Below are 114,004 nucleotides of genomic sequence, written 5' to 3'. Positions count from 1 at the left end.
CAGGAAAGACGTGTGACCGTCCAGCGATTCGATGTCGCGCAAAATCTGGCGCGCTTCCTCGAACTGCTCGGAATTGAGCAAGCGGCCGCGCATCAGGAAGCTCACGGCGCGGCGCGTATCCATCATGTTGCGGCGGATACGGCCATTCAAATCTTCCTCGTGGGCAATGGCATTCAGCGCTTCGGCCGCGTGCGCATCGGTAAATTCCTTTTGCAGCACGCGCGTGCTGACTTCTTCCAGGTTCTGGTAGATACCCTCGAGCACGTCGGCCGAATATTCGGCATCGGTGGCGTACAGGTCGAGCAGCACGTCCATGTAGTCGGCAATCGAGCCTGGCCGCGAACGGGCGCGCATGCGCACCAGGCGGAACACGGGCAAGTCGTCCGTATGCATGGAGAACAGGATCTTGCGGGCCAGGATGAAGGCCACGGTGATGACGCGCGACGGGCCGTCGTCTTCTTCGCGCAGGAAATCCGTGCGCAGATGCAAGTCGCCGTTTTCCGCTTCGTAATAGCGGGCCGACGCTTCAATATCCTTGACTTCGTCTTCGCCCGGCAGGGTGACGTTGTAGATGGCCTTGACCCAGGCCCGTTCATCATCGGTGGGGTCGGTCAGGTCGACCCACACCGGTTCGGCATTTTCGAGGTCTGCGCGGCTGTCGATCGGCACCTGGTTGAGCCGGCCATTCTGTAATACAAAGACATTGATCATGCGCGCTCTCAGCCGGATGTGGGGTTATCGTAATGTGCTGGCGCTGGCGCCAAAAATGAAAACAGCGCAAGTGTACCCGCAAAGGCCTTTTCACGACCACCCCCGGCACGGCTTTTTCATGGAAAAAGTGCGGCGTTGCACCAATCGAAGCGATTAAGATGCTGCGCCGCAATAGTGCCAATTCAACAGCTTTAATTTTATACAAAGAAAGCCCGCTGCCATCAAGGCAGTTCCGCCGCCCCCATGCGGCGCAGGATCACGCCCGTGCGCCGGTTCAGGTAACCGGTGTCGCGGTGGCGGTCGTAAAAACGGGGGTTCGGCAGCATCACGGCCAGTTTCGCCGCCTGCCCGGCGCTCAGGCCCGCCGCGCTGACACGGTAATAGTGGCGCGCGGCCGCCTCGGCGCCGAAGATGCCCGTGCCAAATTCCACCACGTTCAAATAAATCTCGAAAATGCGCTGCTTCTCCATCAGGCTTTCCAGCATATACGTGATGATCAGTTCCTGGCCCTTGCGCACATAGCTGCGCGAACCGGACAGGAAGAGATTCTTCGCCAGTTGCTGGGTGATGGTGGAACCGCCCGCCACGACTTTCTGCTTCTTGCTGTTCTTTTCATACGCCTTTTGCAACGCCTCCCAGTCCACGCCCTCGTGCTCGGAAAAATTCGCGTCTTCCGAGGCGATGATGGCCCGTTTCAGGTTGTTCGAGATGCGGTTGTACGGCACCCACGTCTGCTTGATCGTGGCATTCGGATTCTTGTCCTGCAAGACAGACAACTGTTCGCGCATGAAAGCCGTGCTGGACGGATTGTGGTCGACCCACCACCAGATTTGCAGGAAGAAATATAGCTGCACGGCGATAAAGGCCAGCACGGGCACGATGAACAGCCATTTGATCCAGCCGTAGCGGCCGCCGCTGCCGCCCTTGCGCGCGCCCTTCTTGCCCGCGCTCACAGGGCACTGCGCAATTGCGCCAGCAAATCCTGCGTCTGCGGCCGCACGCCGCGCCACACGTAGAACGCTTCGGCTGCCTGTTCCACCAGCATGCCCAGGCCATCGCGCACCTGCGCGCCGTGTTGCGCGGCAAAGTCCATGAAGACGGTGGGCTGGGCACCATACATCATGTCCAGCGCCAGGGTGTGGCTGCCGAAGATACCCGGCGGCACGGGCGGCAAGTCGCCCGCCAGACTGGCCGAGGTGGCATTGATGACGATATCGAAGACGCCGTCGGGCTGCGTGAAGCCGCCGGCGCGCAGCTGGCCGGGGTGCGCCAGCGCATCGGCAAACTGCGCCACCAGCGCCTCGGCCGTGGCCACGGTGCGGTTGGCAATGAACATTTCCTGCGGCCCCTGTTCCAGCAGCGGCAGCACGACGCCGCGCGCCGCGCCGCCCGCACCCAGCAGCAGGACGCGCTTGCCGGCGATGGCCACGCCCGCGTTGCGCATGATGTCGGCCACCAGGCCCGCGCCATCGGTATTGTCGCCAAGAATGGTGTCGCCATCGAAACGCAGGGTATTGACGGCGCCGGCCGCTTGCGCGCGCGACGTCAGCTCGGTGGCCAGCGCGCACGCGTCCAGTTTAAAGGGCACCGTCACGTTCGCGCCCTTGCCGCCCTCGGCGGCAAAGCTGCGGGCCGCCAGCGCGAAGCCGTCCAACGGCGCCAGGCGGCGCTCGTAGACCAACGCTTGTCCTGTCTGCAGGGCAAACGCGGCGTGGATCAGGGGTGACTTGCTATGGGCGATGGGATTGCCGAAGACACAATATTGATCGGGATTCATCTCTTGCTTGTTCAATTGCTGCCGCCAGTCAGGTTAGCTTCCATTTTTTCTTCGCGGGTAAATTTGAAACGGGTGATGACGACCCACAGATCATCCTTATCACTCGACAACATATTCGGTGGGAAACGGCCGAACGGCGCCGCGCGGCGCACGATGGCCAGGGCCGCCGCGTCCAGCGCGGGATTGCCCGAGCTTTTTTCCACGCGGGCGCCGCCCTCTTTCTGGTAGATCGTGCCGTCCTGGAAGATGGGGATGTAGACGACCAGTTCGCCATACATCTTGCGGCCATTCTTTTGCGGGAAATTCAGGGTGCCGATTTCCTCGATGCGCTTTTGCAGGGTCTTGTAATACATGGCATAGCCGACCTCCTGCGTGCTGGGGGTGATGAAGGTCTTGCGCGGACGCTTATTCTGGTCTTCCACGGTCTGGCTGATCTCGGCCGCCATGCGCGCGATGGCCTTGCTGCTTTCCATCAAATCCGAACCGCTGGCCAGGGGATTGGGCTTGTCCTTTTCCGTGACGGGCGCGGCGCTGTAGGGCGTCGGCGTGGCCGCCTGCGTCAGCAATTCCTGCTGCTTCCGCTCCAGTTCGGCGATCCGCCGGGCGCTGGCCTTGACGCTGTCGCCCTCTTCCACCTTGCGCATGTCGGGCAAGGGCGACTTGGCGCGGCCCTTGTCCGCTTGCCCGCCGCCGTCGAGGCTGGCTTGCGCCAGGGCATCGGCCTTCAGCGGCTTGTTCGCATGCTTGGCATTGACCAGGATCACTTCCAGGCCGGGATCGGTGGCCACGGCCCGCTGCGGCGCCGGGGCGACAAAATGCATCGCCAGCAAGGCACCGTGCGCCAGCAGCGATACCGCCACGGCTATCATCAGGAAACGATTCTCTCGGAAAGACTTCACGCGCAACCCAGTTCGCAACAGGCACACCATACAAGATGGCTGAATTCTACGTCAAAGGGCGGCGCGGGAAACAGTTTCAGTCCCGTTTTTCACGCCGCCCCGCCGCCTTACTTGACCTCGGGTTCGCTGACCACGTCTTCGCTGGCCAGTTCCGCCACTTCCGCATCGGCGTCGCTGACCTGGTTCGCCGCTTCCGGCGAAGCTTCCTCCGCGCCGTCGTCGCCCGCGTCTTCCTCGTAATCGAGCTCGGCGTCGGCCGCCGCATCGGGCACGGCGGCGATTTCCAGCAGGCGCGCTTCGATGCTCAGATCGACTTCATCCCAGCGCAAGAGATCCAGCTTGACCTGCGCACCGCGCGCCACCGATGGCATGCCCGGCAGCTTGATGACCAGCGGAATGTCGACCAGGCGCAGGATTTCATCTTTCAGCACGACGGCATCGACCTGGCGCGCGTTTTCCTGGTGCAGCCAGCGCAAGCACCAGTAGCGTTCCATGTTCGACTGGAAATCGCCATACGCGGCATACGCGGCGTCGAAGGCCGAGACGATGGCGAACAGATTCGCATCGCGCGGCTTGAACGGGGCCACCAGGGGCGCCGTCACGCCATGCTCGGCGCAGGCGATGATTTGCCACTGGTTCACCAGGTCCGTGTAGCGGCGCAAGGGCGAGGTGCTCCACGCGTACTGATCCACGCCCAGGCCCTGGTGCGGCGCCGCATGGGTAACCATGCGCACCTGCATCTTTGCCGCCCAGCTATTGCCGCTGCCGCCGCCCTGGCTGCGGTAGATGCCGGGCACGCCATGGTCGTGCAGCATCTTGCCCCAGGTACTGTTGGCAAAAATCATCAGTTCGGCGACGATCTTGTCGAGCGGCGCGCCACGCTTGCGGCGCGCCACGGTGACGATGTCGTTTTCCACATAGAAGTTGAAATCGACGCGGTTATTCTGTTCCGGCTTCAGGCCAAACGCTTCGCGTTTCTTCATGCGGCCCTGTTCCAGCTGCTGCGCCCATTGCCACAGGATGGCGAAATCGGCCTTGTGCGGGTATTCCCCCTCGCCGCTGGCCAGGGTTTCTTCGTTGACCAGGTCGTCGAGCTGGTTATGGCGCAAGTTGCTGGCGATCGGCACCAGCTCGGCGCGCGTCTGCGTGCTGACCACGGCCCAGTCGGCTTTCGGGTCCAGGGTGGCGTACAGCGACAGGGCCGGGCACGTCGTGCCTTCCGCCAGGGTAAACGCATTGACGATTTCGTCCGGCAACATGGTGATCTTGTCGCCCGGCATGTAGACGGTCGACATGCGCTGGCGCGCCATCTTGTCGATCACGTCTTCCGGACGGATGCCCAGGCCCGGCGCGGCGATGTGAATCCCCACTTTCACGGTGCCATCGGGCAAAGGCTGCACGGAGAAGGCATCGTCGATCTCGGTCGTGGTCACGTCGTCGATCGAGAAGGCGGCCACGTCGGCCAGCGGCAGCTTGGCCGTCACGGACGGCACGGGCACGTTGGGGAAACCGGCGCCCTTGGGGAAATTTTCGAAGAGGAACTTCGACAGGTGCAAATCTTTCGGCGAAGCAATACCACCGACGGCCAGCATCAGGCGCGGCGGCGTCGTGTGCAATTCCGTGCACGCCGCTTCCAGCGCCTTGTATTCAATCGTGTTCTTGTCCGGCTTGAACAGCAGTTGCAGCACCATGGGCTGCATCGAGGCTGGCAAGCGGTTCTGTTTCAGCTCTTCCACATAGCCTGCCTGCACCAGCGCCTGCTGCTTTTTCTTTTCGATGCCGGCCAGGGCCGCCTTCAAGGATGCTTCCGGCGCCGCCTTGTAGCGGCCACGGCCCTTCTTGTAGAAATACACGGGCGCCGAATGCAGGGCCAGGATCAGGCCGGCCGCTTCCGGCGGCAAGGGGGCATGGCCGAAATACTCGGCGCCCAGCTCGGCAAAGCCGAACTCGTCTTCGCCCGCCACTTCCCACAGGAAATCGAGGTCGATCTCGGCGGCAATGCTCTTGGCCTGTTCCAGCAGCTCGGCCGGGGCCGGCTTTTCATACTGCAGCAGCACATCCTTGACCTTGACCTTGGTGCGCTTGCCGCTGGCCATTTCGACCTGATAGGCCTCACCCGCTTGCGACAGGACCATGCCGACCTTGAAATCGCCGGATTCTTCAAAAAATAGATTCATTGTTATGCTTTGTTTATTAATGTGTCGGTTGCAACGGTGCGAGCGATGGACGCCAACTCGAGCACCGCCGGCAAAAATACTTCTGTTACCAGCAGCAATCCCTGGTGACGCTGGTACAGGCAGCGGCGGGCAAAAAACAGCGACTTGGCGTCAAAGCGCCGCCCGTCCCCTGCCAGCGCCGCCTGCGCCCGCTGCACCAGCGGATGGCCGGCGCGCAAGCGGGCAAATTCCAGTGCACCGCGGCGTACCATGCGGTCGCCAAACAGGGTCGTGCCCAGCGAACGCTCGCCCAGCGCGGAAAACAAAGGCCAGTCCGTGGCCGTCGCCTGCATGGGCACGACGGTATGGCCAAACACGGCCGGTCTGTTATCACAACGCAACAGCACTTCGCGTTCCCATACCCGGCCCGCGCGGTGCAAACCAATGATGGCGGCCTCATCGCTCAAGCAGCGTGCCGTTTCCTGATGCAAACATTGCACGCGGAACGCCTGGCTATGCGCTTTCAGCTTGGCCGTCAGCGAACCGCCGCCCGTGAGCCAGTGGCGCAAGGCCGGCGGCGCATTGACGGCGTTGACATGCGCATGCCATTGCGCCTGCCGCAGCGAACCCGGCCTCACCTGGCCGCATCCGTCGGGATGCCGCAAAATGCCAGCACGGGTGCCAGGTATGCGGCAAATTCGCTGATGCCATGGTCGCTGCCGTCGATGACGCACTGCCGCGCCCCCTGATAATGCGCCACCATGTCGCGGTAGTCGAGCACTTCATCACCGGTGGCGGCGATCAGGAAGTAACGTTGTGGTTCAGTAATTTTCTCTACGGCAAACGTTCCCAGCTCGGCGATGTATTCGCGCTTGAACTCGAATGGCTTGTCAGAATGAAACTCTGTCGTCACGCCCACATGCTGTTCCAGGTCGATCAGGGGCACGATGGCAGGATTGAGCAGGACGGCGCGGCAACCGAGCCGCTCGGCCAGCCAGGTGGCGTAATAGCCGCCCAGCGAGGAGCCGATGATGGTCAGCTCGGCTGGCGCCACATCCTTGACCAGCGACAGCGCCAGTTCGATGGCCAGCTTGGGCGAGGCCGGCAATTGCGGGCATAGCCACTCATCTGCGCGGCGCAGCGCCTGCATCTGCGCGGCCAGCAGGCGCGACTTCATCGACAGGGGCGACGAGCGGAATCCATGCAGGTACAGAATCATCGGCCCAGCGCCTCCAGCAATTTCTGGTGCACGCCGCCAAAGCCGCCGTTGCTCATGACGACGATCTGGTCGCCGGGACGGGCGCTGGCGGCCACGGCCGCCACGAGGGTATCGATGTCTTCATAGGCGCTGGCAATCTTGCCCAGCGGCGCCAGCGCGTCGCCCAGACTCCAGCCCAGCGCGGCATGGCTGCCGTAACCAAACACCAGGTCGGCATCCTTGAGGCTGCCCGGCAGCGCATCTTTCATGGCGCCCAGCTTCATGGTGTTCGAGCGCGGCTCCAGCACGGCCAGGATGCGGCCGCTGCTGCCAATTTTTTGACGCAAGCCGCCCACGGTGGTGGCAATGGCCGTCGGATGGTGCGCGAAATCGTCGTACACAGTAATGTTGTTGACCACGCCACGCACTTCCATGCGCCGCTTGACGCTCTCGAAGCTGACCAGCGAAGCGCACGCCTGGGCAATGGGCACGCCCACGTGGCGCGCGGCGGCGATGGCGGCCAGCGCATTGCTGCGGTTGTGCTTGCCCGTGAGCGCCCAGGCCACATGGCCTTCCTGCTGGCCATTGAAATACACGTCGAAGCTGCCATCGGCCTGCTCTTGCAGTTGCCAGTGGGCATCTTGACCAAAACTTTCCTGTTCGCTCCAGCAACCGCGCGCCAGCACGCGCTGCAGCGACGCTTCGTCGCCGTTGAACACGAGGCGGCCGATGCCGGGCACGGTACGCACCAGGTGGTGGAATTGCGTCTCGATTGCGTGCAGATCGGGGAAGATGTCGGCGTGATCGTATTCCAGGTTATTCATGACGGCCGTCTTCGCGTGGTAATGCACGAACTTGCTGCGCTTGTCGAAGAAGGCCGTGTCGTATTCGTCGGCTTCGATGACGAAGAAGTCGGACTCGGCGCTCTTGCCGTCGATCTTGCCGCTGAGGCGGGCGGAAATGCCAAAGTTCATCGGCACGCCGCCGATCAGGAAGCCCGGCGCGTAGCCCGCGTCTTCGAGTATCCAGGCCAGCATGGCCGAGGTTGTCGTCTTGCCATGCGTGCCGGCCACGGCCAGCACCCACCGATTGCGCAGGATATGTTCGCCGATCCACTGCGGGCCGGACACGTACGGCAGGCTGCGGTTGAGGATTTCTTCCACCAGCGGGTTGCCGCGCGAGACGACATTGCCAATCACATACAAATCCGGGTTCAGCTTGGTCTGTTCCGGATCGAACCCTTGGATCAGCTCGATTCCCTGCGATTCCAGCTGGGTGCTCATCGGCGGATAGACGTTGGCATCGCAACCGGTGACTTTATGGCCGGCTTCCTTGGCCAGGACAGCCAGGCCGCCCATGAAGGTACCGCAAATGCCGAGAATATGAATATGCATGTGATCAGTGCGAAAGGTGCACGCTTAAGTAAGTAAGACGGTGAGATAAAAAACAGCAAGTGCAGGATTTTACCTGACGCCATGACTTTTTCCGCTTCGGAGTATCATCTCGCTCATGACGAACGATGCATTTGACGATAGCGCGCAGTTGCGCCTGGAAATCGCCGCCGCTGCCGCGCGCCTCGTGGCGCAGGATGGCGCCGACTATGGCAGCGCCAAGCGCAAGGCGGCGCGGCAAGTCCTGGGCGACGCGCCGAACCGGCCCACGAATCGGCCCAATATACTGCCTGACAACGACATGATCGAAGAGCAGGTGCGGCAATACAATGCCCTGTTCCTGGCCGACAGCCAGCCGGCGCGCCTGTTCCAGCTGCGCACGATCGCGCTGCAGGTCATGGAAGCGTTGCAACAATTTCATCCCCTGCTCAGCGGCCCCGTGCTCAACGGCACGGCCGGCCCCCATGACGAGATCTATTTGCAGCTGTTTGCCGAGAGCGCCAAGGAAATCCACATCTTCCTGCTGAATAAAAATGTCGTGCTCGACATGTCGGAAAGCCCGCATTTCAAGGGAGCGCGTTATGATGCGGTCGAGACAGCCAGTTTCTTGTGGAAAAATGAAGGCGTGCACGCGGCCATGTATGAGCTCGACGATATGCGCGGCGCGCTGAAAGCCAAGGCCGACGGCAAGGTGCTGCGCACCGATATCGCCGGGCTGCGCAGCCTGCTGGCCGCCAGCCTCGCCGATGGCGTGCCGGCTGCCGACTAACATTGATATAGATAAAGTTATGACAAAAAAGAATTGGATCGCCTGCGCCATCGTCGCGCTGATGTTTGGCGGCATGGGCGCCTACGTCGGTTTGAGCAAGGAAAAAGCGAAGGCAGCGGGACCGCTGACGACCACCATTGCGCCAGGCGCGACGGGCCCCGTCAACGAGCTGTATGCGCTGTCCTTGCCGGACGCGGCGGGCGCCACGCAAGCCTTGTCGCAATGGAAAGGCAAGAATTTGCTGGTCAATTTCTGGGCCCCGTGGTGCCCGCCTTGCGTGGAAGAAATGCCGGAGTTATCCGAAGTACAAGGCCACTATGCGGCGAAAAACCTGCAGGTCATCGGCATCGGCATCGATTCGACCAGCAATATTGCCACTTTTGCCAGCAAGGTCAAGATCGCCTATCCCGTGTATGTCTCCGGCATGAGCGGTACCGACCTGTCGCGTCATTTTGGCAATGCCACGGGCGGTTTGCCCTTTACGGTGCTGATCGGCGCCGATGGCGAAGTCAAAAAGACCTATCTGGGCCGCTTGAAATTTGATCAGTTGCGCGCCGATCTGGATAAATTGTAAATTCGGAGCGTGCTTTTTTCTCTTGCCAATGCGTATCTTTGGCGGCAAAATGCGGAACTTTCGCTAAAACGGTCTTCCATACATGGCAAAAAACCTCCTTCTGCTCAACGGTCCCAACCTGAATTTGCTGGGAACGCGCGAGCCTGAGGTCTACGGCGCCAGCACCTTGGCCGATATCGAACAGGCAGCAATGGCGCAAGCCATGGCGGCCGGTGCCAGCCTGGTCTGCTTTCAAAGCAACCACGAAGGCGCGCTGATCGACCGCATCCATGCCGCGCGAGCGGAAGGGATCGATGCCATCGTCATCAATCCGGGCGGCCTGACCCATACCAGCGTTGCCTTGCGCGATGCGCTGGCCGGGGTCGCCATCCCGTTCGTGGAAGTCCATATCTCGAATATTTATCAACGCGAAACGTTTCGACATCACTCATTTCTCAGCGCGATCGCGCAGGGGACGATCTGCGGGCTAGGTATCGATGGATATCGGTTTGCCATCGACTTTGCGCTTAAAAAACGTTAATCTACGCGATCTGCACGCATTTAGCGCGGCGATAGGTTCTTGGACATCACCGCATCACTCATAAAACAAACTACATTCCTAGGGGTTTTACATGGATCTACGAAAACTCAAGACCTTGATCGACCTGGTCGCCGAATCGGATATCGCAGAGCTGGAAGTTACCGAAGGCGAAAGCAAGGTTCGCATCGTCAAATCGTCGGCCATGCCGCAAAACCAGATGGTCATGATGCAGCCGCAAGGCATGCAAGCCCAATACCAGCCCGCCGCGCCAGCCGCCGCGCCAGCACCCGCGGCAGCTGCCGTCGTGGTGGCCGCCGAGCCAACGGGCTATGTGGTCAAGTCGCCGATGGTCGGCACCTTCTACCGCTCCTCCGCGCCTGGCAGCGCCGCCTATGTTGAAGTGGGCTCGACCGTCAAGGAAGGTGATACCCTGTGCATCATCGAAGCGATGAAGCTGCTGAATGAAATCGACTCCGATAAAGCCGGTGTCGTGACCCAGATCCTGGTCGAAAACGGCCAACCGGTCGAATTCGGTCAACCCTTGTTTGTGATCGGCTAAAACCCAGTCCACACGGCCGGCAACGGCCGTTTGCAGTTTTAGCCCCTCACACTTGTTGTTTCGCCGGCTCGCCGGCTCTCACAGACATACGCGAACCTACCATGTTTGAAAAAATCCTGATTGCCAACCGTGGTGAAATTGCCCTCCGTATTCAGCGCGCCTGCCGCGAAATGGGCATTAAAACGGTTGTAGTCCACTCCGAAGCCGACAAGGACGCGAAATACGTCAAGCTGGCCGACGAATCCGTTTGTATCGGCCCGGCACAGTCGGCCCTGAGCTACCTGAACATGCCCGCCATTATCAGCGCCGCTGAAGTGACGGATGCGCAAGCGATTCACCCAGGCTATGGCTTCCTGTCGGAAAATGCCGACTTTGCCGAACGCGTCGAGAAATCGGGCTTCGTCTTCATCGGCCCCCGCTCCGAATCGATCCGCTTGATGGGCGATAAAGTATCGGCCAAGCAAACCATGATCAAGGCTGGCGTACCGTGCGTGCCCGGCTCCGAAGGCGCCTTGCCGGACGATCCGAAAGCGATCGTGCAAATTGCCCGCAAGATCGGCTACCCGGTCATCATCAAGGCCGCCGGCGGCGGTGGCGGACGCGGCATGCGCGTGGTGCACACGGAAGCGGCCCTGATCAACGCTGTGGCGATGACCAAGACGGAAGCGGGCACCGCTTTCGGCAACCCTGAAGTGTACATGGAGAAGTACCTGGAAAATCCGCGCCACGTGGAAATCCAGATCCTCGCCGACGAACACAAGAACGCCGTCTGGCTGGGCGAGCGCGACTGCTCCATGCAGCGCCGCCACCAGAAAGTGATCGAAGAAGCGCCAGCGCCGGGCATCCCGCGCAAACTGATCGAGAAAATCGGCGACCGTTGCGCCGAAGCGTGCCGCAAGATCGGCTACCGCGGCGCCGGCACGTTTGAATTCCTGTACGAAAACGGCGAGTTCTATTTCATTGAAATGAATACCCGCGTGCAGGTGGAGCATCCCGTCACCGAGATGATCACCGGCATCGACATCGTGCAAGAACAGATCCGCATCGCCGCCGGCGAAAAACTGCGTTATCGCCAGCGCGACGTCATGCTGTCGGGCCACGCCGTCGAGTGCCGCATCAATGCGGAAGACCCGTTCAAGTTCACGCCATCGCCGGGCAAGATCGTGTCGTGGCATGCACCGGGCGGCCCCGGCATCCGCGTCGATTCGCACGCCTACGCCGGCTACTACGTGCCGCCGCACTACGACTCGATGATCGGCAAAGTGATCGCTTACGGCGCCACGCGCGAGCAAGCGATCCGCCGCATGCAGATCGCCCTGTCCGAAATGGTGGTCGAAGGCATCAACACGAATATCGCCCTGCACCGCGAACTGATGATCGACGCGCGCTTCATCGAAGGCGGCACCAACATTCACTATCTGGAACAGAAGCTGGCCGACATGCCGGACCTGGGCAAGAACCTGAATAGCGGCAGCCCCAGCATCGCCAAGAAATCCGAAATCAAGGCGGGCGCATGAGCTGGACGGAAATCGTCATCGAAATCGCCCGTGACAACGCCGAGGCCATGTCCGACGCGCTGATGGAAGCGGGCGCCCTGTCGGTCTCGGTGGAAGACGCCGATGAAGGCACGGATGCCGAGCAGCCGCTGTTTGGCGAGCCAGGCATGGAACCGAAGGAAGCGGCGTGGGAACGCAGCCGCGTGGTGGCGCTGACGGACGTCGACGCCGACCAGGCCGCCATCGTGGCCGCTGCCGCGCAAGCGGTCGGCATGACGGACGCGCCCGCCTTTACCGTGCGCCCCGTGGAAGAGCAGGACTGGGTGCGTTTGACCCAGTCGCAATTCGCGCCGATTCACATCGGCAAGAATATCTGGGTCGTGCCCAGCTGGCACGAGGCACCGGATCCTGACGGCCTGATCCTGGAACTGGACCCGGGCCTGGCCTTCGGCACGGGCAGCCACCCGACCACGCGTTTGTGCATGGAATGGCTGGAAGCCCATCCGGCCCCAGGCAAGACCGTGCTCGACTACGGTTGCGGTTCCGGCATCCTGGCCATGGTAGCCAAGAAACTCGGCGCGCAAACGGTGGCTGGCGTCGATATCGACCCGCAAGCGATCGAATCGGCGCGCGACAATGCCGAACGCAACCAGTGCGACATCGAATATTTCCTGCCAGATACGTTTGCCACGTCGGCACACGCCACGGCCAAGTTTGACATCGTCGTCGCGAATATCCTGTCGAGTCCATTGAAACTGATGGCGCCGATGCTGTCCGGCCGCGTCGCCGACGGCGGCGCCCTGATCCTGTCCGGCGTGCTGGCACGCCAGGCGGAAGAAGTGGCCGCTGCCTACGCCCCCTTCATCCAGCTGGGTGTGTGGGCCGAGCAAGACGGCTGGGTGGCCCTGCATGGCCGCCTGGGTGCAACGCAAGCGCCTGCGCCCCGCGCGGAAGGTGCATAAGCACAGCAATGGCACTCGCCACCAAATGCCCCCATTGCAACACGATATTTCGGGTCGCTGCTGACCAGTTGAAGTTACGTGGGGGCATCGTGCGCTGTGGCACGTGCAGGGAAGTGTTTGACGGCAATGCCGCGCTGGTCGATCCGGCCGCGGCATCGCCGTTTTTAACATCCGCCCCAGCCACGGTCGTCCCACTGTCGTCCACGTTCCCCCACGACAACAGCCTGCCGTCCGCCACGGACGACGAACCCATTTATTCCCTCGACTTCGACACCTCGTTCGACCCGTTCGGCATCTTGCCGGAAACGGCGCAGCTCAAGGATGACGACGGCGAGCACATCGAGCTGGACCTCGACGTCAGCCTGCCTGCCGAGGTAGCAGCCGACGCGCCTGCCGACGCGCCGCTCGACCTGCCTGAAGAAACACCGGCAGAGCCGCCAGAAGCGCCGCTGCCCCAGCCGATGGCACCCTTCAAGCGCCGCCAGGTCGATGACGTGCCCGCCTTCGCCACGTATCTGCGCGACAGCCGCCGCGAGCCGAGCCTGGAAGCCGAGGCCGCGCCGGTGCTGCCTGCGGCCGAAAAAGTCAGCCTGGACAAACCCGTGCCCGCGCGCAAGGAACCGACGCTGGCCGACCATTCCTTCACGCCGCTGCCCGCCGCCCCCGTTGTACCGGCGCCAGCCGAAGAGCAGGAAGCACCGCTCCTGCCGCCGGCCGACGACGAACCGGCTTTCGTCACCCAGGGCCGGCGCCGCGAACAGAGCGGCAAAGCCCTGCGCGTGGCCATGGCCGCCGGCTCGGTGGTGCTGCTGCTTTTGTTATTCCTGCAAGTAATGACCACCTTCCGCAATCCGCTGGCGGCGCAGTTTCCGCAGTGGAAGCCGACCCTGGTCGCGCTGTGCAAGCTCAGCGGCTGCCAGGTCGACTTGCCGGCGCAGATCGAGGCGCTGGCCATCGAGCAGGGCGAATTGCAAACCCTCAAGGAACAGACGTTTTCCTACGTCTCGCTGCTGCGCAACCAGAGCCGCAGCGTGCAAGCCTGGCCCAGCATCGAACTGATCCTCAACGACGCCAACGACAAGCCCGTCTTGCGCCGCGTGATCGCGCCGCGCGACTACCTGCCAGCCGCTATCGACGTGAGCAAGGGATTTGCGCCGCGCTCGGAACAAACCATCAAATTGTATTTTGCCTTAGACCAGCTCACGGCGTCTGGCTACCATATCGCCATCTTTTACCCCTAACAGACACTATCATGACCAAAACATCGCTGATCTGTGGCTCGCTTGCCACCGACACCATCATGCAATTCCCCGGCCGCTTCGGCGAATCCCTGCTGGCCGACCAGCTGCACAAGGTGAACGTCTCCTTCCTCGTGCCCACCATGCGCACGGAGTTCGGCGGCTGCTCGGGCAACATCGCCTACAGCCTGAAAATGCTGGGCGGCGACCCGCGCATCGTCGGCGTCATGGGGCAAGATAGCGCCGCCTACCTGGAACGCCTGCAAAAGCTGGGCATTTCCACCGCCAACATCCTGATCAAGGCCGACAGCTACAACGCGCAATGCTTCGTCACGGCCGATGCGGACAATAACCAGATCAATGCCTTCCACCCGGGCGCCATGTCGTTTGCGCATGAAAACCCGATCGCCAATGCGGGCCCGGCCAAGGTCGCCATCATCTCGCCGGACGGCGACCAGGGCATGCTCAAGCACGCCGCCGACCTGGCCGAGCTGGGCATCCCCTTCATGTTCGACCCGGGCCAGCAGTTGCCACGCTTCAATGGCGAACAGTTGATCGACTTCATCAACAAGGCCACGTATGTATCGGCCAACGATTATGAGATGGAAATGTTGATGGAACGCACGGGCTTGACCCTGCCGGACATCGCCAGCCGCCTGGAAGCGCTGATCATCACGCGTGGCGAGAAGGGCTCGGAGATCTATACGGACGGCAAGCGCATCGACATTCCTGTCGTGACCGCCAAGGAAGTACTGGACCCGACCGGCTGCGGCGACGCCTACCGTGCCGGCTTGCTGTTCGGCATCACCAACGACCTGGGCTGGGAAACCAGCGGCCGCCTGGCCAGTCTGCTGGGCGCCATCAAGATCGCCACCCAGGGTGCGCAAAACCATGTGTTTACGCCGGAGAGCATCGCCGACCAGTTCGAAGCGGCGTTCGGTTACCGCTATTAATATGTAGTCGGGTTAGCGGGGTAAAACCGCGCGTAATCCGACAACATCGCTGGCATGGCAAGTGGGGATGTCGGCTTACGCTACGCTAAGCCGACCTACGCCCTCACCTCACCACTCACCACTCACCATCATCGCAGCACAATAATCATTCCCACCAGCACTTGCGCGATCTGCAGCAGGATCAGCGCCACCAGCAGCGACAAGTCCAGACTGCCCACCAGCGGCACCACCTTGCGGATCGGACGCAGCAGCGGCTCGTTCAGGGCCCGTACGAACGGCGCCAGCGGCGCATGCGGGTTGACCCAGCTGAAGATGGCTTCGATGATCAGCAAGGCCATGAAACCGTAGAGTATCCATTGCAGGAAGCGTTGCAGCGACTTGAGCAGCACCACTTCGACGGGAGCGCCGGAAATAAACAGCACCGAGCTGGCCAGCAGCACGATCAGGAAGGCGCCGATCAGGCTGGCCCAGTCATACCCGCCCACGCCCGGCACCACGCGGCGCAGGGGGCGTACCAGCCAGTCGGACAATTGAAACGTGAATTGCGCCACCGACGAGGGCGGCCGCACGCGCACCGCCTGCATCCAGAAGCGCAGCAGCAACACGCCGCCCAGCAAGGTGGCGATGGTATCAACGATCAATGTAAGGATAACGATCAGCACGACTAATTCTCCAAAAAAAAACCGCTGTGTGATTGAGTCACACAGCGGCGTGTTGCCTCATCCAGGCACCCGTATCGTTGGAATTACGATGGGCGGGTGCTGGTTGGGAATGGCCAGGCTGCAGCCGGTGCCAACACGGTTTTTGCTACTGGTGCGATAGGCGCCGATGGCTTGGCGACAGGCGCTGCCTTCTTCGGTGCGGCCTTTTTAGGCGCAGCCTTCTTAGCGGCTGGCTTGGCTGCCACTGCGGCTGGTGCCGCTGGAGCTGCTGGAGCTGCTGCCGGCGCAGCCGCTGGTGCGGCTGCCACGACTGGCGCTGCGGCTGGCTTGGCGGCAGGTTTCGCTGCCGGCTTCGCGGCTGGCTTGGCTGCCGCTTTTACTGCCGGCTTCGCTGCTACCTTGGCCGCTGGCTTGGCTGCAGGTTTTGCCGCTGGCTTGGCTGCGACCTTGGCGGCAGGTTTCGCTGCTGCTTTGGCGGCTGGCTTCGCCGCTACCTTGGCCGCTGGCTTGGCTGCCGCTTTTGCGGCCGGCTTCGCTGCTACCTTGGCCGCTGGCTTGGCTGCGGCCTTCGTTGCTGCCTTGGCTGCTGGCTTCGCCGCTGCCTTGGCCGCTGGCTTGGCTGCTGCCTTAGTTGCTGGCTTCGCTGCTACCTTGGCCGCTGGCTTGGCTGCCGCCTTTGCCGCTGGCTTCGCTGCTGCTTTTGCTGCTGGCTTGGTTGCTGCCTTGGCGGCCGGCTTCGCTGCTGCCTTGGCGACGACTTTTTTCGCTGCTGGCTTGGCTGCCGCCTTGGCGGCCGGCTTCGCTGCTGCCTTGGCTGCAGGTTTCGCTGCGGCTTTTTTTACTGCTGGCTTGGCGACAACTTTTGCTGCTGGCTTCGCTGCTGCTTTGGCGGCCGGCTTGACTGCTGCCTTGGCGACGACTTTTTTCGCTGCTGGCTTGGCTGCTGCCTTGGCGGCAGGTTTCGCTGCGGCTTTTTTCACTGCTGGCTTGGCTGCTGCCTTGGCGGCTGGTTTCGCTGCGGCTTTTGCTGCGGGCTTGGCAACGGCTTTTTTCGCCGCTGGCTTTGCCGCTGCCTTGGCGACAGGTTTCGCTGCCACTTTCGCTGCTGGCTTGGCTGCCGGTTTTGCTGCTGCCTTGGCCGCTGGTTTCGCTGCGGCTTTCGCTACTGGCTTGGCAGCCACTTTTGCTGCAGGCTTGGCTGCGGCCTTGGCGGCTGGTTTTGCTGCTGGTTTCGCTGCGGCTTTGGCAGCTGGTTTAGCGGCAACCGTCTTCGCTGCGGCTGCCGGCTTCTTCGCGGCAGGAGCAGCCTTGGCGGCTGGTTTCTTTACTTCTGATTTCTTAGCGGCTGTTGCCATTTGTCTCTCCTTCATCTGAGATGAGAAATTTAAGCTACAAGATTTAAACCCGTCCGACCCACCACAGGGATAGGCCAGGCGAATTATTCATCGGCACAAACGGTCGTTTGCGCTAATGAATTCGGCACCAGCTGAACTGCTGCAACTCCTCACGTTTGCAGCACTTCAGCCATCGTCGGTGCCACCCTGCTTTATCTCGCAGCTGGTGGCAAAGTCTGAATTCGGTCATTCGTTTTCGATGCCGTGCGTTTTTTCGCTCCTCGCATCGCGCTCGCCACAACACCCATGCGTCAAATAAAAAACCGCCATGCCTGAAAAAATTCGGGCACGGCGGCAGACGAAAACGGTGTGGTTTTGTGCATATCCGTGTAAATCTGTATCCCTGTTTTGCGAGGTTTTTTCGCTACCGCGCTGGTTAAAAACCCCCGCATTCTAACGCTCGCATTTGCAATCTCATAAAGTACACGAAAACCTTGTCAATGCGCAACCGGCACGACACGTTTTCGCCCCCTTTTTTGCACGATACGCGTGCTATCGCACAATCGCGCGGCAAATGCCGCCGCCAGCGTCTCCGGAAATGCTTTTTCGGGCCCGCGATGCGGCCATGCGCGGCATCCGGAAATCCTGGCGCAAGCCTCCTCGCATGGCTCGATGAGGCACGCATTTTTCCGCCGCCATGCACGCAAAAAAAAAGCGCCGTCACGATGACGGCGCTTGCTGGCGTAGCCTGAAAAAGGATTACTCCCAGTTCAGCGCACCACCCGTTTGATACTCGGTCACGCGGGTCTCGAAGAAGTTGCGTTCCTTCTTCATGTCGATCATCTCGCTCATCCACGGGAACGGATTTTCTTCCTGGGCGAACAGCGGCTCGATGCCGATCTGCTGCGCGCGGCGGTTGGCGATGAAGCGCAAATAGCCCTTGAACATCGGCGCGTTCAGACCCAGCACGCCGCGCGGCATGGTGTCTTCTGCGTACGCGTATTCCAATTCCACGGCCTTCATGAACAGGTCCTTGATCTCTTCGCGGAAGGCGGCCGTCCACAGCTGCGGGTTTTCCATCTTGATCGTGTTGATCAAGTCGATGCCGAAGTTGCAGTGCATCGATTCGTCGCGCAGGATGTACTGGTACTGCTCGGCCGCGCCCATCATCTTGTTCTGGCGGCCCAGCGCCAGGATCTGCGTGAAGCCGACATAGAAGAACAGGCCTTCCATCAGGCAGGCAAACACGATCAGGGATTTCAGCAGCTTCTGGTCGTTTTCCACCGTGCCGGTGACGAAGGCCGGGTCGGTCAGGGTGTTGATGAACGGGATCAGGAATTCATCCTTGTCGCGGATCGACTTGACTTCGTTGTAGGCGTTGAAGATCTCGCCTTCGTCCAGGCCCAGCGATTCGACGATGTACTGGTAGGCGTGCGTGTGGATCGCTTCCTCGAACGCCTGGCGCAGCAGGTACTGGCGGCACTCGGGCGCCGTGATGTGGCGGTAGGTACCCAGCACGATGTTGTTGGCGGCCAGCGAGTCGGCCGTCACGAAGAAGCCCAGGTTGCGCTTGACCAGGCGGCGCTCGTCGTCCGTCAGGCCGTTCGGGTTTTTCCACAGCTCGATATCGCGCTGCATGTTCACTTCCTGCGGCATCCAGTGGTTGGCGCAGCCGGCCAGGTATTTGTCCCACGCCCACTTGTACTTGAACGGCACCAGCTGGTTGACGTCCGTCTTGCCGTTGATGATGCGCTTGTCGTCGGCATTCACGCGGCGCGCCACTTGCTCGGCGTTCGCTTCGGACGGCTCGGCGCCGGCCGGCAGGTTCAAATCGGTATTTCCCAACGGCGCTTGCTGCGCCGGACGCGGCACAGCTGCCGACGTGGTTTCATCATCCCAAGACAACGACATATTCTTCTTCCTTTCCATGCCGGCGAGCCGGCGATCCGCAACAGGCCCGTTGAATCGGACAATGCGGACATTGACAACATTGAATCAGCCCAGAAGTTCTGGGCTGACAACTAAAATCTTACTGGCAGGCTTCGCACTCTTCAAAGCCGTCATCACCGGGACGCAGATAGCAGGCTTCGCCATCGGCGTCATCCGCCGCCGCTGCCACTACCGGCGCCACGGCCACTGCTGCTGCCGCCACGACGGCTGCCTGGGCGCTCTGTGCGCTGGCCGACATGCCGCCATCGACTGCCACGGCGTTCAGGGCGCCCGTCTTGGAGGTCGATTTCTCCATGTGGGTAGCGGCGATGGTACGCAGGTAGTAGGTGGTTTTCAGGCCACGCAGCCATGCCAGCTTGTAGGTCTCGTCCAGTTTCTTGCCCGAGGCGCCAGCCATGTAGATGTTCAGCGACTGGGCCTGGTCGATCCACTTCTGGCGACGCGAAGCCGCTTCCACCAGCCAGCTTGGCGACACTTCAAAGGCGGTGGCGTAGATATCGCGCAGGTCTTGCGGGATGCGGTCGATCTTCACCAGCGAGCCGTCGAAGTACTTCAGGTCGGAGATCATGACTTCATCCCACAGGTCGCGCGCCTTCAGGTCGCGCACCAGGTAGCCGTTGATCTCGGTGAATTCGCCCGACAGGTTCGATTTCACGTACAGGTTCTGGAACGTCGGCTCGATACAGGCCGAGACGCCGATGATGTTCGAAATCGTCGCCGTCGGGGCGATCGCCACGCAGTTCGAGTTGCGCATGCCGAACTTGGCGATGCGTTCGCGCACCGGAGTCCAGTCCATGGCCGACGAGGAATCGACTTCCAGGTAGCCGCCGCGCTCTTCGGCCAGCAGTTTGACCGAGTCCTGCGGCAGGATGCCGCGGTCCCACAGCGAACCGGCGTACGATTCATAGCGGCCGCGCTCTTCGGCCAGTTCCGTCGACGCCAGGTAGGCGTAGTAGCAGACGGCTTCCATCGAGGTGTCGGCAAACGACACGGCGGCGTCCGAGGCGAACGGCACGCGCATCATGTGCAGGCAGTCCTGGAAGCCCATGATGCCCATGCCGACCGGACGGTGGCGCATGTTCGAGTTGCGCGCCTTGTCGACGGCGTAGTAATTGATGTCGATGACGTTGTCGAGCATGCGCATGGCGGTGCGGATGGTCTTGGCCAGCTTGACGTGATCGAGCTTGCCTTCCTTCATGTGCGCCGGCATGTTGACGGAACCGAGGTTGCAGACGGCGATTTCGTCAGGGCCCGTGTTCAGCGTGATTTCCGTGCACAGGTTCGAGCTGTGGACGACGCCGACGTGCGACTGCGGGCTGCGGATGTTGCACGGATCCTTGAACGTGATCCATGGGTGGCCCGTTTCAAACAGCATCGACAGCATCTTGCGCCACAGGTCCAGCGCCGCGATCTTCTTGAAGACGCGGATTTCGCCGGCGGCGGCCTTGGCTTCGTAGCCCAGGTAAGCCTGTTCAAAGGCCTTGCCGACCTTGTCGTGCAGGTCAGGCGTGTCCGACGGCGAGAACAGGGTCCATTCGCCTTTTTCCATGACGCGCTTCATGAACATGTCGGGAATCCAGTTCGCCGTGTTCATGTCGTGCGTGCGGCGGCGGTCGTCGCCCGTGTTCTTGCGCAGGTCGAGGAATTCCTCGATGTCCATGTGCCAGGTTTCCAGGTAGGCGCAGACGGCGCCCTTGCGCTTGCCGCCCTGGTTGACTGCCACGGCCGTGTCGTTGACCACTTTCAGGAACGGCACCACGCCTTGCGACTTGCCGTTGGTGCCCTTGATGTGGGCGCCCAGGGCGCGCACCGGCGTCCAGTCGTTACCCAGGCCGCCGGCGAACTTGGCCAGCAGCGCGTTGTCCTTGATGGCGTCGTAGATGCCTTCCAGGTCATCGGAGACGGTGCTCAGGTAGCACGACGACAGCTGCGAGCGCAGGGTGCCCGAATTGAACAGGGTCGGGGTCGAGCTCATGAAGTCGAACGAGGACAGCAGGCTGTAGAACTCGATGGCGCGCGCTTCGCGGTCCGCTTCGTTCAGCGCCAGGCCCATGGCCACGCGCATGTAGAACGCTTGCGGCATTTCGATGCGCACGTCCTGGATGTGCAGGAAGTAGCGGTCGTACAGGGTTTGCAGGCCGATGTAGCCGAACTGCAAGTCGCGGTCGGCGACGATGGCTTTGGCCAGGCGTTCCAGGTCGAAACTGGCGAGTACCGGGTTCAGCAGCTCGGCGGCGATGCCCTTGGCGATATATTGCGGGAAATACGTCAGGTATTCGGCGGCGGCCGCCGCTTGCGGCACTTCCTTGCCGAACACTTCCTTGCGCACCGTGTGCAGCAGGATGCGGGCCGTGACCTGGCTGTAGGCCGGGTCTTTTTCCATCAGCGCGCGCGCCGCCAGGATGGCCGACTTGTGCAGCTCTTCGACGGGCACGCCGTCGTACAGGTTCTTCACGGTCTCGGCCAGGATGGCGTCGGCATCGACGTGCTTTTCCAGGCCGGCGCAGGCGGCGTTGATCAGGTCGCGCACTTCCTGCATGTCCAGCAGGCGGCGCACGCCGTTATCAAGCACGTTCAATTGTGGTGCGGAAACTTGCGCGGAAGCGCCTTGCGCTTCCTTCTGCAGGCGGCGCTCTTCCATGTGCTTGGCACGGTACAGCACGTAGGCACGCGCCACGTCGTGCTCGCCCGAACGCATCAGCGACAGTTCCACCTGGTCTTGCACGTCTTCGATATGGAAGGTGCCGCCGCCCGGATGGCGGCGCACCAGCGCGGCGACGACGCCGTCGGTCAGCTGTTCCACCAGTTCGCGGATGCGTGCCGAGGCTGCGCCCTGGCCGCCGTTAACGGCCAAAAACGCCTTGGTCATGGCGATGGCGATCTTCGAAGGCTCAAATGCCACCACCGCGCCGTTGCGGCGGATGATGCGATAGTCGCCCAATGCCGCGCCCGTGCTCGCCACGCTGTTGGCCGCGCCTGGCGCTGGCGATACTGGCGTTGGATGGATGGAAATATCTTGTGGTGATTGCATTGAAGCTCCCGTTGTCAGCTAAAGTCAGCCTGCAGTTTTGCTGCCGCGTGTGTTGTTGAATAGAACGCCCGATAATCAGGGTTTCTTCAGATATTTGTTGCTAAATAGTAAATTCATAATGCATACAACCGTGTCAGAATCCATATCGCCACACCGCACTGCCCGGCTGGCGCGAAACACGATCAAGGGTGATAAACCGCCAGTTCCAGTGCTTTATCAGCAATCCGGGTAGCTTTGACAATAATTCTGAAAACGTCTGTGATGGCACTACATATAGTCTTTACATCCAACTTCTTCACTAATTGTAGTGCCCATCGAAGGGCGATGCAATAGTTTTCCGGCATCCGCGGGCGTAATTTTTTGTATTTTCATATACGATTTCGGTTGACTTTTCAGGGTATGGATGGAAAGCCCAATCCCCGCGAAGTAAGCGCTAACGCAGGCTGCCCGCGCAGGGTTTCCAGCCAGCATACTTGGTAAAAATGCCAGTCAAAAAACGGCCCCGGATCCGTCTTCCTTCCCGGCGCGATATGCTCGTGGCCACGTACCTGGGACAGCCCGTAGCGCGCCACCAGCGCCGCCGTCAGCCCTGCCAGCACGCGGTATTGCTGCCGCTGAAAGGGGACAAAGTCCGAGCCTTCCATTTCGATACCGATCGAATAGCCATTGCACTGCGGGCGTCCTTCGAACATGGACGCGCCCGCATGCCAGGCACGTTGATCAGTAGAAACATATTGCAACAGCGCGCCATCGCGCCGCACAAAAAAGTGCGCCGACACCTGCAAGCCACGCAGGTCGGCGAAAGAAGGATCGGCATTATAATCTACCCGGCCCGTAAACAAGTCCGACACATGCGGCCCGCCGAAGTGGCCGCCCGGCAAGCTGATGTTATGAATCACCAGCAAGTCGACCTGCGCACCGTCCGGGCGCGCATCGTGGTAGGGGGAGTCATAGCGCAGCGCGCCGTCGCACCAGCCGTCTTCATCTATCGTCCATGCGCTCATCAAGTAAGGCTTCCTGTATCGTCAATTTCTGCATGCGGTAACGCAACTGGCGCACGCTCAGGCCCAGCTGGCGCGCCGCCCGCGCGCGGTGGTAGCGCGCCTGCACCAGCGCCTGCAGGATCATGTCGCGCTCGGCCTGGCGCAGATACACGTCCAGCGGCAGGATGGGGGCCATGCCATATGCCGCCATGCCGGGCAGGCACAGTTGCCGCTCCGGCAAGTCCGGCGGTGCCGGCGCCGCCCGCAACGGCATGCTGCCCGCCGCGGACGGCAAGGCCAGCCCGTCGAGCGCGATCACGCCGCCGTCGGCAAAGGCCAGCGCCCGCTCCAGCACGTTTTCCAGTTCGCGCACATTGCCGGGAAACGCATACGCGGCCAGGGCCGCCAGCACGGGCGGCGTCAGGCTCACGGTCCGGCGTGGCGACAGGCGCGCGAGGATCACCTCACATAATACCTGCAGATCGCCGCGCCGCTCGCGCAGCGGCGGCAGCGCCAGCTCGATCACATTCAGGCGGTAAAACAGGTCCTGGCGGAACGTGCCGGCGGCCACGCCGCGCGCCAGGCCATGCTGGCTGGCGCACAGGATGCGCACGTCGACGGCCTCGTCGGCACTGCCGCCCAGCCTGCGCACGCGGCGCTCCTGCAGCACGCGCAGCAGTTTTACCTGCATGGCCAGCGGCAGGTCGTCGACTTCGTCGAGCAGCAGGCTGCCGCCATGGGCCGCCTGGAACAAGCCCTGGCGCTCGTGCAGCGCGCCCGTGTAGGCGCCCGGGCGGCAGCCAAAGAATTCCGCTTCCATCAGCGCTTCGGGAATGGCGCCGCAGTTGACGGCGATAAACGGGAAGCCGGCGCGCGCGCCCTGCGCATGGATGGCACGCGCCGCCAATTCCTTGCCCGTGCCCGATTCGCCGCGGATGGCCACCGGCGCGCCGCAGCGGGCGATGCGGCTTATCTGCGCGCGCAGCGCCTGCATGGGCAGCGAATTACCGCTCAGTTGCGGCGCCGGCGGCATGCCGGCGGCGGTCACGGTCTGCTGGCTGGTGCGGGGACTGGACATGGGAGCGCGCCTTTCTGCAATGGCGGTGGCGAACCGCCTGCTGCAGATGCTACGCCGGACGAATGCCGGAGGCCGTTACGATACGGATGAGCAACGCGCGCCTGCTGGCCTGCCCTTACACGGTGGCGTGCGCGTGGCTGCAGTAATCGTGGCCCTTGGCCTGCACGTTTTCCGAGGCCGGGTAGTACACGCCGCAATGGGCGCAGCACAGCATCAGCTCGGCATCGGGCAATTCCTGCGGCCGGCCCGGCGGGGTGAACGGGTTCGGCGGCTGCTGCGCGCGGGCACGCTGCTGCATGCCCCGGATCTTGCTGCGGATAGCAAACAGCACCAGGAACACCAGCGCCAGCCAGAATAAAACACGTGTCATGCGAATCCCCGGTGTAAAACCACTTCCAGTACAAAACGGCTGCCGACATAGGCCAGCAGCAAGGTGGCGAAACCGGCCAAGGTGAAGCTCAGGGCCGTCTTGCCGCGCCAGCCGCGAAAGCGGCGCCCCGCCAGCAGGGCGGCAAACAGTAGCCACGACAGCATGGTAAATACGGATTTGTGATCCCAGTTGAGCGCCTTGCCAAATAATTGCTCGGAAAACACAATGCCCGACAGCACGGTCAGGCTGAGCAGGATGAAGCCCAGGCCGATCATGCGGAACAGCAACTTTTCCATCGTCAACAGGGCTGGCAGCTGGTCCAGCGCGCTGCCGATGAAGCCGCGACTCTCGCTGCGCGTATGCAGGCGCGATTCCTGCAGCGCCATCAGCACGGCGTGAAAGGCGGCAATCGTCAAGGTGCTGTAGGCGAGCACGGCCACGGCGATATGCCAGCCGAAGACGGCCGACTTGCCTTCCATGCTGACCTGGCTGCCGGGAAAGGCCCAGGCCAGGCCGATGGCGATGACGGCGCTGGGCATGACCATGCGGCGCAGTCCATCCAGGCTGAAATTGCGGTTCTCTATCCAGTAGGCTCCCACCGAGACCCACAGCGCGGCCGACAGCATGGCGGAAAAACCGAAGCGCAAGGTGCCAGGCGCCATCAGGTCGAACCACAGGGTGGCGGCGTGCGCCAGCCAGGCAACGCCGGTCAGGCCGGCAATGAGCCGGGCACGGGACGAGGGAAGCACCGCGCACGCCGCGTACAACAGGGCGGCGATGAAAAAGAAATAGATCTGCATAGTTTAAGTTTACACCATAGCCGGCAAGCGCGATTCAAGCGACAGTATGGGCTGTAAGCAATTGCCGCCAGCCGATACCGCAAGCCTGCCATGATATCGCGCCTCGGCCGCGACGGGGTGGCGCACCCTCAAGATTTCGGCAATCTTTCGCGCCGCTACATCTCATACTAGTATGCAGCAAAAAAATGATGGCCCGCTTAAGCGAGCCATCGGGTATTGCCATTATCCGGCTTACTTCACGTTCAGGCTCTTTTTCGCCTGCTCCAGCAAGTCCGTCTTGACCCAGTCCTTGGCCACGGGCGGCTTCGTCATGCGGCCCACGCCCGTTTTCACCATCACGTCCGTGGTGACCTGGATATGTTCTGGCGAGATGTCGTACGAATACGGCGAATTGCTGATCGCGTCGTCGAAGTCATCCTTCGTGATCTGGCCGCGGAACACGACTTCACGCACATACTTTTCCGCCGTCGCCTTGTTGTCGATAAAGGTTTTCGTCGCTTCGACGAAGCAGCGCATAAATTTCTCCGCCACGGGACGGCGTTCCTTGTAGAACTTTTCCGTCATCACCATGGTCCGCACGGGCTCGCCGATCGGCGTGTCGTACGGTTTGATGACTTCGGTGCCAAAGCCCTTGTTGATCGCCTGCGACGATTGCGGCTCCGACTGCATCATGGCGTCGATATTCTTGCCCATCAGCGCCTGGTTCAAGTCGGCGTAGGCGAGGAACACCAGCTGCACATCCTTGCCCTTGGTTTCGGAATACGTCAGGCCCGCCTGCGACAGTTCGGCCAGCAGCAGCACTTCCTGGATGCCGCCGCGCGTCACGCCCACGCGCTTGCCCTTGAGTTCCTTGACGCTGGCGATCTTTTGCCCCGCGCCCGCCACCAGGCGCGCGCCGCCCTTGGCAAAACCGGCCACCACATAGATCGGCGCGCCGCCGGCGCGGCCGGAAATGGCCGCTTCGGACGCCGTCGCGCCCACGTCCAGCTCGCCCGCGATAATCGCCTGCATCACGTCGAGGCCCTTGGCGAAGACATGCTCTTCGACCTTGATGCCGCACTTGGGCGCGATTTCCTTGATGTACGACACGGCGCCGTAGTGGGCGAATTTCAAGTTACCCAGGCGCACGACTTCCTGCGCCTGCGCCTGCACGGCGCCCATGCCGAACGCCAGCATGAGGGCGGCGGCGATACCGGTCTTCAAGGTTGATTTTTTCTGCATCGGGTTCTCCTGTGGTGGTGGGTATGTGCCTGCAAGGGCATAAAACACGAAACACTGCTTTTTATTATGAGGAGATAGTACCGTGTGTTGAGTCAGGAGCAATCTTTTTTATGGAAAGCCTGCCTTGGCGCTGTTGCAGCAGCGCAAAGACAGGCGAATCCGGGAGCAGCAAGCCCGGCTGCATGAAGCGTTACTGTCCCGCCAGCGCCACCACCGGATCGAGTCCCGATGCCTTGCGCGCCGGCATGAAGCCAAACACCAGCCCCGTCACCACGGCGCAGGCAAATGCCCCGGCGATGGCGCTGAGCGAAAAGATCACCGGCACGTCCCAGACCAGCAGCAGGCCGGCCACCGTCACGCCGACCACGATGCCGGCCACGCCGCCCACCACCGACACCAGCACGGCTTCGGTGAGGAACTGGCGCAGGATGTCGCGCCGGCGCGCGCCCGTCGCCATGCGGATGCCGATTTCGCGCGTGCGTTCGCGCACCGTCATCAGCATCACGTTCATGACGCCGATGCCGCCCACCACCAGCGAGACGGCGGCGATCAGGCTGAGCATCATGGTCATGTTGTCCTGCGTCTTCGCTTCGGCGGCGATCGACGCGGCCGCATTGCTGATGCCGTAGTCGCGGATGCGGTGGCGCTCGAACATGGTGGCATCGACCGCCGCCTCCACCTCGGTCACGCGCTTGACGTCGTCCACGGCCATCACCGTGTATGTCGGCTCGCGCTGGCCGAAGACGCGGATGCCGGCCGTGGAAAACGGCAGCAGCAGCACGTCGTCTTCATCCTTCTCGCCCGTCAGCGCGCCCTTCGCGCTCATCACGCCGATCACCTGGAACGGCACGTTGCCGATCAGGATACTCTGCCCCACGGGATTGGCCACGTCGGGCATCAGCTTTTCGGCCAGGTGCGCACCCAGCACGGCCACGGTGGCCATCTCGCGCTCGTCTTCCTCGGTAAAGAAGCCGCCCTTGGCCACGGGCCAGGTCTGGATCTGCGGCAGAGCCGGCCCCGTGCCGCGCACATAGGTCTGCACGTCGAGGTTGCCGTGGCGTATCACCTTGTTGCCCGTGACATTCGGCAGCACGTGGGAAATTCCTGGCACGTCCTTGAGCGCATCGAGGTCGGCCAGGGTGATGCTGCGCCCGGGAATGCGCGAGCTTTCGCCGCGCGACGCCATGTACAGCAGGTTAGAGCCGAACGCGCCCAGTTGCGCCATCACCTGCTGGCGCGTGCCCAGGCCGATGGCCAGCATGACGATCACGGAAGCGACGCCGATGACGATGCCGAGCAGGGTCAAGCCCGTGCGGAAGCGGTTGATCCACAGCACGCGCCAGGCGGCGCGCGCCGCATCGAGCAATTCCGTGCCCAGCGACGCGCCCGTGTCGTGCGCGGCGCGCGACATGTCCAGCGGCGGCAGGGCCGCCGACGTGGCGGGAATGGCGATGGCGCCCGAGTCGGCGACGATTTCGCCGTCGCTGATCTCGATCACGCGGCGCGCCTGGGCCGCCACCTTGCGGTCATGCGTGATCAGGATGATGGTGTGGCCCGCGTCGGCCAGTTCGCCCAGCAAGGCCATGACTTCGGCGCCGCTGCTGCTATCTAACGCCCCCGTCGGTTCATCGGCGAGGATGATGCGCCCGCCATTCATCAGGGCGCGCGCGATCGACACGCGCTGCTGCTGCCCGCCGGACAACTGGTTCGGCCGGTGGTCGAGCCGCTCGCCCAGGCCCAGGCGCTTGAGCAGCGCTTCCGAGCGGGCGTGGCGGGCCGCGGCCGGCATGCCCGCGTACAGGGCCGGCACTTCCACGTTTTCGCGCGCCGATTCGGTGGCGATCAGGTGATAGCCCTGGAAGACGAAGCCGAACGCTTCGCGCCGCAGCCACGCCAGTTCATCGGGATTCAGGCTGGCTACGTCCTGGCCGGCGAAGCGGTAGCTGCCGTCGCTGGGCCGGTCCAGGCAACCGAGCAAATGCATCAGAGTCGATTTGCCGGAACCGGACGCGCCCACGATGGCGACGAATTCGCCGGCGCCGATCGACAGGGTCAAACCGCGCAGCACTTCCACGGCCGGTGCGCCGTCGTGGCCGCCGTAGCGCTTGCGGATGCCGACAAGCTCGATCAGGGGCGCCGGCTGGCCGCCTTCTCCGCTTTGTCCCAGAGAAGCGGCCTCGCTCATCGCGCTCACAGCTGGAACCTGCTGCTGCCGCTGCCGGCCGGCTGCTCGCCCGTGACCAGCAATTCGCCTTCGCGCAAGCCTTGCAGCACTTCCGCGCTGAGGCGGTTGCGCACGCCCACGGTGACGGTGCGCGTATCGACCTTGCCGTCCGCATCCATCACGCGGGCCGTGAACTGCCCCGGTTTGGCGCCTTCCTCCGTCGACGGTTTCAGGGCCGGCAAGGGCACGGCCAGCACATTGTTCGCCGCTGCCGTGACGAACACCACTTGCGCCGTCATCTGCGGCATCAATTCGCCATCGGCGTTATCCACGTCGAACAGTACTGTATACAAGATCACCTTGCTGGTCGACGGCGCCAGGGCCGTGCCTGCGGCGGCACCGCCGGGCACCGGCGGGGCCGGCAGCACTTGCCGCACCTTGCCGCTCCAGCGCCGCTGGTCGCCGCCCAGGGTGGTGAAGTACACGGGCATGTCCGGGCGCACGCGGCGCACGTCCGCTTCCGACACTTCCGTCCATACCGTCATGGCCGACAGGTCGGCGATGCGCAGGATGTTCGGCGTCTGGTACGTGGCGTTCAGGGTTTGCCCCTCTTTCGCGTCCAGCCCCACCACCTTGCCGGCCATCGGCGCGTAGATGCGCGTATAGCCGAGGCGCGCCTCGTCCGCCTTCAGGCTGGCCTGGGTCTGGGCGATCTGCGCCTTCAGATGGTCGATCTTGGCGCCGGCCGAGGCCAAGGTGGCTTCGGCCGTCTCCAGGTCGGCCAGCGGCGTGGAATCAAACTTGGCCATCTGCTTCTGGCGCACGTGCTGCTGGCCGGCCAGGCGGTGCTGCGCCTGCTGGTCGGCCAGTTGCGCGCGCAAGCCCGCCAGCGCGGCGCGGCCCGCGTCGACCGTGGCCTGCTGCACGCTGGGGTCGATCTCGGCCAGCAACTGCCCCTTTTCCACGGCGCTGCCCGGCTGCACGTGCAGGCGCGTGATCTGGCCCGACACCTGCGCGCCCACGTCGACATAGGTTTGCGGCTGCAGGGTGCCGATGGCCGTGACGCTGGCCTCGATATTGCCGCGCTTGACGGGCGCCGTGTCGAACACGGTGGCCGGGCCGCGCGTGGCCCACAGGGCACCGGCGCCAAACAGCGCCAGCAAGACCACGCCGCCGAGGATGCGGGCGCGGCGCGAAGACAGGCGGGCCGCCATCAGGAAGCCGCCTTGCGGTTGCAGATACAGTAAATCGGTGTCGCCAAACGTGAAAAATACATCGGTCTATCCTTGAAAATAGCGGTGGACATCACCGCAGGAACGTCACAAGACCTGCCAGCGCGGCGACGGCTGCCAGCAGGGAACTACGCAACAGCAAGCGGGGGGCATACGGCAGCAGCAGGGCCACCAGCAGCGCGCCGGCCGATATGAAACCCAGCCAGGCGACGACGCCGACGGTGGCGCTCCAGCCGGCCACGCAAGGCCAGATGGCCAGCGCCAACAGGACGGCGCCCGCCAGCTGCAGCGCGCGCCGCACGTTCGGCGCCGCGTCCCTGCCCCAGACCTGGCCATGGTGGCGGTCCATCGCCAGCGAGAGGCTGGCCATGCCCGCATACGACAGGCCCAGCGCGCACAGGATGGCGTTAATCATGACTGTCCCTCCGTATTGACTCGCAGGCTGGCCGACGGTGCTTCCTTGGCTACCGCCTTCTTGAGCGGTTTTTCCTTGCGCTTGTGGACTTTCCACGCGCCCCAGCCGGCCAGCAGGCCGAAGGCCATGCTGCCCAGTTCCACGCCGGCGCTTTCCCAGTCGCCGCGCGCGATTTGCGCCGCCAGGTTGTCTCCCGTGCTCAGGACATTGAGCACCGGCAGCAGCAGGCACAGGGCGGCCAGCAAACACAGTTGCTCGATCCACGCGCGCTTTTCCGCGCGCACGCAGGCGTGCACCAGCATCAGGAACCACACGCCGAAGAAGGCGCGCACTTCCCAGCCGGCGCGGTGCTCGATGCCGACGGGGATCAAACGATTGGCCCACAGGAAGCCCACGCAGGCGATGGACAGGCCGGCGATCGCCGCCACGTTCAGGCAGGCGATGACGCGGTAGACGCGCTGCGTATAGGCGCCGAACTCGCCGCCGGACTTCTGGCGGCGCTTGACCATGAACAGGATGGCGCCCGTGCCCATCATGGCCGTGCCGGCCAGGCCGCAAAAGAAGTACAGCCAGCGCATCGGCGTGCCGCCGAAACCCACCATATGCAGGTTCGACATGACGGAGCGCGTCAGGCCCGCGCCGCCCGTGTCGGACGCGCCGGGCAGGCGCAAGGCGGTCTGCTCTCCCGTGGCCAGCGCATAACAGGCCCTGCCCGTGTTGGCGCTGAGGCGCTCCATCGTGTCCGTCTCTTCGTTCCAGCCGTACATGCACACGCGCATGGAGGCGTCGTTCGGATTGTCCAGCACCACGGCGCGGATTTCCTGGCCGATGGCCTGTTCGGCGCGCAGCGCAAACGATTCCAGCGCGGGAATGGCCAGCGGCTGGCCCGTTTTCACGGGTTTGCCCGCATCATTCCAGTCTGCCAGGAAGGCTTTCTTGGGATTGTCCATGCCGTATTGCGCCGCCACGGGGGCCGGCACATAGTCATCGCTGAAGAATGCCAGGCCCGTGTAGGCGATCATGAACTGGAACGGCAAGGTCAGCACGGCCACCGCGTTGTGCGCGTCCAGCCACGAACGCTGGCCCTTGGCCGGGCGGAAGGTGAAAAAATCCTTGAAGATGCGCTTGTGCGTGATGACGCCGCTCACCAGCGCCACCAGCATGATCATGGTGGTGATGGCGACGATCCAGACGCCGATGCGTCCCGCGTGCAGCTCGTAGTGGAAATCGACGAAATGGTGGCCGCCGATGGTTTCCCGCTCCGTTGCCTCGCGCGCATGCTCGATGACGGCGCCCGTCAGCGGATCGAGATCCGCCGAGCCATAGCCGCCGCTGGGCTGGAACCAGTAGGCGGACAGGCCGTGGCCGGGGCGCTGCACGGGCCAGATTTCCCACATGTCCGCCTTCGGGTGCTCCTTCGCCATGAAGTCGAGCGCCAGTTCCAGGCGGTGCGCGCGGTCCGTGACCTTTGGCAGCGGCGGATCGTTCGCATGCGCCGCTTCTTCCAGTGCGTGTTCGGGCGTCATCCAGTGGCCGATCGGGTCGTCGAAGACGGCCAGGGTGCCGGTCAGGAAGATGGCGAACAGCAGCCAGGAAATCCACAGGCCGCTCCAGGTATGCAGCCAGGCCATGGCCTGGCGCAGGCCGCCCTGTTGCGGCGTTTTCACCACTTTGTCTACCTTGACGGCGTTCATGCGGCACCCCGCGACAGCAGCAGGCCGATGCCGCCGCAGGCGATGGCCGGCAGCAGCATGCCGAGCCAGGCGCGGCGCAGGTCTTGCACGGCAAAGACCCAGATCACGGCGCAGGTGTAGACGACAAAGGCGCTCAGGGTGGCCGTCAGCACGGCTTCGGGGCGCGACAGCGGCAGCACGGCCGCCAGCAGCACGGCCACGCCGGACGTCAGCGCATAGCCGCCAAAAACGGCGGCAAGCACGCGCGAAAACAACATCATGTGGGCCGATTTCATCATCGCGGCGCTCCCTGCAGCACCAGCGTGGTCACGCCATCGCGGGCCAGGTTCAACTGCACATCCATAAGCCATGCATCCTTCATCAAGATAGGTCATTCAAAAGTGATTGTTTACAGTTTGTAGTTCAAGGTCAGCATCAGGTTGCGCGGCGTGCCCACCAGGTTGCCGAAGACATCGGAATAGATGCTCTGGTAATAGTGCTTGTCGAGCGCATTGTTGACGTTCAGGCGCAGCTCGGTGCGGCTGTCGATCTGCCAGGCCGCGTTCAGGCCCACGATCGCATAGCGGCCCTGGCGCAGATGGTAGGTGCCGTCGCTCGACTCGGTCGCGCCCTGCCCGTACACCGACGCGCCCACGCGCCAGCCCTGCGCCGCGCCGGACAGACGGTAGCTGGTGGCCAGCTTGAGCTGCTGGCGCGGATAGCGGCTATTAAAGTCCTTGCCGATATTGGCCGGATCGCTGTCGCGCGTGAATTGCGCCTTCACATAAGTAAAACCGGCCGACAACTGCCAGTCGGGCGTCAGCGCGCCCGCCACGTCCAGCTCCACGCCTTCGCTGCGCACTTCGCCCGACGCGCGCTGGCAATAGCCCCAGGTGCTGCCGGGGCAGGGATTCGGACCGGCCAGGTCGTCCACGCCGCGGTTCTGCTGGCGGATCTGGAACACGGCCGCGCTGGCATTGAGGGCGCCGCCGAAGTATTCGCCCTTCACGCCCGCTTCATAGTTGGTGCCGCTGATCGGCTTCAATGGCTGCGCATTGGCATCGGTGGACGCCTGCGGCTGGAAGATCTCGGTCCAGCTGGCGTACACGGAATGCTGCTTGTCGAGGTCATACACGACACCGGCGTACGGCGTGAATTCGCGCGCCACCGAGTAGCCGGCATCGTCCTTGTACCAGCTCACGCGCCCGCCCAGCACCAGCGACAGCGGGTCGGCCAGGCGCAGGCGCGTGCCCGCATAGACGCCGCTTTGCTCGGTGATGCTGGCCGTACGCCACTGCGCGTAGTTGATGACGGGGCGCGCCACGCTGCCCGCATCCCAGTTGTACGGGTCGAGCACGGGCGCGGCCGCGCCCCAGCTGTACGGGGCCCAGCCGCCATAGCTGTTTTTCGAGGAACGGCGGTGGCTGGCGCCGACGGTCAGCTCGTGCTCGCGGCCGAACAGGTTGTAGCCGCCGCTGGCATACGCGTCATAGCTGGTGTTGGCCAGTTCGGCGCGGTAGCTTTGCGAATTGAAGCGCAGGGTGTCGCCCCGGCGGTTGATGCCGGAAAACGTCGTGTCGATCTCGGGCGTCTTGCGCGTGGCAGACAGCCTGGCCTTCCAGCCGTTGCCGAAGCGGTGTTCCAGTTCGGCGAAGACGGTTTTATCGGTCTGGCGCCACGCATCAAAATCGGTACCCAGGTAGGTGGAACGGGGCAAATTCAAAAAGCGGCCGTCGGCGGCCGTCACCACGCCCGTCGTCACGCCGTCGTTATCGGTCTTGCGGTAGTGGGCGCCCACCGTCAGCGTGGTATCGGGACGCAGGTCGGCCTCGATGACGCCGTACAGCTGGTGGTTGCGGCCATGCAGCACGTCGACAAAATCCTTCTTGTCCTGCACCGTGACGACGATGCGCCCGCGCAGGGTCTTCGCTGCGTTGAGCGCGTTGGCCGCATCGGCTTCCAGGCGGTAGTTGCTCCAGCTGCCGATGCTGGCCGAGAACGCGGCTTGCGGCGTGGCCGTCGGGCGCTTGCGCACCATGTTGATGGCCGCGCTGGGCGTGCCGCTGCCCGTGGTCAGGCCCGTGGCGCCGCGCACCACCTCGATGCGGTCGTAGATGGCCAGGTCGTCGTTGTCGCCATTGAAAGTGCCATTCGCGCCCAGGCTGGTGGGCAAGCCGTCGAGCAGGATGTTATCGACTGGAAAGCCGCGCGCGCTGAAACTGCCCGAATCGCCCGTAAAGTTGCCCTTTTGCATGACCAGACCCGTGATCGACTGCACGGCGTCGTCCAGGGTCGTGATGCCCAGGTCATCGATCTGCTGGCGCGTCAGCACGCTGACCGACTGCGGCGTCTCGCGCAGCGACAGGTTCAGCTTGGTTGCCGTATTGCTCACGCCCGTCGTATAGGAGCCGCTGCCTTCCGTCGTCGCATCGCGCCCCGCCGTGACGGACACGCCGAGCATGGTCTGCTCGGTCGCGGGAACGACAGGCGCGGCCTGCTGCGCCAGCGCCGGCAGGCTGGCGGCCAGACACAGGGCCGTCACGGCCAGCGCCAGCGGATGCCGCTGGGGACGATGCGATACGAAATTGACAAGATGCGAAACCTGTTGCATAAAAGATCCTGAAAAGTGGCGTCATGAGACGGTGAAAAACAGGCGCCCTACCTTGTAGGTGCCGCAAGACTGCAAAACGGGCAGCCGGATGGAAAAATATTTTTATCGAACGCTACGGCGCCGGCTCGACGCTGACCCAATAGCGCGTGCGGCTGCGGACCTGCACCGGCAGCGAGTTGGGCAGCATGTTCAAAATACGCTGGGTATCGGCCAGCGGGAACACGCCCGACAGGCGCAGCTGTGCCACTGCCGGCGCGCAGTCGATCACGCCGGGGCGGTAGCGGGCCAGGTCGGCCAGGAAATCGCCCAGGGTCACGTCGTCGACGATCAGCTGCCCGCGCGACCAGGCATGCGCATGCGCGCCGACGGCATGCGGCGCATCCGGCGCCTGGCGGGAAAAGGCCACGCCGCGCCCGGCCGCCAGCAGCAAGGGCGCGCCGCCGTCGCGGGGGCGGATTTCAACGGCGCTTTCCAACACGTCCACCGTGCTGTAGTCATCTTGCTGGCGCACGGTAAAGCGCGTTCCCAGCGCGCGCACCAGGCCTTCGCGCGTGGCCACCACCAAAGGTGCGGCGCTGCCGGCGCCGTGGCCGCTGGTGACGAGGATCTCGCCGGCCAGCAGTTCGATCAGGCGGCGGCTGGCGTCGAAACGCACGTTGACTGCCGATCCCGTATTCAGGCTGAGCACGCTGCCATCGTCCAGCACCACCTCGCGCCTCTCGCCCGTGGCCGTGCGGTAGTCGGCGCGCAGGGCGCGCATATCATCCCAGGCGCCCGTCTGCGCGGCCAGCATGCCGCCGCCGGCCGCCACGCCCAGCCACGCCAGCACCTGGCGCCGTTTGCCGTTGACGGCTTTGCGCTGCGTGCCGGCCAGCGCCTGCGCGGCCGCGCCGCGGTGCAAGCCGTTGAAGCGCCGCGACACCGCTTCGATATGCCGCCAGGCCCGTTCATGTTCCGGGTCGGCGGCGCGCCAGCGCTGCCAGGCGGCGTATTCCGCTTCACTGGCCTCACTAGACATCAGCACGGTCAGCCACTCGGCCGCCTGCTGCTGCACCTCCTCGCGGATGGCTGGCGGTGCCGCCGGCTCTGCCAACTTGCTCATGCCGGCAGCGAGAAAAACACCTGGCGGTTGGCGCGCGTCAGGTATTGCTTGACCGAGCTGGCCGATACGTTCAGGCGCGCGGCGATCTCGGCATAGCTGAGGCCTTCCAGCTGCGCCAGCAAGAACGCCGCGCGTACGGGTGCGGGCAAGCCGTCGAGGGCCTGGTCGATTTCCTGCAAGGCTTCCAGCGCCAGCAGCCGCTCCTCGGGCGCGGGCGCCGTCTCGGGCGGCAGGCAAGCGAGCGCTTCCAGATAAGCGTCCTCCAGCACTTGGCGGCGGTAGCGGTGCGCCACCAGGCGGCGCGCGACGGTGGCGAGAAAAGGCCGCGCTTCGCGGATCTGCGGCGCGGAAGCGGCCGTCAACACGCTGATGAAGGTGTCTTGCGCCAGGTCCGCCGCGTCGCCCGCATTGCCCAGCTTATGCCGCAGCCAGCCCTGCAGCCAGCCGTGATGGCTGCTGTAGAGCGCGTGCAGGTCTTGTTGCTGGGCAAAATCGGCGGCCGACATGGCATCCCTTTCCGGTCTGGCGCGGCGCGCCCCACGAATGTAAATAAGAATTATTCTCATTTTAACCGTGTTTTTGACTTTCATGCAATCGTGGCATTGGCAGAAATACCAACTCATTCAAAAGCCGGCCAACCGCCAGGCGCTGCTGCGCGGGACCGCCAGCCACCCGCGATAAGGTAAAATGACGGCCATCGTCCGGCTTGCGCCGCCCACTCCCAAGCTTTTCATTGCAGGTTCATCATGCTAGATAATCTCACCCAACGGCTTGCCAAAGTCGTCAAGACCATGCGCGGCGAGGCGCGCCTGACCGAAGCGAACACCGCCGACATGCTGCGCGAAGTGCGCCTGGCGCTGCTCGAAGCCGACGTCGCCCTGCCCGCCGTGCGCGAATTCATCGCCAAAGTCAAAGAAAAAGCCATGGGCGAGGATGTCATTTCCTCGCTCACGCCAGGCCAGGCCCTGGTGGGCGTGGTGCAGCGCGAGCTGGCCGCCCTGATGGGCGCCGACCTGGGACCGGAAGCGTCGCAGATCAGCTTTGCGCAGCAGCCGCCCGCCATCATCCTGATGGCCGGTCTGCAGGGTGTGGGTAAAACCACCACCGTCGGCAAGCTGGCGAAGTACCTGAAGGAAGAAAAGAAGAAGAAAGTGCTGACCGTCTCGGCCGACGTCTACCGCCCTGCCGCGATCGCCCAGCTGCAATCGGTCACCGCCCAGGTAGGCGCCGACTTCTTCCCGTCCGCCAGCACGGACAAGCCGGTCGATATCGCCCTGGCCGCGCTGGACTGGGCGAAAAAGCACTACCACGACGTGCTGATCATCGATACGGCGGGCCGCCTCGGTATCGACGAAGAGATGATGCGCGAAATCGCCGCCGTCCACGGCGCCGTGAAGCCGATCGAAACCCTGTTCGTCGTCGACGCCATGCTGGGCCAGGACGCCATCAACACGGCCAAGGCCTTCAACGACGCGCTGCCGCTGACCGGTATCGTGCTGACCAAGCTCGACGGCGACGCGCGCGGCGGTGCGGCCCTGTCCGTGCGCCACATCACGGGCAAGCCGATCAAGTTTGCCGGTGTCTCGGAAAAACTCGACGGCCTGGAAGCGTTCGACCCGACCCGCATGGCCAACCGCATCCTGGGCATGGGCGACATCCTCGCCCTGGTGGAAGAAGCGCGCAAGGGCGTCGACAGCAAGGCGGCGGCCGACCTGGCGCAAAAGATCAAGGTGGGCGGCAAGTTCGACATGAACGACTTCAAGGCGCAGCTGGGCCAGATGAAGAAAATGGGCGGCATGGCCAACCTGATGGACAAGCTGCCGGCCCAGTTCCAGCAGGCGGCAGGCGGCAAGAACATGGATCAGGCGGACAAGCAGGTGCGCCGCATGTGCGGCATCATCGACTCGATGACGCCGCAGGAACGCGCCAAGCCTGAACTGATCAAGGCCACGCGCAAGCGCCGCATCGCCGCCGGCGCCGGCGTGCAGGTGCAGGAAGTGAACCGCATGCTGACGCAATTCGAGCAAATGCAGACGATGATGAAGAAATTGTCGGGCGGCGGCATGATGAAGATGATGCGCTCCATGAAGGGCATGATGCCTGGCATGAGGTAAGGCTTCAAAATCCGCTGCGCGGGGCGCTTTGCGGCCGGCGATGCTCACCGTACTAAAGTACGGTTGCGCTTCTCGGCCACAAATCATCCCCGCTCGCTGTGATTTTGAAGGCCTTTTTTACGCCGCGTATCGAAAGTCGATAGATCAAAAAACACCGTTCCAAATAATGCCGGATTGCATTTTCATGTGTCCGGCATCCTTTCTTTCCTCCCCCGCAGCGCCCCTGCCCGCATAGCCAGCAACCATGCCATTTACGGGTAAAAACGCCGTTCTGCGCCCCCAAGCGGTGCGCCCGGGCGACAGGCACGGCATTTCCCTGCTTTTTCCTCGTGAAAACGTGAAAAACACTTGCATACAAGGTAAATCCACACCAATATTAGCCGTGCGATTAATTGCGCAATTTCCCATGTGTTTGTTAAGGAGGCTCGAAGATGGCAACAGCCAAAAAAACCCCAGTAGCAGCGCCAGCCAAAGCAGCAGCAGCCAAGCCTGCAGCCGCCAAGAAAGCAGCACCCGCAGCCAAGGCAGCAGCTAAACCAGCAGCGGCGAAGAAAGCGGCAGCACCGGCAACACCACGCAAGCCAAACGCAGCATTCATGAAAGCAATGACGCCATCGAAAGATCTGGCCGCCGTTGTTGGCGCAGCACCACTGCCGCGTACGGAAGTGACCAAAAAGGTATGGGATTACATCAAAAAACTCGATCTGCAAGATCCGGCCAACCGCCGCATGATCAATGCGGACGACAAGCTGAAAGCTGTTTTCGGCGGCAAAGCCCAAGTCTCCATGTTTGAAATGACGAAACTGATCTCCGATCATTTGAAATAATCAGATACGCACAGGGCGTTCCGCGCCGTGTGAGTGCCCCGCCGCATGACTGCGAGCGGGGCATTTTTTTTGCTGCGGGCGTCAACGATGTTGTAGGATGACGGTCTTTCAGACCGAATCCGACCTACGTCCTGACCCCAGCCTTCATTTAAATTCCCACTGCCTCCACGCGGCGCGCACGGCATTCGGATACTCGGCCCTGCCCCGGCTGCCGTTATACCGCCCCAGCGCCAGGTACAAGTCGCCCTTTTCCATATCCAGGTACATGCGCAGGATCGCGCAGCCATAGCGCAGATTCGTCTGCATGTGGAACAGCTTGCTGCGGTCATGGTCGCCGATGACGCCCGTCCAGAATGGCATCACCTGCATGTAGCCGCGCGCGCCGGCCAGCGAGACGGCATATTTGCGGTAGGCCGACTCCACCTGGATCAGGCCCAGCACCAGGGCCGGCTCCAGGCCCGCGCGGCGCGCTTCATACCAGACCGTTTCCAGGAATTCCGTGCGCAACTGGGCGTCCGGCAGCTTGCGCTGCAGACGCTGCGACATCTGCGCCAGCCATTGCTGGTAGCGCTGCAAGTCGGCGGGCGTGGCAAATCTGGGCTGCGGCGGGCGTTCGTCGCGGATCGCATGCGACAGGGCCAGGCGGACGGAGTCGGCCAGCGCCTCCTCCTTCTGGTTGCCGGCCTGCGCCGTGAAGGCGCAGGCCAGGCCGGCGGCCAGCGCGAGCGCGCCAGCCGCCTTGCTTACCGATAGGCGCTTCACTGCGCCATTTGGCCCTGGATGAAGGCGACGATCTCGTCCGGCGCCACGCCAGTGGCTTCCGCATCGCGGCGGCCCTGGTATTCCAGCTTGCCTTCTTTCAGGCCCCGCTCGCCGATGACGATGCGGTGCGGCACGCCAATCAGTTCCCAGTCAGCGAACATGGCGCCTGGGCGCAGGCCGCGGTCGTCGACGATGACGTCCACGCCAGCGCCTTGCAGGGCCGCGTACAGCTTCTCCGTCTCTTCCTTGACCAGTTCGCTGCGGTCCATGCCCATCGGGCACAGCACGACTTCGAACGGCGCGATCGACGCGGGCCAGATGATGCCCTTGTCATCGAAGTTCTGTTCGATGGCAGCGCCCAGGATGCGCGTCACGCCGATGCCGTAGCAACCCATCTGCAACGGCGCAGGCTTGCCGTTTTCGTCGAGGAAGGTGGCTTTCATGCTTTCCGAGTACGCCGTACCCAGCTGGAACACGTGGCCCACTTCGATGCCGCGCTCGATGGCCAGTGCACCCTGGCCGTCCGGCGACGCGTCGCCGGCGACGACATTGCGCAAGTCGGCCACGATGGCAGGCTCGGCCACGTCACGGCCCCAGTTGGCGCCCGTGTAGTGGAAACCGGCCTCATTCGCGCCGCAGACGAAGTCGCTCATGTGGGCGACCGTGCGGTCCGCCACCACGGTGACGGGCGCCTTCGTGCCGATCGGGCCCAGGTAGCCGGGGATGGTGCCGTAGACTTCCAGGATTTCCGCTTCCGTCGAGAAACGGTGACCGGCCAGGCCGGCAACCTTGCCCACCTTGATCTCGTTCAATTCATGGTCGCCGCGCAGCAGCAGCATGAAATGCTGTTGCGTGATTTTTTCGTCCTTGCCCGTCGTTTCCACCGTCAGGGCGATGGTTTTCACGGTGCGCGACAGCTCGATGCCCAGCAAGGCGGCCACGGTTTCGCACTTGACGGTGTCCGGCGTGGCCGTTTTGGTCAGCGCCTGGGTGGCGGCCGGGCGCTCGCCGGCTGGCGGCAGCGCTTCGGCCGCTTCCATGTTGGCGGCGTAGTCGGAGGTCGGGCAGTACACGAGCGCGTCTTCACCCGTGTGGGCGATGACGTGGAATTCGTGCGAACCGGAACCGCCGATGGCGCCGTTGTCGGCCGCCACGGCGCGGAATTTCAGGCCGAAACGCGTGAAGATGCGCGTGTAGGCGTCGAACATGACTTTATACGACGCCTGCATGCCGGCCAGGTCGCGGTCGAACGAATACGCGTCCTTCATGGTGAATTCGCGGCCGCGCATCAGGCCGAAACGTGGGCGGCGCTCGTCGCGGAACTTGGTCTGGATGTGATAAAAATTCAACGGCAACTGGCGGTAGGACTTGATTTCCGTGCGCACGACGTCCGTGATGACTTCTTCCGACGTGGGCTGGATCGCGTATTCGCGGCCGTGGCGGTCTTTCACGCGCATCAGTTCGTCGCCCATCTTGGTCCAGCGGCCCGTCTCCTGCCACAGTTCGGCCGGCTGCACGAGCGGCATCAGCAGTTCGATGCCGGCGGCTTTGTTCATCTCGTCACGGATGATGGCTTCCACCTTGCGGATCACGCGCAAGCCCATCGGCATGTAGGTATAGATGCCGGAACCGAGGCGTTTGATCATGCCTGCACGCATCATCAATTGGTGGCTGACGATTTCCGCGTCAGAAGGTGCATCTTTAAGTGTGGAAATAAAAAAACGGGAGGCGCGCATAACGGTGAATTCTTTTTAAAAAGAGAGGGTTATAATCAACCTAATTTTAAAGGATTAGCTGGCTGATGCGTCCATACTTTACACAAATGCGCTCAATTGGTGCGATTCCGGCGCTTTTCGCACCCCGAAAAGGTCACCGGCTTGCGAAGTTGTGGGTAATTATGTAAAAAAAGACGCACTGTCGCAGAAAGTTTGAGGTGCATTATGCTCGACCGTGAAGGGTTTCGGCCCAACGTCGGCATCATCCTGCTAAACGCCCAGAACGAGGTGTGGTGGGGCAAGCGGGTGCGCGAGCACTCATGGCAGTTTCCGCAAGGCGGTATCAAATATGGCGAAACACCGGAACAAGCCATGTTTCGCGAACTTGAAGAGGAAATCGGACTCAGACAGGAACACGTCAAAATTGTCGGCCGCACCCGCGACTGGCTGCGCTATGAAGTGCCAGACCACTTCATCAAGCGCGAGATTCGCGGCCATTACCGTGGCCAGAAGCAGATTTGGTTTCTGCTGAGAATGTGCGCGCGCGATAACGACGTCAATCTGCGCCTGACCGACCATCCCGAGTTCGACGCCTGGCGCTGGCATGAATACTGGGTCCCGCTCGATGTCGTCATTGAATTTAAACGCGATGTATACCAGCGCGCCTTGCAGGAGCTGTCCCGCTTCCTGACCTGGCCCGTGCATGGCAACGCACAGCAAGCGCACCGCCACACGTCGCGCTACCTGCGCCAGCCCCATGCGCCACGGGCACAGGACGGCGCGGCACTGGCCAAGCCTTGCGACGGCATTGCCGCCGAAGGGTGTACGCCGGAGCTGATCTTGCCGGGCAAGGAGTAGTCCGCCGCAATGAACGCACGCTCCCACGCAAAAGGGGCAGCCTGAACAGGCTGCCCCTTTTTTCATACCGGCAGGAAACTTCCCTGCCGGTCAGGCTGGCTTAGTTTGCTGCCGGCGCTGGCGCAGCAGCGGGAACGTCGAGCGTGATGGCTTTCAGGCCCAGGATATTGCTGCTGTAATGGCGGATCTTGTTGGCCAGGGCCGGGTCGTTGTTCAGCTTTTGACCGTACGACGGCACCATTTCCACCATCTTCGCTTGCCATTCCGGCGTGGCCAGACGGCTCTTGAAGGCCGTTTGCAGCACCTTGATCATGATCGGCGGCGCGGTCGAGGCGCCTGGCGAGGCACCCAGCAGGGCGACGATGCTGCCATCGGCGGCGCCGACGACTTCCGTGCCGAACTGCAGCAAACCGCCTTTGACGGGGTCATCCTTGACGATCTGCACGCGCTGGCCGGCGTTTTGCAGGGTCCAGTCTTCCATCTTGGCGTTTGGCAAGTATTCGCGCAGGGTCTTCAGGCGGTCTTCCGGCGTGTTCATGACCTGTTCCACCAGGTATTTCGTCAGCGGAATATTGTCGTAGCCGGCTTGCAGCATCGGTTTCACATTGCCCGTGCCGATCGAGGCAGGCAAGTCGATCCACGAGCCGTTTTTCAGGAACTTGGTCGAGAAGGTGGCGAACGGGCCAAACAGCAAGGCTTTCTTGCCATCGATGATGCGCGTGTCCAGATGCGGCACGGACATCGGCGGCGAACCGACGGACGCCTTGCCGTAGACCTTGGCCGCATGCGCCGCCACCAGTTCCGGATTGGTGGTCACCAGCCATTGGCCGCCCACCGGCACGCCGCCGTAGCCCTTGGCTTCAGGAATGCCCGACTTTTCCAGCAGCGGCAGCGAACCGCCGCCGGCGCCGATGAAGACGAACTTGGCGCGCATGGTTTTTTCCTTGCCAGCGGCCAGGTCTTTCACCGTCACGTTCCATACGCCGTCGGCGCCGCGCCGGATGTCTTCCACCTGGTGGCGCAGGTGCAGGACCATGCCGTGGCTGTCCGTCAGGTATTTCACCAGGCCGCGCGTGAGGTTGCCGAAATTGACGTCGGTACCGATCTCCATGCGCGTCGCGGCCACTTTCTGGCCCTTGTCGCGGCCTTGCATGACCAGCGGCGCCCATTGCTCGATCTGCGCCTGGTCTTCCGAGTACAGCATGCCCTTGAACAGGTTTTCCTTTTGCAGCGCGGCATAGCGCTTCTTCAAAAAGGCAATATTGTCGTCACCCCAGACAAAGGCCATGTGCGGCACGTTGTTGATGAAGGTTTGCGGCGCGCCCAGGTGCTTGTTAGCTACCTGATAAGCCCAGAATTGCTTGGAAATTTCGAATTGCTCATTGATGGCAACGGCTTTCTTGGTCTCGATGCTGCCATCGGCCGCTTCCGGCGTGTAGTTCAGTTCGGCAAACGCCGAGTGGCCCGTGCCTGCGTTGTTCATCGCGTCCGAGCTTTCGGCGGCCACGGAATCGAGGCGCTCGACCATTTCCATCGTCAGCGAGGGATCGAGTTCCTTGAGCATGCTGCCCAGGGTGGCGCTCATGGTGCCGGCGCCGATCAGCAGCACGTCGACCGGCTTTTCGGACGAGGCCGGAGGGGTCTTGTCACATGCCGCCAGGATCAGGCACGACATCAAAAGTAATAGCGATTTACGCATACGTAACTCCGTTTATGAATACTGAAGGATGATTCTTGCGCGCCACCGTGGCGGCACCATCGCTGTGTTGAATGAAAAACAGCCGGCCATCCGGAACGCCAGGGCGGCCGGACAGGTCAAGGTTGATGGTGATAGGCATGCTGCCGCGCTCCGGAATAAGCCAGGAGCAAGATCTGGTGGCAAAGGTGCGGGCAATGGAAGCACGCAATGGCAACAAAATCGCCGTCGTGTCCAGAGCAAATATCAAGAGCGGCGATTTTATCACCGTTATTTGGCGCCGCCGGGCCGTGGCGGTAGTGGATAATACTTACTGCAGGGTATTAAATTGCGGTGACTATCGGGTCATGCCAGCGGGTGCCAGACGGCAAAAAGGGCATCCCGATGCCTTGAATTGACGTACGCGGTACAATGCCGGCTGCCCTTTAGCCATAGTCCTTCAGCCATGTTCAACCCCTCTTCCGACGACGTGCGCCGTTTCTTTTGCGACACCTTGCGCAAGCACCGCGCCCATGAAATTCTCACGCCGATGGAAGCCATCGCGCTCGACTGGATCCTCGAACACCCCGAGTATGAAAACGAGCTCTCCGATGTCGAAGCGGCGCTGGCGCGCGATTACTCCGTTGAAGGGGGCCAGGCCAACCCGTTCCTGCACCTGTCCATGCATCTGTCGATCACGGAGCAGGTGCAGGTGGACCAGCCGCGCGGCATCCGCCCGGCCGTCCAGCAGCTGACCCAACGCCTCGATTCGGCCCATGCGGCCCAGCACGAAGTGATGGAATGCCTGGGCCAGATGATCTGGGCCTCGCAGCGCTCGGGCTTGCCGCCGGATACGGAAGCCTACATCGACTGCGTACGCCGCCGCTAACCGGGTCGCACTGCCCCCTTCATACGCTGAGGCAATACCTGTGCAGGCCCCTTTTCCAGCAATCCCAGCACCACCTGCAACGCCATGGCGATGGCGCCGACAATGAAGACCACGTCGCCGAAGGTGCGTATCCAGCGCAGGTTCTGCAACAAAGGCTGCTGCATGAAGCCTTCGCTGCGCGCATACCACAGGCCTTCCGTCACGCTGGCGTGGAACTGGATAATGCCAATCGGCAACAAGCTGGTAAAGATCATCAGCGCCAGGCCCCCGTTCAAGCCCCAGAACGCCCACTTCATCAACGCAGGGCTGAAGCGGTAGTCGGGCCGCAGGTAACGCAGCACCAGCAAGGTAAAGCCCAGCGCCAGGAAGCCGTACACGCCGAACAGCGCCGCATGCGCATGCACGGGAGTCGTGTTCAAGCCCTGGATGTAGTACAAGGCCACGGGCGGATTGATCATGAAGCCCAGCACGCCCGCGCCCAGCATGTTCCAGAAGGCGACGGCGACAAAGCACATCAGGGGCCAGCGCAATTGATCCATCCACGGCGCGCGCTCCTTCAGGCGCCAGTTTTCCCACGCTTCGTGGCCCAAGACGATCAGCGGCACCACTTCCAGCGCACTGAAGCTCGCGCCGATGGCCATCACGGGCGTGGTGGTGCCGGCAAAGTACAGGTGGTGGAAGGTGCCGGGTATGCCGCCGAGCATGAACAGCGAGGCCGACGCCAGGCTGGCCGTCGTGGCCATGCGCACCGACACCAGGCCCAGGGTCGAGAAGATGAAGGCCAGCGCCGTGGTGGCGAAGACTTCAAAGAAACCTTCCACCCACAGGTGCACCACCCACCAGCGCCAGTATTCCATCACCGATAAATGCGTGCGCTCGCCGTAGAACAGGCCGGCGCCGTAGAACAGGCCGATGGCGCCCACGGACGCGGTCAGCAGCGCCAGCAGGTTCCTGTCGCCGCCCGGCTGGCGCAGGGCCGGCACGACGCCGCGCAACATCAGCACGAGCCACAGCAGGATGCCGACGAATTTACCGATTTGCCACAGGCGTCCCAGGTCCACATATTCATAGCCCTGGTGGCCAAGCCAGAAATTCCATTCGGGCGGCATGACTTGCGCGATGGCCAGGTAATTGCCGATGAAGGAGCCGACGACCGCCGCGACCAGCGCCCAGAACAGCACGTCGACGCCCAGGCGCTGCCACCTGGGGTCCTTGCCGCCATTGATCAGCGGGGCGAGGAACAGGCCGGCGGCCAGGAAGCCTGTGGCGATCCAGAACAGCGCGGCCTGGATATGCCAGGTGCGCGTGAGCGCATACGGGAACCAGCGCGACACGTCGATGCCGTAGAACTGCTGCCCCTCCACCGTGTAGTGCGCCGTAAAGCCGCCGATGAAGACCTGGAAAATGAACAGCGCCACCACCAGGAACAGATATTTTCCCAGTCCCCGCTGCGAAGGCGTCAGCGCGAAAGTGGTGAGCGGATCGCGCGGACCGGCGGCCGGCAGCGCTTCGTCGTGGTCGCGCAAGAAGGCCCAGCCCCAGACGAGGAAGCCCACGCCGGCCAGCAGCACCACCACGCTGGCGACCGACCAGACGAGGTTTTCGCCGCTGGGCTGGTTGCCGATCAGCGGTTCGTGCGGCCAGTTGTTCGTATAGGTCACTTTCTGGCCCGGACGTTCGGTGGCGGCGGCCCACGCCGTCCAGAAGAAGAACTGCGTCATCTGCGCGCGCCGCGCGGCGCTGGGCAGGGTGTTTTCCTTCATGGCGAAATGCTCGCGGCTGGCGTGCAGCGCAGGCACGTCGGAGAACAGCTGGTCGTAATAGTGCGCCGTGCTGGCGATGGCTTGCACGCGGCGCGCCGACAGATGCAGCACTTGCGCATCATCGGTACGGTTGCCGCGGTATTCGAGTCTGAGCGCTTCGCGCAGCGCCGCCTGCGCGGGGCCGTCGAGCGCCGCGTACGCCTTGCCATGCTGCTCTTGCGCGGCCAGTTCCAGCCAGGCCGTCAGTTCGCGGTGCAGCCAGTCGGCCGTCCAGTCGGGCGCCTGGTAGGCGCCGTGGCCCCAGATGGAGCCCAGCTGCATGCCGCCCACGGATTGCCAGGCCGTCTGGCCGTCGAGGATGCCCTCGCGGTCGAACAGCTGCCGGCCATCCTGCGCCAGCACTTGCGCGGGAATGGGCGGCGCCTGGCGATACACTTCCGTGCCGTAGTAGCCGAGCAGCGAAAACGTCACGATCAGCACACCGATCAGGGTGAACCAGAGTTTTTTGTAGGGACCCATGGGTCTTTCCTTTGTCAGTGCACCACGGCCGGCGCAAAGCGCTCGAACAGGATATTGTTTTCAGTATGGATGTGCGCCATCAGATCCTCGCGGAAGGTGCGCAAGCCCGTGTACAGCGCGCGCCAGGTGGTGCAGGCGCCGGCTGGCGCGGTGATATCGTTCGTCATCGCCTCCATGGCGCGCAAGGCCACGCCATGGTCGTCGTGCTCCATGCGCATCACGTTGATGGGCGCACCGGCGCGGGGACCCTGGCCGCGCACGATCATGGGGAACAGCACGTCTTCTTCCTTGCGCATATGGCTTTCCAGTTCCTGCGCCATGGCCGACAGGTGTTCCGCCAGCCCGTGCGGACAGTCGGCGCGGTCGCCATGCACCTGCTCGACCTTGCGCGCCATGCGTATCAGCTCGGGCAGCTGCTCGCGGTGCACGGCGTGATAGCGCGCCAGGATGTGTTCCACCAGCTCGGCGGCCGGAGCGTCCTGCCAGTCACGCGCGCCGCTGGCGTCAATCCGTCCGGCCAGCACTTGCAGTTCCTTGACGATGGGCGCCGCGTCCACGCCGGCCGCTTCGGCCGCGGCGCGCAGGGTCTTGTTGCCGCCGCAGCAGAAATCGAGGCGGTGCGCATCGAACAGGCGCGTGGCGCCGGGGATGCGGCGGGCCAGCTGGCCCAGGGATAGGTCGATCATTTCCATAGCAGTTCCTTGATGATGAATGGGGGGTTGTTTTATTGGACGGCGCCCGCGTGGTAGACGCCGGGCACGGCTTCGCCCGTCACTTCCAGCACGCCCACGGCGCCCTTGCCGGCGCGCGACAGCGCATGGTCGACCAGCAGATAGCTGCCAGGATGCTGTACCTTGAGTTCGACGATGGTCGCGCCGCCCGGTGCGACGAGCGTGGTTTGCACGTCGTGTTTCGGGCTGCTGATCGAGCCTTCGCTGTACACCTTGTCGAAGATCTCGCCGATGATGTGGAACGATGAAATCTTGTTCGGGCCGCCGACGCCGAAATAGATGCGCACGGTCTCGCCGACTTTGGCCTGCAATTTGTGCGTCTTGCTCAGGGCGCCCACTTCGCCGTTGAAGACGTAGTAGTCGGGCAGCTCATTGGCCATTTTTTCCAGGTTCGCTTCCTGGTGCACGGGTGCGCCGTGCGGACGGCCCGTGTACATCTCGCCCTGCATCACGTAATACTCGCGGTCGACCTTCGACAAACCGCCTTCCGGTTCGACCAGGATCATGCCGTACATGCCGGCCGCGATATGCTGCGGCACCAGCGGCGTGGCGCAGTGGTAGACGAACAGGCCCGGATTGAGCGCCTTGAAGGTCACCGTCTTTTCCTGCCCCGGCGCCACCTGCGTGTGCTGTCCGCCGCCATGGCCGCCCGTCACCGCGTGCAGGTCGATCGAGTGAATCATCTTGCTGTCCCTGGCGTTGAACAGGGTCAGTTCCACCGTGTCGCCCACCTTCGCGCGCAGCATCGGGCCCGGCACTTGGCGGTTGAAGGTCCAATACGTAAAACTGGTGCCGTCATCGAGCTTGCCCGGCAGTTCCACCGTCTCCATGCGGTATTTCAGGGTTTGCGGCGCGCGCGCGCCGATGGCGGAAGGCACCTGCGCAGGATTGGCGGCCACGCTGACGGCCGATGGATCGGGGCCGCGCATTGGCGACGGCGCGGGCGTGTACAGGGCCAGCGCGGCGGCCTGGCTCGATTCGCCGGCAGCGCTGCCGGCACCGGCGGCCTTCGGCGCGCCGGCTTCGGCCAGCGAGGTGCCAGTCACTTCCAGCTTGCCTTCCATGCCGATCTGGCGGTGGCCGGGAATCGAGCAGTAATAGGTGAACGTGCCGGCGCGCGTGACCTTGAAGCGCACGGTGGTGCTGCCGCTGTTGGCGCTGAACTTGTTTGATGCCACGTTCAATTCCGGGATCAGCAGATCGTGCTCGGCGCCTTCGCCGCTTTTCAGCACCAGTTCGACCGTGTCGCCCACCTTGGCCGCCAGCACGGGGTTGACCTGGCCCTTGGCGTCGATGAACACCATTTTGCCGTCGACGATATTGGTTTGCAGTTCATAGCGCTTGAGCGCGGCGGCGGCAGAGGGTTTGCTGACAGCGGCCGCAGTGGCGGCGGCGCTGGCCGGCAGGCTCGCCTGGGCTTGCACGGACAGGGGCATGGCCAGTACGCAGACGGCGGCGGCAATGGCGCGGAGGGAGGGAGTCGTTTTCATCAGGCTTTCCTTGGTCTTGTATGCCGGTTCGGCACCCTTACCTAGGCAAACGGTGTGCCAGGAAAAACTTGTTTTAAATCAACGATTTGAAAAATGCACGGTCATCATGACCCTCTTTCACCGTGGTCCGTTGTACCCTGCATGGTACTTATGACCACCACCGCCATCCACCTGCTGCTGCTCACCGACCTGGTCGCCGACCTGCCCGTGGCCGTGCGCCTGCAGCGCCTGGTGGGCAGCCTGCGCGCGCACTTCGGCTGCGAGGCCGTGGCCTTGCTCAAGCTCGATGGCGAGCACCTGCGCCCCGTGGCGATGGCCGGCCTGGCCAGCGACGCGCTGGGACGCCGCTTCGCCGTCGCCGGCCATCCGCGCCTGGCCGCCATCCTGCAGCGGCGCGGCGTGCTGTGCTTCCATCACGACAGTTCCCTGCCCGATCCCTACGACGGCCTGATCGCCGAGCGGGCCGGCGAACCGCTGCCCGTGCACGACTGCATGGGCATGGCGCTGGACCTGGAGGGCGAGCGCTGGGGCGTGATCACGCTCGACGCGCTGCGGGTGGGCACCTTCGATACGCAGGCGCAGCGCGACTTGGGCGAGCTGGCCTGCGCCATCGAGGCGGCCGTGCGCGTCACGCGCCTGGAGACGGAAATCCGCGCCCTGCGCCTGTCGGGCGGCGCCATGCTGGCCGATGCGCAGGCCCCGCGCGAGGAACACGACTTCGTCGGCCAGAGCAGCGCCATCACGCATTTGCTGCACGAATTGCAGGTGGTCGCCGATTCCGAACTGCCCGTGCTGCTGCTGGGAGAGACGGGCGTCGGCAAGGAATTATGCGCGCACCGCCTGCACCGCCTGTCGCGCCGCGCCGGCAAGCCATTGATCCACGTCAATTGCGCGGCCTTGCCGGAATCGCTGGCCGAGAGCGAATTGTTCGGCCATGTGCGCGGCGCGTTTTCCGGCGCCGTCAGCGACCGGCCCGGGCGCTTCGAGGCGGCCGAAGGGGGCACCCTGTTTCTCGATGAAGTAGGAGAGCTGCCGCTGTCGATACAGGCCAAGCTGCTGCGCACCTTGCAAAATGGCGAAATCCAGCGCCTGGGCGCAGACCGGCCGCGCCGGGTCAACGTGCGCGTGATCGCCGCCACCAACCGCAGCCTGCGCGAGCATGTGCGCGACGGCTCGTTCCGGGCCGACCTGTACCACCGTTTATCCGTGTATCCCGTGCCGATTCCGCCGCTGCGCGAGCGGGGCAACGACGTGCTGCTGCTGGCCGGCGGTTTCCTGGAGCTGAACCGCGCGCGCCTGGGCTTGCGCAGCCTGCGCCTGTCGGCCGCGGCGGAAAACGCCCTGTGCCACTACCGCTGGCCGGGCAACGTGCGCGAACTGGAACATGTGATCAGCCGGGCCGCGCTGAAAGCCGTGATCCGCGGCGCGGACCGCAAGGACATCGTGACCCTGGAAACGGATATGCTCGACCTCGATGCGCTGGAAGCGCCGGCCAGTGCGGACGCGCTGCCGCCGGAGCCGGCCGCGTGCGGCACGCCGGCGGCGGCGCCGCTGTCCATGCATCAGATCGTGGAAGCGAGCCAGCGCCAGGCCATCCGGCAAGCGCTGGCGTTGCATCAGGATAACTGGGCCGCCGCGGCGCGCCAGTTGGGACTGGACGCCAGCAATCTGCACAAGCTGGCGCGCCGCGTCGGACTGAAAGCCTGAGCCGAACGCAAACTCAAACTCAGCGGTGGGTCACCAGGCTGCTCGGCAAGCTGTGCAGGTAGGCGGCCAGGTCCTTGATGTCCTGATTGCTCAGCGGTTTCACCTGGCCCGTCATGATGGCGTTGTTGCGGCCGTTGGCCTTGTCGCCCCGTTTATACGCCGTCAAGGCGTGTTCCAGGTAATCCCTGTGCTGGCCCGCCAGTTTCGGGTAGGACGGGTCGATGGGCGAACCGTAATCCTTGCCGTGGCAGGTGGCGCAGCTGTACTTTTCGGCCAGGGCCTTGCCCGTGTTGATATTGCCGGCGGCGCTGGCGGAAAACGAGACGGTGGCGCAAACGAGGGCGGCGAGTAGTGTTTTCATCATCTGGCTGGTCCTCAGTTCGGCTTGGCTTGTTGCGCATAGTACGCGGCGACATCGGCGATATCCTGGTCGGACAGGCTGCTGGCGATGCCCTTCATGCTGGGGTGCTTGCGGTCGCCCTTCTTGTAGGCTTGCAGCGCATTCTCGATATATTTTGCCGGCTGGCCGCCGATCATCGGCACCTGGAATACTTCAGGGAAGGTCGCCTTGTAACCGGGGATGCCGTGGCAGCCGATACACATTTCCACCTTGGCAGGGGCTGCCTTGGCGTTCCCTACAATGTCAGCCGCTGTGACGGCATTTGCTATGCCGGCAAGCACGAGAAGTGCAAATATTTTTTTCATAGTGGCAATGTGAACAAAGGTAATCGGAGAAACGCCAGAGCTGGTTTTTTTTGATTTTATGTGTTGACAATTAAGGTTGCCAATTAATCTGCTGCTTGCCGATTCTAGCCAAGATATTCTTGCAAGTCCACCTATAAAACCCGCATTGTCGGCAGGCAGGCACAGGCCGTCCGCGTGACGCTGGGCCACAGTTCTGTTTATACTCACCATTTCCCTACTTTGGCAGACCGCTCATGCAAGCACAGCACCCCCAGCAAGGCCAACGCTTCGAAGGTTCCGACAGCTATGTCGCCACCGCCGACCTGAAACTGGCCGTGAATGCGGCGCTGACCCTGCAACGCCCGCTGCTGATCAAGGGCGAGCCGGGCACGGGCAAGACCATGCTGGCCGAGGAAGTGGCCGCCGCGATGAACATGCCGCTGATGCAATGGCATATCAAATCGACCACCAAGGCGCAGCAGGGCCTGTACGAATACGACGCCGTGTCGCGCCTGCGCGATTCGCAGCTGGGCGACGAGCGCGTGCGCGACATCCAGAACTACATCGTCAAGGGCGTGCTGTGGCAGGCATTCACGGCGCCCGAACCGGTGGTGCTCCTGATCGACGAGATCGACAAGGCCGACATCGAATTCCCGAACGACCTGCTGCGCGAACTGGACCGCATGGAATTCTATGTCTACGAAACGCGTGAAATGGTCACGGCGCGCCACCGCCCGCTCGTCATCATCACCTCGAACAACGAGAAGGAATTGCCGGACGCCTTCCTGCGCCGCTGCTTCTTCCATTACATCAAATTCCCCGACAAGGACACGATGGAGCAGATCGTCGCCGTCCACTACCCGCAGCTGAAACAGGAATTGCTGGCGCAGGCGCTGCAAACCTTCTATGAGGTGCGCGACGTGCCGGGCCTGAAGAAAAAGCCGTCGACGTCGGAATTTCTCGACTGGCTCAAGCTCCTGCTGGCCGAGGATATCCCCGTTGACGCGCTGCGCAGCAAGGACAACAAGGCCGTCGTGCCGCCGCTGCACGGCGCGCTGCTGAAAAACGAGCAGGACGTGCACCTGTTCGAGCGCCTGATGTTCATGTCGCGCACCAACCGCTAAGGAGCGCCGGTGAACGATATCAGCCCGGACATGGTCTTCGTCCCCCTGGAACTGCACGGCATCCGCCTCGAGGCACTGGCGCCGCACCACGCGCCCGGCCTGCGCGCGGCGGCCATGGATGGCGAACTGTGGAATCTGCGCGTCACCTCCGTGCCCGAGCCGGACCAGGTGGACCAGTACATTTTCAAGGGCATCGAGATGCGCCCTTCGCGCTTCGCCTTTGCCGTCATCGACGCGGCCAGCGGCGAGGTGCTCGGCACCACCAGCTATCACGACGTGGTGCCGGCCATCGGACGCCTGGAAATCGGCTACACCTGGTATGCGAAGCGCTGCCAGCGCAGCCACGTCAACACCACCTGCAAATTGCTGCTGCTGGCGCACGCCTTCGACACGCTCGGCTGCGCGCTGGTGGGTCTGCGCACCGATAATTTCAACCACGCCTCGCAGGCGGCCATCGAGCGCCTGGGCGCGAAAAAGGATGGCGTGCTGCGCCACCATGCGCTGCGCCGCGACGGCACCGTGCGCGACACGGTCATGTACAGCATCGCGCGCGGCGAGTGGCCGGAAATTGCCGCCCATTTGCGCTACAAGCTGGCGCAGCGCCCCATCGCCGCACTGCCCCGCGCGGGAGACGCAGGGACAGAGGAAGCGCCATGCTGATCGATTTCTTCTTCACGCTCAAGGATGCGAAGATTCCCGTCTCGATCAAGGAATTTCTGACGCTTCTGGAGGCGCTGCAAAAGAACGTCATCGACGCCTCAATGGACGATTTCTACTATCTGGCGCGCCTGACCCTGGTCAAGGATGAAGCCCATTTCGACAAGTTCGACCGCGCCTTTGCCCAGTACTTCAAGGGCGTCAACGCGGCTTTCGACACGAACGCGGCGATTCCCCTCGACTGGCTGCTCAAACGCATGCAGCGCGAGCTGTCCGAAGAGCAGAAGGCGCAGCTGGAGAAATTCGGCTACGACAAGCTGATGGACCGCCTGAACGAGCTGCTGAAGGAGCAGAAGGAGCGCCACGAGGGCGGCAGCAAGTGGATCGGCACGGGCGGCACCTCGCCATTCGGCAATGGCGGCACGAACCCGGAAGGCATCCGCATCGGCGGCAAGGGCGGCAACCGCACGGCCGTGAAGGTGTGGGAAGCGCGCAGCTACAAGGATTACGACGGCGAGCGCGAACTCGGCACGCGCAACATCAAGGTGGCGCTGCGCCGCCTGCGCAAGTTCGCGCGCGAAGGCGCGGAAGATGAGCTGGCGCTCGACGCCACCATCGCCGCCACGGCGAATAACGCGGGCTACCTCGACATCAAAATGCGGCCCGAGCGCAAGAACCGCATCAAGGTGCTGATGCTGTTTGACGTGGGCGGCAGCATGGACGACCATATCGAGCGCACCGAGGAACTGTTCTCGGCGGCGAAGACGGAATTCAAGAACATGGAGTTCTTTTACTTCCATAACTGCGTCTACGACTATCTGTGGAAGAACAACCGGCGCCGCAACGCCGAGCGTTTCCCCACCTGGGACGTGCTGCGCAAATACCCGCCCGACACCAAGCTGATTTTCGTCGGCGACGCCACCATGAGCCCCTACGAAATCCTGCAGCCGGGCGGCAGCGTCGAATACAACAACGAGGAAGCGGGATCGGCGTGGCTGGCGCGCTTTACCCAGGCGTTCCCGAAATTCATCTGGCTCAATCCCGAGTCGGAGGGATTGTGGCAGTACCGCCAGTCGATCGGCGTGATGCGGCAGTTGATGAACAACCGCATGTTCCCCCTGTCGATCGACGGGCTGGAACGGGGCATGCGTCTGCTCAGTAAATAAAAGCACGCAACAAAAAGTCCATGGCGGCAGGAGGCCGCCATGCCGTACACTGCGACACGGCACTACCGTGCGGAGCATCTCCGCCGCGGGCGGGTAGCATACGCCGATACCAGCCCTGCCCTACCCTGCTGCATCCCGTGCGCGGCCGCCATGACCGCGACACTGTTCGATTGCGCACATCGTGCGCGCCTTCTGCTCCGGTAGAATCGGCGCATCGCTCTGCGCAAACCATGCACCACCGCTGCACCACGACCTTGCCGCGCCAGCCCCGTGCTGCCGGCCGGTGCCAGCGCCATTTTCAAAGGAATGAGCATGCAAAGTCTGATCTCGATCGCCGCCGACCTGTCCTGGCCGTTCGCCATTACCCTGGCCTGGGTAGTGGGCGAATTCGGCCACCGCTGGACGGGCCTGCCGCGCATCAGTTTTTACGGCGTGATCGGTTTCGTCCTCGCGCAGACGCAGGTAGGCATCCTGCCGCAGACGGACGCCGGCCCCATGCTGGTGCTGGCCGACGTGGCCTTCGGCCTGATCCTGTTCGAGGTGGGCTACCGCATCAACCTGCGCTGGCTGAAGAACAATCCGTGGATCGCCGTCACGGGCCTGGTCGAATCCCTGCTGACCTTTGCCGTCGTCTACTTCATCGGCATCGAATTCGGCAGCACCTCGATGACGGCGCTGCTGCTCGCATCGCTGGCCATGTCCACCTCGCCGGCCACCATCATGCGCGTCATCAACGAGGAACGCAGCTCGGGCCAGGTCACGGAACGCATCGTCCACCTCACCGCCTTGAATTGCGTGCTGGCCGTCTTCACGTTCAACATCATCGTCGGCTTCTGGATGTTCCAGAGTTCCACCGACCTGATCGAGGCGAGCAGCAGCAGCGCCGCCGTGCTGGCCGCCTCCGTGGCCGCCGGCACCGTCTTCGGCATCGTCGTGCCGGCCATGCTGCGCCGCCTGGGCAACATGGCGCAGGACGCCACCGTGGCGTTCGCGCTGTCGGTGATGCTGCTCGTCGCCCTGACCTACACCACCAGCCTGTCGCCGCTGCTGGCCACCCTCACCTTCGGCCTGGTGGCGCGCCACCGCAGGGTCGCCTTCAGCCAGGCGCAGCGCAATTTCGGCGCCATGGGCGAGCTGCTGACGGTGCTGCTGTTCGTGTATGCCGCCTCGACCCTGGAATGGGCCAGCGTGACGGCCGGCGCGGGCCTGGCTCTGGCCGTCGTCGGCGGACGCTTGCTGACGAAGGTCGCCGGCGTGGCCGCGTTTTCGCATGTCAGCGGCATTTCCTGGCGCAAGGGCGTGCTGACGGGCGTGGCCCTGACGCCCGTCTCCGTCTTCATCATCCTGCTGCTCGAACACGCGCGCCAGCACGGCGTGAACTTCGGCGACGAATTGAACGCCCTGGCCGCCATCACCCTGGGCCTGGAACTGGTCGGCCCCGTGCTGGTGCAGCGCGTGCTGATGCTGGCCAAAGAAACCCACGAAATCAAGGAGCGCTAAATGCCGCTGGAACCTTTTGGCCAATCGGCCGCGCTGACCTTCGGCGTCGAACTCGAACTGCAACTGGTGAACCTGTCGGACTATGACTTGACGGCCGCCAGCCCCGACCTGCTGCATCTGCTGAATAAAAAGCCGTTTCCCGGCAACGTCACGCCGGAAATCACCGAGAGCATGATCGAGATTAACTCGAGCGTGCACACGCACCATGGCCCCCTGCTGGAGCAGCTGCAGGAAATCCGCGACACCTTGATCACGGCCGGCGACAAGCTCAATATCGGCATCGCGGGCGGCGGCACGCACCCGTTCCAGCAATGGTCGTCGCAAAAGATCTTTTCCAAGCCCCGCTTCCAGGAGATTTCGGAACTGTACGGCTACCTGGCCAAGCAGTTCACCATCTTCGGCCAGCACGTGCACATCGGCTGCGCCTCGGGCGACGACGCCATGTTCCTGCTGCATTCGCTGAACCGCTACATCCCCCATTTCATCGCCCTGTCGGCGTCCTCGCCCTACGTGCAGGGCCGCGATACCCTGTTCGATTCGGCCCGTTTGAATTCCGTGTTCGCGTTTCCCATGAGCGGACGCGCGCCGTTTACACTGAGCTGGGACCAGTTCTCCAACGAGTATTTCGCCAAGATGGAGAACACGGGCATCATCAAGAGCATGAAGGATTTTTACTGGGATATCCGTCCCAAGCCGGAATTCGGCACCATCGAACTGCGCGTGTGCGACACGCCGCTGACGGTGGAGCGGGCCGCCGCGCTGGCAGCCTACCTGCAGGCGCTGTGCCGCTACCTGCTAGAACGCCGCGAAACCCCGCCCGTGGAAGACGATTACCTCGTATATAACTACAACCGCTTCCAGGCCTGCCGCTTCGGCCTCGATGGCGCCATTACGCATCCGAAAACCTACGAAACGATGTCGCTGCGCGAAGACATCATGACCACCCTGCGCAAGATGGAGCCGCATGCCGAGGCGCTGGGCAGCACGCCGGCCCTGAAACACCTGTCGGACGTGGCCAAGCAGTGGAGCGACGCGCAATACCTGCGCAAGCAGCACAGCCTGCAGGGCAGCGCCGAGGGTATGGTCGATTCGGCCATCCGCTGCTTCCGTGGCGAGCCGATGAACTACTGACGTTGCTGCCTGGCAACGTAGGTCGGATTAGCGGCGGCACGCCGCGTAATCCGAGAACATTGTTAGCGCTATTGGTGGCGTCGGATTACGGTCCTTCAGACCTAATCCGACCTACCGTTCGTCAACCAAAAAACCACAGCGCGCCTGCCCGTCATTTACAGCCGCCGTCCCCGCTTGCTACAATGAGAATGATTCTTATTATTGTTTAAAAACGCAAGGGGAATGCGATGCCGCTGGCAAAGCCGCTACAACGCCAGGACATCGCGACACTGTACGCCGACCACCACGGCTGGCTGCAGGGCTGGCTGCGCAAAAAACTCGGCAGCACGGCCTGCGCGGCCGATGTGGCGCACGATACTTTCATGCGCCTGCTCGACCGCGAAGACGCCGTCGCCGCGCGCGAACCGCGCGCCTTTCTCGCCACCGTGGCCCAGCGCGTGCTGTTCAACCATTACCGCCGTCAGAAACTCGAACAGGCTTATCTCGACGTGCTGGCGCAGCTGCCGCCCCGGCATGCGCCCTCGCCCGAGGAGCGCGCGCTGCTGCTGGCCACCGTGTTTGAACTGGACCGCATGCTCGACGGCCTGCCGCCTCCCGTCAAACGGGCATTTTTACTGCGCCAGCTCGACGAACTGCCGCAGGAAGACATCGCGCGCCAGCTCGGCATCTCGCTGGCCACGGTAAAACGCCATCTGCAGCGGGCCGGCAGCGCCACGCAGGCGTGGCAGCAGCTGCAAATACAGCACGAGCATCTGCCGCCCGCGGCGCACGCGAGCCTGCTGCGCGCCTGCGTGCAGGCGAACGCGCCGCGCCGCCATGCCGTCAAGACGCTGGCCCTGCTGCTGGCCTGCGGCGCCTCGCTGTATGCATTCGAACGCCGCAGCCCGTGGCGCGGCTGGACGGCCGACTACCGCACGGGCATCAATCAGCGCCGCGTCGTGACCCTGGCCGACGGCACGCGGCTCACGCTCAATACCAACAGCGCCGTGAACATCGCCTACGACGGCGCACAGCGCCGCATCGACCTGCTGGCCGGCGAAATCTTCATCGCCACCGGCAAGGATGCGGCGCAGCGCCCGTTCTTCGTCGGCACGCCGCACGGCAGCCTGCAGGCGCTGGGCACGCGTTTCACCGTGCGCCTGCACGATGGCTATGCCAGCGCCGGCGTGCTCGAAGGGGTCGTCGCCATGCTGGCCGGCGATGGCAGCCAGCGCCTGCTGCTGCGCCCCGGCGAAGGCGCCCATTTCGACAGTGACGCTTATCACCGCCAGGCGCTGGCGCCGTACGGCGGCGCGTGGCTCGACGGCATGCTGGTGGCGCGCGACATGCGCCTGGCCGATTTCCTCGCCGAGCTGTCGCGCTACAGCGAGCAGCTGCTGGACTGCACGCCCACCGTCGCCGGTTTGCGCGTGTCCGGCTCCTACCCGCTGGCCGACGTCGACGCCATCGTCGACGCCATCGCCGCCAGCCTGCAACTGCGGCGCAATACCATCACGCGCTTCTGGGGCCGGCAAGTCGTCAGGATCGAACTGGCTGCCCACTAAAAAATATTTTCTGCAAAGTGAGCTGTTTCGCCGTGCTCGCGTGACCTGGAAGATAGGCAGTCTCCATCTTGCGCATCCACGAAAGGTTTCATTCCATGCACCACGCTTCGCGTTCCCTCCTCACCCGCACCGTCCTGGCCTGCGCCCTGTCGCAGATCGGCATGGCTCTCACCCTGCCGGCGCTGGCCCAGGCACAAAGCCGGCAAGTGCGCGTCTACAGCATTCCGGCCGGCGCGCTGGGCGACGTGCTGACGCGCTTCGGCAGCGAGAGCGCCATTTTATTGTCGTTTTCCAGCGACGCCACGCAGGGCTTGCGCAGCGCCGGCCTGCAAGGCAGCTATGGCGTGCACGATGGTTTCCGCGTGCTGCTGGCTGGCAGCGGCCTGCAAGCCGTGCCGCAATCGAACGGCGGCTATCTGCTGCAGAAGATCCCCGCCGGCGCGGATACGCCCACGGCGGACAGCCGCGGCATGGCCGTCATGAGCGGCGTCACCGTGGTGGCGGCGGCCGAGCGCAGCGCCGTCACGGGCGGCACGGGCAGCTACACGGGCGGGCCAGCCAGCGGCGCCACGGGCCTGGCCCTGAGCCAGCGCGAAACGCCGCAGTCGCTGACCATCGTCACGCGCCAGCAGATGGATGACCAGAACAGCAACGCCGTTTCCGACGTCATGAAGAACGTCAATGGCGTGAGCGTGCAAAACTACGACAGCGACCGCTGGAGCTTCCAGGCGCGCGGCTTTGCCGTCACCAATTTCCAGTACGACGGCGTATCGGCCATCTATGACGGCGTCTACGACTGGGGCACGACGAACAGCGACATGGCCATCTACGACCGCATCGAAGTGCTGAAGGGCGCGACGGGCCTGATGAGCGGCTCGGGCGACCCTTCGGCCACCGTCAACATGGTGCGCAAGCGCCCCACCGCCAGCTTCGAGGGTTCGGCGACCCTGGGCGCGGGATCGTGGGACAACTACCGCGGCGAAGCCGATGTCTCCGGCCCCCTGAACGACAGCCGCACGGTGCGCGGCCGCCTGGTGGGCGCCTACCAGGACAAGCACTCCTACCTTGACCGCTACACGCAGCAGAAATCCGTCGCCTACGGCATCATCGAGGCGGACCTGACACCCGTCACCCTGCTGACGGCCGGCTTCACGCACCAGGATTACAAGCCGCGCGGCTCGACCTGGACGGGCTTCCCCGTGCTGCTGGCCGACGGCTCGCGCACGGATTTTCCCACCGCGTGGAACCCCGCCACGGACTGGAGCCGCCGCGACATGCGGAACACCACGCTGTTCTCGTCGCTGGAACATACGTTCGCCAACGCGTGGAAACTGAAATTGAGCGCCAACCAGCTGCGCAGCAAGCATGACAGCGTGCTCGGTTCGGCCAGCGGCGGCAATCCCGATCCCGTCACGGGCGAAGGCGCGTATTTCTTCATGGGCAAGTACAAGGGCGACCGCCGCCAGACCACCGTCAACGTCGACGCCAGCGGCCCGTTCACCGCCTTCGGTCGCCGGCACGAAGCGATGCTCGGCTACTCCCATTCCAGCGCGAAGCAGGACGGCCCCGTCTACGAATCGGTCTATCCACCCGTCGCAGGCAGCTATTTCGACTGGCGCGGCCAGTATGCTGAACCCGCATTTAGCCGCCTGGGCAACGACAACGACAGCACGCGCCAGAGCGGCCTGTATGGCGCCGTGCGCCTGCATCCAGTCGATGCGCTGTCCATCATCGTCGGTGCCCGCGTGAGCAGCTACAGGCAGGAGCAGGACCGCAGCTTCTTCGACCCCAAGACCGCGCGCATCACTTCGCGCATCGAGGAAAGCAACGTCATCACCCCGTATGCGGGCGTCGTGTATGACCTCGACAAGACGTATTCCCTCTTCGGCAGCTATACCAGCATCTTCGCTCCGCAAAGCAACCGCGACGTGAACCGCAACTTCCTCGCCCCCGTCCGCGGCAAGGGTATCGAGGCAGGCGTGAAAGCCGAATACCTCGACGGCAAGGTCAATGCCAGCGCGTCCCTGTTCCAGATCCGCCAGAGCAACGTGGCCAGCTCCGTGGGTGAAGTCAACGGCGAGGAAGCGTATCGAGCCATCGACGGCGTCACCAGCCGCGGCGTGGAAATGGAAGTGACGGGCGAAGTGATGAAGGATGTGAAGCTGAGCGCCGGCTATACCTACACCCACGTGCGCGACGCGGATGGCAAGGACGTCTTTTCCACCATGCTGCAAACCACGCAGCCTGCCCATTTGGTGCGCGTGCAAGGCGCGTGGCGCCTGCCGGCCAGCCTGGACAAGCTGACCGTGGGCGGCGGCATCAACTGGCAAAGCAGCTACGACGGCAATATCTGGAATCCCGCCATCGAGGATTATTCACGCATCAAGCAGGGCGGCTACGCGCTGGTCAACCTGATGGCCCGCTACGAGATCAGCAAGAACGTCACGGCCAGCCTGAACGTGAACAACCTGCTGGACAAGAAGTACCTGACGGGCCTGGGCCTGTTCCAGACGGGCTTCTACGGCGAACCGCGCAACGTGATGTTCACCGTGCGCACGAAGTTTTAATCAGCTTCCATACAGCGCCAGCGCCCAGGCTGGCGGGCGCAGTTCCAGCGCCAGGGACAGGTAAGCGGGATCGAAGCGCGCCGCCAGCAGGTACACATTGGCGGCGCCCTTCGGCTCCCAATTTCCCGTAAAGCCCTTTTCGCCGGCGGCCACGCGCTTGCGGTCGAAGGGCACGGCGCTTTTCGCGAACTCCTCGTGCGTCTTTCTCCCCTGCGCGTACGGCGCCAGCCAAGCCAGCGCCTCGGCCAGGCGCCGCGCTTCCGGCGCGCCATACCAGTCGTCGCCATGCGCCTGCGCCATCAGGGCCGTCGTCAGCAACGGCTCCAGGCTGTAGGTGGTGTAATGCAGGGCGTCGCGCTGCTCGAAATCGAAGGGTACGCCGCCGGCGCCGATATTGCGCGGCACGTGCGCCAGGAAGCGTTCCTTCGCCCGCGCAATCAGCAAGGTATCGCCCGTGACATACGCGGCGGCCGTGCCGATCTTGATGCGGTGGCTATGCCAGTTGTTGCGCACTGTGGACGGGCCGCCCACCTTGACGGGATCACTCAGATACCCCTGCGCCAGGGTGCGGCAAAACGCCTGCACCTGCTCGCGCTCGACGCCGTTCAAGCGCTCCTGTACCAAATCAAAACCCATCAGCAGGCTGGCCAGCTCCGTCTCGTCGACGGGGCTGAACGAGGGCTGATAGCTGCCGCTCCAGGCCAGCAGCAGCTGGCGCGCCGCCTCGAAATGCGCCATCTCGCCCGACAGCCGCCAGGCCAGCGCCTGCAAGCGCGCCTGGCGCCAGTCTTCCTGCGCCTGCTGGCTGGTCTCGCGTCCGCCCTCTCCCTTCAGCAAGCCGCCCGTGCGCACTTGCGCCATCAGGTGCACGGGCCGCGCCGCGTCCTTGCGCGCCGCCTTGACCACCTGTTCGGCGATGGCCGGCGCCACCCGCGCCTTGAGCGTGCGGGCACGCGCGGCGGACGTCAGCGCAAACGGCAGCGCGCCCTCATGCGGGCGCGGCGCCGCGCGCAAGCCCGCCAGGGGCAGCGCCAGCAGACCGGCCAGCACGGCGCGTCGGCGCATCAGGTGCGCACTCAAAACCGCGTCTCCCGCGCCGCGCGCAAAAAGTTATCGAGGATGGGCGTGCAATCGAGCAGCTCGACGCCGCCCGCCGAATGGAATTCCGGGTGCCACTGCAAGCCCATGACGAAGCGGGCACGCTGGTAGCGGATGGCCTCGACGATGTTGTCCCCTTGCGAATACGCTTCCACGGTGACGTCGCGCCCCAGGTCCTTGACCGACTGGTGGTGGATGGAATTGACGAGCGCCTCGCCCGCCTTCGGAAACATGCCCGCCAGGGACGAGCCTTTCGGGAAGACGATGGTGTGGCGGTGGCGGTCATACAGGTCGTTGACGTGGGAAGTGGCGCCTGCCACGTCCGAGGCGATGTCCTGGTACAGTGTGCCGCCAAAGCCCACGTTGATCAGTTGGCAGCCGCGGCAAATGCCCAGCACGGGTTTGCCCGCGTCGACGAATTCGTGCAGCAACTCCAGTTCGTACAGGTCGCGCGCGCGGTCGCCGTTCCATTCGGGGCGCGTGGCCGCCTCGGAATACGTCTGCGGCGAGACGTCGGCGCCACCCTGCAGCACCAGGCCGTCCAGGTGGCGCGCATAGTGGCGCAGGGTGATGTTGCTCGGGTGCAACTGGCCGCTGGTATTGACCGTCGGGATCATGAACACCAGCACGTCGCGCGACATGACCCACTGGGCGATCGACTCTTCCAGGTATTGCAGGTTCTTGCTGCGCAGGCCAGTGGCGCCCGGCTCCGGGTGGAAAATGCGCGCCGAGATGCCGATGCGCAGGGTGCGCCGCATGAAATCGCGGCTGGCCTTGTCGCGCATGGAGCGGTAGCGCGACGAGATCACACGCCAGGCCAGCGCCAGCGGCGTGTCGTTATCCTTCAGGTAGCGGGGGGCGGCGTCGCGCGCGCGGTGCTCCTCATCGGGCGCCCGGCGGCCCACCCGGTCTGGCCGCGACGGCGCCGGCGCTGCGGGATCGGTGGATGGGGGCTGCTGGGGATCTTTTTCGTCTGACATGGCAAGGCTGACTGAAAGCGGAGACGTTTTCAATATAAACCCCCGTCCCCGAAAGCACGATTCAATTTTGTAACAAAAGCCCACGCCCGGGGCATCCGCGCAACACGCGAGCGCCCGCCGCATACAGACCGTTTACGCCCACGGCCCCGCTTTTTAGAGAATCTTTACGCCCCCGCTGCTAATCTTGAACTTACCTCAACCACCGCTGCAAAGCCACCATGGAACCCCATTCACGCCTGCAATCGCATCAAGCACTGCCCCACCGCCATCCCCGCCTGCCCACCTTCCTCATGCACATCACGGTCGACAAGTCCTGCCTGGCCGAGCTGCGCCAGCTGGTCGTCCGGACCTGCGGCGGCATGCTGTCGTTCATGCGCGTCGAGGCGGTCGACCATGCCGAACGCATGAAAGTCTGGCTGTGCGTGACGGAACCGGCCCTGCGCCTGACCATGGATGCCGTCATGCGCCTGCTGCCGGCGGCGGAATTTGGCCGCATCAGCCAGGGGAAATCGCTATGAACCAGTACTCCTGCGAACAGGCGATGTCTTCGTCGCGCATCACCGCGCACTTCCAGGGCATCTGGGTGCCGATGGTCACGCCATTTCATGATGGCGATGGCGACATCGACTTCGACGCGGCCCAGCAGCTGGCCAGCGAACTGGCCGCCAGCGGCATCGATGGCCTGGTGGTGTGCGGCACCACGGGCGAAGCGGCCATGCTGAGCGCCGCGGAACAGAGCATGCTGCTCGACAGCGTGCTCGAAGCCGTCGGTCCCCGCTTCCCCGTCGTCATGGGGATCGGCGGCAGCGATACGCGCAGCGTCGTCGCCACGGTGCAGCGCTACAACGACCATCCGCTGGCGGGCCTGCTGGTCTCGGCGCCAGCGTACGTGCGCCCTTCGCAGGACGGCATCGTGCGCCACTTCCAGGCCATCGCCGCCGCCACCGACCAGTCCATCGTGCTGTACAACGTGCCGGCCCGCACGGGGGTCAATATCGAACCGCAAACGGCCGCCCTGCTGGCGCGCGACTCGCACTTCGTCGCCATCAAGGAAGCGGGCGGCAAGCTGCAGCAGCTGGGCGAACTGCTGCTCGACACGCGCCTGGACGTGCTGTGCGGCGACGACGCGCTGCTGCTGGCCAGCCTGTCCATGGGCGGCCACGGCGCCATGTCGGCCGCCGCCCAGGTACGCCCCGACCTGTATGCGCAGCTGTACCACCTCGTCAGGCAGGGCCGCCACGGCGCCGCCGGCGCCCTGTTCAAGACCATGCTGCCCGTTATCCGCCTGCTGTTTGCCGAACCGAATCCCGCTCCCGTGAAGGCAGCGCTGGCCATGCAGGGCAAGGTACGCGACGCATTGCGCCTGCCGATGACGCCCATGTCTTCCGCCGGCCAGGCCGCCCTGGCCGCGGCGCTCGAGCCCCTGATGGAACTGCCCGCATGGACCGCGAGCGACAGGGATGCGCCGCGCGAAGGCTGTCTGCTGCAGCTGGTTTCCCCTGCCAACATCATGCCAGCCGTGCGCCAAGATGATCATCGCCATCACGGATGAACGCGGGGGGATGGAGAAATCCATCCTGGCCGGGCGGCTGGCCGCCTCGCGCGCGCTGGCCGGCCGCAAGGTGCTGCTGCTCGATGCCGATCCGCGCCAGGGAGCCATGGCGCAAGCCCGGAACCTGCACGACGGCGCCATGAACGGCAGCCTGACGCGGCCGCGCCTGATGGCGCGCGCCATCAGCGCCAAGGGCTTGCAGCCGGAGCTCGAGCACCTGGTGCACTGCTACCACGACATCGTCATCGACAGCGAAGGCCGCGACTCCATGGGCAGCCGCTCGGCCCTGATCGCCGCGCGCGTACTGGTGGTGCCGCTCGACGGCGTCGCCGACGCCGGCGCGCAAACGGGCCTGGCGCGCCGCATCGCGCACGCGCGCAGCGTCAATCCGGAACTGCGCGTCCTGCTGGCAACGGACACGCAGGCGGCGCCGGCCCATGCCCTGGCCGCGCAGATCCCGGCCGCCCGCGTGGTGGGACTGGGGCAGCTGTACTGCGCCGTTTTCAACCTGCCAGCGTAAGTACGCAAAAAAAGGCGGCGCATGCGCCGCCTCTCCCTTCCGTCAATTAAAACGTCTTGCTGACCGTCAGCTGCAGCGCCGTCTTGCCCATGAATTTGCCATTCACGGGCGAGGCATACGCCGACTTGCCCGCGTTCGTGCCGATCACGGCCAGCGCGCCCGAAACAAACCCGAAATCGCGCGTGACGCCCACTTTCCAGTCCGTGTAGCTAGCCGCGTCATTATTTTTGACCTTCTGATGGCCCGCGTGCAGGTTGCCGGTCCAGCCATTCGTCAGGTCGATATTCGCGCCGATGTCCAGGTAAGCGCTGTTCTTGCTGTTGACGATGCCGAACAGGTTGGAGACGGCGTGCGAATATTTGATATAGGCGGGGCCGTACGACAGCTGGCCGTAGACTTCCTGCGTGTCCGCGTCGGCCAGGCCGGCGACGTGCTTCAAGCCGTTGTCCGCGTACACATAGGCCAGCACGCCGACGTCATAGCCGATAGCATCGTTCAGCTGGCCGCGCTTGCCCGCATACAGGTCCACTTCCACGTCGCCGCCGCCGCCCGCATCCTTGGTCCACTTGATGGTGGAAGCCCAGGCGCCCGCATACAGGCCCGTCGGGTTGTTGACGTAATCCACGCCGCCCTGCAGCGCGGGCTTCAAGCGCGTCTGCGAGATGCCCCGGTAACGGTAATCGGACACGCCGGCCACGTTGAAACTGACTTCATTGTCGGGCTTGGCCTCGTCCGCGTGGGCCAGGCTGCCAGTAAAGGCGGTCGCGACGGCAAGTGCAAGTAGCATTTTATTCATGGTTTTTTCTTCTTCATGGGTGGTATGGGCCTTTGCCAACATGGCGCAGCTGGCCCGCCGCTGCAAAAATTCGCTGCAAAAATTTAAAGTAAAGCGTCCCCCTGGCGCGCGCGGCGCCTGTTTTCAAACAGGGGAATATCAGGTGTTAGAGCGGCAGCAGCAGCCGGTAGCCGACAGCCGTTTCCGTCAGCAGGTACTGCGGCTGGGCCGGATCGGCTTCCAGCTTCTGCCGCAGATGGCCCATGTAGATGCGCAGGTAATGGCCGTTTTCGCTGTTCGACGGCCCCCACACTTCGCGCAGCAGCTGCGGATTGGTGACCACCCTGCCGGCATTTTTCACCAGCACCGACAGCAAACGGAACTCCGTCGGCGTCATGTGCACCAGCTGCTTGTTGCGCGTGACCAGCCGGTCCTTCAGGTCGACCCTGACATCGCCGAACTGCACCACGCCATCGTCGCTGGCGGCGGGCTGGCGCTGGCGGCGCAAGGTGGCGCGCACGCGGGCCAGCAGCTCGCCCACGCCGAACGGCTTGGTCAGGTAGTCGTCGGCGCCCGCATCGAGCGCGCGGATCTTGTCCTGCTCGTCGACCCGCGCCGACAGCACGATGATGGGCACGGCCGACCATTTGCGGATGTCGGCGATGAAATCGATGCCGTCGCCGTCGGGCAGCCCCAGGTCCAGCACGATCAGGTCGGGCCGGCGCGTGCCCGCGTCGATCAGGCCACGCTGCATGGTGGCGGACTCGAAAATCTGCCAGCCCTCGTCTTCCAGCGCGGCGCGCACGAAGCGGCGGATTTGCGGTTCATCCTCGACCAGCAAGGCGGTGGCGGAAGGTTCGTTCATGATGGTTTTCCTGTTTCATTTACGTTGGCGTCGTCCAGCTCCGCTTCCGGCAAGGCTGGCGGCGTACCCAGGGGCAGGCTGAAGACGATGGCGGCGCCCCGCCCCGGCGTGTGCGGCTGCGCGTGGATGGTGCCGCCGTGGGCTTCGACGATGGCCCGGCAAATGGCCAGCCCCAGCCCGACGCCCGGCTTGTTCGATTCGCGCTCGCCGCGCGTGAATTTTTCAAAGATGGCTTCTTCGCGGCCGGGCGGCAGGCCCGGGCCATCGTCAGCCACCGTCACCTGCAGGAACTGACCGTGCACTCCGGCCGCGACCGTGATGGTGCTGCCGGACGGCGTGTACTTGGCCGCGTTTTCCAGCAGGTTGCACAGCACGCGCTCGATCAGCACGGCATCGTAGCGCACCAGCGGCAAGTCCGGCGCCAGCTGCGTCTTCACGGCGTGCTGCTGCAACTGCGGACCGCTGGCGCGCAGCGCGCTGCCCACCACCTCTTCCAGCGCCTGCCATTGCAGGTTCAGGCGCACCTGCCCGCTTTCGATGCGCGCCATGTCCAGCAAGTTCGCCACCAGGGCGCTCATGCGCACGGTCTCGGACTGCAGCGAGCGCGCCATGTCCAGCTGCGCGGGCGACAGCGCGGGCCGGGACAGGGCCAGCGACTCGGCCAGGCCCACCAGCGACGTCAGGGGCGTGCGCAAGTCGTGCGACAGGGCCGCCAGCAGAGAATTGCGCAGCCGCTCGGACTCCATCTGCAGCAGCGCGCCCTGCGCCACGTCGATGTAGTGCACGCGTTCGAGGGCAATGGCCGCCAGTGCGGCAAAGGTATCGAGGTGCTGGCGCTGTTCCGGCACCAGCAGCCAGCGCCCGCGCTGCGCGCCATCGAGCGGCAGCAGCGCCAGCACGCCGCGCGTGCGCATGGGCGCGATCAGCGGCAGGTAGAAAATGGGCGAAGCCGGCAAGGTATCGGTGCCCGTCCCCGCCGCCTGCGCATGATCGAAGGCCCACTGCGCGATGCCGATATCGAGCGGCTCGCCGCCGTTCGGGGCCTGCAAGCTGCCCTCGTCATCGGGCAGCAGCAAGGTGGCGCGCGCGCGGAACGCCCGTTCGATGGCGCTTTTCGTGATGTCGAAAATCTGCTCCGTCTGCAGCACGCCGGACAACTCGCGCGAGAATTCGTACAGGGCGCGGGCGCGCGCTTCGCGGTGCGAGGCCACGCGCGCCTGGAAGCGCAGGCCGGCCGTCAGGTGGCCCGTGATCAGGCCCACGGCCAGCATCACGCCAAACGTGATCACATACTGGAAATCGCCCACGGCAAACGAGAAACGCGGCGGCACGAAGATGAAATCGAAGCAGGCCACGCCCACCAGGCTGGCCAATGCCGCCGGCCCGCGCCCCAGGCGCACGGCCAGCAGCACCACCGTCAGCAGGGACAGCATGGCGATGTTGGCCAGGTCCAGGTAGGGCTGCAGCGGCACCGAGGCGAGGGCCGTGCCCAGGCTGGCGCCGGCGGCCAGGATATAACGCCAGTGACGCGCGGGCCGGCGCGGCGCGTCCGCGTCGTCGCCCGCCGCGCGCCGGGGCGCGGCATCGGCCGGCGGCAAGCCCACCTCGATCAGATCGATATCGGGCGCCAGGCTGGCCATGCGCGCGGCCGGCGGCGCCTGCCACAGGCGCGCCAGCGCACGGCCGCGACCACGTCCCACGATGACTTTCGAGATATTCGCGCCGCGCGCATACTCGACCACGGCGCCGGCGATGTCGGCGGACGGCACAATGGCCGTGCGCGCGCCCAGGTCCTGCGCCAGCTTCAGGGTTTTCAGGATGCGTTCGCGCTGGCCCGCCGGCAAGCGCTGCAAGCGCGGCGTTTCCACGTACAGCGCGTGCCATTCCGCGTTCAGCTGGCTGGCCAGGCGCGCCGTGCTGCGGATCACGTGTTCGCCCCCCGCGTGCGGTCCCACGCAGGCCAGCAATGCGGCGCCCGTCTTCCACACGGGATTGATCGATTTCTCGACGCGGTAGGCCTGCACGTCATCCTGGATCCGGTCCGCCGTGCGGCGCAAGGCCAGCTCGCGCAGGGCGATCAGGTTACCCTTGCGGAAAAAATGCTGCGATGCCCGTTCGGCCTGCTGCGGCTGATACACCTTGCCCTGCTTCAGGCGGCGCAGCAGTTCATCGGCGGGGATATCGACCAGCACCACTTCATCGGCGCGGTCGAATACCGTGTCGGGCAGGGTCTCGGCCACGCGCACGCCCGTGATCCCCCCCACCACATCATTGAGGCTTTCCAGGTGCTGCACGTTCACGGTCGACAGCACATCGATGCCGGCCGCCAGCAATTCCTCGACGTCCTGCCAGCGCTTCGGATGGCGCGAACCGGCCACGTTCGAATGGGCCAGTTCATCCATCAATATCAGCGCTGGCGCGCGGCGCAGGGCCTCGTCCAGGTCGAACTCGTACAGGGTCTTGCCCCGGTACTCGATGGCCTTCAGGGGCAGCACGGGCAAGCCGTCCAGCTGGGCCGCCGTATCCTGGCGCCCATGCGTCTCCACCACGCCCACCAGCAAGTCCTGGCCGTCGGCCAGCAATTTGCGGGCGGCCGCCAGCATCGCATAGGTCTTGCCGACGCCGGCCGAGGCGCCGAAATAGATGCGCAGCCGGCCGCGCGCGGCTTTCTGTTCCTGCGCCTGCACTTGCGCCAGCAGGGCATCAGGGTCGGGGCGTTGGCTGTCGTTGGGGAGCATGTTGTATTTTAATCTTCTTGGGCATTGTAGGTCGGATTAGCGCGTCCGAAGGGCGCGCGTAATCCGACAACATCGTTGGCCTGGCTGGTGGTGATGTCGGCTTACGCTGCGCTAAGCCGACCTACGCCGACCTACGCCGACCTGCGCCTTATTTTGCCATGGCGTCAAGTAGGTCGGATTAGCGCGCAAGCGCGTAATCCGACGACATCATTGGCCAAGACATCATTGGCCAAGCGGTGCACGATGCCGACCTGCGTGCCTTTGCCAGCTTACTTTGCCATGGCATCCAACGCCAGATTCAGCTCCAGCACATTTACGCGCGGTTCGCCGAAAAAGCCGATATACGCGGTTTTCTGCACCTTGGCGATGGCGTTTTCCACCTGCGCCAGCGGCACGGCGCGCACGCGGGCCACGCGCGGCGCCTGGTACAAGGCCCCCGCCAGGCTGATTTCCGGGTCCAGGCCGCTGCTTGACGCCGTCACCAGGTCGACGGGGATCGGCTTGCGGTTGCCGGGATCGGCTGCCTGCAGGGCGGCGATGCGCGCCTTGACGGCGTCCACCAGGGCCGGATTGCTCGGCCCCTGGTTCGAGCCGCCCGAACCGGCGCCGTTATTCGCCATCGGTGCGGTGGCCGACGGCCGGCCCCAGAAGTACTTGGGCGAGGTGAAGGACTGGCCGATCAGGGTCGAACCGACGGGCTTGCCCCCACGCTCGACGATGCTGCCGTTGACTTCATCGCTGAAGGCCAGCTGCCCGATGCCGGCCGTGGCAAACGGATAGACGACGCCGCAGATCACGGTCAATGCGGCAAACAGGACCAGGGCGGGACGTACGATAGTGCTCATGATGGTTCCTTTAGACTAAATTGAGGGCGGACAGCAGCATGTCGATCAGCTTGATCCCGATGAAGGGCAAAATAATCCCGCCCAGGCCGTAGATCAGCAGGTTGCGGCGCAACAGGCTGGCCGCGCCGATGGCCCGGTATTGCACGCCTTTCAGCGCCAGCGGAATCAGCACGACGATGATCAGGGCATTGAAGATCACGGCCGACATGATCGCCGAGGCGGGGCTGGCCAGGTGCATGATGTCGAGCGCCTTCAATTGCGGATAGGTGCCCACGAACGCCGCCGGGATGATGGCGAAGTACTTGGCGATGTCGTTCGAAATCGAGAACGTCGTCAGTGATCCGCGCGTCATCAGCATCTGCTTGCCGATTTCAACGATTTCCAGCAGCTTGGTCGGGTTCGAATCGAGATCGACCATATTGCCCGCCTCCTTCGCCGCCTGCGTGCCCGAGTTCATGGCCACGGCCACGTCGGCCTGGGCCAGCGCGGGCGCATCGTTGGTGCCGTCGCCCGTCATCGCCACCAGGCGGCCTTCGGACTGGTAGCTGCGGATGAGCTTGAGCTTGTCTTCCGGCGTCGCCTCGGCGAGGAAATCATCCACGCCCGCTTCGGCGGCAATCGCCGCCGCCGTCAGCTTGTTGTCGCCCGTGATCATGACGGTCTTGATGCCCATGCGGCGCAATTCCGCGAAGCGTTCCTTGATGCCGCCCTTAACGATATCCTTCAGTTCCACGACACCCATGACGCGGCCATCATCGACCACCACCAGCGGCGTGCTGCCGCGGCGGGCGATGTCGTCGACGGCGCGTGCCACCTCGGCCGGATACGGCTGGCCCAGCGCTTCCACATACTTTTTCATGGAGTCGGCCGCGCCCTTGCGCAGCTGGCGCACCTGCTGCTCGCCAGGGATATCCACGCCGCTCATGCGCGTTTGCGCCGTGAAGGGCACGAAGGTGGCGTGCAGGCTGGCCATTTCGCGTTCGCGGATATTGAACTTCTGCTTGGCCAGCACGACGATGCTTCGCCCTTCCGGCGTTTCATCGGCCAGCGAGGCCAGTTGCGCCGCGTCGGCCAGCTGCTGTTCCGTCACGCCGGGTGCCGGCACGAAGCTCGATGCCTGGCGGTTGCCCAGGGTGATGGTGCCCGTCTTATCGAGCAGCAGCACGTCCACGTCGCCCGCCGCTTCCACGGCGCGCCCCGACGTGGCGATCACATTGGCCTGCATCATGCGGCTCATGCCGGCCACGCCGATGGCGGACAGCAAACCGCCGATGGTGGTCGGGATCAGGCACACGAGCAGCGCGATCAATACCGTGATGCTGACGGGAGTGCCGCTCCCGGCCGCCGCCACGGAAAACAGCGAGTACGGCAGCAAGGTCACGGTGACGATCAGGAACACGATCGACAAGGCCACGAGCAGAATCGTCAGGGCGATCTCGTTCGGCGTCTTCTGGCGCTTGGCGCCTTCGACCATGGCGATCATGCGGTCGATGAAGGCTTCGCCCGGGTTGACGGACACGCGCACCAGCAGCCAGTCCGACAGCACGCGGGTGCCGCCCGTGACGGCGGAAAAGTCGCCGCCCGACTCGCGGATGACGGGCGCCGATTCGCCCGTGATGGCGCTTTCGTCGACGGAGGCCACGCCGGCCGTCACTTCGCCGTCGGCGGGAATCACGTCGCCCGCCTCGACCAGCACCGTCATGCCCTTGCGCAGGTCGGTCGCCGGCGTGGGCAGCCAGGAGGTGCCGTACTTCGGCGTTTGCATTTTCTTTGCCATCACCGTCTGCTTGAGGGCGCGCAGCGAGGCCGCCTGGGCCTTGCTGCGGCCTTCGGCCAGCGCTTCGGCGAAGTTCGCGAACAGCACGGTAAACCACAGCCACACGGCGACGGCGACGATGAAGCCGAACGGCGCTTCACCCTGGCCATTCAGGGCCTGGATGGCCAGCAGGGTCGTGATGATGCTGCCCACATAGACGACGAACATCACGGGGCTGCGCCACTGCGTGCGGGGGTCGAGTTTTTTGAACGCATCGACGATGGCGGGACCGATCAGTGCGGAATCGAACAAGGTCAGGCTTGTGCGTGACATGGTAGCCTCTTATTTGATGAAAAGTTGCAGGTGTTCGACGATCGGGCCCAGGGCCAGCGCGGGAACGTAATTGAGCACGCCGACGAGCACGACGACGCCGATCAGCAGGCCGATGAACATGGGGCCGTGCGTGGGCATGGTGCCCGCATTCGCCGACAGGCGCTGCTTGGCCGCCAGCGAACCGGCCACCGCCAGCACGGGCACGATCACGCCGAAGCGGCCGAACCACATGGCGATCGCCAGCATCACGTTGTAGAACGGCGTGTTGGCGGACAGGCCGGCAAACGCGCTGCCGTTGTTGTTGGCCGCCGACGTGAAGGCGTACAGAATCTCGGAGAAACCGTGCGCGCCCGGATTGGCCACGCCGATCTTGCCCGGTTCGACCATCACGGCGATCGCCGTGCCCGTCAACACGAGGGCTGGTGTGATCAGGATGGCCAGCGACACCATCTTCATTTCATACGCCTGGATTTTCTTGCCCAGGTATTCAGGCGTGCGGCCTATCATCAGGCCGGCGATGAAGACGGCCAGGATGGCGAACATCAGCATGCCGTACAGGCCCGTGCCCACGCCGCCGAACACCACTTCGCCGAACTGCATCAGCAGCAGCGGCACCATGCCGCCCAGGGGCATGTAGGAGTCGTGCATGGAATTGACGGCGCCGCACGATGCGGCCGTCGTCACCGCCGCGAACAGGGTCGAGGAGCTGATGCCGAAGCGCGTTTCCTTGCCTTCCATATTGCCGCCCGATTGCAGGCTGCTGGCCTGCTGGTCCACGCCCAGCGATTGCAAGGCCGGATTGGCTTGCTGCTCGGCGCTCATCACGCCGGCCGTCATGACGACAAAGATCAGGGACATCGCGGCCAGCACGGCCCAGCCCTGGCGCAGGTCGCCCACCATGCGGCCGAAGGTGAAGCACAGGCCGGCGGGAATGATGAAGATGGCCAGCATCTGCAGGAAGTTCGACAGCACGGTCGGGTTTTCGTACGGATGCGAGGAGTTGGCATTGAAGAAGCCGCCGCCATTCGTGCCCAGCAGCTTGATCGATTCCTGCGACGCGACGGGGCCCATGGCGATCGTCTGCGTGGCCGCCACTTGCGCTTCCATCACGGGTTTGCCGGCGGCGTCCAGCACGGGCTGGCCGTCGGCCGTCGTTTTCGGCGTTGCATACGCCACGTGGTCGAGCAGGGTCACTTCCTTGTAGGCGGAAAAATTCTGGATCATGCCTTCGCCCATGAAGACGACGGACAGGGCCAGGGACAGCGGCAGCAGGATGTACAGGGTGGAGCGCACCAGGTCAACCCAGAAATTGCCGATCGACTTGCCCGAGCGCGACGCAAAGCCGCGCACCAGCGCGAAGATCACGGCGATGCCGGTGGCCGCAGAAAAGAAATTCTGGCAGGCCATGCCCAGCATCTGGGTCAGGTAGCTCATGGTCTGTTCGCCGCCGTAGCCCTGCCAGTTGGTATTGGCGACGAAGCTGACGGTGGTATTGAACGAGGAATCGGGGCTGACGGCGCCCAGGCCCTGGGGATTCAAGGGCAGGAAACCCTGCAGGCGCTGCAGGCCATAGACGAAGACGGCGCCCACGGTATTGAAGACGATCAGGGCGATGGCATAGCTTTTCCAGCCCATGGCCTTGTCGGCGGGCAGGCCGGACCAGCGGTACAGCAGGTTTTCCAGCTTTTGCAGCCAGCCCAGGCCGCGCACGGGGCCATCGCCGGCCACCCTGGCCATGTACAGGCCCAGCGGATAGCCGGCGGCCAGCAGCACGGCCAGGAAGGCCACCAACAACAGTATCGATTGCGTCGTCATCACAGTTCCTCCGCCTTCAGCAGCGCCACCAGCAAATACACGAGCAGGCCGGCCGAGACGACGGCGCCCAGCACATAAAACGCGTTCATTTGACGCTCCCTAATTTGTCGCAGGCGACGGCAAAGCCGGCCGCCACGACGAAAAACACGGCAATCAAGCCGAGATACACGAGATCCATTCCCACCCTCATTCAGGTTTGTTTTGATAGTGAGCAGATTAGCCAAAAGGGTCTAAAAAATTCGTAAAGACTGGGGAGGTGCTTGTAAACAAGATGTAAAAACGGCGGCTTTACCGCATAAAATCCTTCACAATGGGCGCAAAAGCCCCCGCGCAACGCACTGTTGTTGCCCTGGAGTAGCGCTATTGCTCGCCGGACAAGATAGAATGCGCGAGCGTCCGCACAAGGACGCCAAGCCTGCCGCACTGCCCTCCCCCAGTGACGCTGGACGGGATATACTGTATATTCATACAGTTATCGCCGCCGCTGTCATTGCGCCCGCAGTGCCCTGGCCTGGCGTTCCAACCACTGTCTTTACTTAGCTTGAACACGTATGGCCACTAAAAAACCAGCATCCGACTACAGCGAATCATCCATCCGTGTCCTGAAAGGACTGGAACCCGTCAAGCAGCGCCCGGGGATGTACACCCGCACTGAAAATCCGCTGCACATCATTCAGGAAGTGATCGACAATGCCTCCGACGAGGCGCTGGGCGGTCATTGCACGCATATCGCCGTGACGCAGAACACGGATGGCAGCATCACCGTCGAAGACAATGGCCGCGGCATTCCCGTCGGCCTGCACCCGGAAGAAGGCGTGCCGACGGTGGAAATCGTGTTTACACGGCTGCACGCGGGCGGCAAGTTCGACAAGGGTTCGGGCGGCGCCTACGCGTTCTCGGGCGGCTTGCACGGCGTCGGCGTATCCGTCACCAATGCGCTGTCGACGCGCCTGGAAATCACCGTCTGGCGCAAGGAAAGCGACGGCAACGGCCTGCATCACATGGTGTTTGCCAACGGCGACGTGATCGAGCCCCTGAGTTCCCGCCCCGCCCCGCGCGACGGCAAGAAATCCGGCACGCGCGTCACGGCCTGGCCCGATGCAAAATACTTTGATTCGCCGAACATCTCGCAAACCGAGCTGCAACGCCTGCTGCGCTCGAAAGCCGTGCTGCTGCCGGGCGTCACCGTCACCCTGACCAACGCGAAGACGGGCGATACGCAGACCTGGCAGTACGCGGAAGGCTTGCGTGGCTACCTGACCGAAACGCTGGCGCAGGTATCGAATGGCGAAACCCTGATTCCCCTGTTCGAAGGCGCGCAATACGCAGGCCCGGACTCGGAAGGCTTTGCCGAAGGCGAAGGCGCCGCCTGGGTCGTGGCGTGGACGGAAGAAGGCGCCATCGTGCGCGAATCGTACGTCAACCTGATTCCCACCTCGAATGGCGGCACGCACGAATCGGGCTTGCGCGACGGCCTGTTCGGCGCCGTGAAAAACTTCGTCGAAATGCACTCCCTGCTGCCCAAAGGCGTGAAACTGCTGCCGGAAGACGTGTTCGCGCGCGCATCGTTCGTGCTGTCGGCCAAGGTGCTGGACCCGCAATTCCAGGGCCAGATCAAGGAACGCCTCAATTCGCGCGACGCCGTGCGCCTCGTCTCGACCTTCACCAAGCCGCCGCTGGAACTGTGGCTGAACCAGCACGTCGACTACGGCAAGAAGCTGGCCGAGCTCGTGATCAAGCAGGCGCAGTCGCGCCAGCGCTCGCTGCAGAAAGTGGAAAAGAAAAAATCCTCGGGCGTGGCCGTGTTGCCGGGCAAGCTGACCGATTGCGAATCGTCCGACATCGCGCGCAATGAACTGTTCCTCGTCGAGGGCGATTCGGCGGGCGGTTCGGCCAAGATGGGCCGCGACAAGGAATTCCAGGCGATCCTGCCCCTGCGCGGCAAGGTCCTGAACTCGTGGGAGACGGACCGCGACCGCCTGTTCGCCAATAACGAGATCCACGACATTGCGGTGGCCATCGGCGTCGATCCGCACAGCGTGGGCGACTCGCCCGACCTGTCGGGCCTGCGCTATGGCAAGATCTGCATCCTGTCGGACGCGGACGTGGACGGCTCGCACATCCAGGTACTGCTGCTGACCCTGTTCTTCAAGCATTTCCCCGTCCTGATCAACAAGGGACACATCTGCATCGCCCGTCCGCCTTTGTACCGCGTGGACGCGCCCGCGCGCGGCAAGAAGCCGATGCAGAAAATCTATGCGCTCGACGATGGCGAACTGCTGGCCATCGAGGACAAGCTGCGCAAGGAAGGCGTGAAACAGGGCGCCTGGTCGATCTCGCGCTTCAAGGGCCTGGGCGAGATGAACGCCGAGCAGCTGTGGGAAACGACGATGAACCCGGACACGCGCCGTTTGCTGCCCGTCACGCTCGGCGAAGTCGACCACATGGCCTCGGCCTTGCGCTTCAATATGTTGATGGGCAAGGGCGAAGCGGCAGGACGCCGCGCCTGGATCGAGGAACACGGCAATGAGGCGGAGGCGGATATCTGATGATCATCGGCATCGACCTGGGCACCACCAACAGCCTGGTCGCCATCTGGCGCGACGGCAAGGCTGCCATCATCCCGAATGCGCTCGGTGAACACCTGACGCCGTCGTGCGTGAGCATCGACGACGACGGCACCGTGCTGGTGGGGCGCGCCGCGCGCGAACGGCTGCAGACGCACCCGCAGCTGACGGCGGCCGTCTTCAAGCGCTACATGGGCAGCGAAAAGAAGATCACCCTCGGCACGCAGCAATTCCGCCCGGAAGAGCTGTCGTCGATGGTGCTGCGCGCGCTGAAGGAAGATGCCGAAGCCTTCCTGGGCCACAAGGTCGAGGAAGCCATCATCACCGTGCCCGCGTATTTCAGCGATGCGCAGCGCAAGGCCACGCGCATCGCCGGCCAGTTGGCGGGGCTGCGCGTGGAGCGCCTGCTCAACGAGCCGACGGCCGCCGCGCTGGCCTACGGCATCCGCGACAAGGAACAGGAAAGCAAATTTCTCGTCTTCGACCTGGGCGGCGGCACGTTCGACGTGTCGATCCTGGAGCTGTTCGAAGGCGTGATGGAAGTGCGCGCCTCGGCCGGCGATAATTTTCTGGGCGGCGAAGACTTCGTCACCGTGCTGGTCGACGCTTTCATGGAAGGCAGCGGCCTGCGCGGCGCCGTCGGCAGCCGCCTGCTCGACCCGCGCCAGCAGCAGCTGCTGCGCGACGAAGCCGAGCGCGTCAAGCGATTGCTGTCGGACCAGCCGTCCGTGCGCATGGCCACGCGCTACCAGGACAAGGAGTACAGCTGGGAGATCGGCGAAGACAAGCTGGCGCAGCTGTGCGAACCGCTGCTGGCCCGCCTGCGCCTGCCCGTGGAACGGGCGCTGCGAGACGCCACCATCCGCGCGGCGGAATTGAATGAAGTGGTGCTGGCCGGTGGCGCCACGCGCATGCCGCTGGTGCGTAAACTCGTCTCGCGCATGTTCGGCCGCTTCCCCGCCATCCACCTGGACCCGGACGAAGCCGTGGCGCTGGGCGCCGCCGTGCAGGCGGGCCTGAAGATGCGCGACGCGGCCCTCGACGAAGTGGTCATGACGGACGTGGCGCCGTATTCGCTGGGCATTTCGATTTCGCGCCAGGTCGGCGCGAACCAGTATGAGGGCGGGCATTACCTGCCCATCATCGAGCGCAACTCCGTGGTGCCCGTCTCGCGCACGGAAAACATCACCACCATCCACGACAACCAGAAGGAAATCAACGTGGCGATCTTCCAGGGCGAGTCGCGCCTGGTGGCCGACAACGTCTTCCTGGGCAAGATCAGCTTCCCGATCCCCGCGAAAAAGGCGGGCGAGATCGGCATCGACGTGCGCTTCACCTATGACGTCAGCGGCGTGCTGGAAGCGGAAGTGACGGTGCTGGCCACGCAGGAAAAGCACAAGATGATCATCAGCGACAATGCAGGCGTGATGACGCCGGAACAGATCGAGCAGCGCTTTGCGGAACTGGCCGACCTGAAGATCCACCCGCGCGAGCAGATGGAAAACCGCACCCTCGTCACGCGCGCCGACCGCCTGTATGAACAGTCGCTGGGCGACGTGCGCCAGTACCTGGCGGCGCACACGGCCAATTTCCAGGCCGCGCTGGAAACGCAGGACCCGGCCACCATCCGCAAGGCGCGCCAAGCGCTCGACGAGGTGCTGCGCCAGGTCGAGAGCGAGAGCTTCCTGTAAATGGACGGCGGCATGCACAACGGCCAGCGCGGCCTGTGGGAGATCCTGGGCACGGAGCCGACCGGCGACGAGCGCGCCCTCAAGCGCGCGTATGCGAAGCGCCTGAAAGCGACGCGTCCCGAGGACGATCCGGCCGCCTTCCAGGAGCTGCGCGAAGCGTATGAATACGCGCTGCGCCATGCACACCTGTTTGCCGGGGAGCTGCCGGAAACGCAAGCGGCTGAAGCGGCGGCGCAAGCGCCAGAAGCGCCGCCCATGGAACCGGCCGACCTGTGGGGCGTCATCGACGAGCCCGCACGGGAAGCACCTGCGGAACTGTGGGGCGTCATCGCCCGGGAGCCCGCACCGCCGACGGAACTATGGGGCGTGCTCGCCATCGATCCGGCGCAGGAAGCGGAGCATCTGTGGCAAGGCTGCCTGGCATGGATGCGGCACGCGGATGCGGACGACGCGCTGGCCCGCATGTTGCAGGACGACGCCATGCTGAACCTCGACGTGCGTGAGGAATTCGAGCTGTGCGCGCTGCGCTACTGCGCCAGCGCCGGCTATGACCTGGCGCTGCGCCAGGCCCTGTTCGAACAGCTGGGCTGGGACCACGATTTTTCCTATCTGGCGCGCAGCCATGCGGACCTGGTGCGCAGCGCCGTGCAGCGCTACCGTGCAGACCGCTCGTTCGCCCATTTCAGCGATAACCGCGACAGCTACCCCGGCCTGGACTGCATCATGTCGCAGCAGGCACCAAGCGCCTACGCGCGCCAGCTGTTCGACCGAAAATTCACGCTGCAGCTGCGCGAGCTGCTGCACGCGATACGCTGGCAGCATGGCGAGATGCTGGCCTACAAGCTCGATACGGACCTGTTCGAGCAGTGGGAACACGCCGTCCATGCCAAACGCTACTTCAAGCAGACGGCGCTCGCGTCGGGCGGCCTGGGCTTCGTGCTGCACTTCATGCTCGCCGGCGTGCTTGACGCGGCCGGCTTCAAGCTCGGCGACGCGGCCGCCCATGCCAGCCTGCTCGGCTTCCAGGCGCTGGCCTTTTCCCTGCTGGCCATGCATGCCTTGCGCTGGCCGGCGCCCCTGTTCGCACGCCTGGACTCGCTGCAGGAAGCGCTGCAGGACCGCCTGCCCGTGCTGTGGCAGCGGCCCGGCTTGCGGCAGCTGGGCTGGATCGTGCCCTACCTCTTACTGGCGCTGATGCTGTTCCTGCCCGAACGCAGCGAGACCATGCGCCTCGTCACCGCGGCCGGCCTGTGCGCGTCGGCCCTGCTCGCGTATGCGATGAACCGCCAGCTGCTGCATGGCATGCTGCTGCTCCTGGTCCTGGGCTTGTCGCTGTTCGCCGCCATGTTCATGAGCGGCAAGGGCCAGTCGGCGCTGGCCATCGGCGACGCCATGCCGATGATGTTTTGCCTGGCGGCGCTGGCCCTGCGCAGCGCCACCGGCCTGTATGGCGATTGCGGCTGGCCGGAAGCGCTCTTGCCCCGCCTGCGCGCGGCATGGCTGATCGGCTGTGCGGGCCTGCTGTCCTTGCTGTATGTGCAGCAGCTGCCGGCCGCCCTCGTCGGCGCCGCGCTGTATGCCTGGTCCTGCGCCGGCCTGCTGTTTTCCCCCACCGATTTCAAATGGAGGACGATCTGGCCGGTGGTACTGGTGCCGTCCCTCGCCAGCGTCGTGCTGACCGGCCAGGCCCCGGCCATCCGCGCCATGCAGATGATGCACAACAGCGTGGAGCTGGCCCTGGCCGTGCTGTATTTCACCATGTGCTACATCTACAAGACCTACGGCAAGTCCTTCTCCAAATCCGGGCTGTCATAATCGCCCCCATGAATTCAACCGCAACCACTTAACACCGAAACAAGCGCCATGTCCACACAAACCAATTTATTTGACGATGCCCAGCCTGAGCCGATCGAGCCGGATGAACCGGTATTCGACGGCGAAGCGCTGACCCTGTCCACCTTCGCCGAGCGCGCCTATCTCGATTACGCCATCTCCGTCGTCAAGGGCCGCGCCCTGCCCGACGTGTGCGACGGCCAGAAGCCCGTGCAGCGCCGCATCCTGTATGCGATGAATGAGCTGGGCTTGAATTCCACGGCGAAGCCGCGCAAATCGGCGGCCGTGGTCGGCGACGTGCTGGGCAAATTGCATCCGCACGGCGACCAGTCCGTGTATGACGCGCTGGTGCGCATGGCGCAGGATTTCTCCTTGCGCTACCCGCTGATCGACGGCCAGGGCAATTTCGGCTCGCGCGACGGCGACGGCGCCGCGGCCATGCGTTACACGGAAGCCCGTTTGACGCCGATCGCCAAGCTGCTGATGGATGAAATCGGCATGGGCACGGTGGACTTCCAGCCCAACTACGACGGCTCGACGGAAGAACCGAAGCTGCTGCCGGCCCGCCTGCCGATGGTGTTGCTGAACGGCGCCTCCGGCATCGCCGTGGGCCTGGCGACGGAAATCCCGTCGCACAACCTGGCCGAAGTGGCGAAAGCGGCCGTCGCCATGATCCGCGATCCGAAGATGACGCACGCCGAGCTGATGGCCATCATGCCCGGCCCCGACTTCCCCGGCGGCGGCCAGATCATCACGCCGTCCTCGCAGATCGCCGACATGTACGCGAGCGGCCGCGGCAGCATGAAGGTACGCGCACGCTGGAAGATCGAAGAACTGGCGCGCGGCCAGTGGCAAGCCGTCGTGACGGAACTGCCGCCGGGTACCTCGTCGCAAAAGGTGCTGGAAGAAATCGAAGAATTGACGAATCCAAAGATCAAACTGGGCAAGAAGGCGCTGTCGCCGGACCAGGTGGCCCTGAAGGCGCTGATCCTCAATTCGCTCGACACCATCCGCGACGAGTCGGGCCGCGCCGCGCCCGTGCGCCTCGTGTTCGAACCGAAGTCGAAGAACCAGGACCAGACGGAATTCATGCTGATGCTGCTGGCGCACACGTCGCTGGAATCGTCGACCTCGATCAACCTGGTGATGATCGGCGGCGATGGCCGTCCGCGCCAGAAAGGCCTGGGCGACATCCTGCGCGAGTGGATCGATTTCCGCTTCGAGACCGTCACGCGCCGCACCGGCTATAAACTGGGCAAGGTCAAGGACCGCATCCATATCCTGGAAGGACGCGAAGCGATCCTGCTCAATATCGACAAGGTGATCCAGATCATCCGCAATTCGGATGAGCCGAAGGCGGCCCTGATCGAGGCGTTCAAGCTGTCCGAGCGCCAGGCCGACGATATCCTGGAAATCCGCTTGCGCCAGCTGGCGCGCCTGGAAACGATCAAGATCCAGCAGGAACTGGCCGAACTGCGCAAGGAAGAAAAAACGCTGCAGGACCTGCTCGACAACCCGGGTTCGATGAAGCGCGCCATCATCCGCGAAATCGAAGCGGACGCCAAGCAGTTCGGCGACGCGCGCCGCACCCTGATCGAGGAAGCGCAAAAAGCCGTGGCCGAACAGAAGGTGGTCGATGAACCGGTCACCGTCATCATCTCGGAAAAAGGCTGGGTGCGTGCGCGCACCGGCATCGGCCACGATGCGGCGCAGTTCACGTTCAAGGCGGGCGACAGCCTGCATGGCGCCTTCGAGTGCCGCACGGTCGACACCCTGTTGGGCTTTGGCAACAACGGCAAGATCTACTCGGTGCCCGTCTCAGCGCTGCCCAACGCGCGCGGCGACGGCGTGCCGATCACGACCTTGTGCGACCTGAGCGGCGGCACGCCGGGCAACGCCGTGCGCATCCTGCACTACTTTGCCGGCCATGGCGCCACCAATTTGCTGCTGGCGTCGAGCGCCGGCTACGGCTTCATCGCCAAGGCGGGCGACATGACGAGCCGTCTGAAAGGCGGCAAGGCCTTCATCACCCTGGACGATGGCGACGTGCCTTTGGCGCCGAAAGTCATCCCCGATGCGGCCAGCGCCCTGGCCTGCCTGACGGAAGGCGCGCGCCTGCTGGTGTTCGGCCTCGATGAAATGAAAACCCTGTCCAAGGGCGGCACCGGCGTCAAGCTGATCGACCTCGATGCCAAGGACAAGCTGCTTGCCGTGCAGCCGATCACGCAACGCGGCGTGGTGGTCTCGGGCATCGGCCGGGCGTCGAAACCGCAGGACGCGTCGCTGGGCGCCACGGCCCTGGCCGAGCACTTCGGCAAGCGCGCCAAGAAGGGCAAGGCGCTGGCGGCCAAGCTGAAACCGGTCTCGATGGCAGCCATCGGCTGACCGCCATCACGCCACACGAAAAGACAGGTTCGCCTGTCTTTTTTTTCGTCCCCCGCATCTGGCAGCAGAGTAAATAACTTTACAGATAGGCGCCGCGCTCCCGTTATCCCTGCAGGCATGCCACCGGCATGCCGCACACGGACAGGAGAGCCAGGATGACAAACAACGTTTCAGGCAGGCTGCCATGCAGCGCCTGACCCCGGCAGAACGGCTGGTGGCGGCCATGGCGGCCGAAGGTTTGCCGTATAAAAGCATCGCCAGGGAACTGGGCAAGTCGCCGGCCACCGTGCGCAATCAGCTGCATGCGATTTACCAGAAACTGGGCGTGGGCAACCGCACGGCGCTCGCGCACAAGCTGCGCGGCCGGCCTTAACGCCGCGCCAGGCGCAGCACGTCGGGCGTCGCTTCGACGATGTCGATCACGTCCTGCCCCCCGCCAGCATCACTGAGCGCGTAGCGGCCCATGCCCAGGGGTACCAGCTTGGCAACGGGGCCGGCGCGGGGACGATCGTCGGGGCCGGGCGCCATCGACGTCAATGTCGCCACCCCTTGCGCCATGGCGCCGGCGGGCGCGCCGAATTCGAGCACCTTGCGCCCCTTGCGGCTGGGAGGAAAGGCGAAGGTGGCCGTGGGCCGGTACACCTCGATACCATCCGCATCCTCCTCGAAGGAATGCGTCCAGCTGCCGCTGGGCAGTGCCGTTGTCATGCCGTGCATGCCACCTCCCGTTTCACGCATAGACGTCAGAAACACGATACCACGCCGCCCAGGCTTTCATAGCCGCTCACGGAAGGAGACCAGGCCGTGCCGTTCCAGGCCTTGTGGAACAGGGCCCCATTCGTCCCCGTGACAAACACGTCGAGGCGGTTCGCCGCCCAGGCCGTGGCGCGAGGGCGCGAGGTGCACACGCCGCCCAGGCTTTCAAAGCCCGTCAGCGACGGCGTCCAGGCGCTGCCGTTCCACGCCTTGTGGTACAGGGCGCTGTCCGTGCCGATGACGAACAGGTCGAGCCGGTTGGCAGCCCACGACACGGCTTCCACCTCGCCCACGCAGATGCCGCCCAGACGCTCGAAGCCATCATTGGAAGGGCCCCATTTCGCGCCATCCCACCATTTATGATACAGGGCGCCATCGGTACCGGTGACGAATACGTCGAGGCGGTTCGGTCCCCACGCCACCGCCCTCGGCGACGAGGTGCAGATGCCGCCCAGGCGCTCGTAGCCCGTCAGCGACGGCCCCCAGGCCGTGCCGTTCCACCACTTGTGGTACAGCGCCCGGTCCGTGCCGATGACGAAGACATCGAGGCGGTTCGGCCCCCACGCCACGGCTTCCGGCTGGCCCAGGCAGATGCCGCCCATGGCTTCGTAGCCGGTCAGCGACGGCCCCCAGGCGGACCCGTTCCACCACTTGTGATACAGGCCGCGGTCCGTGCCGACGACAAACACGTCGAGGCGGTTCGGCCCCCAGGCCACGGCGCGCGGGTCGTCCACGCACAAGCCGCCCATCGCTTCGTAACCGGTCAGGGACGGGCCCCAGGCCGTGCCGTTCCACCATTTGTGGAACAAGCCGCTGTCGGTGCCAGTGACGAACACGTCGAGCCGGTTCGGCCCCCACGACACCACCTGCGGCGCACTGGTGCAAATGCCGCCCTGCCCTTCATAGCCGGTGACGGACGGCGCCCAGGCCGTGCCGTTCCAGGCCTTGTGGTACAGCGCGCGGTCGGTGCCCAGCACGAAGACGTCGAGGCGGTTCGCGCCCCAGGCCACGACGGGGGAAGAACTCTGGCGCGGCGTGGCGCCCGTGCCGCCCGTTCCCGTGCCGATGCTGGCGCGCGGACCGTCGAGACAGGCCTGCATGCGCGCCACCTGGCCCGCCGTGAACATGAACATGGCGGGATCGTCGACGTAATCCATGTAGTTCATGAACATGTCGCCATTCGGCCCGTTGCTGCAGGAAATGTGCGGGAACGAAGGCTGGCCCGTGTTCGGTCCGCCCTGGTTCGGCGTGTCGGCCACGTTGTCCGTGCCCGAGCAGCCGGTGCCGTCGTCGCCCCAGATATGGTTCAGGTTCAGCCAGTGGCCGATTTCATGCGTGGCCGTGCGCCCCAGGTGGAACGGCGGCGCCGCCGTGCCCGTCGTGCCGAAGGCCGATTGCAGGATCACCACGCCGTCGGTGGCGGCCGGACCGCCGGGAAATTGCGCGTAGCCGAGCAAGCCGCCGCCCAGCTGGCAGACCCAGATATTCAGGTAGCTGTCGGCCGGCCAGGCATCCATGCCGCCCGTCGCCTGCGACTTGACGGCATCGTCCGCGCCAAACGAGGCCACCGTCGTCTGGCGCCGCTCGATGCCGCTGGTGGCCGCGCCATGCGGATCGATCGTGGCCAGCGCGAACTCCACGCGCGCATCGGCCGTCAGCGGCAGGAACGGCGCCGGCGTGCTGTTCACGTCGGGATTGACGCGGCGGAAGTCACGGTTGAGCACATCGATCTGGCTGGCGATCTGCGCATCCGAAATATTCTGCGCGGCCGTATTCCACACCACGTGCACGACCACCGGTATCTGCGTCACGCCGGAACGTCCGGCGCTGCTGCCGGCGCCCTCGTACATGCCAGCCTGGTTTTCAATCTCGGCGCGGATGTTCGCATAGGAGGGGTCCTCCGTCAGCAGGCGGCGATGCACGTCCATCGTGGCGCAGGTGCGCACCTGCGGCGTGCCGCCGCCCTGGCCGCCGCCGTCGCCGTCCATGCCGCCTCCACCGCCCCCGTCATCGCCATCGCGGTCGCCCCCCATGCCGCCGCCATCGCCCACGTGCATGCAACTGGCGCCGGCCATGCCCTGCGAAGCCTGCTGCATGGCGCCGCCCGGCATGTCGCCGGCATGCGCGGCGGTCGCGCCCTGCGCGAGCGCCGCCTGATCCGCGTACGACATGCCCAGGCGCGCTCCCGGCATGGCGTCGGCGCCCGCCGCATCAGTACCGGCATGCACGTCGCCCTCGACCGGCATGGACTGCATGGACTGCATGGCCGGCGCGCCTTCCGCCGAACCGGTGGCCGGTAATTTTTTCGTTTTAGCGGTGCTCATGGTGTCTCCTTCGTCTGTTTGCCAATTCACTATGGCACGGCGAAAAGAACAGCATTTGTGCCAGATCAAGACTGGCAAGCGGTGCCCGAAAAAAGTGGCAGACGAAAAAAAAGACAGCCGAAGCTGTCTTTTTGGCTTGCGGGCCGTGGCCCGCAAACGGGGAATTACTTGGCGGCGGCGGCCTTGACTTCAGCGTCGGCCTTGGCCTTGGCTTCTTCCGTCTTGGTGGCGGCGAGGGCTTTGTCGGCGTTCGCTTCCACTTTTTCCTTGGCGACCTTGGCGTTCGCTTTCACGGCAGCCTTGGTGGCTTTCGCATCGGCCTTGGCATCGGTCTTGTCTGCCTTGGCTTCCGCTTTCAGCTTGTCTTCCGCATCGGCGTGGACGACCTTGTCATGCGCCTTGGCTTTGGTCTTGTTGGCCTTGTGCTGGGCGTCGGCTTTCTTTTCGTCAGCCTTCATCTCGGCCTTGGCGACGTTGGCGTCAGCCTTGGCATCGACCTTGGCTTCCGAAGCGGCAGCCTTGTTGACGTCTTTTTGCGCGGAAGCCTGGGCTTTCACGACAGCTTCCGTGGCCGGCGCCGTTTGAGCGAAGGCGGCGGTAGCAAACAGGGTGGCGATCAGGGCGGCGAGTAATTTGTTCATGATGAGACCTTTCAATATGGTTTAATTTTATTCTTACTAAAGGCGGGCAAAATGTTCAAAATTTGCCAGGCATCGCGCTGTTTCTTGATGTAGCGCAATGGCATGACTTCATAGTAAAGATAACTGGCAAACCACACAGTGCGGTAGCGCACTCAACGAGAAATATGTGCAAATCGACAAATTCCCCATCGAGTGCGGCCTGACGCTTCAGATCCTCATGCGCCCACGGCCAGCGCCGCATGGCGCGCCGCCACCCACTCCTCGTTGGCCGGCTCCACGCCCACCACGATACGGCTGGCGTCGGTGGAAATACGGCTGGCGTTGCGCGCATTCGCCTGCGCATCGAGCACGGGACCGATAAAACCGAGCTCGGCGCAGATGCGCTGGCGCAATTCGGCGCTGTGCTCGCCGATACCGGCCGTAAACACCAGCATGTCCAATCCCCCCAGCACGGCTGTCAGGGCGCCGATCTCGCGCACGATGCGGCGGACATATAAAGCCAGCGCGGCGCGGATGCGTTCGCCCGTCGCATCCTGCCGGTCCTGCTGCGCCAGCAAGACCGGCGGGTCGGCCGACACGCCCGACACGCCCAGCAAGCCCGACTCGTGGTACAGCACATGCGCCACTTTTTCCAGCGACAGCTTTTCGATCTCCATCAGGTAGATCACGGCGCCCGGATCGAGCGAACCGCAGCGCGTGCCCATCATCAGGCCGTCGAGCGCGGAAAAGCCCATGGTGGTGGCCACGCTGTGCAAATTGTCCATGGCGCACAGGCTGGCGCCGCTGCCCAGGTGGGCGACGATGACCTTGCCGTGCGCGACAGCGCCAAAACGCCGCTCCAGCACCAGCGACTGGTATTCATACGACAGACCGTGGAAGCCGTAGCGGCGCAAGCCCCGCTCCCACGCATCGTAAGGCAGGGCCAGCATCTGCTCGACCTGCGGCACCGTGTGGTGGAAGGCCGTGTCGAAGCACGCCACCTGGGCGATGTCGGGCCGCGATGTGAGCAGCACCTCGATCGCCTCGAGCGCGAACGGCTGGTGCAGGGGCGCCAGCGGCACATAGCTTTTCAGGTCCGCCAGCACGGCGAAATCGATGCGCACGGGGGCGAAGTACTTGCTGCCGCCATGCACCACGCGGTGCGCCACGGCGCGCAGCGCACGCCCGTCCAGCTGCGCCACCACTTGCGCGCGGATGTATTCGAGCGCCGCGTGATGCGGCTGCTGCGGGTCCAGCTGCAAGGCGACCGCCGGCAGGCCGCCGGCGCGGTAGGTGGCGCTTTCGCGGCCGATGCCTTCGACCCTGCCGCTCCATTGCGCCTGCTGCGGCAGCACGCCGTCCGCCTGCTCGAACAGGGCGAACTTGATGCTCGACGAGCCGCAATTGAGCACCAGGATCAGGGTGCCGTCGGCGTGGGTGATTGGCGCGTTCATGGCGGCGTGCTCCGGTAATGGTTGGCCAGCATCACGGCGATGGCGCACGAGGCGATGCGGCTGGCGCGCGAATCGGCGCGGCTGGTGAGGATGACGGGGATCTTCGCGCCCAGCACGATGCCGGCGCTGTCCGCGTCGCCCATGTACTCGAGCTGCTTGGCCAGCATATTGCCGCTTTCCAGGTCGGGCACCAGCAAAATATCGGCGCGCCCCGCCACTTCCGAGACGATGCCCTTGACGGTGGCGGCGGCGATCGACACGGCGTTATCAAAAGCCAGCGGGCCGTCGAGGATCGCCCCCGTGATCTGTCCGCGGTCGGCCATCTTGCACAGGGCGGCCGCGTCCAAAGTCGCCGGCATGTCCGCGTTCACCGTTTCCACGGCGGCCAGGATGGCCACGCGCGGCCTGGCCACGCCGATCACGTGCGCCAGGTCGATGGCGTTGCGCACGATGTCGGCCTTCATGGCCAGGTTGGGCGCGATATTGATGGCGGCATCCGTGATGATGAAGGGGCGCGGATAGGCGGGCGTCTGCATCAGGAAGCAGTGGCTGATGCGGCGCTTGGTGCGCAGGCCGGCGCTGGCCGACAGCACGGCCGACATCAGTTCATCCGTGTGCAGGCTGCCCTTCATCAGCGCCTCTACTTCGCCCTTGCCCGCCAGTTCGGCGCCGCGCGCGGCGGCCGCATGGCTATGCTCGACATCTTCGATGGCGATGCCGGCCAGGCTCAGGCCCGCTTCGGCCGCCACCGCTTCCAGGCGCGCGCGCGGCGCCACCAGCACGGGCGTGATCAGGCCGGCCGCATGCGCGTCCAGCGCGCCCGACAGGCTCAATGCATCGCAGGGATGGATCACGGCGACCCGGATCGGCCCCAGCGTACGTGCGTGCTCCAGCAGGCGCCGCGTGCCGTCGCCGTTATGCAGCCGCACTTCGGGCAAGGTGGCGCGCGCCCGCTCGATCTGCTCGGCCGGCGCGATCACCTGCGCCTCGCCGTCGAGCACCACGGCGCCATGCTGGTTGACGCAGCGGCAAGCCAGGGTCACGTGGCGGCTGCGCGGCTCGAGGGCCGTGACGGTGACGCTGATGGCCAAGGTATCGCCCACGCGCACGGGTTGCAAAAAGCGCAGGGTCTGGCCCGTGTAGACGGTGCCGGCGCCGGGCAGGCGCGTGCCCAGCACGGCGGAAATGAGTGCCGCGCCCCACATGCCGTGCGCGATCACGCCCTGGTAGCGGGTGGCGGCGGCAAATTCCGTATCGAGGTGCTGCGGGTTGTCGTCGCCCGACATCACCGCGAACAGGGCGATATCGTCCATGCTCAGGGTGCGCGTGATGCTGGCCGTGTCGCCGATGGCGATCTGGTCGAAGGTGCGGTTACGTACGATATTCAGATCATCGTCTTGGGTAGTGGTCATCGTGGTCTTCTATACAGGGGTAATGTGTTTGGCCGGTTTGGCCTTGGGTCCGGCATGGGAGGCGCGCGCGTCCGGCGGCAGCGCCTTCGCCTGCGCCTGCGCCTGCTGCTTGACTGCGCGGTCGAAGACGTCCAGCATCTGCTGCAGGCTCGCTTCCTCGTCCGGCGTCGGCGCCTCGGGCACTTGCAGCACTTGCTGCAGCCATTCGGCCAGCGCGCCGATGTCGTCCGGATCGGCGCGCGACAGCAAGGCCGGCAAGGCGGCGATGGCGGCATCGAAATCATGCAGCATCAGGCGCGCCTGCTGGCGCACGATGCCGCGGAATTCCTCCATGCTGACGTCCTGCCGGTATTGCGGCTTGATCAATTTGAGGGCCAGGTTGACCCTGCGCTCGTCGGCGATCATGCGGAAGCGGTAGATGTAGAACAGCGCGCGCACGGCCGCTTCCACCAGGCCGCCGCGCTGCATGTCCTCGTCCATCTTGCGCGTTTCGCAGCGCACGTATTCGCAATGCTCGGGCGAGATGCCGGGATGGGGGCGCGGCGGCGTTGCATCGCCGATGGACTGTCCCGTCAGCGCCTGCACCAGGGGCGAGCCGTACACCAGGTCGAAGGTGGTTTCCTGCAGCATGTCGCGCCAGTCGCGCCAGCCGTTCAAGCCGGCCGTGATGGCGCCGGAGACGGCTTCCTGCATGGCCAGCAGCGGGTTGTCGGGCGATACCGGCTGGCGGTGGGCGCGCACCTTTTCCGCCTCCCTGGCCACCAGCCTGGCCAGCGGATTGTGGTCGGTCCAGCGCTCGTACGACACGCGCAGCGGATGCGCAAGCTGCAGGAAGCGCGCGGTCTGCGGCGTGACCATGGCGCGCACCCACGGCTGCGCGAACGTGCGGTACAGGGCCAGGTTCACCTCGGACACGCGCGCGGCGGCGGCGAACTTGCGGTCGTTTTCCACGCTCGGCTGCACGATGGCGCGCACGTCTTCGATGCCGCGGTGCTCGACCTGCAGCACATAATCGCCGCTGGCCAGGTCGGCGTTCGGCGTGTCGGGCGTCTTGTCGACGATCCTCGCTTCGTAGATCCCGGCCGGCAGCAGGTTGATCAGGTCGATATTGCTGGCGAATTTCTGGTGTTCCTTGTGCCCCACCTTGGCCGAGACGAAGATGCCCAGGTGGCCTATGCTGTCATGCACGGCATACACGATGGTCTGGTCGTGCATCAGCACGTCCTTGTCGTCGCGGTACAGGTCCGTGATCCAGCCCAGCGCCTGCGGCGGCGGCGTGATGTTGTCGCCATTCGAGCAGAATACGACGATGGGGGAGCGGATATTGCGCAAGTCCAGGCGCACGCCGTCGGAGGTGATCAGTTCGGCCGTGGCCAGGCGGTTGCCGATGAACAGATTGTCGACGATGTACTGCATCTCGACGTCGTTCAGGAACACGTGGCCGCCCCAGTATTTTTCAAATTCCAGGTAGCGGGGCGCTTCCGTGTCGATGTGCGCATACAGATTGTACTGCTTGCTCCACAGGGTATTGGCCGGGTTCAGCTTTTCGAAATTCTGCACCAGGCTGGCGCCGTCGAAGCGGCCGTTGCCCAGGTCGCCCGCCAGCGCCGTGGCCCAGCTGCCGCCCATCAGGCCGCCCGCGTAGCGCATCGGATTGCGGCCATGCCAGCCGGCCCAGTAGGACACGGGCGCGCCGGCCACGATGATGGGGCCGAACAGTTCCGGGCGCATGGCCGCCGTCATGAGGATTTGCCAGCCCGCCTGGCAATTGCCGATGACGACGGGCTTGCCCTCGCTGCGCGGATGCAGGGCGATGACTTTTTCCAGGAAGGCCGCCTCCGCGTGCATCACGTCTTCCACCGTCTGTCCCGGCACGGGATCGGGCAGGAAACCGATGAAGTAGCACGGGTGGCCGGCGCGCAGGGCCACGCCGATCTCGCTTTCCGCCTTGAAGCCGCCGATGCCGGGACCGTGGCCGGCGCGCGGGTCGACGACGACAAACGGCCGTTTCGATGGCTCAGGTTCGGGCGCATCGGGCGTCAAAATGCGCGCCAGGCCGTAGTTGACGGGGCGCGCCAGCTCCAGGCCCGACATCACCAGTTCGGCGGGGAAATCGAGCACGTTCGGCACTTCCTCGGCCAGGTGCTCCTGGTACTGGTTGCCGCGCCGGCGCATCACGTCCGCGTACAGCACGATGCGCTGCCACGAGTCGCGCGCATAGTCGCCCAGCATGCCCAGGGACGGCAAGCCGCCGGTGGAGAAAAATGGTGCAGCTTCGGTTGTCATGGCTATCCTTTTCATGCAAAAAACGCCGGACCATTCCGGCGCGGGGGCTACGCCATCTGGCTGATGGTCTTGCGAAAGCGCGCCAGCGCGAAGGTAAACAGGGCCGTGCCGATGGCCAGCAGGGCCAGGAACGGTTTCCACACCACGTCGATGCCGGCACCCCGGTACAGGATCGCCTGGCTCAATTCGACGAAATGCGTGGTCGGGGCGATCAGCATGATGTTCTGCACCAGCTCGGGCATGCTTTCGCGCGGCGTGCTGCCGCCCGAGAGCATCTGCAGCGGCAGCAGCACGAGAATCAAGAGCATGCCGAACTGCGGCATGCTGCGCGCCACGGTGGCCAGAAAAATGCCCATCGAGGTGGTGGCAAACAGGTGCAGGGCCGCGCCGCACAGGAACAGCGCGATCGAGCCTTCGATCGGCACGTGCAGCATGCCGCGCACCACCAGGTTCAGCGACAGGGCGGCGGCCAGCAGCACCACCAGGCCCATCGACCAGACCTTGCCCAGCATGATCTCGGCCGGCGTCACCGGCATCACCAGCAAGTGCTCGATGGTGCCGTGTTCGCGCTCGCGGATCAGGGCCGCGCCCGTGAGGATGATCGACAGCATCGTCACCTGGTTGATGAGTTCCATCAGCGAGCCGAACCACGCCTGGCTCAGCGAGGGATTGAAGCGCGCGCGCATCACCAGCTCCACGGGCGAGACGGTCGCGCCCCGGTAGCGTTTGCCGAATTCGGCTATTTCACCGGCGACGATCTGCTGGATGTAGCCGCTGCCGCTGAAAGCCTGGCTCATGCGCGTGGCGTCCACGTTCAGCTGCAGTTCCGCGTGGCGCCCGCCCAGCACGTCGGCCTGCAGCTTGGGCGGGATCGTCAGCACGAAGGTGTACCGGCCCGCGTCCAGGCCCGCATCGACCTGGCTCTGGTTGATCATGGCCGGCGGCGTGAACTGGGGCGGGAAGAAGGCCGAGGCGATGCGCCCGGACAGGGGCGAGCCATCCTCGTCGACGATGGCGATCGAGGCCATGTGCAAGGTTTCCGGCTTGGCCGTGGCAGCCACGTAGATGGCCAAAGTGAACGTGTAGAGGATCAGGATCAGCATCATCGGGTCGCGGATCAGGCTCCAGATTTCCTTCACGCCCAGGCGGTAGATGTTTTCAAGGTGGCGCATGTCAGCTCTCTTGTTTCTTCAGCAGCGCCACCGTCACGCCGAGGATCACGGGAATGGCGACGAGCAGGGGCCAGAACGAGGCGTGCAGGTCGCCAAAGCCCAGCGCCTTGTTGAATACGCCCCGGCTGATGTTGAGCATGTGCGTGGCCGGATACATCAGGCCGACAGCCTTGCCCACGCCTTCCATCGACGAGACGGGATTGAGCAGGCCGGAAAACTGGATGGCCGGGATCATGGTGCCGATCATGGTCACGAACAGGGCCGCGATCTGGCTGCGCGTAAACGTCGAGGCGAACAGGCCGATGCCCGTGGCGCAGATATTGAAGATGAAGGTGGCGCCGATCAGGGTCGGCAGGCTGCCCTTGATCGGCACGCCGAAGGCGGTGACCGCCAGCAGGGCCATGAGGACGAAGTTGAACATGGCCAGCACGACGTAGGGCACCTGCTTGCCGAGCAAGAATTCCAGGCGCGTGACGGGCGTCACGTACAGGTTGATGATGGAACCGAGTTCCTTTTCGCGCACCACGGACAGCGCCGCCAGCATGGCCGGCAGCATCAGCAGCAGCAGGGGAATCACGGCCGGCACCATGGCGGGCAGGCTTTTCACGTCCGGGTTGTAGCGGTAGCGCGTCTGGATGGCGACGGGATTGCTCATCGTGATGCCGTAGCGGTGCAAGGCCTGGTCGGCCAACCACAGCTGGTGCATGCCCTGCACGTAGCCCTGCACGGTTTCGGCGCGCATCGGCATGGCGCCGTCGATCCACGCGCCCACTTGCGCCGGCGCGCCGCGCTGCACGTCGCGCGCGAAGCCGGGCGGGATCTCGATGGCCAGCGACAGTTCGCCGCTGCGCATGCGCTTGTCGATATCGGCATAGTCGCGCAGCGGCGGGCGCTCGACGAAGTAGCGCGAGCCGGCCAGGTTGTTCGTGTAATTCTGGCTCAGGGTCGTCTGGTCGTGGTCGAGCACCGCATAGCTCAAGTCTTCGACGTCGAGGCTGATGCCGAAGCCGATGACGAACAGCAGCAGCACGGAGCCGCCCAGCGCCAGGGTCAGACGCACGGGGTCGCGGCGCAATTCCAGCGCCTCGCGCCACATGTAGCTGAGCATGCGGCCCAGGCTGAAACGGCTGCGCCGGTGCTGCGGCGCGGCCGCTTCAGCCTTCTGCACGGGCGCTTCGGCTTCGCTTTCCTGCGCCGCCGCTGCCGTGCCGCCGCCCGCCTCTTCCAGGTAGGCGATGAAGGCCGCTTCCAGCGATGGCGCGCCCTTCTTGCGCACCAGTTCGGCCGGCGCATCGCTGACCAGCACTTTACCGGCGTGCATCAGCGAGATGCGGTCGCAGCGCTCGGCCTCGTTCATGAAGTGGGTGGAAATGAAGATGGTGACGCGGTCGCGCCGCGCCAGCTCGATCATCAGGCGCCAGAAATTGTCGCGCGCGATGGGGTCGACGCCGGACGTCGGTTCGTCGAGGATCAGCATTTCCGGCTTGTGCACCATGGCCACGGCCAGCGACAGGCGCTGGCGTATGCCCAGCGGCAGGCTGTCGGGCAAGTCGTCCATCACGGCGCGCAGGTCGAAGCGCTGCGCCATTTCGTCGATCCTGGCCGGAATCTCGCCCTCCGGCACGTGGAACAGGCGCGCGTGCAGCACCAGGTTCTGGCGCACCGTCAGTTCGCTGTACAGAGAGAATGCCTGCGACATGTAGCCGACCCTGCGGCGCGTATCGATGTCGTTGGAATCGACCTCTTTGCCGAACAGCCAGGCCTTGCCTTCCGTGGCCGGCAGCAGACCCGTGAGCATCTTCATGGTGGTCGACTTGCCGCAGCCGTTCGAGCCGAGAAAACCGAAGATCTCGCCGCGGCCGATGCGGAAACTTACATGGTCGACGGCCGTAAAATCGCCGAAGCGCATGGTCAGGTCTTTGGCCTCGATGGCGACGTCCTGCGCGCTGGCAGGGTCCAGCGGCGTGATCACCACGGGCTGGTGGCCGGCGCGCTTGGCTTCGGGCAGCAGCTTGATGAAGGCCGCTTCCAGGTTGCCACTTTCGGTGCGCGCCAGCAGTTCGGCCGGCGTGCCCGTATCGAGCACCTTGCCGTCATCCATGGCCACGAGCCAGTCGAAACGCTGCGCCTCGTCCATGTAGGCGGTGGCCACCATCACGCTCATCTGCGGGCGCTGCACGCGGATGCCGGCGATCAGGTCCCAGAACTGGGCGCGCGCCAGCGGATCGACGCCGGTGGTCGGCTCATCGAGAATGAGCAGGTCGGGATCGTGGATCAGGGCGCAGCACAGGCCCAGCTTCTGCTTCATGCCGCCCGACAGCTTGCCCGCCGGGCGCGCGAGGAAGGGTTGCAAGCCCGTGCTGCGCGTCAGCTGGTCGATGCGGCGGCGGCGCTCGGCCGCGTCGTGGCCGAACAGGCGCGCGAAAAACTGCAGGTTTTCCTCGACCGACAGGGTCGGATACAGATTCTTGCCCAGGCCTTGCGGCATGTAGGCGATGCGCGGGCAGACATCGTCGCGGTGGCGCGCATCGCGCATGTCGCCGCCCAGCGCCATCACGCTGCCCTGCTGCACGGCGCGCGCGCCGGCCACCAGCGACAGCAGGCTCGATTTGCCCACGCCGTCGGGACCGATCAGTCCCACCATGCGGCCGGCCGGCACGTCGAGGTCGATACCGTCGAGCGCCACCGTCTTGCCGTAATGCTGGCTGACGCCCTGGATGCTGACGACAAAGGAAGTCACGTCCATGCTCACTGCGGAACCTTGGCCGTCAGTTCAGCGGGCCATGGCTGCTTCGCATCGAGGCGCACCCAGGCCACGCCGGGCAAACCCACCTTGACCAGGGCCAGATGCTTTTGCAGCAGCTCGCGGCTGATCTGCGCCTTCACGCGGAACATCAGCTTCTGGCGCTCACTGGCCGTTTCCACCGTCTTCGGCGTGAACTGCGCGCTGGCGGCGACAAACGAAATCGTCGCGGGAATCACGTAATTGGGCGCCGCATCGAGGATGAGGCGCACTTCGCCGCCCATCGCCACCTTGCCGGCCGCCGTCTCGGGCAGGAAGAAGGTCATGTAGACGTCCGACAGGTCGACCAGGTTGAGCACCTTGCCGCCGCCGGCCAGCACTTCGCCCTGCTGCGCCACCAGGTATTGCACGCGGCCGTCGCGCGGCGCCGTCAGCTGGCCATCGGCCAGGTCGGAATCGATGCGCGCCGTGGTCGCCTCGGCGGCGACGACGGCCGAACGCGAACCGACCACCTGCGCTTTTGCCGCATCGATGGCCGCCTGCGCCGCCGTCACCTGCGCCTTGGCCGCATTCAGGGCGGCGGCCACGCTGCGCACGCGGGCGCGGTCGTCGTCGAGTTCCTGCACCGAGGAAGCGCCTTCCTTCGACAGGGTTTCGGAACGGGCCAGGCGGCGCTTGGCCGCATCGAGTTCGCTTTCGCGCTGCGCCACCATGGCCAGCGCGGCCGCCTTGTCGCTCTCGCGCACGGCCACCTGCGCCTGCGCGCCGACCACGGCATCGGACGCCTGCTGCTGGCGCGCGCGCGCCTCGTCGCGCTGGGCCGTCAGCGAGTCGACCTGCATGGTGGCCAGCGGCTGGCCCGCCTTGACGAAGTCGCCCTCGCGCACGAGGATCTCCTTGACCCGGCCGGCCAGCTTGGTCGCGACGTCGACTTCCGTCGCCTCGATGCGGCCATTGCCGCTGACAAAACCTTCGCCAGGGCCCGTGGGGCGCATTTTTTGCCAGGCCACGTAGCCCAGCACGAGAACGGCCACGACCAGCGCGACGGGGATGAGTTTTTTCTTCAGTTGAGCATTCATGGTATCGGGGCGATCAAATTAGTGGGTGGAAGCGGCGGCGGGTGCGGGTGCGCCGCCGCCCAGGGCCGCATACAGGCTGACCTGGCTGGACAGCAGCGCGCGGCGCGTCTGCACCAGCTGCTGCTCGACCGTCAGCAGGTCGCGCTGCGCATCGAGCACTTCCAGGTAGGGCGCAGCGCCATTGTCGTAGCGCAGCTTGGCCAGGCGCGCGCGTTCGCTTTGCGCGGCCAGCGTGGTCTTGCCGATGTCGACCTGCAGCGCCAGCCAGCGCCGGTTCGACAGCGCGTCAGCCACTTCGCGGAAGGCGCCCTGCACGCTCTTTTCATAATTGGCCACGGCCACGTCGCGGCGCACCTCGGCCAGGTCCCTATTGGCGCGCAGGCGGCCCGCGTCAAAGACCGGCAGCACCAGGCGCGGGGCGAAATTCCAGGCCCCGCTGCCCGAGTCGAACAGGCCGCTCAATTCCGCGCTGGCCGTGCCATAGCCGGCCGTCAGCGAAATGGTGGGGAAGAAGGCGGCGCGCGCGGCGCCGATATTGGCCTGCGCGGCGCGCAGCTGGTGCTCGGCCGCCATCAGGTCGGGGCGCTGCGTAAGTAAAGCCGAGGGCAGGCCCGCATGCAGCGGCTGCAGCACGCTGGCATCGTCGAAGCGGCGCACCTCGCCAGCCACCGGCGCCAGGTCGACGGGGCCGCCCACCAGCTGGGCCAGCGCATGCGCCTGCACGGCGCGCGCCTGTTCCAGCTGGGCCGACAGCGACAGGGCCTGGCTGAGCAGGGTTTCCACCTGCGTCAGGTCCAACTTGGAAATCGATCCTACCTCGAAGCGGCGCGTGAAGATGCGCAGCGATTCGGCGCGGCTGTCGACCGTGGCGCGCGCCAGTTCCACCCGTTCGTCGAGTTCGCGCAAGCCCAGGTAGCCATTGGCCACCTGCGCCACCAGGGCCACGCCGACAGCGCGGCGCGCCTCGTCGCTGGCCAGCAGGGTTTGCAGCGCGCTGTCCTTCAGGCTGCGCACCCGGCCCCAGAAATCGAGTTCCCAGGCGCTCACGTTCAAGCCCGCCTGGTACTGCGCGCTCGTCATGGCGCGCCCCGTCGGGCTCAGGTCAGCCGGCGCGCGCGCGCGGCTGCCGGAGGCGCCCAGCGCGATGGTGGGAAATTGTTCGGCGCGCTGGATGCCATACGCGGCGCGCGCCTCTTCCACGCGCAGGGCGGCGATGCGGATGTCGCGGTTGCCGGCCAGCGCCTGCGCAATGAGCGCCTGCAGGCGCGGATCGGCAAAGTAGGCTTGCCAGGCGACGTCAGGCGCGCTTGCGCCGGCAGCGTCAGTTTCCGGATACTGCGCCGCCACGGGCAGCGGCGGCGGCGCGTAAGACGGCGCCAGCGAGGCGCAGCCGGCCAGGGCCAGCGCGGTGGCCAGCGCGGCCATCCTGGCGCGGTTGGGCAAAGTAGAAACAGCCATGGTCATCTTCTTCCAGTCAATTCAGAATGTTGTAGCCGCCATCGACGTACAGAGTGCCGCCCGTGATGGCGCGCGCGCCGTCGCCGGCGAGGAAGGCGCACAGCGCGCCCACGTCCTCGATGGTGGCCAGGCGGCGCATGGGCGAGCGTTCGATGGCGTCGGCCATCAGGCGGTCGAAATGGGCGATGCCGGAGGCGGCCCGCGTCTCCAGTGGGCCCGGCGAGATGGCGTTCACGCGGATGCCTTGCGGCCCCAGTTCGGCGGCCAGATAGCGCACCGACGCTTCCAGCGCCGCCTTTACGGGTCCCATCAGGCCATAGTCGGCGATGACTTCCTCGGCGCCTAAATAACTCATGGTGGTCAAGCTGCCGCCGTCCCGCATCAGGGGTTCGGCCAGCTTCGCCATGCGCATGAAGGAATGGCACGAAATGTCCATCGCCTGCGCGAAACCGTCGGCAGAACTGTCCGTCACGCGGCCATGCAAGTCGGGTTTCGGCGCATACGCAATCGAGTGGACGACGAAATCGATGGCGCCCCACTGCCGTCCGATCTGCGCAAACAGCGCCTCCAATTGACCCGGCATGGCCACGTCGAGCGGCGCCATGATGGCCGCCTGCACTTGCTGCGCCAGCGGCTCCACGTGCGCTCTGGCCTTGTCATTGAGCCAGGTCACGGCCAGTTCGGCACCGGCCGCGCGCAGCGCGCTGGCGCAGCCCCAGGCGATGCTTTGCGCGTTGGCGATGCCCACCACCAGGCCCCGCTTGCCCTGCAAAGGCAAGTGCGGGCGCGAATCGGCCGTCATGCCTGGACGGGACGCAAGGCGGGCCACGGCGTGGCCGCATGCACGCAGCGCGCCGCGCCGGCGCGCATGGCGGCCGCGCTCATGGCCAGGGTCACGCCGCCGGCGCGCGCATACGGCAAGGCAATCGGCGTGTGGGGATGGAGGGTATTGCACGCGTCAGGCGCGGGGGTCTGCATCTTCATGAATCGGCTTCCGTCACTGAAATTCGAGGCCGGCACCAGTGCATTCTCGGGGAACTGGTACAGGGCGAAAATTACTCTACAGCATTTAGATACGTGATTCGCGATGAGTCCGGTCCGCATGCTTATCATTTTGAGCTAGGTCAACTATAAGTGCGATTGCGGCAATGCAACATTGATGTAAATCAAATTTCACCTCAATATTATTTAAATGAAATAATTTTCAGGCAAGCGTGCGGGCATACGTATTTGATAATACTACCGGGCTGGCGGGAAGAAAAGGGAGCATGCCGGCGCCAATGCCGATTGTCTGGAAAACAAGCAGCGCCGGACGATGGCACAAGGCCGGCAATGGGAAGGATAGGACAGGGGGCCATGCTATTGCGATGCAACATGGCCCGCCATGCTTACTCAAACGACATGAACGGCATTATTGGCGCGGCGCCGGGGCGCCACGCGAATACAGGTCGATGATGGTGCTGATGCCATCCTGGCAGACGGAACAAAACGTCTCGCTGCGGTCGAACATGATGCATTGCATCTCGGGCCGGTAGTAGCCGGACGATTCGTAGTTCGCGCCTTCGAAGGCGCCCACCGCATGGCGCTGCGGCGCCTTCGAGAACAGTTGCTGCGTGTACGCCAGGTCGGCCTTGAACAAGCCGCTCATCTCGCTTTCCGGGCGGTTGGCAGCGCGCAGGGCCGCGCGCTGCTTCTGGTATTCGCGCGCATGGCTGTCGTACGCTTCCTTCGGCCAGGGCGTCGGCAGCGGCGTGCCCGCCTTGACGTGGCTCTTCCATTTCAGCTTGGCCGGATCGCGCAGCGCCGTGGCGTTCGGCTCCCACGGTTCCTGCCGCTCGCCGTTCGACTGGTAGGCCACGGGCGAGGTGTAGTACTCGTCGGCCAGGCCGGCGAAATGGTGGCCGAATTCATGCACGAACAGGTAATTGGCCCAGTCGTTGTTCGCTGCCGCCGTGCTGAACTGGCCGAAAATGCCGCCGCCGCCGTAGGTGTCGTTATTGACGAGGATTTCGATGAATTCATACGGCGCGTACTGCGCCAGGTCGCGCAGCGCGCGGTTGTCCGTCGTCAGCACATAGCGCTCGCTGCCGAAGATGTCGTAGCGCGTGCCCAGCGGCGAGGCGTGATGCACGCCCGTCGATGGACGCGACACGCCCGATTCCTGCGTCGGCGCGGCCATGGCCCACACGTTGAAGTCATTGGCCCGCTCGCGAAATGGCGAGACCGTAAACAGGTGCTCGGCCAATTTCCGCGCCGTCGCCTCGAACTTGCCCATTTCGGCGGCCGTGTAGCCGTCGCCCATGATCAGCAGGTCGACCTTGCCGGACGAGGGCCCTTCGACACGGATCGGGATCGGCTTGACGGGCGCCGGCGGCTGCTTGCGGATCACGTCCTGCGCGGCAGGATCGACATCGGTGCTCCACACAACGGAAAACAGGCCGCGTTCGTCGCGCTTGAGGATGCGCACGCGCACGGGATGCTCGGGCTGCGGGAAGCGCACGGATTCCTGGAAGGCGCGCGTCGTGGTTTTCGCTTCGTCGGTACTGGCCCACTCGCCGAAGATGGTGGAAAAGCCGCGCGAGTAGAGCACCTTGCCCGACTTGATGTCGACCACTTCCAGCATATTGTTGCCGCGGTTGCTGTCGTCGATGGGGCGCGCCAGGTTGCCCGGCCATGGCAAGGGCTCGACCAGCACGCGTTCGACCGCATAATGCTCGCCCAGCGCATTGCCGCTGTGCTGGTAGTCGAGGCGCATGGTGGCCGGCAGCGGGGCATTATCGGCCTGCGCGGCGGGAACCATGCCGGCGGCCAGCGCCAGCGCGCACAGAAGGGATCGGATCGGGGTCTGCTGCATCTCATTCCTAACACGGTAGAAAAACGGGTAAAAGAAGCGGTTTTCCGAACAAACAGCGGCGCCAGCGGCGGGCATGGAAAAATCCGGTGCGGCACATTGTAGCGACAGGAATCGGCACTGCAAAGCACCCAGCTTGACCGCGCCACGCAATCGCTTTATATTAGACTGACTAATCGATTAAATAAAAGGAGAGCCAACCACCATGCGCACCATCGATCCGGGTAAACACGCGGCGCGCCGCGACGCCATCCTCGCCGCCGCGCGCCACTGCTTCGCGCGCAAGGGCTTTCACCAGACCAGCACCGCCGCCATCTGCGCGCAAGCGGGCATGAGTCCCGGCAACCTGTTTCACTATTTCCCCACCAAGCAAGCCATCATCGCCGCCATCGTCGACCAGGAAGGCAGCGAGACGGCCGCCTATTTCGCCGGCGTGCAAGGCAGCGCCGATGCGTACGGCGCCCTGCTCGATTTCATGGACCTGGTGCTGGCGCTGGCGGCCGACGGGGACTTTGCGGGGCTGGCGCTGGACATTGCCGCCGAGGCGATGCGCGACACGGACATCGCGGCCAGGGTGGCGCGCAACGACGCCAGCCTGCGCGGCGGCCTGCAAACCTTGCTGGCAGAGGCGGCCGCACAGGGCCAGATCGACGCCGCGCTGGACGCCGCGCAAACTGCCGGCTGGATCGCCGCGCTGATCGACGGCATCTTCAACCGGGTCGCCGTCGATCCCGATTACGCGCCGCTGGCGCAGCGCGCCAGCCTGCACCTGCTGCTGGCGCGCTTCCTGCGCCCGGCCCTGGCATGAGCGCCGCCATGCCAACCCCGCCCGCGCGCATCGCCGACGTCGACGCCCTGCGCGGCTGCGCCCTGTTCGGCATCCTGGCCGTCAATATCGGCGCCTTCGCCACGCCCTGGTTCGGCCTGGGCTTGACCGATCCCGCCTTTCACGGCGGCGTCGACCGCGCCACGCATTTTCTCGTCGCGCTGCTGTTCGAGACCAAGTTCTACCTGCTGTTTTCCTTCCTGTTCGGCTACAGCTTCACCTTGCAGATGCAGGCGGCCGCGCGCGCCGATGCACCGTTCGTGCCGCGCATGCTGCGCCGGCAGGCGGGCCTGTGGCTGATCGGCGCCCTGCATGCCGTGATCCTGTTTCATGGCGACATACTCACCACCTACGCCGTGCTGGGCATCGCGCTGCTGGCGCTGCACCGCTGCGGCGAACGCCAGGCGCTGTTCCTGGCCTTGATCCTCGTCGCCGTCTGTGCCGCGTTCTGGGCAGGCATGGCCTGGCTGCAAAGCCTGCAGCCGGCGGGCGACGCGGCGGACAACGCCGTGGCGATGGCGCAAAAGGCGGCAACGGCGCTGGCCGCCTACCATGCCACGCCGGCAACAGTCATCGTGCAGCACCTGCGCGAACTGAGCGACATCTGGATCGTCCTGCTGCTGGTGCAGGCGCCGTGCGCGCTGGCCATGTTCCTGTGCGGCCTGGCCGCCGGCAAGCGCGAGATGCTGCTGCACGCGGCCGACTATCTGCCGCTGCGCCGCCGCCTGCTGCGGGCCGGCGCGCTGGCGGGATTGCCCGGTGCCGCCTTGTATGCGTGGACCTCCGTGTATGGCGACAGCCAGGCATGGCAGGTGGCGGGACTGGCCGTGGGCCTGGCGAGCGCGCCGCTGCTGGCCGGCGCCTACCTGGCATTGGCGCTGGCCCTGTTCGAGCGCCTGCGCGACGGCACGCTGTTTGCGCTGCTGGCCGACACGGGCCGTATGGCCCTGTCGAACTACCTGCTGCAGTCAACCGTCTGCGCCTGGCTGTTCCTCGCGTATGGCGCGCGCTTGATGGGCAGCGTCTCGCCGCTGGGCGCCCTGGCGCTGGCCGTCATCATCTTCAGCCTGCAGCTGCCGTTGAGCCGCTGGTGGCTGCGCGGCCACGCGTACGGCCCCGTCGAGTGGCTGCTGCGGGCCTTGACGATCGCCGCGTGGCCGCGCTGGCGGCGGTAGCGCGCCGCCTACTTGTAGCGGTACAGCGGCTGGCGCAGCTGGATCGGGCGGATGTCGAGGCGCAGTTTCAGCACCGAATACGCCTCCGCCTCGGTCGAGCTGTAGCCGACGCTGTTGACCGTTTTACTGAAGCGGAACTCGAAGCCCAGGTCCGGGTACGGGTCGCGCGGATTGCCGAAGGCGATGCCGATGGCTTCCTGCTGCGCGTTGTCGATCAGGTTGCCCATCAGGTCGAGCACGGCGTTGTTGCCGAGGATATCGTTGGTAAACACGGGCTCGCGCATGTCGGGCTGGTTCGGATCGAGCTTGTTGTCGGCCTTGTCGGGCGAGGGCGTAAACACGCGCGTGACGAGGTTGAATTTGTCGCCCCGGTCCAGGTAGCTGATGGCCGCGTTGCTGATATTGAAATTTTTCACGCCGCGGTCGCTGATGGCGCCCGACAGGTCGATCAGCAGGGCGCCGCTGTAGCCGATCACTTCCACGTCGCGCATGGCGTCGACCACCATGGCGCTGTTTTCATCGATGCCCAGTCCCAGGTGATAGCCTTTTTTCAGCATCACGGGAATCATGCGCGCGAAACGGCCGCGCACCAGCAGATGCTGGTCGACGAAGACGTCGCTGCCGATGAAGCCCAGGCCCGGCGCGATCTCGCGGCCATCCGTGACGCCCATTTTCAGCATGTCGAGCACGGGTTTGGCATCGTAGAACATGGTGGTGCTCATGATGGCCGCGCCGGCGCTGGAGCCGGCGATCACGCCGCCGTTGCGGTAGACCGACCAGATGGCTTCCAGCGCGGCCGTGCGGCTGCCGTCCGGACGCAGCAACGCTTGCGTGATGCGCCCCTGGTCGCCGCCGGCGAAATAGATGCCGGTGGCCGACTTGATCTGCGTGACGATGGCCGGATCTTCGGCCGCCTTGCGGTAGTCGCGATTGGCCAGCTTGACGGCCAGCGGCACAAAAAAGGCGTCCGCGCCATATTGATTGAGCTTCCTGATGATGCTTTCACCGGATTTTTCCGGGTTCATCGCGGCCGAGGCCAGCACGGCGATGCGCGCGCCTGGACCGCCCGACAACTTGACGATGCGCTGCCACACTTCGGCATTGTCGGCGCGCAGGCCGCCGCCGATGATGACGAGGGTGCCCTGCGGCGCGCTGCCGATGGCGCTGCCGCCGGGCGCGGCCACGGCATGGAAGCTGCACAATGCCAGCGCGAACAGCAGCGCGGCGCAAAAGGTGTGATACCGGCTTGAGAATGATTTCATGGTGCCTTTCGAATACAAGGAAAGGGGCGCGCGCTTGTGATACGGGCACGCGCCCTTGCTGCCAAAATTGCTGCTTGCAACCAACTGCGATACTACCCGCTGCGTGTGACAGCGGTATTGCGGCATCTCCTGCTTTTTTGCCTTATTTGAAGCTGTAATTGGCGCTGGCATAGAAGCGCCGGCCGCGCGGGTCCGCGTAGCTGGGGTCATAACCGGACAGGAAAAAATAGGCCTGGTTCGAGTACGGCGGACTGGTATTGAACAGATTCTGTATGCCGGCGCGCAGCTTGAACTGCTGGCTGACCGCATACGCGCCCGACATGTCCCACAGCGTGTACGCCTTCACGCGGTTCGGCTTGACCACGCTGCCGTCGTCCGTGTTGATGGCCGAATTCTGGTCCTCGTACCCGCTCGAATACGTGTTCGACAGGCTGGCCGAATACGGGCCATTGTCCCAGTCGAGGATGATCGTGTGGCGCCAGCGCTGCACCACGCCGTCCGTGACAAACTTGTTCAGATTGCTGATGAAGACATCGCCGGGGCTGGTCTGGATCTTCGAATCGAGCACATAGGTGCCGCTCAGGTGGCCGCCAAAGCGCCCCCACGCCGTCTTCACGCCGTGCAGGTCGGCCGTGATATCGATGCCCGAGGCTTTTTGCGCGCCGCGGTTTTCCTTGCGCAGCTCGATGTAGCGGATTTCATTGTCTTCGTCGCGGTGCACGAGGTTGCCGTACTTGGACAGATTGGACAGGATGATGTCGTCGCCGATCTCGCTGATCAGGTCCGTGCGCCGGATGTTCCAGTAGTCGGCACTGATGGTCCAGTGCTGGCTGGGTTCGAGCACCACGCCGGCCGTGAACTGGCGGCTGTGCTCCGGTTTCAGCTTGTCGTTGCTGTAGCGGCGCGTGCGCCAGTTGTCGGCGCAGACGGAGTAGTCGTTGTTCTCGGCTTCGCAGTACACGGGATCGGGCAGGGTCGCCGTCTGGCTATAGACGGTGGGCCGATGCAGGTCCGACATCGACGGCGCGCGGAAACCCTTGCCGGCCGAGGCGCGCAGCAGCACCTCCTTGCTGGGCAGGTAGGTCAGGCCGACCTTCGGACTGAGGGCGCCGCCCACTTGCTGGTAATGGTCATAACGGCCGGACAGCTGCGCCTGCCATTGCTTGGTAAACGGCAGCAGCAGTTCGCCGTAGATGGCCTGCACATTGCGGCTGTCGCTGGTGGCCACGCCGCCTTCGGGCGCGTCATCGTTGGTGATGTTACCGCTCATTAGCAATGCAGATGGCCGGAAATCCGTGCGCTCGCGCCGCATTTCGCCGCCCACCGCCAACGCCATGTCGCCGCCGCCCATGGACATCAAGGCACGCGACACCTTGAAATCGAGCGCCTCCATGACGCCGCGCGCGTGCCGCACTTCGTCGTTGACCTGGATGCTCTCGAGCAACGCCTTACCCGCCGCACTGGAGGGGCCGAAGGGATTGATGGTGCCATCCGTGATGCCCTTTTGTAGCTGGTCGGCCAGGAGGTAGCCGTGCGTGTCCTTGTCCCTGACCACATTGACACTGTGATTCAAGCCCACGTCGTAGTCCCAGCCGCCCACGGTGCCGGTGGCGCCCACCACGTAACGCTGGCTTTCGCTGGTCAATTCGCTGGTGCGCATGCCCGCTTCGTTCAGGCGGATGCGCAGGGCCAGCGTGCCGGTCAACCCGGCAGCGTTCAGCTGCGGCACCATGCTGGCGTCGATTTCACCATCCGGCCGCGCTGTCGATCCCACGTAATAGCTGCGCGAGCGGCTCAACGCCACCTCCGCATACAATTGGTGATCGTTATTCAGTTTCAGCACGCCGCGCGTGAGCAGGTTCTGCTTGTCCGTTTTCGGATACAGCTCGGTGTCGCCCATGTAGTTATAGGTACACGCATCGACGCCGCCCGTGCCAGCCGGCAGGTACACATTGGCTGGTCCGCTGCAGCCTGGAATCGACAGATTAATCAGGCGATTCGTGATCGGCTGGCCATTGTGCAGGAAGCCCTGCTCCTGCAGGTAGTCGCGCTGGTCGCTGGAGAGGCGGATATTTGCCGGACTGGTGTAACTGGACAGCAAATGGCCGAGGCGTTCCGGCACCTGCAGGTGCGGAATGAATTTGCGCTGCGAGGTGCTCAGACGGTCGGTTTTTTGCAGGTCGGCCACGGCAAAGATATTGTAGCCATCGGCCGCCAGGTCGCCCGTGCCGGCCGTGATGCTGGCCGTGCGCTTGCCCGCGCCGCCTTCGTCGGTGCGGCTGCCGTAGGCGTTCAGCTCCACGCCCTGGTAATCCTTGCGCGTAATGAAATTGATCACGCCGCCGATGGCGTCCGTGCCGTACAGGGCCGAGGCGCCGTCGAGCAGCACTTCCACGCGCTGCAGGGCGGCGGCGGGAATGTTATTCAGGTCCACGCCCGCATCGTCGCCGGGCGAGGCAAAGTTGGCCATGCGCCGGCCATTGAGCAGCACCAGGGTCGACGAGGTGCCCACGCCGCGCAGGTTGGCGCTGTTGAAGCCGCGCTGGTCGCCGCCCACGTTGATGCTGACGCCGTCCGTCAGGCCGCCCACGTTGGCCGACACGCGCGCCATCAGCTCGGCCGCCGTCGTCACGCCCGCCTTGTCGATCTCGGCACGCGTGATGATCTGCACGGGCAGCGCCGTCTCCGACTCCAGCCGCTTGATGGCCGACCCCGTGATTTCCACGCGCTGCATTTTTTTCGGCGCCGGCTCCACGTCCGGCCCCTGCTCCTGCGCCTGCGCGCCGCCGGCCAGCATGCCCAGCGCCGCCGACACGCTCAAGGCGCCCAGCGCCAGCCGCACGCCTTGCGCCAATACCGATTCGCGTGGCACGGCGCCGCCGTCCTGTCTTTTCATCTGCATTGTCATTCTCCCCGGATGTTGATGCCTGATTTTTATAATGATTTTGGGACTGCCTTGCGTTGCCTTGAAGCTGTTTTCCGCGCGCCATGCACGCCATGTTCGCCGCCATACAGATAGGCGGAGATGACTTCGCTCAAGCGGGCCGCTTTTTCTACGTTCTTCCTATTCGATACCATCAGCGCGACGGCCAGCGCCTCGATCATCGCCAGCGCCGTGCTGGCGCTGCTGGGTAAAACGGGATGCGTGCTTTGCGCATACAGCGCATGGTCGGCCAGTTCGGCCAGGGGTGACGCGGGCGAGTCGGTGAGCGCCACGATGCAGGCGCCGCGGTCGCGCGCGAAACTGGCCAGGCCGATGCAGTCGAGCGTGTAGCGGGGGAACGAGATCACCACCAGCACGTCCTGCGCCGTCAGGTTGACCAGGTGACCGGCCGCCACTTCCGAGCCGCCGATGCCCACCACTTCCACCACGTGCGGGCAAAACGGCTGCAGATGCTGCACCAGCATGCCCGCCAGGTTGGCCGACAGGCCGAAACCCATCACGTACACGACCTTGGCGCGCGTCAGGCGGCGCACCACGGCCAGCATGGCGGGCGGCGACAGGGCATCGGACGTGGCGGCGATGTTCGCGGCCGCATACTCCAGGCTTTCCGTGATGGGCGAGGTGGCGCGCGCGCGCCGTTCTATCGTGCGGCGCAGTTTGTCGACCGGCTGCAGCAGCGATTGCAGGGTTTCGGCCATGGCGCCGCGCATGGCCGAATAATTCTTCTGGCCGATGTCGCGCGCGAAGCGGCTGATGGTGGCCGTCGACACCTGGCAGCTGTCGGCCAGTTCCTCGATGCCCAGCGCCGTCACGCGCATCTGGTTGCGCAGCAGGTAGTCGGCGATCTGCCGCTGCGAGGCCGAGCCGGCGGCCAGCACGTGCATCAGCGCCTGCCCCAGCGGCGATTGCGCGAACGCGGCGTCAGGCGGCGCCAGCGTGGTGGCAGATGGCGTGGGGGCGCTGCTTCTGGCAGGACTGGCGGATGCTCTCATATCGCTGGCGGCCTGTGTTCTTGTGTGTGGCGAATGATGGACAGGGAGGCGAAAACGGGTCGCTGGAACTTACTGTACGCATATCAAAAAGAAAACTCAACAAATATTTGTAAAAGGATTTTCATTGATTTACTTCGTGAAAATATTGCTACATAATCGACCGGAATCCATCAACCATGCACCTTTTCGGGGCGCCCAACATGCAAGTACAACAGCATTCCATCTCCACTGCGCACGCCAGCATGTCATGCCAATTGAGCAGCTTCCACTTCGGCAGCGCGGCCGCCACCAGCCGCAGCGGCAAGAAGGTGTACATCCAGGCGGCGCTGCACGCGGACGAGGTGCCGGGCATGCTGGTGTCGCAATTTTTGCGCCGCGAACTGCTGGCGCTGGAAGCGGCCGGCAAGGTGCACGGCGAAATCATCCTGGTGCCGGCCGCCAACCCGATCGGCCTGGCGCAAGCCATCCATGGCGCGCCGTTCGGCCGTTTCGACCTGACCACCGGCATCAACTTCAACCGCGCCTACCGCCACGTGGCCGATGAACTGAAAACCACGCTCGATGGCCAGCTGGGGCAGGATGCGCCAGCCAACGTGGCGCTGATACGCGAGCATGCGCGCGCCGCCGTCGCCGCCTGGCGGCCGGGCACGGATGCGGAGACGCTGAAGAAAACCCTGCTGGGCATGGCCATCGACGCCGACATCGTGCTCGACCTGCATTGCGATAACGAAGCGGCCCTGCACATTTATACGGGCACGCCGCTGGCGGCGCAGATCGCGCCCCTGTCCGCGCTCCTGGGCGCGCGCGCCGTGCTGCTGGAACTGGCGGCCGGCGAAGAGCCGTTCGACGAAGCCTGCAGCCGCTTGTGGTGGGATCTCGACGCGCACTTCGGCGGCCGCTATCCGATTCCCGCCGCCTGCCTGTCGACCACCGTCGAATTGCGCGGCGAAGTGGAGGTGAGCTACGCTCTGGCCGAACGCGACGCCGCCGCCCTGCTGCGCTTTCTCGCCATCGAGGGCGTGCTGGACATCGCCGGCGCCGGCGACGACCTGCCCGCGCCGCAATGCACGCCGACGCCGCTGGCCGGCGTGGAACCCATCCTCGCGCCGCATCACGGCGTGCTGGTCTACCTGCGCGAAATGGGCGACGTATTGTCCGCCGGCGATGCCGTGGCCGACCTGATCGACCCCGTCAGCGGCGAGACGACGACCTTGCGCTGCACGGTCGCCGGTGTCTTTTTTGCGCGCAGCGCCCACCGCCACGTCCTGCGCGGCATGAACGTCGGCAAGGTCGCAGGCAGCATCGCCTTCCGCGGCGGCAGCCTGCTGAGCCAATAAGTGTCACAAAAAAGCGCCATGAGAACATTCAAGCTCCCCAATACCTTCGTCCTGCTGTGCGGTATCCTGGCCATGATCGCCCTGGCGACCTGGCTGGTGCCGGGCGGGAAATTCGACACCCAGCTGGTCAACGGCAAGCAGCTGATCATCCCCGGCACGTTTCATTACGTAGCCAACAAGCCGCAGGGACTGGCCGCGCTGATGATGGCGCCCATCAAGGGCTTCGTCGACGCCAGCCTGATCATCGGCTTCGTGCTGATCGTCGGCGGCGCCTTCGCCGTGCTGCAAAAAACGGAAGCCTTCGACTCGCTGATCAAGGCCATCGCCAAGGCGCACACCAGTTCGCGCTTCGTGCGCGCCGCCATCATCCCCGTCTTCTTCACCATGTTTTCGCTGGGCGGCGCCACCTTCGGCATGAACGAGGAAGCGATTCCCTTCATCCTGATCTTCGTGCCGCTGGCCCTGGCCCTGGGCTACGACACCATCACGGGCGTGTCGATTCCCTTCATCGGCTCGCAGGTGGGTTTTTCCGCCGCCTTTTTAAATCCGTTCAACGTCGGCATCGCGCAGGGCATCGCCGGCGTGCCGATCTTTTCCGGCATCGGCTACCGCCTGATCGTGTGGGCCATCGCCACTGCCGTCAGCATCGTGTTTTTGATGTGGTACGCGGCGCGCATCAAGCGCCATCCGGAAAAAAGCCCGACCTACCTGCTCGACATCGAAAAGCGCAGCGAGCATTCGATGGACCTGGACAGCTTTGCCGGCATGACGCGCACGCACCGCGCCGTGCTGTGGATCTTCATGGCGACCTTGCTGACGATGGTCGTCGGCGTCGTCAGGTACGACTGGTTCATCGATGAAATCGCCGCCCTGTTCCTGGTGATGGCCATCATCGTCGGCCTGGTCGGCCGGCTCGACATGGACAGCCTGGTCGCATCCTTCGTGCAGGGCGCGCGCGACATGGTCAGCGTGGCGCTGGTCATCGCGCTGGCGCGCGGCACCATGATCCTGGCGCGCGACGCGCAGATCATCGACACCATACTGCATGCATTGACGCCCCTGGTGGCCTCGTCGAGCCCCGTCTTCGCCGCGCAAAAGATGTTCTTCATGCAGTCGGTGATCAACTTCTTCATCCACTCGGGCAGCGGCCAGGCGGCGCTGACCATGCCCATCATGGCGCCGCTGGCCGACCTGGTCGGCGTGACGCGGCAGACGGCCATCCTGGCCTTCCAGTTCGGCGAATTCACCACGCCGATGATCCCCACGTCCGGCATCACCGTCGGCGTGCTGGCACTGGCGCGCGTGCCCTGGATTACGTGGGCCAAGTGGATGATCCCGCTGCAGCTGATCTACCTGGTGCTGGCACTGCTGCTCTTGATTCCGCCGTGCCTGATGCACTGGCAGTGAGCGCCGGTCCAGCTGCTCGGGCAATCAACGCTGGTAGATATCCGGCACATACCGCTCCATCAGCGTCTCCGGCTTGAGCGGCGCCGTAAAGCCGTAGCGCGCATACAAATCATGCGCCGTGCTGGTGGCCAGCATGAAACGGCGCAGGCCTTGCAAGCCGGGATGCGCCGTCACAGCCGCCATCAGGCGCTGGCTGTAGCCGCGGCCGCGGTATTCTTCCAGCACATACACGTCGACCAGATAGGCAAACGTGGCGTAGTCGGTGACCACGCGGGCGAACGCCACCTGACGGCCGTCCAGCGTGCCGCCAAAGCAGAGCGAATGGTCGATCGCGCGCTGTACGGTAGCCAGCGGGATGCCGATGGCCCATGTCGATTGCGTGCTGAGAAAATGGTGGATGGCTGGAACGTCGAGTTCCGCCTTGTCGGTGCTGATCATCAAATGTGACATCGCGCTGGCCCTGCTATCGTTGAAAAACACGATCATCGGCCTTTTTGCTGCGGCTGTCACCAGGGCTGGATAGAACCGGGGGCGCCGCCCGTTCTGCCTGTCCGTGATGCGGTGTTGCTGTTTGCTGCCGGTGCTTCTTGTACTGCCTGCATGGCACTGCCGCGCTTACAGGGCGGCTTTTTCTTCGGCGCTCAAGCGCTTGGCGCTGACGTACACGGTGTGCATGGTGGCTTGATCGGCGCTGGCGGCGATGGCGGCGGGCGCGGCGCGGAACTTCGGCACGGCGGCGGTGGCCAGGCTGGTGGCGGCGGCGACGGCGATGATGGCAACGAAGATGGCTTCCATGTTTTTAGCGATGTTCATGATGGTGTCCTTTGGGTGGCTGGTTGTGTGTTGCGATGATTGAACTGTAGGCCGATCCCCCCTGAACTGCCATCGGATTGCGACCAAACGCACGATTCGCGGGACAGAATACAAAAAGCCCGGATGAAACGCACAACAGGCCGTCGCCGTGGCATTTGAGGCCTGCCAGCCCCATTCCCGGCCATTTCAGCGCCCTGCAAGCCCCTAAAAGCCCTACCGCCGGCCAACCTTGTTTATAATCGCCCTACACTAAAGGACTTCTTTCATGACTGATCAATTCTCCAAAAAGGGCGAAGCCTGGTCGGCCCGGTTTTCCGAACCGGTCTCGGACCTCGTCAAGCGCTACACAGCTTCTGTATTTTTTGACAAGCGCCTGGCGCTGTTCGACATCGAAGGTTCGCTGGCCCATGCGGAAATGCTGCATGCGCAAGCCATCATCAGCCCGGCCGACTACGCGGAAATCCAGCGCGGCATGGCGCAAATCTCGCAGGAAATCGCCGCCGGCCAGTTCGAATGGCTGCTGGACCTGGAAGATGTCCACCTGAATATCGAAAAACGCCTGACCGAACTGGTCGGCGATGCGGGCAAGCGCCTGCACACGGGCCGTTCGCGCAACGACCAGGTGGCCACCGACATCCGCCTGTACGTGCGTTCCGCCATCGACGACATCACCGCCCTGCTGGCGACGTTGCGCAGCGCGCTGACGGACCTGGCCGAGCAGCATGCCGACACCATCATGCCGGGCTTTACCCACATGCAGGTGGCCCAGCCGATCACCTTCGGCCACCACATGCTGGCGTACGTCGAAATGTTCGGCCGCGACGCCGAGCGCATGGCCGACTGCCGCAAGCGCGTCAACCGCCTGCCGCTGGGCGCCGCCGCCCTGGCCGGCACCACCTTCCCCATCGACCGCCTGCGCGTGGCCAAGACGCTGGGCTTCGACGACGTCTGCCACAACTCGCTCGACGCCGTCTCGGACCGCGACTTCGCCATCGAATTTTGCGCCGCCTCCGCCGTGCTGATGATGCACGTGTCGCGCATGGCCGAAGAACTGGTGATCTGGATGAGCCCACGCATCGGCTTCATCGACATCGCCGACCGCTTCTGCACCGGCTCGTCGATCATGCCGCAAAAGAAGAACCCGGACGTGCCGGAACTGGCGCGTGGCAAGACGGGCCGCGTCTACGGCCACCTGATCGGCCTCTTGACCCTGATGAAAGGCCAGCCGCTGGCCTACAACAAGGACAACCAGGAAGACAAGGAACCGCTGTTCGATACGGTCGATACCGTCATCGACACCTTGCGCATCTTCGCCGACATGGCCGGCGGCATCACGGTAAAACCGGAAGCGATGCGCGCGGCCGCCCTGCAAGGCTACGCCACGGCGACCGACCTGGCCGACTACCTGGTCAAGAAAGGCTTGCCATTCCGCGACGCCCATGAAGCGGTGGCCCTGGCCGTGCGCGCCTGCGTCGACGCCGGCTGCGACCTGGCCGACCTGTCGCTGGAGCAGCTGCGCGCCTTCTCGCCGCTGACCGGCGAAGACGTATTCGAGGTACTGACGCTGGAAGGCTCCGTTGCCGCGCGCGACCACGTGGGCGGCACCGCGCCACGCCAGGTACGCGCCGCGATCGCCCGCGTGCGTACGCAGCTGGAAAAATAGAACCGGCGCTTGCCGGCAAGCGCCCCGCTGCAGCGATGCAGCGGGGCGTTTTTCATGGCTATGTCACCGTCAGATGTGGGAATGCTCCGAGTGTTGCCTTCAATAATGTTTCCGGCGAACGGATACGCCCGGCGTCGAGTATCCAGCGCCAGCCCAGGTAATTCGGCAGGTAGCGCGTCGCCACGCCGTGAAAGGGGCGTAGCCATTCCCGCAGGCGGCTGTGATAGGCATTGACGTGCTGCACATGCACGGCGCCCTGCACCCGGATGCCTGCGCGCAAATTGACGGCCTCGTGGCTGATCCCCGCCTCCTTTGCAAAAGCCCGGTAGGCGGCATGGCCATCGGTGAGCAACAGGATATCCTTGTCGATCATGGGCAACAAATAATGGCGCACCTGCGCCTGCGTCAGCGCTCCTTTTCCCGTG

96 protein-coding genes and 1 pseudogene (1 of these 97 cut by a window edge) are annotated in these 114,004 nt (G+C 64.4%); 36 read left to right on the top strand and 61 right to left on the bottom strand.

Annotated elements, in window-relative coordinates; translation table 11 throughout:
- The 8 genes from corA to mpl form a co-directional block, all read right to left on the bottom strand.
- Positions 1–711, bottom strand: the 5' portion of a protein-coding gene (corA, locus tag AC0V2Y_RS17705) for a magnesium/cobalt transporter CorA (RefSeq protein ID WP_034746658.1). It extends 255 nt beyond the left edge of the window; only the first 711 of its 966 coding nucleotides appear in the window; the start codon lies at positions 709–711; its stop codon lies off the left edge, out of view.
- A 221-nt stretch (positions 712–932) separates the two neighbouring features.
- Entirely contained in the window at positions 933–1,679 is a 747-nt protein-coding gene (gene mtgA, locus AC0V2Y_RS17700; protein ID WP_475416164.1) for a monofunctional biosynthetic peptidoglycan transglycosylase, read from the bottom strand.
- Positions 1,661–2,488, bottom strand: a complete 828-nt coding sequence (gene aroE / locus AC0V2Y_RS17695; protein WP_475416109.1) for a shikimate dehydrogenase — start codon at positions 2,486–2,488, stop codon at positions 1,661–1,663. Before aroE ends, mtgA begins: the two co-directional genes overlap by 19 nt.
- An 11-nt stretch (positions 2,489–2,499) precedes the next feature.
- Positions 2,500–3,357 (bottom strand): energy transducer TonB family protein, encoded by an 858-nt coding sequence (locus AC0V2Y_RS17690; protein ID WP_475416163.1) that lies wholly within the window; start codon positions 3,355–3,357, stop codon positions 2,500–2,502.
- Between the two features lie 137 nt (positions 3,358–3,494).
- Entirely contained in the window at positions 3,495–5,564 is a 2,070-nt protein-coding gene (locus AC0V2Y_RS17685) for a ribonuclease catalytic domain-containing protein (RefSeq protein ID WP_475416108.1), read from the bottom strand.
- Between the two features lie 2 nt (positions 5,565–5,566).
- Positions 5,567–6,181: a chorismate--pyruvate lyase family protein gene (locus AC0V2Y_RS17680; protein ID WP_475416107.1), complete on the bottom strand. Its 615-nt coding sequence runs from the start codon at positions 6,179–6,181 to the stop codon at positions 5,567–5,569.
- Positions 6,178–6,762: a YqiA/YcfP family alpha/beta fold hydrolase gene (locus AC0V2Y_RS17675; RefSeq protein WP_475416106.1), complete on the bottom strand. Its 585-nt coding sequence runs from the start codon at positions 6,760–6,762 to the stop codon at positions 6,178–6,180. Before AC0V2Y_RS17675 ends, AC0V2Y_RS17680 begins: the two co-directional genes overlap by 4 nt.
- Entirely contained in the window at positions 6,759–8,135 is a 1,377-nt protein-coding gene (mpl, locus tag AC0V2Y_RS17670) for a UDP-N-acetylmuramate:L-alanyl-gamma-D-glutamyl-meso-diaminopimelate ligase (protein WP_475416105.1), read from the bottom strand. Before mpl ends, AC0V2Y_RS17675 begins: the two co-directional genes overlap by 4 nt.
- Positions 8,136–8,250: 115 nt before the next feature.
- On the opposite strand from mpl, the gene AC0V2Y_RS17665 reads away from it, so the two are divergent.
- The 8 genes from AC0V2Y_RS17665 to AC0V2Y_RS17630 all read left to right on the top strand — a co-directional run bounded on the left by AC0V2Y_RS17665 (position 8,251) and on the right by AC0V2Y_RS17630 (position 15,203).
- On the top strand, positions 8,251–8,901 hold the full coding sequence (locus AC0V2Y_RS17665) for a hypothetical protein (protein ID WP_070290494.1): 651 nt from the start codon (positions 8,251–8,253) through the stop codon (positions 8,899–8,901).
- A 19-nt stretch (positions 8,902–8,920) separates the two neighbouring features.
- Positions 8,921–9,475, top strand: coding sequence for a TlpA family protein disulfide reductase (locus AC0V2Y_RS17660; protein WP_475416104.1), 555 nt, complete (start codon positions 8,921–8,923; stop codon positions 9,473–9,475).
- Positions 9,476–9,557: 82 nt separating this feature from the next.
- Positions 9,558–9,995 (top strand): type II 3-dehydroquinate dehydratase, encoded by a 438-nt coding sequence (gene aroQ, locus AC0V2Y_RS17655; protein ID WP_475416103.1) that lies wholly within the window; start codon positions 9,558–9,560, stop codon positions 9,993–9,995.
- 91 nt (positions 9,996–10,086) lie between these two features.
- Complete coding sequence (gene accB / locus AC0V2Y_RS17650) at positions 10,087–10,554, top strand: acetyl-CoA carboxylase biotin carboxyl carrier protein (RefSeq protein WP_086137068.1); 468 nt, start codon at positions 10,087–10,089, stop codon at positions 10,552–10,554.
- Between the two features lie 101 nt (positions 10,555–10,655).
- A complete protein-coding gene (gene accC, locus AC0V2Y_RS17645) occupies positions 10,656–12,071 on the top strand; it encodes an acetyl-CoA carboxylase biotin carboxylase subunit (RefSeq protein WP_131373626.1) in 1,416 nt (471 codons plus the stop codon).
- Positions 12,068–13,012, top strand: coding sequence for a 50S ribosomal protein L11 methyltransferase (gene prmA / locus AC0V2Y_RS17640; RefSeq protein ID WP_475416102.1), 945 nt, complete (start codon positions 12,068–12,070; stop codon positions 13,010–13,012). The genes accC and prmA overlap by 4 nt, the downstream gene beginning before the upstream one ends.
- 8 nt (positions 13,013–13,020) lie before the next feature.
- Entirely contained in the window at positions 13,021–14,253 is a 1,233-nt protein-coding gene (locus AC0V2Y_RS17635; RefSeq protein WP_475416101.1) for a DUF3426 domain-containing protein, read from the top strand.
- Positions 14,254–14,264: 11 nt separating this feature from the next.
- Complete coding sequence (locus AC0V2Y_RS17630; RefSeq protein WP_305049310.1) at positions 14,265–15,203, top strand: carbohydrate kinase family protein; 939 nt, start codon at positions 14,265–14,267, stop codon at positions 15,201–15,203.
- 128 nt (positions 15,204–15,331) lie between these two features.
- On the opposite strand, the gene AC0V2Y_RS17625 is transcribed toward AC0V2Y_RS17630, so the two are convergent.
- The gene (locus AC0V2Y_RS17625) at positions 15,332–15,865 is read right to left on the bottom strand and encodes a YggT family protein (protein WP_227742044.1); all 534 of its coding nucleotides are present in this window, start codon (positions 15,863–15,865) and stop codon (positions 15,332–15,334) included.
- A gap of 327 nt (positions 15,866–16,192) precedes the next feature.
- Between AC0V2Y_RS17625 and AC0V2Y_RS17620 the strand changes: the two genes are divergently transcribed.
- Positions 16,193–17,239 (top strand): hypothetical protein, encoded by a 1,047-nt coding sequence (locus AC0V2Y_RS17620; RefSeq protein WP_475416100.1) that lies wholly within the window; start codon positions 16,193–16,195, stop codon positions 17,237–17,239.
- Positions 17,240–17,958: 719 nt separating this feature from the next.
- On the opposite strand, the gene AC0V2Y_RS17615 is transcribed toward AC0V2Y_RS17620, so the two are convergent.
- The 15 genes from AC0V2Y_RS17615 to AC0V2Y_RS17545 form a co-directional block, all read right to left on the bottom strand.
- The gene (locus AC0V2Y_RS17615; RefSeq protein WP_070218582.1) at positions 17,959–19,110 is read right to left on the bottom strand and encodes a ribonucleotide-diphosphate reductase subunit beta; all 1,152 of its coding nucleotides are present in this window, start codon (positions 19,108–19,110) and stop codon (positions 17,959–17,961) included.
- A gap of 118 nt (positions 19,111–19,228) precedes the next feature.
- Positions 19,229–22,180, bottom strand: a complete 2,952-nt coding sequence (locus tag AC0V2Y_RS17610) for a ribonucleoside-diphosphate reductase subunit alpha (RefSeq protein WP_475416099.1) — start codon at positions 22,178–22,180, stop codon at positions 19,229–19,231.
- Positions 22,181–22,572: 392 nt separating this feature from the next.
- Positions 22,573–23,184 carry a 1,6-anhydro-N-acetylmuramyl-L-alanine amidase AmpD gene (gene ampD / locus AC0V2Y_RS17605; RefSeq protein WP_475416098.1) on the bottom strand — a complete coding sequence of 204 codons (612 nt, stop codon included), beginning with the start codon at positions 23,182–23,184 and terminating at the stop codon, positions 22,573–22,575.
- On the bottom strand, positions 23,162–24,241 hold the full coding sequence (locus AC0V2Y_RS17600) for a sigma-54 interaction domain-containing protein (RefSeq protein WP_475416097.1): 1,080 nt from the start codon (positions 24,239–24,241) through the stop codon (positions 23,162–23,164). The genes ampD and AC0V2Y_RS17600 overlap by 23 nt, the downstream gene beginning before the upstream one ends.
- A 115-nt stretch (positions 24,242–24,356) precedes the next feature.
- Complete coding sequence (locus AC0V2Y_RS17595) at positions 24,357–24,611, bottom strand: PP0621 family protein (RefSeq protein WP_436541211.1); 255 nt, start codon at positions 24,609–24,611, stop codon at positions 24,357–24,359.
- Positions 24,608–25,411, bottom strand: coding sequence for a cytochrome C assembly family protein (locus AC0V2Y_RS17590; protein WP_070218587.1), 804 nt, complete (start codon positions 25,409–25,411; stop codon positions 24,608–24,610). Before AC0V2Y_RS17590 ends, AC0V2Y_RS17595 begins: the two co-directional genes overlap by 4 nt.
- Before the next feature lie 231 nt (positions 25,412–25,642).
- On the bottom strand, positions 25,643–26,632 hold the full coding sequence (locus tag AC0V2Y_RS17585) for an ABC transporter substrate-binding protein (RefSeq protein ID WP_373632506.1): 990 nt from the start codon (positions 26,630–26,632) through the stop codon (positions 25,643–25,645).
- Between the two features lie 190 nt (positions 26,633–26,822).
- Entirely contained in the window at positions 26,823–28,817 is a 1,995-nt protein-coding gene (locus AC0V2Y_RS17580) for a MacB family efflux pump subunit (protein WP_475416162.1), read from the bottom strand.
- 5 nt (positions 28,818–28,822) lie between these two features.
- Positions 28,823–30,010, bottom strand: a complete 1,188-nt coding sequence (locus AC0V2Y_RS17575) for an efflux RND transporter periplasmic adaptor subunit (RefSeq protein WP_475416096.1) — start codon at positions 30,008–30,010, stop codon at positions 28,823–28,825.
- 91 nt (positions 30,011–30,101) lie between these two features.
- Positions 30,102–30,443, bottom strand: coding sequence for a DUF3325 domain-containing protein (locus tag AC0V2Y_RS17570; RefSeq protein ID WP_475416095.1), 342 nt, complete (start codon positions 30,441–30,443; stop codon positions 30,102–30,104).
- Positions 30,440–32,137, bottom strand: a complete 1,698-nt coding sequence (locus AC0V2Y_RS17565; protein WP_475416094.1) for a PepSY-associated TM helix domain-containing protein — start codon at positions 32,135–32,137, stop codon at positions 30,440–30,442. The genes AC0V2Y_RS17570 and AC0V2Y_RS17565 overlap by 4 nt, the downstream gene beginning before the upstream one ends.
- Positions 32,134–32,415, bottom strand: coding sequence for a hypothetical protein (locus AC0V2Y_RS17560; protein WP_475416093.1), 282 nt, complete (start codon positions 32,413–32,415; stop codon positions 32,134–32,136). The genes AC0V2Y_RS17565 and AC0V2Y_RS17560 overlap by 4 nt, the downstream gene beginning before the upstream one ends.
- 110 nt (positions 32,416–32,525) lie before the next feature.
- Positions 32,526–34,727 carry a TonB-dependent siderophore receptor gene (locus AC0V2Y_RS17555; RefSeq protein ID WP_475416092.1) on the bottom strand — a complete coding sequence of 734 codons (2,202 nt, stop codon included), beginning with the start codon at positions 34,725–34,727 and terminating at the stop codon, positions 32,526–32,528.
- A 112-nt stretch (positions 34,728–34,839) separates the two neighbouring features.
- Positions 34,840–35,829 (bottom strand): FecR domain-containing protein, encoded by a 990-nt coding sequence (locus AC0V2Y_RS17550; RefSeq protein ID WP_475416091.1) that lies wholly within the window; start codon positions 35,827–35,829, stop codon positions 34,840–34,842.
- Positions 35,826–36,335, bottom strand: coding sequence for a sigma-70 family RNA polymerase sigma factor (locus AC0V2Y_RS17545; RefSeq protein WP_475416090.1), 510 nt, complete (start codon positions 36,333–36,335; stop codon positions 35,826–35,828). Before AC0V2Y_RS17545 ends, AC0V2Y_RS17550 begins: the two co-directional genes overlap by 4 nt.
- Before the next feature lie 240 nt (positions 36,336–36,575).
- Here AC0V2Y_RS17545 and ffh point away from each other — a divergent pair, with 240 nt between their 5' ends.
- Together ffh and AC0V2Y_RS17535 are read left to right on the top strand one after the other, a co-directional pair.
- Positions 36,576–37,943, top strand: a complete 1,368-nt coding sequence (ffh, locus tag AC0V2Y_RS17540; protein WP_099401615.1) for a signal recognition particle protein — start codon at positions 36,576–36,578, stop codon at positions 37,941–37,943.
- A 431-nt stretch (positions 37,944–38,374) separates the two neighbouring features.
- A complete protein-coding gene (locus AC0V2Y_RS17535; RefSeq protein ID WP_071650146.1) occupies positions 38,375–38,770 on the top strand; it encodes an SWIB/MDM2 domain-containing protein in 396 nt (131 codons plus the stop codon).
- A 144-nt stretch (positions 38,771–38,914) separates the two neighbouring features.
- Here AC0V2Y_RS17535 and AC0V2Y_RS17530 read toward each other — a convergent pair whose 3' ends face one another.
- Together AC0V2Y_RS17530 and AC0V2Y_RS17525 are read right to left on the bottom strand one after the other, a co-directional pair.
- The gene (locus tag AC0V2Y_RS17530) at positions 38,915–39,532 is read right to left on the bottom strand and encodes a lytic transglycosylase domain-containing protein (RefSeq protein WP_475416089.1); all 618 of its coding nucleotides are present in this window, start codon (positions 39,530–39,532) and stop codon (positions 38,915–38,917) included.
- Complete coding sequence (locus AC0V2Y_RS17525; RefSeq protein ID WP_475416088.1) at positions 39,529–41,268, bottom strand: proline--tRNA ligase; 1,740 nt, start codon at positions 41,266–41,268, stop codon at positions 39,529–39,531. The genes AC0V2Y_RS17530 and AC0V2Y_RS17525 overlap by 4 nt, the downstream gene beginning before the upstream one ends.
- A 204-nt stretch (positions 41,269–41,472) precedes the next feature.
- On the opposite strand from AC0V2Y_RS17525, the gene AC0V2Y_RS17520 reads away from it, so the two are divergent.
- Positions 41,473–42,105 (top strand): RNA pyrophosphohydrolase, encoded by a 633-nt coding sequence (locus AC0V2Y_RS17520; RefSeq protein ID WP_070218597.1) that lies wholly within the window; start codon positions 41,473–41,475, stop codon positions 42,103–42,105.
- A 100-nt stretch (positions 42,106–42,205) separates the two neighbouring features.
- Here the strand turns inward: AC0V2Y_RS17520 and mqo are convergent, their stop codons facing one another.
- Positions 42,206–43,804: a malate dehydrogenase (quinone) gene (gene mqo, locus AC0V2Y_RS17515; RefSeq protein ID WP_230502080.1), complete on the bottom strand. Its 1,599-nt coding sequence runs from the start codon at positions 43,802–43,804 to the stop codon at positions 42,206–42,208.
- Positions 43,797–43,943, bottom strand: coding sequence for a hypothetical protein (locus AC0V2Y_RS17510; RefSeq protein WP_475416087.1), 147 nt, complete (start codon positions 43,941–43,943; stop codon positions 43,797–43,799). Before AC0V2Y_RS17510 ends, mqo begins: the two co-directional genes overlap by 8 nt.
- On the opposite strand from AC0V2Y_RS17510, the gene AC0V2Y_RS17505 reads away from it, so the two are divergent.
- Positions 43,942–44,199, top strand: a complete 258-nt coding sequence (locus AC0V2Y_RS17505) for a hypothetical protein (protein WP_475416086.1) — start codon at positions 43,942–43,944, stop codon at positions 44,197–44,199. The two genes, AC0V2Y_RS17510 and AC0V2Y_RS17505, sit on opposite strands and share 2 nt — an antisense overlap.
- A 47-nt stretch (positions 44,200–44,246) precedes the next feature.
- Positions 44,247–44,669, top strand: coding sequence for a DUF1841 family protein (locus AC0V2Y_RS17500; protein WP_034746547.1), 423 nt, complete (start codon positions 44,247–44,249; stop codon positions 44,667–44,669).
- Here AC0V2Y_RS17500 and AC0V2Y_RS17495 read toward each other — a convergent pair.
- The 3 genes from AC0V2Y_RS17495 to nirK are packed head-to-tail and all read right to left on the bottom strand — an operon-like array spanning position 44,666 to position 49,172.
- A complete protein-coding gene (locus AC0V2Y_RS17495; RefSeq protein ID WP_475416085.1) occupies positions 44,666–46,951 on the bottom strand; it encodes a nitric-oxide reductase large subunit in 2,286 nt (761 codons plus the stop codon). The two genes, AC0V2Y_RS17500 and AC0V2Y_RS17495, sit on opposite strands and share 4 nt — an antisense overlap.
- 14 nt (positions 46,952–46,965) lie before the next feature.
- Positions 46,966–47,643: an iron-sulfur cluster repair protein YtfE gene (gene ytfE, locus AC0V2Y_RS17490; protein ID WP_475416084.1), complete on the bottom strand. Its 678-nt coding sequence runs from the start codon at positions 47,641–47,643 to the stop codon at positions 46,966–46,968.
- 32 nt (positions 47,644–47,675) lie between these two features.
- On the bottom strand, positions 47,676–49,172 hold the full coding sequence (gene nirK, locus AC0V2Y_RS17485) for a copper-containing nitrite reductase (RefSeq protein WP_475416083.1): 1,497 nt from the start codon (positions 49,170–49,172) through the stop codon (positions 47,676–47,678).
- A gap of 150 nt (positions 49,173–49,322) precedes the next feature.
- On the opposite strand from nirK, the gene norR reads away from it, so the two are divergent.
- Positions 49,323–50,879 (top strand): nitric oxide reductase transcriptional regulator NorR, encoded by a 1,557-nt coding sequence (gene norR / locus AC0V2Y_RS17480; protein WP_475416082.1) that lies wholly within the window; start codon positions 49,323–49,325, stop codon positions 50,877–50,879.
- Between the two features lie 19 nt (positions 50,880–50,898).
- On the opposite strand, the gene AC0V2Y_RS17475 is transcribed toward norR, so the two are convergent.
- On the bottom strand, positions 50,899–51,240 hold the full coding sequence (locus AC0V2Y_RS17475) for a c-type cytochrome (RefSeq protein ID WP_070218614.1): 342 nt from the start codon (positions 51,238–51,240) through the stop codon (positions 50,899–50,901).
- Positions 51,241–51,254: 14 nt separating this feature from the next.
- Positions 51,255–51,584 carry a c-type cytochrome gene (locus AC0V2Y_RS17470; RefSeq protein WP_046684254.1) on the bottom strand — a complete coding sequence of 110 codons (330 nt, stop codon included), beginning with the start codon at positions 51,582–51,584 and terminating at the stop codon, positions 51,255–51,257.
- Between the two features lie 233 nt (positions 51,585–51,817).
- Here AC0V2Y_RS17470 and AC0V2Y_RS17465 point away from each other — a divergent pair, with 233 nt between their 5' ends.
- The 8 genes and pseudogenes from AC0V2Y_RS17465 (at position 51,818) to AC0V2Y_RS17430 (ending at position 61,252) form a co-directional block, all read left to right on the top strand.
- Entirely contained in the window at positions 51,818–52,687 is an 870-nt protein-coding gene (locus AC0V2Y_RS17465) for an AAA family ATPase (protein WP_475416081.1), read from the top strand.
- A gap of 30 nt (positions 52,688–52,717) precedes the next feature.
- The gene (locus tag AC0V2Y_RS17460) at positions 52,718–53,347 is read left to right on the top strand and encodes a GNAT family N-acetyltransferase (protein WP_475416161.1); all 630 of its coding nucleotides are present in this window, start codon (positions 52,718–52,720) and stop codon (positions 53,345–53,347) included.
- Positions 53,341–54,510, top strand: a complete 1,170-nt coding sequence (locus AC0V2Y_RS17455) for a vWA domain-containing protein (protein WP_475416080.1) — start codon at positions 53,341–53,343, stop codon at positions 54,508–54,510. The genes AC0V2Y_RS17460 and AC0V2Y_RS17455 overlap by 7 nt, the downstream gene beginning before the upstream one ends.
- Before the next feature lie 312 nt (positions 54,511–54,822).
- On the top strand, positions 54,823–56,010 hold the full coding sequence (locus tag AC0V2Y_RS17450) for a cation:proton antiporter (RefSeq protein WP_046684256.1): 1,188 nt from the start codon (positions 54,823–54,825) through the stop codon (positions 56,008–56,010).
- A complete protein-coding gene (locus tag AC0V2Y_RS17445; RefSeq protein ID WP_034780287.1) occupies positions 56,011–57,141 on the top strand; it encodes a YbdK family carboxylate-amine ligase in 1,131 nt (376 codons plus the stop codon).
- A 227-nt stretch (positions 57,142–57,368) separates the two neighbouring features.
- Positions 57,369–57,851: pseudogene (locus AC0V2Y_RS17440) on the top strand (sigma-70 family RNA polymerase sigma factor); the annotation flags it as partial.
- A gap of 81 nt (positions 57,852–57,932) precedes the next feature.
- Positions 57,933–58,685, top strand: a complete 753-nt coding sequence (locus AC0V2Y_RS17435; RefSeq protein WP_475416160.1) for a FecR domain-containing protein — start codon at positions 57,933–57,935, stop codon at positions 58,683–58,685.
- A 95-nt stretch (positions 58,686–58,780) separates the two neighbouring features.
- Positions 58,781–61,252 (top strand): TonB-dependent siderophore receptor, encoded by a 2,472-nt coding sequence (locus AC0V2Y_RS17430; RefSeq protein WP_475416079.1) that lies wholly within the window; start codon positions 58,781–58,783, stop codon positions 61,250–61,252.
- Here the strand turns inward: AC0V2Y_RS17430 and AC0V2Y_RS17425 are convergent, their stop codons facing one another.
- Both AC0V2Y_RS17425 and AC0V2Y_RS17420 read right to left on the bottom strand, forming a co-directional pair.
- Positions 61,253–62,317, bottom strand: a complete 1,065-nt coding sequence (locus AC0V2Y_RS17425) for an alginate lyase family protein (protein WP_475418136.1) — start codon at positions 62,315–62,317, stop codon at positions 61,253–61,255. It lies immediately after the preceding gene.
- An 11-nt stretch (positions 62,318–62,328) separates the two neighbouring features.
- Positions 62,329–63,330 carry a gamma-glutamyl-gamma-aminobutyrate hydrolase family protein gene (locus tag AC0V2Y_RS17420; protein WP_475416077.1) on the bottom strand — a complete coding sequence of 334 codons (1,002 nt, stop codon included), beginning with the start codon at positions 63,328–63,330 and terminating at the stop codon, positions 62,329–62,331.
- Between the two features lie 218 nt (positions 63,331–63,548).
- Here AC0V2Y_RS17420 and AC0V2Y_RS17415 point away from each other — a divergent pair, with 218 nt between their 5' ends.
- Genes AC0V2Y_RS17415 through AC0V2Y_RS17405 form a run of 3 tightly spaced genes read left to right on the top strand, consistent with a single transcriptional unit; the run spans position 63,549 to position 65,402 of the window.
- Positions 63,549–63,848 (top strand): hypothetical protein, encoded by a 300-nt coding sequence (locus AC0V2Y_RS17415; protein WP_253192699.1) that lies wholly within the window; start codon positions 63,549–63,551, stop codon positions 63,846–63,848.
- Positions 63,845–64,882 carry a 4-hydroxy-tetrahydrodipicolinate synthase gene (gene dapA, locus AC0V2Y_RS17410; RefSeq protein WP_475416076.1) on the top strand — a complete coding sequence of 346 codons (1,038 nt, stop codon included), beginning with the start codon at positions 63,845–63,847 and terminating at the stop codon, positions 64,880–64,882. The genes AC0V2Y_RS17415 and dapA overlap by 4 nt, the downstream gene beginning before the upstream one ends.
- A 10-nt stretch (positions 64,883–64,892) precedes the next feature.
- Positions 64,893–65,402, top strand: coding sequence for a P-loop NTPase family protein (locus AC0V2Y_RS17405; RefSeq protein ID WP_475416075.1), 510 nt, complete (start codon positions 64,893–64,895; stop codon positions 65,400–65,402).
- A 46-nt stretch (positions 65,403–65,448) separates the two neighbouring features.
- Here AC0V2Y_RS17405 and AC0V2Y_RS17400 read toward each other — a convergent pair whose 3' ends face one another.
- The 7 genes from AC0V2Y_RS17400 to kdpF all read right to left on the bottom strand — a co-directional run bounded on the left by AC0V2Y_RS17400 (position 65,449) and on the right by kdpF (position 74,618).
- Positions 65,449–66,198: a TorF family putative porin gene (locus AC0V2Y_RS17400; RefSeq protein ID WP_475416074.1), complete on the bottom strand. Its 750-nt coding sequence runs from the start codon at positions 66,196–66,198 to the stop codon at positions 65,449–65,451.
- 145 nt (positions 66,199–66,343) lie between these two features.
- On the bottom strand, positions 66,344–67,042 hold the full coding sequence (gene kdpE / locus AC0V2Y_RS17395) for a two-component system response regulator KdpE (RefSeq protein ID WP_034746496.1): 699 nt from the start codon (positions 67,040–67,042) through the stop codon (positions 66,344–66,346).
- Positions 67,039–69,780 carry a DUF4118 domain-containing protein gene (locus tag AC0V2Y_RS17390; protein WP_475416073.1) on the bottom strand — a complete coding sequence of 914 codons (2,742 nt, stop codon included), beginning with the start codon at positions 69,778–69,780 and terminating at the stop codon, positions 67,039–67,041. Before AC0V2Y_RS17390 ends, kdpE begins: the two co-directional genes overlap by 4 nt.
- Positions 69,781–70,049: 269 nt before the next feature.
- Positions 70,050–70,625 (bottom strand): potassium-transporting ATPase subunit KdpC, encoded by a 576-nt coding sequence (gene kdpC / locus AC0V2Y_RS17385; protein ID WP_475416072.1) that lies wholly within the window; start codon positions 70,623–70,625, stop codon positions 70,050–70,052.
- A gap of 10 nt (positions 70,626–70,635) precedes the next feature.
- The gene (gene kdpB, locus AC0V2Y_RS17380) at positions 70,636–72,714 is read right to left on the bottom strand and encodes a potassium-transporting ATPase subunit KdpB (protein ID WP_230538928.1); all 2,079 of its coding nucleotides are present in this window, start codon (positions 72,712–72,714) and stop codon (positions 70,636–70,638) included.
- Between the two features lie 9 nt (positions 72,715–72,723).
- On the bottom strand, positions 72,724–74,529 hold the full coding sequence (gene kdpA / locus AC0V2Y_RS17375; RefSeq protein ID WP_475416071.1) for a potassium-transporting ATPase subunit KdpA: 1,806 nt from the start codon (positions 74,527–74,529) through the stop codon (positions 72,724–72,726).
- Positions 74,529–74,618, bottom strand: a complete 90-nt coding sequence (kdpF, locus tag AC0V2Y_RS17370; RefSeq protein ID WP_034746483.1) for a K(+)-transporting ATPase subunit F — start codon at positions 74,616–74,618, stop codon at positions 74,529–74,531. The genes kdpA and kdpF overlap by 1 nt, the downstream gene beginning before the upstream one ends.
- Positions 74,619–75,080: 462 nt before the next feature.
- On the opposite strand from kdpF, the gene AC0V2Y_RS17365 reads away from it, so the two are divergent.
- From AC0V2Y_RS17365 to AC0V2Y_RS17345, 5 genes are all read left to right on the top strand, one after another.
- Entirely contained in the window at positions 75,081–77,078 is a 1,998-nt protein-coding gene (locus tag AC0V2Y_RS17365; RefSeq protein ID WP_475416070.1) for a DNA topoisomerase IV subunit B, read from the top strand.
- Positions 77,078–78,787 carry a molecular chaperone HscC gene (locus AC0V2Y_RS17360; RefSeq protein WP_475416069.1) on the top strand — a complete coding sequence of 570 codons (1,710 nt, stop codon included), beginning with the start codon at positions 77,078–77,080 and terminating at the stop codon, positions 78,785–78,787. Before AC0V2Y_RS17365 ends, AC0V2Y_RS17360 begins: the two co-directional genes overlap by 1 nt.
- A gap of 12 nt (positions 78,788–78,799) precedes the next feature.
- Positions 78,800–80,602: a hypothetical protein gene (locus AC0V2Y_RS17355; RefSeq protein ID WP_475416068.1), complete on the top strand. Its 1,803-nt coding sequence runs from the start codon at positions 78,800–78,802 to the stop codon at positions 80,600–80,602.
- A 48-nt stretch (positions 80,603–80,650) separates the two neighbouring features.
- On the top strand, positions 80,651–83,005 hold the full coding sequence (gene parC / locus AC0V2Y_RS17350; protein ID WP_475416067.1) for a DNA topoisomerase IV subunit A: 2,355 nt from the start codon (positions 80,651–80,653) through the stop codon (positions 83,003–83,005).
- A 184-nt stretch (positions 83,006–83,189) separates the two neighbouring features.
- Entirely contained in the window at positions 83,190–83,378 is a 189-nt protein-coding gene (locus tag AC0V2Y_RS17345; RefSeq protein WP_475416066.1) for a helix-turn-helix domain-containing protein, read from the top strand.
- Here AC0V2Y_RS17345 and AC0V2Y_RS17340 read toward each other — a convergent pair.
- The 13 genes from AC0V2Y_RS17340 to AC0V2Y_RS17280 all read right to left on the bottom strand — a co-directional run bounded on the left by AC0V2Y_RS17340 (position 83,375) and on the right by AC0V2Y_RS17280 (position 101,163).
- Positions 83,375–83,722, bottom strand: coding sequence for a hypothetical protein (locus tag AC0V2Y_RS17340; RefSeq protein ID WP_475416065.1), 348 nt, complete (start codon positions 83,720–83,722; stop codon positions 83,375–83,377). The genes AC0V2Y_RS17345 and AC0V2Y_RS17340 overlap by 4 nt on opposite strands.
- A gap of 26 nt (positions 83,723–83,748) precedes the next feature.
- A complete protein-coding gene (locus tag AC0V2Y_RS17335; protein ID WP_475416064.1) occupies positions 83,749–86,085 on the bottom strand; it encodes a DUF8189 domain-containing protein in 2,337 nt (778 codons plus the stop codon).
- A gap of 164 nt (positions 86,086–86,249) precedes the next feature.
- Entirely contained in the window at positions 86,250–86,726 is a 477-nt protein-coding gene (locus AC0V2Y_RS17330; RefSeq protein WP_230538935.1) for a hypothetical protein, read from the bottom strand.
- A 215-nt stretch (positions 86,727–86,941) separates the two neighbouring features.
- Entirely contained in the window at positions 86,942–88,159 is a 1,218-nt protein-coding gene (locus AC0V2Y_RS17325; protein WP_475416063.1) for an acetate/propionate family kinase, read from the bottom strand.
- Positions 88,156–89,571, bottom strand: a complete 1,416-nt coding sequence (locus AC0V2Y_RS17320; RefSeq protein ID WP_475416062.1) for a bifunctional enoyl-CoA hydratase/phosphate acetyltransferase — start codon at positions 89,569–89,571, stop codon at positions 88,156–88,158. The genes AC0V2Y_RS17325 and AC0V2Y_RS17320 overlap by 4 nt, the downstream gene beginning before the upstream one ends.
- Before the next feature lie 9 nt (positions 89,572–89,580).
- Positions 89,581–91,803: a DUF3141 domain-containing protein gene (locus tag AC0V2Y_RS17315; protein ID WP_475416159.1), complete on the bottom strand. Its 2,223-nt coding sequence runs from the start codon at positions 91,801–91,803 to the stop codon at positions 89,581–89,583.
- A 101-nt stretch (positions 91,804–91,904) separates the two neighbouring features.
- Positions 91,905–93,029, bottom strand: coding sequence for an ABC transporter permease (locus AC0V2Y_RS17310; protein WP_475416061.1), 1,125 nt, complete (start codon positions 93,027–93,029; stop codon positions 91,905–91,907).
- Between the two features lies 1 nt (position 93,030).
- Entirely contained in the window at positions 93,031–95,775 is a 2,745-nt protein-coding gene (gene rbbA, locus AC0V2Y_RS17305) for a ribosome-associated ATPase/putative transporter RbbA (protein ID WP_475416060.1), read from the bottom strand.
- A gap of 2 nt (positions 95,776–95,777) precedes the next feature.
- Complete coding sequence (locus AC0V2Y_RS17300; RefSeq protein WP_475416059.1) at positions 95,778–96,851, bottom strand: HlyD family secretion protein; 1,074 nt, start codon at positions 96,849–96,851, stop codon at positions 95,778–95,780.
- Positions 96,852–96,869: 18 nt separating this feature from the next.
- The gene (locus AC0V2Y_RS17295) at positions 96,870–98,315 is read right to left on the bottom strand and encodes an efflux transporter outer membrane subunit (protein ID WP_475416058.1); all 1,446 of its coding nucleotides are present in this window, start codon (positions 98,313–98,315) and stop codon (positions 96,870–96,872) included.
- 10 nt (positions 98,316–98,325) lie between these two features.
- Complete coding sequence (gene fabI, locus AC0V2Y_RS17290) at positions 98,326–99,111, bottom strand: enoyl-ACP reductase FabI (RefSeq protein WP_475416057.1); 786 nt, start codon at positions 99,109–99,111, stop codon at positions 98,326–98,328.
- Positions 99,108–99,293: a hypothetical protein gene (locus tag AC0V2Y_RS17285; protein ID WP_475416056.1), complete on the bottom strand. Its 186-nt coding sequence runs from the start codon at positions 99,291–99,293 to the stop codon at positions 99,108–99,110. Before AC0V2Y_RS17285 ends, fabI begins: the two co-directional genes overlap by 4 nt.
- Before the next feature lie 427 nt (positions 99,294–99,720).
- Entirely contained in the window at positions 99,721–101,163 is a 1,443-nt protein-coding gene (locus AC0V2Y_RS17280) for an IgA Peptidase M64 (protein WP_475416055.1), read from the bottom strand.
- A 202-nt stretch (positions 101,164–101,365) separates the two neighbouring features.
- Here AC0V2Y_RS17280 and AC0V2Y_RS17275 point away from each other — a divergent pair, with 202 nt between their 5' ends.
- Together AC0V2Y_RS17275 and AC0V2Y_RS17270 are read left to right on the top strand one after the other, a co-directional pair.
- Entirely contained in the window at positions 101,366–101,968 is a 603-nt protein-coding gene (locus tag AC0V2Y_RS17275; RefSeq protein ID WP_475416054.1) for a TetR/AcrR family transcriptional regulator, read from the top strand.
- A gap of 8 nt (positions 101,969–101,976) precedes the next feature.
- Positions 101,977–103,161 carry a DUF418 domain-containing protein gene (locus AC0V2Y_RS17270; protein WP_475416053.1) on the top strand — a complete coding sequence of 395 codons (1,185 nt, stop codon included), beginning with the start codon at positions 101,977–101,979 and terminating at the stop codon, positions 103,159–103,161.
- A gap of 8 nt (positions 103,162–103,169) precedes the next feature.
- On the opposite strand, the gene AC0V2Y_RS17265 is transcribed toward AC0V2Y_RS17270, so the two are convergent.
- The 3 genes from AC0V2Y_RS17265 to AC0V2Y_RS17255 form a co-directional block, all read right to left on the bottom strand.
- Complete coding sequence (locus AC0V2Y_RS17265) at positions 103,170–104,423, bottom strand: cyanophycinase (RefSeq protein WP_475416052.1); 1,254 nt, start codon at positions 104,421–104,423, stop codon at positions 103,170–103,172.
- Between the two features lie 142 nt (positions 104,424–104,565).
- On the bottom strand, positions 104,566–107,325 hold the full coding sequence (locus AC0V2Y_RS17260; protein ID WP_475416051.1) for a TonB-dependent receptor: 2,760 nt from the start codon (positions 107,323–107,325) through the stop codon (positions 104,566–104,568).
- Positions 107,326–107,357: 32 nt separating this feature from the next.
- On the bottom strand, positions 107,358–108,359 hold the full coding sequence (locus AC0V2Y_RS17255; protein WP_475416050.1) for a MurR/RpiR family transcriptional regulator: 1,002 nt from the start codon (positions 108,357–108,359) through the stop codon (positions 107,358–107,360).
- A 200-nt stretch (positions 108,360–108,559) separates the two neighbouring features.
- On the opposite strand from AC0V2Y_RS17255, the gene AC0V2Y_RS17250 reads away from it, so the two are divergent.
- Together AC0V2Y_RS17250 and AC0V2Y_RS17245 are read left to right on the top strand one after the other, a co-directional pair.
- Complete coding sequence (locus AC0V2Y_RS17250; RefSeq protein ID WP_475416049.1) at positions 108,560–109,696, top strand: succinylglutamate desuccinylase/aspartoacylase family protein; 1,137 nt, start codon at positions 108,560–108,562, stop codon at positions 109,694–109,696.
- Positions 109,697–109,714: 18 nt separating this feature from the next.
- Positions 109,715–111,103, top strand: a complete 1,389-nt coding sequence (locus tag AC0V2Y_RS17245) for a YfcC family protein (protein WP_475416048.1) — start codon at positions 109,715–109,717, stop codon at positions 111,101–111,103.
- 24 nt (positions 111,104–111,127) lie between these two features.
- Here the strand turns inward: AC0V2Y_RS17245 and AC0V2Y_RS17240 are convergent, their stop codons facing one another.
- Both AC0V2Y_RS17240 and AC0V2Y_RS17235 read right to left on the bottom strand, forming a co-directional pair.
- Positions 111,128–111,553: a GNAT family N-acetyltransferase gene (locus tag AC0V2Y_RS17240; protein WP_475416047.1), complete on the bottom strand. Its 426-nt coding sequence runs from the start codon at positions 111,551–111,553 to the stop codon at positions 111,128–111,130.
- Between the two features lie 165 nt (positions 111,554–111,718).
- Positions 111,719–111,916: a hypothetical protein gene (locus AC0V2Y_RS17235; protein WP_475416046.1), complete on the bottom strand. Its 198-nt coding sequence runs from the start codon at positions 111,914–111,916 to the stop codon at positions 111,719–111,721.
- Between the two features lie 265 nt (positions 111,917–112,181).
- Here AC0V2Y_RS17235 and argH point away from each other — a divergent pair, with 265 nt between their 5' ends.
- Positions 112,182–113,579 (top strand): argininosuccinate lyase, encoded by a 1,398-nt coding sequence (argH, locus tag AC0V2Y_RS17230; RefSeq protein WP_475416045.1) that lies wholly within the window; start codon positions 112,182–112,184, stop codon positions 113,577–113,579.
- A gap of 58 nt (positions 113,580–113,637) precedes the next feature.
- Here the strand turns inward: argH and AC0V2Y_RS17225 are convergent.
- Positions 113,638–114,004 (bottom strand): IS1595 family transposase (locus tag AC0V2Y_RS17225; protein WP_475416044.1); only part of this gene is annotated, 367 nt, incomplete at its 5' end.

Source organism: Janthinobacterium sp. BHSEK (assembly GCF_056174685.1).
This window is presented reverse-complemented; position numbering and strand designations above follow the sequence as displayed.

What these genes read in the sequence shown, in the direction of transcription:
- AC0V2Y_RS17415 (WP_253192699.1), top strand. Translation starts at nt 63,549, where the DNA reads ATGGAACCCCATTCACGCCTGCAATCGCATCAAGCACTGCCCCACCGC.
- AC0V2Y_RS17455 (WP_475416080.1), top strand. Translation starts at nt 53,341, where the DNA reads ATGCTGATCGATTTCTTCTTCACGCTCAAGGATGCGAAGATTCCCGTC.
- AC0V2Y_RS17660 (WP_475416104.1), top strand. Translation starts at nt 8,921, where the DNA reads ATGACAAAAAAGAATTGGATCGCCTGCGCCATCGTCGCGCTGATGTTT.
- prmA (WP_475416102.1), top strand. Translation starts at nt 12,068, where the DNA reads ATGAGCTGGACGGAAATCGTCATCGAAATCGCCCGTGACAACGCCGAG.
- ffh (WP_099401615.1), top strand. Translation starts at nt 36,576, where the DNA reads ATGCTAGATAATCTCACCCAACGGCTTGCCAAAGTCGTCAAGACCATG.
- AC0V2Y_RS17345 (WP_475416066.1), top strand. Translation starts at nt 83,190, where the DNA reads ATGCAGCGCCTGACCCCGGCAGAACGGCTGGTGGCGGCCATGGCGGCC.
- AC0V2Y_RS17580 (WP_475416162.1), bottom strand. Translation starts at nt 28,817, where the DNA reads ATGAGCGAGGCCGCTTCTCTGGGACAAAGCGGAGAAGGCGGCCAGCCG.
- AC0V2Y_RS17425 (WP_475418136.1), bottom strand. Translation starts at nt 62,317, where the DNA reads ATGCGCCGACGCGCCGTGCTGGCCGGTCTGCTGGCGCTGCCCCTGGCG.
- AC0V2Y_RS17295 (WP_475416058.1), bottom strand. Translation starts at nt 98,315, where the DNA reads ATGACCATGGCTGTTTCTACTTTGCCCAACCGCGCCAGGATGGCCGCG.
- AC0V2Y_RS17235 (WP_475416046.1), bottom strand. Translation starts at nt 111,916, where the DNA reads ATGAACATCGCTAAAAACATGGAAGCCATCTTCGTTGCCATCATCGCC.
- AC0V2Y_RS17510 (WP_475416087.1), bottom strand. Translation starts at nt 43,943, where the DNA reads ATGCCTATCACCATCAACCTTGACCTGTCCGGCCGCCCTGGCGTTCCG.
- AC0V2Y_RS17550 (WP_475416091.1), bottom strand. Translation starts at nt 35,829, where the DNA reads ATGAGCAAGTTGGCAGAGCCGGCGGCACCGCCAGCCATCCGCGAGGAG.
- AC0V2Y_RS17275 (WP_475416054.1), top strand. Translation starts at nt 101,366, where the DNA reads ATGCGCACCATCGATCCGGGTAAACACGCGGCGCGCCGCGACGCCATC.
- AC0V2Y_RS17590 (WP_070218587.1), bottom strand. Translation starts at nt 25,411, where the DNA reads ATGCAGATCTATTTCTTTTTCATCGCCGCCCTGTTGTACGCGGCGTGC.
- kdpC (WP_475416072.1), bottom strand. Translation starts at nt 70,625, where the DNA reads ATGAGCACTATCGTACGTCCCGCCCTGGTCCTGTTTGCCGCATTGACC.
- AC0V2Y_RS17495 (WP_475416085.1), bottom strand. Translation starts at nt 46,951, where the DNA reads ATGGGTCCCTACAAAAAACTCTGGTTCACCCTGATCGGTGTGCTGATC.
- AC0V2Y_RS17340 (WP_475416065.1), bottom strand. Translation starts at nt 83,722, where the DNA reads ATGCACGGCATGACAACGGCACTGCCCAGCGGCAGCTGGACGCATTCC.
- AC0V2Y_RS17570 (WP_475416095.1), bottom strand. Translation starts at nt 30,443, where the DNA reads ATGATTAACGCCATCCTGTGCGCGCTGGGCCTGTCGTATGCGGGCATG.
- AC0V2Y_RS17250 (WP_475416049.1), top strand. Translation starts at nt 108,560, where the DNA reads ATGCAAGTACAACAGCATTCCATCTCCACTGCGCACGCCAGCATGTCA.
- fabI (WP_475416057.1), bottom strand. Translation starts at nt 99,111, where the DNA reads ATGACGGCCGATTCGCGCCCGCACTTGCCTTTGCAGGGCAAGCGGGGC.
- ytfE (WP_475416084.1), bottom strand. Translation starts at nt 47,643, where the DNA reads ATGGAAATGATCGACCTATCCCTGGGCCAGCTGGCCCGCCGCATCCCC.
- AC0V2Y_RS17265 (WP_475416052.1), bottom strand. Translation starts at nt 104,423, where the DNA reads ATGAAATCATTCTCAAGCCGGTATCACACCTTTTGCGCCGCGCTGCTG.
- AC0V2Y_RS17325 (WP_475416063.1), bottom strand. Translation starts at nt 88,159, where the DNA reads ATGAACGCGCCAATCACCCACGCCGACGGCACCCTGATCCTGGTGCTC.
- AC0V2Y_RS17600 (WP_475416097.1), bottom strand. Translation starts at nt 24,241, where the DNA reads ATGTCCAGTCCCCGCACCAGCCAGCAGACCGTGACCGCCGCCGGCATG.
- kdpE (WP_034746496.1), bottom strand. Translation starts at nt 67,042, where the DNA reads ATGAACGAACCTTCCGCCACCGCCTTGCTGGTCGAGGATGAACCGCAA.
- dapA (WP_475416076.1), top strand. Translation starts at nt 63,845, where the DNA reads ATGAACCAGTACTCCTGCGAACAGGCGATGTCTTCGTCGCGCATCACC.
- AC0V2Y_RS17535 (WP_071650146.1), top strand. Translation starts at nt 38,375, where the DNA reads ATGGCAACAGCCAAAAAAACCCCAGTAGCAGCGCCAGCCAAAGCAGCA.
- mpl (WP_475416105.1), bottom strand. Translation starts at nt 8,135, where the DNA reads ATGCATATTCATATTCTCGGCATTTGCGGTACCTTCATGGGCGGCCTG.
- AC0V2Y_RS17505 (WP_475416086.1), top strand. Translation starts at nt 43,942, where the DNA reads ATGCTGCCGCGCTCCGGAATAAGCCAGGAGCAAGATCTGGTGGCAAAG.
- AC0V2Y_RS17400 (WP_475416074.1), bottom strand. Translation starts at nt 66,198, where the DNA reads ATGAATAAAATGCTACTTGCACTTGCCGTCGCGACCGCCTTTACTGGC.
- AC0V2Y_RS17520 (WP_070218597.1), top strand. Translation starts at nt 41,473, where the DNA reads ATGCTCGACCGTGAAGGGTTTCGGCCCAACGTCGGCATCATCCTGCTA.
- AC0V2Y_RS17545 (WP_475416090.1), bottom strand. Translation starts at nt 36,335, where the DNA reads ATGTCGGCCGCCGATTTTGCCCAGCAACAAGACCTGCACGCGCTCTAC.
- AC0V2Y_RS17630 (WP_305049310.1), top strand. Translation starts at nt 14,265, where the DNA reads ATGACCAAAACATCGCTGATCTGTGGCTCGCTTGCCACCGACACCATC.
- AC0V2Y_RS17615 (WP_070218582.1), bottom strand. Translation starts at nt 19,110, where the DNA reads ATGTCGTTGTCTTGGGATGATGAAACCACGTCGGCAGCTGTGCCGCGT.
- parC (WP_475416067.1), top strand. Translation starts at nt 80,651, where the DNA reads ATGTCCACACAAACCAATTTATTTGACGATGCCCAGCCTGAGCCGATC.
- AC0V2Y_RS17360 (WP_475416069.1), top strand. Translation starts at nt 77,078, where the DNA reads ATGATCATCGGCATCGACCTGGGCACCACCAACAGCCTGGTCGCCATC.
- AC0V2Y_RS17610 (WP_475416099.1), bottom strand. Translation starts at nt 22,180, where the DNA reads ATGCAATCACCACAAGATATTTCCATCCATCCAACGCCAGTATCGCCA.
- nirK (WP_475416083.1), bottom strand. Translation starts at nt 49,172, where the DNA reads ATGAAAACGACTCCCTCCCTCCGCGCCATTGCCGCCGCCGTCTGCGTA.
- AC0V2Y_RS17685 (WP_475416108.1), bottom strand. Translation starts at nt 5,564, where the DNA reads ATGAATCTATTTTTTGAAGAATCCGGCGATTTCAAGGTCGGCATGGTC.
- AC0V2Y_RS17260 (WP_475416051.1), bottom strand. Translation starts at nt 107,325, where the DNA reads ATGCAGATGAAAAGACAGGACGGCGGCGCCGTGCCACGCGAATCGGTA.
- AC0V2Y_RS17675 (WP_475416106.1), bottom strand. Translation starts at nt 6,762, where the DNA reads ATGATTCTGTACCTGCATGGATTCCGCTCGTCGCCCCTGTCGATGAAG.
- AC0V2Y_RS17470 (WP_046684254.1), bottom strand. Translation starts at nt 51,584, where the DNA reads ATGAAAAAAATATTTGCACTTCTCGTGCTTGCCGGCATAGCAAATGCC.
- AC0V2Y_RS17280 (WP_475416055.1), bottom strand. Translation starts at nt 101,163, where the DNA reads ATGCAGCAGACCCCGATCCGATCCCTTCTGTGCGCGCTGGCGCTGGCC.
- AC0V2Y_RS17330 (WP_230538935.1), bottom strand. Translation starts at nt 86,726, where the DNA reads ATGAACAAATTACTCGCCGCCCTGATCGCCACCCTGTTTGCTACCGCC.
- AC0V2Y_RS17690 (WP_475416163.1), bottom strand. Translation starts at nt 3,357, where the DNA reads ATGATAGCCGTGGCGGTATCGCTGCTGGCGCACGGTGCCTTGCTGGCG.
- AC0V2Y_RS17320 (WP_475416062.1), bottom strand. Translation starts at nt 89,571, where the DNA reads ATGACCACTACCCAAGACGATGATCTGAATATCGTACGTAACCGCACC.
- ampD (WP_475416098.1), bottom strand. Translation starts at nt 23,184, where the DNA reads ATGAGCGCATGGACGATAGATGAAGACGGCTGGTGCGACGGCGCGCTG.
- AC0V2Y_RS17560 (WP_475416093.1), bottom strand. Translation starts at nt 32,415, where the DNA reads ATGATGAAATCGGCCCACATGATGTTGTTTTCGCGCGTGCTTGCCGCC.
- kdpB (WP_230538928.1), bottom strand. Translation starts at nt 72,714, where the DNA reads ATGTCACGCACAAGCCTGACCTTGTTCGATTCCGCACTGATCGGTCCC.
- AC0V2Y_RS17285 (WP_475416056.1), bottom strand. Translation starts at nt 99,293, where the DNA reads ATGAAGATGCAGACCCCCGCGCCTGACGCGTGCAATACCCTCCATCCC.
- rbbA (WP_475416060.1), bottom strand. Translation starts at nt 95,775, where the DNA reads ATGGACGTGACTTCCTTTGTCGTCAGCATCCAGGGCGTCAGCCAGCAT.
- AC0V2Y_RS17310 (WP_475416061.1), bottom strand. Translation starts at nt 93,029, where the DNA reads ATGCGCCACCTTGAAAACATCTACCGCCTGGGCGTGAAGGAAATCTGG.
- AC0V2Y_RS17525 (WP_475416088.1), bottom strand. Translation starts at nt 41,268, where the DNA reads ATGCGCGCCTCCCGTTTTTTTATTTCCACACTTAAAGATGCACCTTCT.
- AC0V2Y_RS17500 (WP_034746547.1), top strand. Translation starts at nt 44,247, where the DNA reads ATGTTCAACCCCTCTTCCGACGACGTGCGCCGTTTCTTTTGCGACACC.
- accB (WP_086137068.1), top strand. Translation starts at nt 10,087, where the DNA reads ATGGATCTACGAAAACTCAAGACCTTGATCGACCTGGTCGCCGAATCG.
- AC0V2Y_RS17240 (WP_475416047.1), bottom strand. Translation starts at nt 111,553, where the DNA reads ATGTCACATTTGATGATCAGCACCGACAAGGCGGAACTCGACGTTCCA.
- AC0V2Y_RS17665 (WP_070290494.1), top strand. Translation starts at nt 8,251, where the DNA reads ATGACGAACGATGCATTTGACGATAGCGCGCAGTTGCGCCTGGAAATC.
- AC0V2Y_RS17420 (WP_475416077.1), bottom strand. Translation starts at nt 63,330, where the DNA reads ATGTCAGACGAAAAAGATCCCCAGCAGCCCCCATCCACCGATCCCGCA.
- AC0V2Y_RS17430 (WP_475416079.1), top strand. Translation starts at nt 58,781, where the DNA reads ATGCACCACGCTTCGCGTTCCCTCCTCACCCGCACCGTCCTGGCCTGC.
- AC0V2Y_RS17465 (WP_475416081.1), top strand. Translation starts at nt 51,818, where the DNA reads ATGCAAGCACAGCACCCCCAGCAAGGCCAACGCTTCGAAGGTTCCGAC.
- AC0V2Y_RS17335 (WP_475416064.1), bottom strand. Translation starts at nt 86,085, where the DNA reads ATGAGCACCGCTAAAACGAAAAAATTACCGGCCACCGGTTCGGCGGAA.
- mqo (WP_230502080.1), bottom strand. Translation starts at nt 43,804, where the DNA reads ATGCGTAAATCGCTATTACTTTTGATGTCGTGCCTGATCCTGGCGGCA.
- AC0V2Y_RS17595 (WP_436541211.1), bottom strand. Translation starts at nt 24,611, where the DNA reads ATGACACGTGTTTTATTCTGGCTGGCGCTGGTGTTCCTGGTGCTGTTT.
- AC0V2Y_RS17270 (WP_475416053.1), top strand. Translation starts at nt 101,977, where the DNA reads ATGCCAACCCCGCCCGCGCGCATCGCCGACGTCGACGCCCTGCGCGGC.
- AC0V2Y_RS17450 (WP_046684256.1), top strand. Translation starts at nt 54,823, where the DNA reads ATGCAAAGTCTGATCTCGATCGCCGCCGACCTGTCCTGGCCGTTCGCC.
- AC0V2Y_RS17315 (WP_475416159.1), bottom strand. Translation starts at nt 91,803, where the DNA reads ATGCTGGGCGACTATGCGCGCGACTCGTGGCAGCGCATCGTGCTGTAC.
- AC0V2Y_RS17585 (WP_373632506.1), bottom strand. Translation starts at nt 26,632, where the DNA reads ATGCAGAAAAAATCAACCTTGAAGACCGGTATCGCCGCCGCCCTCATG.
- AC0V2Y_RS17475 (WP_070218614.1), bottom strand. Translation starts at nt 51,240, where the DNA reads ATGAAAACACTACTCGCCGCCCTCGTTTGCGCCACCGTCTCGTTTTCC.
- norR (WP_475416082.1), top strand. Translation starts at nt 49,323, where the DNA reads ATGACCACCACCGCCATCCACCTGCTGCTGCTCACCGACCTGGTCGCC.
- accC (WP_131373626.1), top strand. Translation starts at nt 10,656, where the DNA reads ATGTTTGAAAAAATCCTGATTGCCAACCGTGGTGAAATTGCCCTCCGT.
- kdpA (WP_475416071.1), bottom strand. Translation starts at nt 74,529, where the DNA reads ATGACGACGCAATCGATACTGTTGTTGGTGGCCTTCCTGGCCGTGCTG.
- AC0V2Y_RS17565 (WP_475416094.1), bottom strand. Translation starts at nt 32,137, where the DNA reads ATGAACGCCGTCAAGGTAGACAAAGTGGTGAAAACGCCGCAACAGGGC.
- AC0V2Y_RS17255 (WP_475416050.1), bottom strand. Translation starts at nt 108,359, where the DNA reads ATGAGAGCATCCGCCAGTCCTGCCAGAAGCAGCGCCCCCACGCCATCT.
- aroQ (WP_475416103.1), top strand. Translation starts at nt 9,558, where the DNA reads ATGGCAAAAAACCTCCTTCTGCTCAACGGTCCCAACCTGAATTTGCTG.
- AC0V2Y_RS17445 (WP_034780287.1), top strand. Translation starts at nt 56,011, where the DNA reads ATGCCGCTGGAACCTTTTGGCCAATCGGCCGCGCTGACCTTCGGCGTC.
- aroE (WP_475416109.1), bottom strand. Translation starts at nt 2,488, where the DNA reads ATGAATCCCGATCAATATTGTGTCTTCGGCAATCCCATCGCCCATAGC.
- AC0V2Y_RS17575 (WP_475416096.1), bottom strand. Translation starts at nt 30,010, where the DNA reads ATGGCGGCCCGCCTGTCTTCGCGCCGCGCCCGCATCCTCGGCGGCGTG.
- AC0V2Y_RS17405 (WP_475416075.1), top strand. Translation starts at nt 64,893, where the DNA reads ATGGAGAAATCCATCCTGGCCGGGCGGCTGGCCGCCTCGCGCGCGCTG.
- kdpF (WP_034746483.1), bottom strand. Translation starts at nt 74,618, where the DNA reads ATGAACGCGTTTTATGTGCTGGGCGCCGTCGTCTCGGCCGGCCTGCTC.
- argH (WP_475416045.1), top strand. Translation starts at nt 112,182, where the DNA reads ATGACTGATCAATTCTCCAAAAAGGGCGAAGCCTGGTCGGCCCGGTTT.
- AC0V2Y_RS17365 (WP_475416070.1), top strand. Translation starts at nt 75,081, where the DNA reads ATGGCCACTAAAAAACCAGCATCCGACTACAGCGAATCATCCATCCGT.
- AC0V2Y_RS17390 (WP_475416073.1), bottom strand. Translation starts at nt 69,780, where the DNA reads ATGCTCCCCAACGACAGCCAACGCCCCGACCCTGATGCCCTGCTGGCG.
- AC0V2Y_RS17355 (WP_475416068.1), top strand. Translation starts at nt 78,800, where the DNA reads ATGCACAACGGCCAGCGCGGCCTGTGGGAGATCCTGGGCACGGAGCCG.
- AC0V2Y_RS17555 (WP_475416092.1), bottom strand. Translation starts at nt 34,727, where the DNA reads ATGCAACAGGTTTCGCATCTTGTCAATTTCGTATCGCATCGTCCCCAG.
- AC0V2Y_RS17635 (WP_475416101.1), top strand. Translation starts at nt 13,021, where the DNA reads ATGGCACTCGCCACCAAATGCCCCCATTGCAACACGATATTTCGGGTC.
- AC0V2Y_RS17300 (WP_475416059.1), bottom strand. Translation starts at nt 96,851, where the DNA reads ATGAATGCTCAACTGAAGAAAAAACTCATCCCCGTCGCGCTGGTCGTG.
- AC0V2Y_RS17460 (WP_475416161.1), top strand. Translation starts at nt 52,718, where the DNA reads ATGGTCTTCGTCCCCCTGGAACTGCACGGCATCCGCCTCGAGGCACTG.
- AC0V2Y_RS17245 (WP_475416048.1), top strand. Translation starts at nt 109,715, where the DNA reads ATGAGAACATTCAAGCTCCCCAATACCTTCGTCCTGCTGTGCGGTATC.